Origin of the sequence: Paraeggerthella sp. Marseille-Q4926, assembly GCF_916618935.1 — a bacterium.
Lineage (GTDB): Bacteria > Actinomycetota > Coriobacteriia > Coriobacteriales > Eggerthellaceae > Paraeggerthella > Paraeggerthella hominis.
The window spans coordinates 115,344-229,961 of the sequence record NZ_CAKAKF010000005.1; the positions used below are offsets into that span (position 1 = coordinate 115,344).

A 114,618-nucleotide genomic window follows, 5' to 3' on the forward strand; every position below is an offset into this window, starting at 1 on the left:
CGACTTTTTTGATTATGCGTTGTTCGAGGGAGCCATAGGCGTTGCGTCGTTTGCAGTTGTTTTTCTTGCGCGTCGCGTTACTCCTCTCTGGTCGAACCGGGTGGCGGTGGGCCTGGTTGCCTTCGGCATGGTGGGCGGGTCGGCGCTGTGCGCCATTGCATGCTTCTGGGTGCAGATTGCGGCGCTCAAGTATCTTGGGCTTATGTTGGCGGGCGCGGGGCTTGGGCTGCTCATTCTCATGTGGACGGAGTTTTTTGGATCACTTAATCCTATGCGTGTTGCTGCCTATTATGCCGCGGCTATTTTTTTGGGAGAGGTGTTAAAGTGGCTGTTTAGTGGACTTGAACCTGCATATATCGTCGTATTCTCTTTAACTCTTCCGCTCGTTTCCCTTGATTGGGTGCGCCGTTCTATGAAGCATTTACCAGAAATCGACCTGCCTAAACCTATGGGTAAAGCAGGGATTTCCGAAATTCCCTGGAAACCGATTGCTCTCATGGGGATATGCACGTTTGCGACAGGGTTTGGGGTTCTTCCTGATCAGCCCTTGGCGGCAGGAAATACTGTGGGTACGATGTCGGTTGCGGCGTTTGTGTTTTTTGGCGTCCTTTCATCGTCGAGGTGGTTTAATTTCGACATCATATACCAACTGGCGTTTCCTCTCATGATCGTGGGGCTTCTGCTCATTGCTCCGCAATTCTCGCTTGATTCGAAAACAGTAGCGGGTTGCTACGATGCAGGTTATACCATGCTGTCCATTTTCATTATGATTGTCTTGAGCAACATCACGTACCGATTCGATATTGCAGCTGCTTGGTTGAATGGTATTGAACGTGGTATTCGCTATCTGGTGGAAGCAGGGGGCTGGAGTTTGTTTGCGGTCACTTCTTTCTATTTGTCGAAAGATACTGTAACGGCAATCCATCTAGGAATCGTAGCGGTTGTGGCGCTGGCGTTCACGGTGCTGTTTTTTACGGAAAAACGGCTATCTGCCAAGTGGGGCATCAATTTGAAACAAACCTCCGACGGCGATGACGTGTTCTCGCCGGGATTGCTTGCTATGCGCGTGTCCGATTTGTCGCGCGAGCATAATTTGAGCCCGCGTGAGGAAGAGGTGTTGCAGTTGCTCGCGCGCAAAGGAACTTCAGCGCAGATCGAGGAAAACTTGTTCGTAGCACGCGGTACGGTGAAAGCGCATACGAGTCGCATTTATCGCAAGCTCGGAGTCCACAGCCGGGACGAGCTTTATGAGCTGCTGGGCATTGGGGATTGACGAATACGGAAACGCATAGCAAGGGGGGGGCGGCTTGATGGGCGCGTTGTTCGAAAAGCTGGAGATAGGAGCGCTGCAAGCGCGGAATAGGTTCGTGCGCGCGGCAACTTACGAAGGATTGGCTACCGACGATGGGCGCATGACCCCAGAGCTCCGAGCTGTTTACGAGGAGCTTGCCAGCGGCGAAGTGGGCACGATCATCGTGGGCTACGCGTACGTCACGCGCGACGAGCAGCCGAACCCGCGCATGCTTGGCATCTATGATGACTCGTTCGTTCCCGCGTACCGTGCGTTCGTTGACGACCTGCACGCTCACGGCGCGCGCGTCGTTTCGCAGATCGTGTACGGCGGCTCGGCTACCAGGCTCGATCCGCCCAGCACGCGAATCCTCGGGCCGTCTTCCGTTGCCAATCCGAAGACCGGCATCGTTCCCGTGGAGGCGACGAACGCCGATCTGCAAGCGCTTGCGTGCGCGTTCGCGGACGCGGCTGAACGTGCCCAGGCCGCAGGGTTCGACGGTGTGGAGCTGCATGCGGCGCACGGCTACGTGCTCAGCCAGTTTCTAAGCCCGCTGTTCAACAAGCGTACAGACGGGTACGGCGGCTCCCTTGAGCATCGCGCCCGCTTCCTAACAGAGGTTGTCGATGCCGTCCGCGATCGAGTGGGCAAGGCGTTTCCGCTGATCGTGAAGCTGAACAGCTCCGACGGCGTGGAGGGCGGCTTGACCGAAAGCGAAAGCGCAGAAGTGGCGAAGCTGCTTGAGGCACATGGCGTGTCGGCTATCGACGTAAGCGGAAATTGGCGCTCCTGCCGGGTGAGAGACTATGCGGGCGAGCCGTTCTTCGCTTCCTACGCGCAGCGTCTTGCACGTGAGCTCGACATACCTGTGATCTTGACGGGCGGCAACCGCAGCTTTGCTGCGATGGAACGCCTTGCAACGGAAGGCGGCATCGCGGGCTTCGGCTTGTGTCGCCCGCTTATTTGCGAGCCGCACCTTGTGCGACGCTGGAGCGCCGACCCGAATGCCGTGCCGCGTTGCGTATCGTGCAACGGATGCAGTTCCTCGCCCGGCCATCGCTGCATAGTGCCGTAGGCGTTTCGCATCGGCGCTTTCCGGCTGCTTTGACTCGCGGTTTGCGTGGATTCCCCCTTGAGTTTCGATGGCAACGCCGATGTTGCAGCGCACGGGCGCCCCTCGTTTGCTATCATCGACGCCTATGGCAAAGGCGAAGAAACATGGATGGGTAAAGGCGATGCTGGGTGCAGTGCTCGGATGCGTGCTTGCGGTTGGGGCGGTGTTCGCGATAACGAACGTCGTGACCGTGGTCACGGCGAAAGGGAGCATCGTAGACTCGCAGGAGGCGATTGGCTACGATGCCGACGCCATAGTGGTGTTGGGCGCATCCGTGTTCGCGGACGGAACGCCGTCGAGCATTTTGCAGGACCGGCTTGACGACGGTATCGCTTTGTACCGATCCGGCGTTGCTCCGAAGCTGATCATGAGCGGGGACAATAGCACGATCGCGTACAACGAAGTCAAGGCCATGAAAGACTATGCCGTTTCCCAGGGGGTTCCTAGCGAAGACGTGTTCTGCGATCACGCTGGGTTCTCCACGTACGAGAGCATGTACCGCGCCAAGCACGTGTTCGGCGCGCAGCGCATCGTGGTGGCCACGCAGACCTACCATCTGTATCGAGCGCTCTATGCGGCACATGGCCTGGGGCTTGAGGCTATTGGAGTTCCGAGCGACTATCGCACGTACGCGAAGCAGACCCAATACGATCTGCGTGAAATACCTGCGCGCACGAAGGATTTTTTCAAGACGCTGTTCGAGGTCCCGTCGACGTTCGTGGGCGATCCCATCAGCTTGGACCAATCGGGCGACGTGACCGAAGGCTACTGAGTCGATTCTCCGATCGGGAGAGGGCGATCCTGCTATTCGGGCCGACGCAGCGGTTCCCCGAATGCGGTGGCTCGCGTTCTTAAAAGCTCCAACAGCAGGGCGCAAGCTTCGCACTGCACGGCATCGAGCACGGGTATCCCTGCTGCGCGTTCGAGTTCCGGGGCCAATCCTATGGTAGCAAACCCGGTGCATGCCAATGCGACCGCCTGAGCTCCTTGCGCGGAGAGGCTTTCGACGGATTTCAGAGCGCTTGCTCGCCCTTCGGGAGTTTGCAGGTCAAGGGTGCTCTTCACTCCGGCGGGTACGACGTTTGCCAGCAGCTGCGGTCCCAGGATGCGGTCGAACGCTGGCGGAGCTTCGGGCGTGATGCCCAGAACGCCGACCGGTCCGTTGAAGCGCGCGGCGGCGGAAGCGGTGCTCTCGCCTGCGCCGACAACCGGGATGCGCACGGCTGCGCGCGCTTCGAGAACCCCGGGATCGTCCGCGCAGCTCACGATAATCCCGTCGACGCCCGCCCGCTCGAGTTCCTGGGCCAGGGCCGCCACTTTGGGCGCAGCTGCGCGTTTGGTGCGCGCGTCGTGCACTCCTTCGGGCTGGTCGGGGATGCAGCGCGACAGCGTTTTCACGCCGGGGATCCACTGTTCGATCAGTTGCCCGTGCGCGTCCACCTGGGCTTGCTCCTGCGTGATCACGCGAATAATGCCCATGGTGTACGCAGGACTCATATCGACCTCTTTCTTGCGGGGATCTGTTGTCATTCGTACCGATCGATCAAGTCGATCAGCTCCTGTTTGGAGTGTAGCGCAGTTTTTTCCAGAATGCGCCGCGTGTGCGTGCGGATGGTGCTTTCGGATACGAACAAGGCATCCGCGATGACCTTCGCCGATCGCCCGCGCGCCAGGTACGGAAGCACTTCCGCTTCGCGGCGCGTCAGGCCGTAGTACTCGGCTATCTGGTCGTAGACGCGTTCGCTGGCCGACTCCGCCTCTGCCTCGCTCATGGATCCTGCTCCGGTGGCGGCGGGCTTCTTATCAGGCTGTTTGGGCGCTTCCGCAGCGTTGACCTGCGGCGCTGGCATTGCGGCGGCAATCTGGCCCGTGAGCGTTGCGGACGCGTCGCCGATGTTTGCGGAAGTACTCTTCTCCTGCTGGGCATCTGCTCCCTGGAAGAAGAACGAGAATCGATGGCGCGTACTTTGAAGCACCAGGAGCATGGCGAGCACGTACACGGCGCCCACCGAGATGCCCACGATCAACATGGACGGTCTTTCCGGGATGAGCATGATCACGTACCCGATGCCAATGCCTACAAGTCGTGCGATGATGGACAGCGCTCGCACGATGCCGCCGATCACGAAACCCGACACTGCGAAGTCGTAGGCGGTCGAAACCACCATGTACCATATAATGACGTCGAACATGCCGTAGCCGGTGCTCATGATGACGTTGAGCATGACCGGGTTCGATTCCCAGAACAGCGGCATGATGGCGAACAAAACGACGATACCGGGCACGATCACGCGAAACGCGAAGGAAAGATCGATGCGCTTTCGCGCCAGCAGCACGAGCGCAATCAGTCCTGCAGCTGCGATGATATTGGCGATCAAGGGCAGCCGGTGCGCGTCGTCCGCCGACCCAACCGAAACGACCGTCATCTGCCAGACGAAGCCGAACAGGCACGAAAGAACCAAGCTGGATACGATCAGGCTCACCAGCGATCCGAGCGCGGTGCGGTACCGATCCGAATTGGCGTTGCTGGCGTAGCGCCCTTCGGGAACCTCTTGCTTGCATCGCGCAAGGCAAAGCTGGGAAAGAACGGGCAGGGGAGCTATAAGCAGGAGCGCGGGGACGCCTCCGTGATCCGAGCAGATCGAGATCACGACGAACAGCGAAGCCGTTAGCAGCAGCACGACGGGGATGTAAAACGACGTGCGCGAGGGGTGCATGCGTCCCAGGTACTCCGCCCAGCTTCCCCAGTAGTAGCCGTACCCGGCGCCCGCAAGCACGGCGCCCGTGACGATAGGGGCGGCAAGAGCCGATTCCGGTAGCAATCCCATGCTAGCTAGAGGACCCGATCCCGATAGCAGCACAAGCCCGATAATGATGAGCGCGGTGAACGCCCCCGGCTTCAAGCGGTCGTAAAACGCAGGGTTTCGCTCGATGCGCGAGGCGATCAGAAACAGCGTTGTCATGTTCGCTACGAACGAGACGATGACGATAAGCGTTTGGCACGACGTGTTGTCGGCAGGCCCCTCCAGAAGAAGAGAACTGCGAAACGTCAGCATGCTGCACGCCCAAAAGAATGCGAGTCCCACGTGATGCGGCCGCAGCGTTTTCCAGATCATGCGCATGCTTCGCCGATCTGCATTGATACGCGAGTTTCCAACCATGAATCGATGCCCCCCGATAGCGTTCCGCCTCGTTGCGGTTGTAGCTGTACACCGTGATTGCCTACGTGTTCTATTGCTTGTCACACTATAGTTTACCAGCCAAAACGCAGAATCATCAGAAACTGATGATATGTAAGCAAGCTGCTGGATTTAGCCTTTTTCGCGACGAGAAAGGACGCTAGTGAATTCCCAAGAGCAATCCAACAAGGCGCTCATGCACGCTTGCGCCGAGGCCGCTTTGCTGTTCACGAGAATGGGTGAAGACGGGTTCACCGCTGCAAGCGAGCGACGTGCATGGGAGGGCATGGCGGCGTGCGCGGGCGTGGTTATCGAAGCGCCTTCGGCCGATGCGCGCCATGCGGTTGAAAGCGAGCTGCTTGTGCCGGGGCTGCCCCTGGCCGCTATGCCGGTGGAATCGCTTTACAAGCCGTGGCGGGCGCCCGACGGAACCGTGCGTGCGTCGCGCGGACTGTACGGCGGCGAAACGGCGGGTCACGCGCAAGCGTTGTTCGATGCGTGCGGTTTGGAGATTCCGCAGGAGTTCTCGGCGATGCCGGACCACCTGTCGTTGCTCTTGGAGCTGCTGGCGCTTTTTCTCGAGGTTGGCAACGATCAGGCTGCGGACAACCTGATCCGGGATCACTTCGATTGGCTGGGCGAGTACGATGCCGCTTTGCGCGACCGTGCAGAGCGCGCCGCCGACGCCCCCGCTTTCGACGAAGCCAAGCGCCGCGCCCTTGCGGAGGGGATCGCCTTTCTGCGGACGCTGACGATGGCGGTCGATAAAGCGGTGCATGCTCGGCTTGCGTAGCTGCTTCGATTCTGGGGCCAACAGGGAGGAGGCTGCGGGCTTGCTCGCGGCGAAGACGAGATGGTAGGAGGAGAAATGTTCGATTCAACGGTTTCGCGCAGAACGTTTCTAAAGGGATCGGCCGCCGCCGCATCGGTTGCAGCGGTCGGGTCTCTTTCGCTGGGCGCTTGGAGCGCCGAGCGCGCGAATGCGGCCGGGGGCGAGCGGGGTACGGCGCCTTCGCTGTGCAACGGATGCTCGAGCAAGTGCGGCCTGATGGCAACTACGCTGGGTGGGACGCTGTTCACGCTGAGCGGCATCGAGCAGCATCCGTATTCCAAGGGCAAGCTGTGCGCTCGCGGACATGGCTTCGCGCAGATGGCGTACAACGAGGAACGCGTGACGCAGCCGCTGCGGCGTACGGAAAGCGGTGAATTCGAGCCCATCGATTGGGACACCGCGTTCAGGGAGATCGGCGAAAAAGTAAAGGCAATCGTGGCTGCGAACGGCCCCGAGTCGCTTGCGCTCGTTCACGATCCACGCCCGTCGGGCAAGTATTACACGAAGCGCTTCATGAACGCTCTGGGATCGGCGAACGTCTACACGCATGCAGCGGCGTGCAACCTGTCCAAAGAAGCCGGCTTGACCGAAACGATCGGCGCGTCGAACTATTCGGTTGACTTCGGATCGTGCAAGATGGTCCTGTTCATCGGCCGCAGCTACGGCGACGGCATTCGTCCGTCCCATGCTATGAGCTTGGCGGATGCTGCCGAGGCCGGCACGCGCGTGGTCATCGTGGATCCGCGCCTGAACAACGCGGGCATCTTCGCCAGCGACTGGGTGCCCGTCAACCCCGGCACCGACCTGGCGCTGCTCATGGGCATCTGCAACGTGCTCATCGAGGAAGACCTGTACAATCATGATTTCATCGAGCAGCATACGGTGGGCTTCGAGGAATTCGCCGCGCAGGCGAAGGAGTACACGCCCGAATGGGCCGAGAAGATCTGCGACGTGCCCGCCGATCGCATTCGCGAACTGGCGCAGGCTCTTGCGAAGGCGGCCCCGGCTGCCGCGGTGGAGGCCAGCTGGCGCGCTGCGTTCGGTTGCGCGTACAAGAACTCTTTCGACACGGCACGCGCGGTGACTGCGGTGAACGCGCTTCTGGGCAGCTGGGGCGCGAAGGGCGGTGCGCTCATCACCTCCTCGCCGAAGGCCGGCAAGATAGCTGACGAGCGTTTCGCCGAGCCGCCGAAGCCCGAAGCGAAGCGCATCGGCGACAAGGAGTACGGTGCGGTTAGCAGCTCCGGCTCGAACATCGCCGCGCTTGAGGCTGCGCTGGACGGCCGCGTCAAGGGCATGTTCTTCTACAACTCCAACGCGGCGAAGGGCTATGCGCAGCCCAAGGTGTGGTCCGAGGCGTTCGAGAAGCTTGACCTGGTGGTTTCCATTGATGTGCAGATGTCTGAGACGGCTATGCAGGCCGATTACGTGCTGCCGGAGTGCACGTACCTGGAGCGCATGGAGGCGCCGGATTACATTGGCGGCAAGAAGCAGTTCGTGGCTTTGCGCGCCCAGGTGATCGATCGCCTGCATCCCGAAACCAAGCCGTGCGACGAGATTTTCGCCGGCCTGGCTCAGGCGTGCGGCGTGGGCCAGTACTTCGACTTCACGGTTGAGGAGCTGGCGAAGGCCGAGCTTGACACGCTGGGCGTGAGCTTCGACGAGCTTAAAGAAAAGGGCATCGTGGACGTGACGTCCAAGAAGTTCGAATACGGCGTGCCGAAGTTCAAGACGCCGACGGAAAAGTACCAGTTCGTCAGCGAGAAGGCGGGCAACGCGGGCTTGAACCCGGTAATCGGCTACGTGGAGCGCCTGGTCATGCCGCAGGGCGATCAGCTGCACTTCATCGGCGGCAAGCAGTCCATCCACTCGCACACCATGACGCAGAACGTGGAGTCCCTGAACGCCATTTCGCGCGAATACAACCTTGAACGCGTGTGGATGAGCGCGAAGGACGCGGCCGATCGTGGCATCGCCGACGGCGACTTGGTGGAAGTGTCGTCTAGCGAGCATACCGGCCAGGTGCGCGCGAAGGTCACGGAGCGCCTCAAGCCCGGCGTGCTGTACCTGCCCACGCACTACGGCGGAACGTCGCCGTACCAGACGCGCGCGTACGAGTACGGCATCAGCATGACGGAGTTCGTGCCGTTCCACGGCGGCGAGCCGGGCGTTGGCTCGACCATGAGCCAGGAAGTGGCGGTCACGGTGAAGAAGGTGGAGGCGTAAGATGGCTCGTTACGGAATGCTCATCAACACGAAGAAATGCGTGGGATGCTACGCGTGCCGCGTGGCGTGCCAGATGATCAATGGCCTGGATCCTGACAAGGCGTTCATCCATTACGAAGAGCTGGAAACGGGGGCGTATCCCAACGTGTACGCCGAAAACGTGCCCGTGCAGTGCATGCACTGCGAGAACGCTCCGTGCCAGTCGGTGTGCCCGACGGGCGCCACGTATACTACCGATTCGGGCGTGGTGCTGGTTGAAGAGGGGAAATGCATCGGCTGCAAGTACTGCATGGCCGCGTGCCCCTACGGCGTTCGCGTGCAGCTGCACTCGGGCGTGGTGGAGAAGTGCCGTTTCTGCTGGTACGAGGGCGAGCCGGGCAACCCGCCGGCGTGTGTGGGCACGTGCATCACGAACGCTCGCATCTTCGGCGACCTGGACGATCCCAACAGCGAGATCAACCAGGCTATCGCGCGCTACAACGCTCAGCCTCTTGCGAGCGACCTGACCGAATCCAAGATCTTCTACGTGAGGTGATGAACAATGGTATGGGGACCCCTTATCGCTTGGTACCTGTTCCTGGCGGGCGCGTCGGCCGGCGCGTTTCTAACGGCTGCTTTCGTGGAGGCGAAGTATCCTGACAGCACGAAGATGCGCATCGCCGGACGTATCATCGCGCCTATCTTTCTGGGCATCGGCCTGATCATGCTCATGATCGATGCCGAGGCCGGGCTGCACAACCCGTTGCGGTTCGTGTACTTGGTCATGAACCCCGGATCGGTGATGACTTTGGGCGTGTACTTCATCTGCGTGTTCATGCCGGTTGCCCTGGCGGCGGCGCTGCTGGAAGTGCTCAAGAAGCCCGTGCCGAAGTGGCTCACCTGGATCGGCGTGGTGGCGGCGTTCGCCGTGGCGGCCTACACCGGCTTTCTCTTGGGCGTGGTGAAGGCGTATCCGCTGTGGAACAACGCTGTGCTGCCCATCCTGTTCGTGGTGTCGGCGCTGTCGGCCGGTTTGGCTGCCACCAGCTTCGTGGGACTGATCGTTGACCGCGAGCGTTTCGAGCAGATGTGGCTGGTCAAGAAGTCGCACGTCATCTTGTCGGCTATCGAGCTGGTGGTGCTGTTCACCATGCTGGTGATCGTGTCCGCCGGAAGCTACGAGGGCGCGGCGTCCGTTCAGATGCTGCTGACTGGGCAGTATGCCGTGCCGTTCTGGATTGGCATCGTCCTGTTCGGCTTGGTGCTGCCCTTCGCGATCGAAGGCTATCCGGTGTTCATCACCAAGCGCGTCGAAACCTCGATGACCTCTATGGTGGTGAGCGTCATCGGCGAGGCGGGCGTGCTGGTGGGCGGCTTCCTGTTGCGCCTTTTGGTCGTGATGGCCGCGCTGCCGGTGGCGTACCTGTAGCGCACCGCCGCGCGATCGCTGCTGCAAGCCCCTCCTTGAAGGACGTCGCCTTTTCCGGGCGGCGTCCTTTTTCGATTGCGACGTACTTTTCGAGGCCGGGTTGGGGGCACGGCGGCGAAGCTCCGGAGTCTCGGATTCTTCGTTTCGCGCGTTAGCGGTACGTTTCTATAAGGTCGATGATCTGCTGCTTCGAGTGCAGCTCGGTCTTTTCCAGAATGCGTCGCGTATGGGTGCGAATGGTGTTCTCCGACACGAACAGCGCTTCGGCGATGACCTTGGCCGATCGTCCGCGTGCCAAGTAGGGAAGCACTTCCGATTCGCGACGGGTCAAGCTGAAGTCCTCGGCGATCATGTCGTAGATAGCCTGGTCTGAACTCGGCGAATTTGGCGCAGGAGAAGCTTGAAGTCCTGGCGTTTCGGGCCGTGCGTGCGGCGGCGCGGTTTGCGGCTTCGACGCGTCGGCGGCGGACTCGATGCGCTTTGCAGAGCTTCCCGCCGTCGTCGCACCCTCGGACTTTTTGCGCGCGACGTAGAAAAGGCCCAGCATAGCCAGCACGTATACGCCTCCGGTGGACACGCCGACAATGAGCATGGAGGGAGTGCCGGGAATGAGCATGAGCAGATACCCGATGCCGATGCCCACCAGTCGCGCAAGGATGGACAGCGCCCGTACGATGCCGCCCACCACGAATCCCGACACAGCGTAATCGTAGGCGGTCGAAGCCACCATGTACCAGATGATGACGTCGAACACGCCATAGCTTGCGCTCATCACGACGTTAAGAACCACGGGATTCGTCTCCCAGAAAAACGGCATGACGGCGAACAGGACCACGATGATGGGAACGATCACGCGGTACGCCAGCGCCAGATCCATTCGCTTGTTCGCGTAGAGCACCAAGCCGATGAGCCCGACCGCCACCGCAAGATCTGCGACGAGCGGGATCTGATGGGCTTCGTTGACCGAGCCGACCGACAGCACGGTCATTTCCCATACGAACCCGAACAGCAGCGACAATACCAAGCTTGCCACGATAAGCGTTACCAGCGAGCCGAGCACGGAAAGGTACCGCTTGGACGTTGTGGCGCTTGCATGGCCTCCGTCAGGGGCTTCGCCGCGGCAGCGGTGCAGGCACGCCAGCGACAAAACAGGCAGCGGGACCATGAGCGCAAGAGGCGGCACGCCGGCAAGTTCGGCGGCAAACGAGATTGCCAGGAACAGCGCTGCGCTCACCAGAAACGCCGCCGGGATGTAAAACGAGGTTCGTGACGGGTGCATGCGCCCCAGGCATTCCGCCCAGCTTCCCCAGTAGTATCCGTAGCCGATGCCGGTCAGCGCGCCGCCGCCTGCGAGCAGCACGATCATCGCTCCTTCGTTTCCCGTGCGTCCCGCGCTTGCAAGGGCGACGATGCCCGCTATGATGCATGCGCAGAACAGCTTCCCGGGAAGCCGGTCGATAACGGAGGGGTTGCGTTCCATGAAGGCGGCCATGGCGAAGAGCGTGGTCATGTTCGCTACGAACGAAACCAGCACGACAAACGTTTCGTACCCGGGCGTGTTCGCCGGGCCCGCAAGCAGAATGGAGCTGCGGAACGTGAGCATGCTGCATGCCCAGAAAAACGCCAGCCCGACATGACGAAGCCTCAGCGTTTTCCATACCATGCGCATGCTGCGCCGCCCGCGTGTGGCGATCAGCGGATCGCTCAAAAGCTTACCTCCTTGCAGTGACGCGCTTCGACGAGTGCGCGCCCTTGATTGCAATTTCCTAATAATGGCTTATCTATCAGGCAAAATGTCTAAATCACCAAAAACTGATTACCTGCCGAATTTTCCAGATGCCTACGATTGTCCCGACGAGAGAGGACGAGATCATGCGGGCGGAACTGGCTTTGGCACGTACATTATCACTTATTGCACCTCTGTTCACATGTTTAAGTGAAGAGGAATACGCACAGGTTCTGCAAAGCGGTGCGGGGGAGTGCGCGCGAAGCGCCGCGCGCAGCTTGGCTCGGTCGGCCGAGGAGGCCGATTCGTGGGAGCGAGCGCTGTCGGCGCCGTTCGACTGGCCCGACCGCGCCGCGTTTCAGCGTAACGTGCTCGCATCCGGGATGCCGCTTGCGGCGCTGCCCGTGGAGTCTTTGTACAAGCCGTGGTCCCAAGAGCCGGGCAACGGCTATGGGGCATCGCGCGGTTTATTCCTGGGGGATTCCGCCCGGCATATTCAGGCCGTGTACCGCTCGCTCGAGATCGACGTTCCCGCGCGGTTCGCGGCTGCTCCTGATCATCTTTCGCTGCTGCTGGACCTGCTTGCTTTGTACGCGCAGTGCGAAAACCGCGTTGCTGCGCGCGATCTTGTTGCCGACCACTTCGATTGGCTTGGGAGCTGCGACAAGGCCCTTTCCTGTCGGGCTGAAGAAGCACCGTTGCTGTTCGGCTCCGATGCTCATGCTCATGCCGATGCGCTTGACGCGGTGCTGCGCGGTATCGCGCAGGTGCGAGCGCTGCTCGGCGTGACGCAGTGCTTGGCAAACGAGGTTGTCGCGCGATCAGGTCAGCCTGCGCTGGCGTGAGGGCTCTTCCGGCAGTTCGACGCATGCGCGCGTCGAACCGTTCCAAGTGATCATCCGCTGCGTGCAGCGGTGTTCAAGGGTTCAAGGCGTTTCGACGCCGATAGACGAGCGAAGACGAGATTTGACAACAGGGAAAGGAAGAGGCGAAATGTTCATTTCGGATGTTTCAAGGCGAACGTTTCTGAAGGGAACCGCGGCGACGGTGGCCCTTGCAGCAGCGGGTTCGCTTTCAGTGGGCGCTTGGCGCGCTCAAGCTGCCGAAGCCGGCGGACAAACAGGCAGGGCGGTGGAGGCTCCGTCGTTGTGTAACGGGTGCTCGAGCAAATGCGGGCTGGTTGCCACAACGGTTGACGGGCGGTTGTGGACGCTGCGCGGCAACGAAATCCACCCGTACGCCCAAGGCCGCATCTGCGCCCGCGCCCATGGCTTGGCTCAGTTGGCGTATTCCGACGAGCGCGTGACCCAGCCGCTGCGCCGCAAGGAGGATGGCTCGTTCGAGCCCATCGACTGGGACACTGCGTTTGCCGAGATTGGGCAGAAGGTGAAGGACGTCATCGCTCAAAGCGGACCGGAGTCGTTGGCCATCATCCAGGATCCGCGCCCGTCGGGCAAGCAGTACTCCAAGCGCTTCATGCATGCGCTGGGCTCGCCGAACGTGTACGCGCATTCCTCGTCATGCAACCTGTCGAAGGAAAGCGCCTACCAGCTGACCATCGGAGCTACGGGTTTCTCGAACGATTTCGCCAACGCGAAGATGGTCATGTTCATCGGTCGCAGCTACGGCGACGGCATCCGCCCGTCGTCGGTGCATAGCTTGGCCGACGCCGCCGAGCACGGAACGCGCGTGGTCGTGGTGGACCCGCGCCTGAACAACTCCGGCATTTTTGCGAGCGACTGGGTTCCCATCAACCCCGGAACCGATCTGGCGCTGCTCATGGCCATGGCGAACGTGCTTATCGAGGAAGACCTGTACGACCATGACTTCGTCGAGCAGTACACCTACGGCTTCGACGAGTTCGCCGCGCAGGCCAAAGAGTACACGCCGGCCTGGGCGCAGGAAATAACCGACGTGTCGGCCGAGCGCATCAAGGAGCTGGCCCGTGCTATGGCCGCCGCCGCGCCCGCTGCGTCTATCGAGTCTGGATGGCGCTCGGTTATCGGCTGCTCGTACAAGAACTCGCTCGAAACGGCGCGTGCCATCACGGCGATCAACGCCCTGCTGGGCAGCTGGGGCGCGAAGGGCGGCGCGCTGATCACGTCCTCGCCCAAGGTTGGCGCCCTTGCTGACGCTCGTTTCGCCGAGCCGCCGAAGCCCGAAGCGAAGCGCATCGGCGACAAGGAGTATCCGCTGGTGCTTTCAAGTGCGGGAACGAACGTGGCTGCATTGCAGGCAGCGCTTGACGGACGACTGAAGGGCCTGTTCTTCTACAACTCCAACGCGGCGAAGGGCTACGCGCAGCCGAAGGCGTGGACCGAGGCGCTGAGCAAGACCGATCTTGTGGTGACCATCGACGTGCAGATGTCCGAAACGGCGCTCCAGTCCGATTACGTGCTGCCCGAGGTGACGTATCTCGAGCGTTTGGAGCTGCCCGAATTCGTGGGCGGCAAGAAGCACTTCGTGGGCATGCGCACGGTGGTCTTGGACCGGATTCATCCGGAAACGAAGACGTGCGACGAGATATTCAACGGCTTGGCGCAGGCATGCGGCGTAGGGCGGTTCTTCCAGTTCACGGCCGAAGACTGGGCTGCTGCGCAGCTGGCTACGGTGGGCGTCGACATCGAGGATTTGAAGCGCGAGGGCGTGATGGAGCTTCCCGCCGCCCCCTTCGAGTACGGTCCTCCGAAGTTCAAGACAGCATCGGGCAAGTTCGAGTTCAAGACGGACAAGTTCGCCGAAGCAGGGCTCAACCCGGTGATCGGCTGGATTCCGCGCAAGGTGGCGTTCAAGGAAGGGGAGTTCGCCATCGTCGGCGGCAAGCAGGGCATTCACTCCCACACCATGACGCAGAACATCGAAGCGCTGCATGCCATTTCGCGCGAGTACCACATGGAGCGGCTGTGGATGTCGGCCAAGGACGCTCAGGACATAGGCGTTGAAACCGGCGATACGGTCGAGGTGTCGTCAAGCGAGCACACCGGCCAGGTGGAAGTTCGCGTGACGCAGCGTCTCAAGCCGGGCGTGGTGTTCCTGCCCACGCATTACGGTGGGGATTCCCCTGCTCAAACGCGCGCGTATCGGTACGGCATCAGTCTGACCGATTTCATTCCGCTTGATGCGGAACCGGGCGTGGGCTCGATGATGAGCCAGGAAGTGGCCGTTACGGTGAAGAAGGCGGGGGCGTAACATGACACGGTACGGAATGCTCATCAACACGAAGAAGTGCGTGGGATGCTCGGCATGCCGCGTGGCGTGCCAGATGAAGAACCATCTGGAACCGACGGAGTCGTTCATCAAATATCACGAGATCGAAACGGGGGAGTACCCCAACGTGTACAACGAGGTTGTGCCCACCCAGTGCATGCATTGCGAGGATGCGCCGTGCGCGGCGGTTTGCCCGACGCATGCCACCTACATCACCGATTCCGGCGTGGTGCTGGTGGATGCGGAAAAGTGCATCGGCTGCAAGTACTGCATGGCCGCGTGCCCTTACGACGCGCGCATCGTGCAGGAGTCAACTGGCGTGGTGGAGAAGTGCCGCTTCTGCTGGGACGGCCAGAATCCGGGCAACCCGCCTGCGTGCGTGGGAACCTGCATTTCGGGCGCGCGCATCTTCGGCGACCTGGATGATCCCGACAGCGAGATCAACCAGGCTATCGCGCACTACCATGCGCAGCCGCTCGCTGACAATCTGACCGTTTCGAAAATCTATTACGTGAGGTGATGAAGCCATGGTTTGGGGACCTATGATCGCGTGGTACCTGTTTTTGGCCGGCGCGTCGGCGGGCGCGTTTCTAACGGCCGCGTTCGTCGAGGCCAAGTACCCCGAAAGCGTGAAGATGCGCGTGGCCGGGCGCATCATCGCGCCCATCTTTTTGGGCATCGGCCTGCTCATGCTCATGCTGGACGCTGAAGCTGGGCTGCACAACCCGCTGCGCTTTTTCCTGCTTGTTTCCAATCCCGGGTCGGTTATGACGCTGGGCGTGTACTTCATCTGCATCTACATGCCCGTTGTCCTGGCGGCTGCGGTGCTTGAGCTTCTGAAGCGCCGCGTGCCGAAGTGGCTCATGTGGATCGGCGTCGTGTTCGCGTTTGCCGTGGCGGCTTACACGGGCTTCCTGCTGGGCGTGGTGAAGGCGTTCCCGCTGTGGAACAACGCCATTTTGCCCATCCTGTTCGTGGTGTCGGCGCTGTCGGCTGGTTTGGCGGCAACGTCGCTGGTGGGGCTTATCGTGGATCGCGAGCGCTTCGAGCAGATGTGGCTCGTTAAGAAGTCGCATGTGATTCTGTCCGTTGTCGAGATCGTGGTTCTTGCGACGATGCTGATCATCGTGAGCGCTGGCAGCTACGAAGGCGCCGCGTCGGTGCAGTCGCTGGTGGCTGGCCCGTACGCGCCGGCGTTCTGGGGCGGCATCGTGCTGCTGGGCCTGGTGGCGCCGCTTTTGATCGAGGGCTACCCGGTGTTCATCGCGAAGCGCGTGGAAACGTCCACGACCTCGCTTGCGGTGAGCGTGGTGGGCGAGGCCGGCGTGCTGGTGGGCGGCTTCCTGCTGCGTCTGCTGGTTATCCTGGCGGCGCTTCCGGTTATGTACTTGTAAGCATATTCGTGCATCCGCCGGGTTTCTCGGCGGATGCGAAGGCGGCCCGCGCTTCCCCCTCCTGCGGCGCCGTCGATCTTCCTCCTTGGGGCGCCGCGACTTTCTCCCCTTTCTCTTCGCGGCGCCCCCTCGTATTCTTCGCTGTCGCTCGTCGGTTTTGGCCGCAAGATGCGCGGCTATTCTCGCAGGTCGTTCGGGTCGAAAGACTCAATCAGATCCAAGAGCTCTTGCTTTTTGTGGATGGCCAGCTTGGCGTAGATGCGCTTCGAGTGGGTGCGGATGGTGTTTTCCGACACGATCAGCTCTTCGGCGATGCGCGCGACCGTGTTGCCTCGCGCGATCAGCTCCATGACCTCGGCTTCCCGTGCGCTCAGGCGGTAGTGCTGCTGCAAAAGGGCTGCTTGTTTGGAGATGCGGTCCTGGTAAACGGGCGCGGCGTCGGTGCTTGCTTTAGGGGATTCCGCACGTGCCGCTCGGCGCTTTTTCGGCGGATCGGGCGTTGCGGCGGAGCTGTCTGCCGGTTCGTTGGAGGCGGGCGACGCGTCGACGGGTCGCGGTTTCTCGTCGCGCGGACGCAGGGCGACCAGCTCGATGCTTGCCGCCGCCTCGTGCTGCGCGCCTTCCCCCGCATGGTGCAGAATGCGCTTGAAACCGCCCTGCCCCACGAAGTACATGAGGCCCAGCAAGTACACGGCCACCAGCGCAATCACGGCGATCGGCGTAATTCCCGTAACCATGATCTGCTCTGCGAAGGTTCCTCCGGCAAAGCCCACGTCATGCAGCACGTACACGATGCCCGCGAAAAAGCCGTAGATGAACACCGGGTTGATGCCGCGGTCGCGCGACGCTTGCGCGCATTGGATCATCATGAGCATGATGGCCACGCTGTATACCGCATACAGAACGGCGGCCAGCCAACGCTGATATTCGACCGGGAAAAACGGCAGCAGCAGAAACGACGTGATAACGAAGGGGAAGAATATGCGGTACGCCCCCACGACGTTCACGCGCAGGTTCTTGAACTGCCACAACACCAGAAGCACCACCGCGGCGGTAAGCGATCCGCCCATGGACAGCACGTTCACCAGCGATCCCACCGAAGGTTCCCCGATAGCCAGCGCCCGCATGATGCCCGTGCAGAATCCCAGCGCGCCCACGCACAGGGCGCTGCGCCAATAGTCTTCGATTACGCGCTTGTATACGCGCGGATGCTCGCGGGGGATGTCCTGGAACATGGATTGCTCGCGGTCGATCTGGCGGCTTTTCAGCGCGATGGTCAGCCCGAACAGCGGCAGGAACACCAGGGGGATGAGAAACGCCGTCACCGCCTGGGGAATAAGGTACAGCGAAAAATACAGCAAGGCTCCCCATGCCGTGCCCAAGATGAGGTCGCGGTTGCCCGAATCCGAGTCTTGGCTTGCGAACACGCGCTGCCACAGCATGTAGAACCCGGCGGAGCCCAGGCCCAGCAGCGCGCCGCCGGCAACCACGAGCGGAAGCTTGTATCCGTCAAGATAGATGGCGGCTATCAGGCAGCACCATCCCAGCAGGTAGGGCATGGTGGCCAGGCGCACGATGAAGGTGCGCGTAGGGCCGGGGAAGAAGTACACGCCCAACGCGCTGGCGAAGTAGCTGAACGAGAACACGAGCGATTGCGCCAGGAAGAACCAGAACACGATCTGCGGCGTTTGGAACTCCATGGGCAGGAAGGGGAACACGCCGCCCCAAACGCCGGCGGCGTTGATGGCGATGAACAAGCCGTAGCCGAGCGACGTGACGTTTGGCTTGAGGATATGGGCGATGCTCTTAATGGACACGGTTGCTCCCTGCAAGGTTGAAGAGCGTTTGTGCCTGTGCAGTATACCCGACTTCGATGGTGCGGCAAGCGATTCTCGGGCTCGGCTTGCTGGCGCAGGGGGCGCTCGCGCGCGCGGCGAGGGGGTTTGCGACCGCGTGCGGGTATGCGGGCTGCGCCGCGGGCGGCGGTTGCCGCGTGGATGCCGCTCTGCGATGCGGACGCAGCGCGCACGACCCTCGATGCGTTCGATTGAGCGCTGCTCGCGGCGTTGGCGCCACCTGACGAGGGCCCGCGCACTCGCGGCGTTGGCACCGCCCCACGAGGGGGCGGCGCTCGCGGCGTTCGCGCCGCCTCGCGAGAGCCCGCGCGCTCACGAAATCGGGTTTCGTGGTGGGTTTTGACGGTTTGAGGTCGTTGTGCCGGGCCTTGGCTTCGTTGTTGTTCAGCTCGGTTTTTGTTTTACCTGGTCAGAAGACCGCGCTTCCGCATTGCGCTTTCGATGACGCTCGCGCAGCCGGGTCAGACGACCTCAAACCGTCAAAACCTGCCAGCAAAGCCGGTTTTTCGTGCGCGGCATGGCGATTTCTCGCTGACGGCGGTTTGGTTCGCGGGTTGGTGCTGTCTCTGGCTTGATTGCGGATCGCGGATCGCGTTTCCGCGCAGGTGCGCTGTTGGATCGGGCGCGCGAGATGTGCCCTGCGGCACGCGGAAGAAGCCTCCTGCGTCGGTGCCGTCGTTGGCGCGCCGCGTTGCGCCGTGCTGGTGCTTGCAGGGCCAGTTGCTTGGTGACGACCGTATGTGACAGTCTCTGACCTGGGTATACTTCAAATTCGCATATTTTATGTGACACGCCGGCAAGCTCCCTCTCCTAGAATGACGACAGCTTTTGAGCAAGGGGGAGGGGCTGAGCGCATCGTTGCCTGGTGCACGGGCTTCCGTCTCTTTCCCGCTCGGAAGGCTACGGCTCGCAGGACGAGGCGAGCCGGTTGGCAAGACGAGGAAGATAGAGGAGAGGGAGGGAACATGCTAGGTTCTAATGACTCCACGCTGTCGCGCCGCACGTTCGTGAAGGGCTCGACGCTCGCCGGTCTGGGCGCTGCCGCGCTTGGCAGCGGCGCGCTGTTCGGCTGCTCGCCTAAGGCGGAGGCGCCGAAGGAAGAGGCCGCCGACGCAAAGGTGACGGGCGCGAACACCGTGGGCGCCGAGGAGACCATCACCTGGGGCCACTGCGCCATCAACTGCCCGGGTCGCTGCAGCTTGAAGTTCCACGTGCAGGACGACGAGGTTGTGTGGGTTGATACCTACACCAGCTCCGATGCCGGCTTCGACGATCCGCAGCCTCGCGCATGCCTGCGCGGCCGCAGCTATCGTCGCTGGATGAACAGCCCGGACCGCCTCAACTACCCCATGAAGCGCGTCGGTAAGCGCGGCGAGGGCAAGTGGGAGCAGATCAGCTGGGAAGAGGCCATCGAGACTTCCATGACGAAGCTCAAGGAAGTTATCGAGAAGTACGGCAACGAGGCCGTGTACGTCCCGTACGCTACCGGTGTGTCCGCAACCACGTCGCGTCCGTTCAACCGCGTGCTGAACTTGGTGGGCGGCTACCTGAACTACTACAATAGCTATTCCACGGCGCAGATCTCCTGCATCACGCCGTACATGTACGGTGCCAAGGGCAACGGCGGCAGCTCCTTCAGCGCGGCGCGCGACTCCGCCCTTATCCTGATCTTCGGCTCCAGCCCCACGGAAACGCGTCAGGGCGGCCTGACCACGCACTACGACTGGGTGAGCCTGCGCGAGAAGACCGGCGCGAAGATCTACATGATCGACCCCCGCATGAACGACTCCATCATGGGCCACTCCGACCAGTGGCTGCCCATCAACCCGGGTACCGACGCCGCGCTCGTCGCCGGCATCGCCCATGAGCTGATCGCCAACGACATGGTGGACCTCGACTTCCTGCACACGTACTGCGTGGGCTACGACGAGGAGACCATGCCCGAAGCGTACCAGGGCAAGAACATGTCCTACCGCGCCTACATCATGGGCGAGGGCTACGACATGGTGGAGAAGACCCCCGAGTGGGCCGCGAAGATCACCGGCATCCCCGCCGATCGCATTCGCAGCTTGGCTCAGGAAATCGGCACCACCAAGCCGCTCTACGTGAACCAGGGCTGGGGGCCGCAGCGCCGCAGCAACGGCGAATGGACGGCCTGGTCCATCATGACCCTGCCGTGCCTCGTCGGCCAGGTGGGCCTGCCGGGCACCAGCAACGGCACGCGTGAAGCGCGCAATGCTCCTTCGCTCGGCTCGCTGCCCAAGGGCGACAACCCGGTAAAGGCTTCCATCCCGTGCTTCCTGTTCACCGACGCTATCGATCACGGTCCGGAAATGACCTCGAAGAACGCAGGCGTCAAGGGCGTCGATCAGCTGTCCACCGGCATCAAGTACATGATCAACTACGCCGGCAACTGCTTGACGAACCAGCATTCGGACATCAACAAGGCGCATGAGGTCTTGGCTGACGAGTCCAAGTGCGAGTTCATCCTGGGCGTTGATACGGTGCTGTGCGATTCGCTCATGTATGCCGACATCATCCTGCCCGACCTGTTCCGCTTCGAGCAGACGTCGCAGATCGCCACCGGCTCCGACACGGGCTACATGATCACGGGCACGGCCTGCACCACGCCGAAGTTCGAGCGCAAGACCGCCTACGAAATGGCCGAGCTCATGGCCGACAAGCTGGGCGTCAAGGACCAGTTCACCGAGGGCAAGACCGAGGACGACTGGATCAAGAGCATCTACGAGACCTCGCGCGAGAAGGACGAGAAGCTTCCCACGTGGGACGAGGCCGTGGAGATGGGCGTGTACACGCGCGACTACGCTCCGGTCATCTCCATGAAGAAGTTCCGTGACGATCCCGTGGCCAACGCGCTCGAGACGCCGTCGGGCAAGATCGAGATCTTCTCCGAGAAGCTGCTGCAGTTCACCGAGGGTTGGGAACTGACCGAGGGCGATACGCTGTCCGGCATGGCGACGCTGCCCCCGATTCCCGTGTACGTTCCCGAATGGTACGGCGTGGAGACGACCACCGACGAGTATCCGCTGGTGCTCAACGGCTTCCACTATCGCGGCCGCATCCACTCCTCGTGGGGCTTCATGCCCGAGCTGAAGGAAGTCAACCCGCAGGAGGCATGGATCAACCCGGCCGACGCGGCTTCCCGCAACATCAAGCAGGGCGATACCGTGCAGGTCAAGAACGAGTTCGGCTCCATCGAGCTGCTGGCGAAGGTCACGCCGCGTACGCTTCCGGGCGTGGTGGCCGTGTCCCAGGGCGCTTGGTACGACGGCGACCGCAAGGGCGGCGTGGACAAGGGCGGCAGCATCAACACGCTGACCACCCAGCGCCCCTCTCCTCTGTCGAAAGGCAACCCCCAGCACACGAACATCTGCCAGGTTGCGAAGGCGTAAGCGGCGAGCTTCAGGAAGGATGATGTATCATGTCTCAAATGGCATTCTACTTTGACGGCACGCGCTGCACCGGTTGCAAAACCTGCGAGATGTCGTGCAAGGATTTCAACGATCTGGGCGTGGGCCTGACGTTCCGCAAGGTCTTCGAGGCCACGCTGGGCGAGACCACGCGCGACGCCGACGGCGCGATCACCACGACGTGCGTCAGCTACCCGGTGTCCATGTCGTGCAACCACTGCGACAGCCCGGTCTGCATGGCCAAGTGCCCGCAGGCGGCTATCTCGAAGAATTCCGAAACGGGCTTCGTCGAGGTTGACCGCGAGAAGTGCATCGGCTGCGGCACCTGCGCTCTGACGTGCCCCTACAGCGCTCCGAAGGTCGACGAAGAGGCTAAGAAGTCGGTCAAGTGCCACGGTTGCGCCGATCGCGTTGCCGCCGGCATGAAGCCGGTGTGCGTGGAGGCCTGCCCGGCTCGCGCCCTTGACTTCGGCACGGCTGAGGAGATGGCGAAGCTGGGCGAGCGCGCCAACATCGCGCCTTTGCCCGACGTATCGGAAACCACTCCGAACTTCTTCGTCAAGGCTTCTGCCGACGCGCAGCCGGTGGGCGGCGCCGAGGTGGTCAACCCGCTTGAGGTTGCGTAGGCTCTATCGCCTGAATGCGGACGGTCGACGGGCGTGCGGCTCTCTTGCCGAGGGTTCGTGAATCCGCTCGACGTTCCGTAGGACAAAGGCGGGGTACGCTAAAATAGGCGTGCCCCGCCTTTTCGGTAAGGGGCGTGCGTGCTCGGATGTTGACGAAAGGGGGATCGTTGCATGTCTCAGCGGGCATTCTTTTTTGACGCGTCGCGCTGCACCGGGTGCAAAACCTGCGAGTTTGCCTGCAAGGACGCATACGATCTTGACGTGGGCACGGCGTATCGCAAAGTGTACGAATACACCGGAGGCGAAACGGTTCGCTTGGGCGACGGTTTCGCCACGACGTGCTTCGCGTACAGCGTGTCGGTGTCGTGCTGCCATTGCGAGAACCCGGCATGCGTGCGGGTGTGCCCGACCGAAGCCATGCATAAAGAGGCCGAATCGGGCCTGGTGCTGGTGGACGTGCGCCGCTGCATTGGCTGCGGGTACTGTCACCTGTCGTGTCCGTACAACGCCCCGAAGGTCGATCGTGAAAAGGGGCATTCCGTGAAATGCCACGGTTGCCGGGATCGCCTTGACGAGGGGAAGAAGCCGGTGTGCGTTGAGGCTTGCCCGGCGCGCGCTTTGGATTTCGGCCCGTTCGAAGCCATGGAGAAACTTGGGCGTCGCGCGGACATCGCCCCGCTTCCCGAGGCTTCGGCAACGGCTCCGAACCTGTTCGTGCGGCCGTGCTCGGACGCACGGCCATCGGGGTCGAAGGACGGGCGCATCGTGAATCCGCTTGAAGTGCTGTAGCAAGCAAGCCGATAGAAGACAAGCATGAGGGAGAGAGGACTGCTCATGGAGGAACACAAGGATCTGGTGCTCGAAGCCGTTGCCTTTACGGGCGAAACGCTCGCGCCGTTTTTCTTGCAGGACCCGAAAACGGGCGATGCGAAGGAGGCGTTCGCGGCGATGGCTGCGCTCGATGCCGCCGCTGCCGCTGCCGAATGGCCCTTTGCGGATGAGGAAGAGGCGCGTCGCGACCTGGGCTTGATTGCGCAAGGGCTTGCGAATGGCATCGACGATGAGGCTTTGGTCTGGGAGTATCGTCGCCTGTTCATCGGCCCCGCCGTGAAGCCGGCTCCCCCGTGGGGCTCGGTGTACACGGATCGCGAGTGTGTGGTGTTCGGCAAGAGCACGCTTGAGCTGCGCGCCTGGATGCGCGAGCAGGGTATCGAGCGCCTGGTGGACGATAAAACGCCCGAGGATCATATCGGCCTGATGCTTGCGCTTATGGCCTGGATTGCCCGCGAGAAGCCGGAAGCGCTCGACGATTTTATGCGCTTGCACCTGCTTACCTGGTCTTCTCATTTTCTCGGTCAGCTGGCCGAAGCAGCCGAGCAGCCGTTTTACGAGGGCCTTGCCCGCCTGACGAAGGCGTCGCTTGAGGGGATTCAAGACGAGCTGGGGCTCGAGGTTGTCTATCCGCGGTTCTACCGCTAGAGGACGCTTGTGATCACGGGATTCGACACCGCTTTCAGCGAGATCACGCTGGTGCTGTTCACGACGCTTGCGCCGTCGGGCGTTGTCGCGTACCTCTGCATGGCCGTACCCGTGCTGGCGCGCGGAACCGATGCGGCCATGCGCCAGCGCCTCAACGTGTTTCTTGCTGCTCCGTTGGTCGTATCCATGGTGGGCTTGGTGGCTTCGGCCACGCATCTGGGAAATCCTGCGAACGCGCTCTACGTGTTTTTAGGCGTCGGGCGCAGTCCGCTTTCCACCGAGGTGTTCTGCGCGGTGCTGTTCTTGGCGCTTGCCGGTTTGTACTGGCTGTATTGCTTTGCCGAGCATCCGCGCCCCTTGTTGCAGCGTCTGTGGCTGATGGCGGCGATGGTCGCTGGCGTTGGATTTGTGATTGCGGTTGCTTTTGCGTACGCGGCCGAAACCATCGTGTCGTGGCACACGGTTTACGTTCCGCTTAACTTGATATTGAATTCCCTGGTCGGAGGCCCTGTTCTTGCGATTGCGGGCCTGTGCGCGGCGGGATATGGGGGCGTGCGCGGTCGTTGGGGCCGAGTTTTGGTTGCCGCGGCTGCAGCCGCTCTTGCGCTCAATGTGGGAGGCTTTGTTTTGCAGGGGGCCGAGCTTCCCCTGATCGGCAACTCGTTTACCACGGCGGCCGACCTGGTTCCGGGGTTCGGGGCGATGGTCGGCGTGTTCGCCGCTGCGGGCGCGCTGGCTGTAGGCTTGGACGCGTTCGCCCTGTGGGGCTGTTCGCGCTTGAGCATGCCCGGCGCGCTTGCCGCGGCGGGGTCTGCCCTGGTTGGCATTTTCGTCATGCGCTTTGCGTTCTACATGATGCACATGACCGTGGGAATGGGCATCTAGGGAAGCTGGTCGTGGCCGTGCGCTTGCTGCTGGTTGGGATCGTGCACGAAGAAGCGGCCCTTTCCCGCTTCCTTTGCCTGCCGTAGCGCCACATCGGCTTTTTCGTAGGCCTGCTCGAAGCTGGTTGCATGATCGGGGACAAGGGAGACGCCTGCGCACACCGAAAGGCCAATGACCTGGCCGGGTTCGGCTTCCGTTTCCCAGGTTCTTTCGCACAGCGCCCGCATGCGCTCGGAAGCCTCTTCCTTTGAAATGCCCTCGCAGTACGCCACGAACTCGTCTCCATCCCAGCGACAGATAAGGGATTCCTTGCAAAGGGCCGTGCGGAGGTGGCGGCTCATGTGCGAGAGCGCGGTGTCTCCGCACAGGTATCCGTAACGGTTGTTGATCGACTTGAAGTTGTCCAGATCGATGATGGCGAAGGCTCCCACGGCTTTTTTCTCAACCGTTTTTTCAATCAGGTTATGGATGCGCGTCATGCCCGTTTGGCGGTTGGGCAGGCCGGTAAGAGCGTCGTGATCAACCTGGCTTTCAAGTTTCAGTTCGCGGCGTTTGCGCTGGTCCACGTCGATTGCGTACAGATAGACGTACACGTCGCCGGTTTCGTCGAAGCGGATCAGGTGGTAATTGAGCTCGGCCCAAAACGCGGTGTCGTCGATCAGGTCTTCGTCGGCGCTTTCCCCGTCTTCGTAAAACGGCGAGAATTCGAGCTTCGCTTGACGGTATTCCAGCTTGCGCGAGCTTATGCCTTGCGCGAAATCGTCGAGCATACGGCCTTGGTCCAGGAACGTGCGCACGGCTTCTTTGTCGTGGTTCGTTCGGATGGCGCTTTTCAAAACGTCATCCACGTCGTACATGCTCCAGTCTTCGAAGCGCACGCCAAGTTTTTCGTTCAGGAGCGCTCGATCCTGCTCGTTCAGGAACGCCTTGCGCGAAAGGTTGATGTACCAATGGTTCATCGCCGGAGCGCCCAGCAGCTCGAATGCGTGGCCAAGCTGCGTTACGGATCCGAGCGAGGCCATGGCGTGCATGCGCTGCTTGGTCACGTCCTCCACCGAAGCGTAGAACAGGCGGCGCTCCTCTTGATGGCTCAGGAAAAACACGCGTGCCTTCATCCACATGAGATCGCCGTTGATGCGGTAGCGGCGGGCTACGCCTTGCGCCCCGGTGACGGGGTGGCGTTCCGCCTCGTCGAAGACGCTCATCACCATGCCCAGGTCATCAGGGTGAATCTGCTTCCAGATGACAGCCTGGCGCTCCTTGAGGGCGGCCGGGTTGCATCCGGTTACATGATAGTAGGCGTTGTTCACTTGTAGCAGCTCGTAGTGGTCGTCGTACACGGCGTACACGGCCATGCCTCCAATGAGGTTGTTCAGCATGGTGCGGCTGATGCCGTTGTCGCGCATGAGGGCCTGCATATCTATGGCGGGCACTGCGGCATCGAGAATGCCGTGGCGATCGATGGCGTCTTCGTCGCTCAAAAGCGCTTCGAGATCCGTTGTGCACATGGGCTTGTGGAAATGGTAGCCCTGGGCGTATTCGCAGCCGATGTCCTGCAGAAAATCGACCTGCTGTTCCGTTTCGGCTCCTTCGGCGACAACGCGAAGGTCAACAAGCCGGGCCATGGATACGATGGCTTCCAAGATGCTTTCGCCCCGACGAGCGTTTTTTTCTTGGGAGAGGAACCCCATGTCGATTTTCAGCACGTCGACGTTGATGTCCTTGAGCATGTTGAGCGAAGAGTACCCGCTGCCGAAGTCGTCCATGAAGATGACGTATCCCAAGTTCCTCAACCGATTGACCATGTCGGTTATCTTTTCGTCTTCAGCGTACGCGCCTTCGGTTATCTCGATTCCCAGAAGCGATCTGTCAATCCCGTAGCGCCTGGTCAGGTCTTCGATGGCCTCCGGCACGTCGATGGTGTGGATGTCTACGCGCGATACGTTCACGCTGACGGGCAGCGGGTCTATGCCGCGGTTGATCCAGTCGCGCAGCTGGCGGCATACGGCTTCCCATACGTACAGGTCGAGCGACGTCACGAACCCGTTTCGTTCGAGCACCGGGACGAATTCGCCGGGCGCGACGATCCCTCGTTCGGGGTGCTTCCACCGCACGAGCGCCTCCAGCCCAACGATGCGCCCCGTGCGGGTGCTGCATTGCGGCTGCCAATAGGGAACGAACTCGCAGTTTTCCAGAGCCCGCTTGACTTCCAGCAGGATTTTCGTTTCGCTCTCCAGCGCTTCGGTCATGAACGGCCGATAGCGCGATACGCGTTTGGTGTACGATCCTTTGGCGTTGTTCATCGCCGTCATGGCGTGGTCGCAGGCGGTGATGACGGGCGTTCGTGGATAATCGATCTCGCAGATGCCCAGGGCAGGTTGGAAGCCGATGGCGTCTTCGGAGTCGAACGGGGGCATTCTCAGCCGCTTCTCAACGCTTTCCTGCGTGACCAGGCCGCGTGGAAGGATCAGGACGAAGTCGTCCCCGCCAAGATGCCCGGCGATTCCGCCCTTGGCGCCCGCGATATCCGATACGTGGTCGGCTATGGCGCGCAGCATGTCGTTGCCGGCTTCGTGTCCATGCCATTCGTTGTACAGCTTGAAGTGCTCGATGTCCACGTAGACGGCTTCATACACGATGCCAGGCGTGCTTTCCAGCAGCTCTTCGGCCTTTCTGTACAGCGTGCCCGCGTTGTACAGGCCGGTTAGCTGATCTCGCTCCCTCAAGGTGACGAGATGGGCATTCTCCAGGCTGTCTTCCCGCAGCTTCACGTTTGCGTCGATGTCGCAGACGAAGCACATGACCACGATTTCGCTGTCGGGGCCTCGCTTTACGGGAACGACGCTTTGCGAGGTCCAGGCCCAGTCGCCTGATTGCAAGCTTTTGCGGAACTCCCCTTGCAGCGTTCCGCCGGCCTTGTCCAGGCGCTCGGGCATTGTTTCGAGGTTCCAGAATTCCAAAAACCGCTGCATGTCGTCGGGGTGCACGAATCCTTCGAACGTTTTTTTCGGAGTGCCGCCGAACGAGCCTTCAGGCGGCAGCGTTTTGAATTTGCCGGGTTCGTTGCAAAGCGTTTTGTACGTTTGCTCGGTGAGGTTGATCTCGAACAGCTCGTCGTAGGAAAGGGGCTCTTTGAGTGCCGTGAACAGGTTTTCTCCTCCGGTGCTAATCGGGCGGCTGGAGAACAAGACGCAGGGGCCGTGCTTGAACCAATCCAGTTCCAGGCAGGTGGTTTCGTACCACTGCTGCAGTCGATCGCTGAACACGGCGGCTTGCGTAACGCGCTCGTTCGCGCCTGGCTGCCAGGGGCAGTCCTTGCACGGTTCCGATTGGCTTCGGAAGCTTTCGTAGCATCGCGCGCCGATGCGCCCGTTGGGAAACACCCTTCGGGCTGCTTGGTCGAGGTGCACGATACGGTATTCGTGGTCTATGACGTATACATGTCCGGTCGACGCGTTGTTGTGGAGGCGAGTGCGCGGCATGTGGTCTCCCTTTGATTCTGCTGGTTGCTCCATTGTAGAGCCTTTGCGTAATGGTCAAGGCCAGCAGCGACAAAAAACGGGCATTCTCAAGGGAGAGATCCGAATAAGCGGGAAGCGGTCGGCGTCGTTCGCTTCCTTTCGAGGCTCGTTCGTTGAAGATGCCGGCCCTTGGCTTTCCAACGCGGAGGGAGAAAGGGGGAAACGCAAAACCAGGGGCCGGCTGTTGATCTGTCGCGTTGATTCGGAAGGGAGGGAGGAGAGCCTTGTCAACGCGACGATAGATCGGCGGAAACGGGGCGTTGGGGGAGGGAGGGGCCCCGCTTCCGCCGATCTTCCCGGTGCTTGCAGCTTGATGCCGGGAAGATCGGGCGTCCGGCGCCCGAAGGCGCCGGGATGAAGCGCTAGTACAGCAGGAACACCGAGTATCCCAACTGGTAGATCAAAACCCTGAACAGGAGCGACGTTGCCACGGCTACGATGGCTGCCACGATCATGAGCGTCTTGGACGCGCCGACCTTCTTCTTGGCAACGAGGGCGCACGCAAGGGCAAGCACGGCGCATACGAGGGCCAGCCAGAACATCATCGCTCCGTCGCCGGTGGTCATGACCGCCAGCAGGCTGTCCACATGCACCGGCGCGGTGGTCATCTGCGTCGGGTCGGCGTAGTGGCCGTAGGAGGCGATGGTCGCCGTGGCGCAGGCGGCCACGTAGATCAGGTCGCCCACCAGCTGGGCGATGGCGCCGAAGAACGTCAGCTGGATGGCCGTTTTCTCGACGGCTTCGTCCTTTTTCAGAACGGAGATGAACCACAGGGCCACCGGGCCGAGCAGGCAGGCGTTGCCCAGGTAGAAGGCGATGAGCGCCATGCCCCATGCGGGACGAGCCGGCATCAGGTAGGAGTGGGCGGTTGCGAACACCATGCCGACGGCCACGACCAGCGTGACGATGGCCAGCCACTTGGGCAGAGCCTTGTCACCGCGCAGCATCGCGAACCAGATCACGATCACGATGCCCAGCGCCACGCACCCGATAAGCTCCTGGGTGATGCCGGACGTGATGTGGCCGAAGCCGTTGAAGATGCGCTCCCAATGCTCCAGGTGTAGGAAGGCGCCGATGCCGCCGATCACCAGGGATGCGAACGACGTGACGAGCGCCGGCATCTGCAGGTTGCGACCCTGGCCCTTGATGGCCAGGATGGACATGCTGGCCAGAAGGCCGCACGTCAGGCAAACGAACAGCGTGAAGATAACCAAAGGCCACTGAGTTTCCATTACTCATCACCTCCTTCCCAATGATGGTCGCGCAAGATGAACGAGAACGCCGGGTCGTTGCCCACGTTGGGCAGGTGGTAGATATCGGACTCCTCGAACGGCTCCAGGAATTCGGTCATCTTGCGCTGCTTGTCGGCCGAGTCGAACGATCCCATGTAGGAATCCAGGCCCTCTTCCGTGTCGCCCACCCAGCGAGCGTTGCCGCCGCACTGGCTGACGCACTGGGGCAGCTCGCCCTGCAGAAGCTTCTGCTCGCACAGCGTGCACTTCTCGACGACCTTTTCCTCTTCGTTGAGGTAGCGAACGCCGTACGGGCAGGCCATGACGCAGAACTGGCAGCCGATGCACTTTTCCTTATCGATCTGGATGGAGCCGTCCTCGGCCACATGCGAGGCTTCGGTCGGGCACACCTTCACGCACTCGGGGTTCTGGCAGTGCTGGCAGCCGATGGGCAGGAAGTACATGTACACATCGGGGAACTGGCCCGATCCGCCCGGGATGGGGTTCGGCCCCACGCGGACGACTTTGTTCCAGTAGTTGCCGATGGGCACGTTGTTCACGGCCTTGCATGCAACCGAGCAGGCCAGGCAGCCCACGCAACGGTTGAGGTCGGTGATGATAGCCTTCGTCATGTCTTACTCCCTCCCTTCGTAGACGGGCAGCCATTCCTTCAGACGGGGGTCGTCGGAGGTATGGATGATGGGCGTGCCGTTGCTGTCGCACGGCACCGGGTTGTTGAACGGCGAGTTCTCAGGCGTTGCCTTGTAGATCTTCACCTGGTAGGCGCGCAGGTTGGACGTACCGGAGTGCGGGTCCTGGGCGTCGTGGTCGATCAGCTGGTTGACCTGCGAGAACTGGAATCCGTGGCCAGCGTCTTGCACCTCGGGGTACCACCAGGTGTGCTCGAGGTTGATAACGTCCTCGTCCACACCGTAGTACAGGTCGGCCACTTCGCGTATCTTGCCCCACTCGGTTTCGATCCACACCCAGTCGCCCTGCTCGATGCCGTATTCCGCAGCCGTCTTGGGATTGATCTCCACGCGGGGGACCGGCCACAGCTCGCGGCACCAGGGAAGCTGGCGATGCTCGGAGTGGAAGTACACCGGAATGCGGCGACCGGTGGTAGCGGTCAGCGGGTACTCCTTGATGCGGTCGCCGTCCTTCGGGCCATGGGGCGGCTCGACCCAGCTGGGCAGCCACCAGTCCTTGCGATCGGGATGGTGGGATTCCATGACGGTGGACCAGATCTCCTGCTTCATCGTGGGGGTGAACCAGCCGGGCTTCCAGTCGCCGATGCCCTTGCCGGCCGTGTAGTCCAGGCGGGCCCACACGCGGTCGCGTGCGCGCATCGCGCCGGTCTGGTAGCGGCGGTACGTGCCCCAGTTGCGCGGCTCGATGTCCTTGGCCTGCCACCAGCCGTGCTCCTGGAAGGCCGCCACGTACTCGTCCCACGTCTTGTACTTGGGCTTGACTTCCGCCATCGGAACGCCGTGGCGCTCGTAGGTGGGAACGCCGTTTTCAACATGCCACGTGGTGTAGGTCAGCTCGTCGTCGGTCAGGAGCTTGATGGAGTCGTCGAGCTGCCACTGGATGTCGGGCCACTCGTTGCCCGGCTCGTCGGTCCACTTCCACTTCATGCGGCGCGCCAGATCCATGACGATCTCGGGGTCGTACTTGGCTTCCGCGGGCGGCTGCACGCACTTGACGGTAGCGCCCATGGCGCCGGCGGAACCCTGGCTTGCGCGGGGCGAGTTGAGCTCGATCCAGTGCGCAACCGGCAAGATGATGTCGGCGGTGTCGTTTTGCGGCGTATGCCACAGGTTGAGGTCCACGAAGAAGTCCAAGGACAGCAGAGCTTCCCAAGCGGTGGTGCTGTTGGATTGGCTCATGAAGTTGCCGGACTCGTTCCACAGCGCGCGCACCGGGTACGGATCGCCCGTGAGCACGGCGGTCCACAGCGAGTGGCTGTCGCACCAGTACTGCCACCAGCTGATCAGCGGGAACTTCTCGATGCCGATCTGCTTCTGGTTGACTTCCGCCGGCGGGGTGGATGCGCCCGGAGCCCAGGCGCTGAAGCCCTGCAGGTCGCCGTCGATGGGGACGATTGTCGGGCCGCGGTTGCCGCCCGGGGTGTCCATGTTGCCGGTGATACCCACCAGGTTGTCGAAGGCGCGGCAGTTCTGGATGGCGTTGCAACCGTGCTCGACGGCCAGCATGTACTGGATGCCGCCGTTGCCGTAGCCGGTGGACGGGTCGAGGCGCGTGCCGTACGCCGTAGCGGCGGCTTCGATCTCGGAAGCGGGGATGCCGGTGATTTCCGCGGCAACCTCGGGCTTGAACTCGGCGGCGCGAGCCTTGTAGTGCTCCCAAACCGGCTTGACCTTGTGCTTCTTGCCGTCTTTGAGCTCGATTTCGAACTCGCCCTCAAGAGCGGGGTCGATGGCGGGGTCGAACGGCATGGGGTCGGGCAGCCAGCCCTGGGTCTGGCCGGGCAGCAGGTTGTCCTGCGCGGCCTCGCGGCCCTGGCGCGCCTTCTCGGAGTCGTAGTTCTCGCCTTCCCAGAAGCCGCCCGTCTCGTCGATGACGCCTTCCTGGTCGGCGTTGAACCAGGTGAAGGGGCCGTACTCGTGCTTGACGCCCTCGGCGGCAAGCTTCTCCCAGTTGTTGTCGTACACGAGGAACTTATAGGGGCTGCCGCCCTCTTTGACGTCGCTTTCCTTGAGCAGGTGCGTCTTCACGTCCCAGTACGAACCGTCGGTGCGGACGGTGGGGAAGCCGGACGGCTCGATGTCCTCGCATACGAGGAACGGCGCGTTCGTCCACTTCTTGACGTACAGATCGTCGTAGAGCTTCTTCTCGATAATGACGTTGGTCCAGGCCAGCGCCAGTGCGCCGTCGGTGCCGGGACGCAGGTGCTGCCAATAGTCGGCTTCCTTGCCCATGTTGGCCATGCGGGGGTCGCAGCTGATGTGGATATCGGCGCGCGACGCGACGTCGACCGTGGTGCGGCAGGAGTCGTCGTAGTTGGACAGCTCCGAAGCGCCGCCCCACTGTACGTATACCTTCGGTCGGGTGATGGTTTCCATCCAGGACATGGCGAACTGCGACACCATGGTGGTGGCGAAGTGGCGCGGGCCCTTGCAGATCTGCCACGCCTCGATGTTGTTCGGCGTTTCCAGCATGTTCTTCAGAATGGACTCCGAGTGCATGCACCAGATGCGCGAGGTGCCTACCTGGCAGGCGATCGACTCTCCGCCGTACTTGCCCTTGATCTCCATGAAGTTGCTGATGATGGTTTCCATCGCCTCGTCCCATGTGATGCGCTGCCAGCCGGGCTCTTCGCCCTTGGGGTTGGTGCGCTTCATGGGGTAGTGCAGACGGTCGGGGTGGTACGCGGCCTGGATGGACGACTGCGATTTCGTGCAGCAGTTGCCCATCGATTGATACGCGCCCTCGTCGCCCTCGATGCGGATGGCGCGGCCGTTCTGGACGATGACCTTAACGCCGCATTCCATTTTGCCGCAGCCGCGGCAGCACGTCTTCACGGCGACGGTGTCGTTGCCGGAAACTTCGCTGTACGTCTGGTCTGCCAACGCCGTACGCGTCGACGCGCCGAACGCGGCGACGGTTGCGCCCGTGATGGCTGCGGTCTTGACGAACGTGCGTCGAGACATGGTCAGTGTATCCATACTCCTCCTCCTTCTCCTTGCTTCTCGTCTTCTCCTCGTCTGCGGATGAGAGGGAAGGGGGCTGCCGTGGACCGTGGCCCGACGGTGCAGAGTCCCTCGTTTCCGCGGTCATGACCTTACGGATGCGAGGGGGTTGCGAGCATCGCTTAAAGCTTGCGAGGGCGGGATCAGCGCATCATAAATTCTTATGATTTTGCAATCATGAAAAAGAACAGGTGCATTTGACCTGGTGTTTTACTGCTTGGTCTCTAAAATATCTCGAAACTAGGATAAATGCGCCCACGAACGCGCCCGCCGCTTTTTCGTATAATCGAACGCGCCGGCAGAGGGGCTGGCGCAAGAGGCGTTTCTCATTGGCTCGAGGGGTGGGGGGAGCATGGAACAGCTTCGTACTGCATGGGATTCCACGTTGGGAAAGCATCTTTCCCTGAAACGCGTAGCGGGCCTGGCCTTGCTGTGGCTTTGGATGATCATGATGTTCTACAGCATTGTGCCGTACGGGTTTTCGTCGGACGTGCGTGGTTCCTTGTATGCGAGTTTGCTTGTATCGCTGGTGACCATGGTGGTCACCATGCTGTTCGTGGTCGTGATCGTGCGGCGCGAGCGGATATGCCAGAACCGGTCCGTTGTGGCGGGGTCGGCCGTGATGATGTGCTTGGGCAGCGCGCTCACGCCGTTCTCCGATCCGAACACGCCGACGGGTATGCTTGTTCTGGGCATCAGCGCCATCATGACCGGCACGGGGTCCGCCGTTTTGTTCCTGTGCTGGATTGAGCATCTGTCCAGCTTGGGCGGACGTCTTGCCCTGGTAGAACTTGCCATGTCGCTGTGCATGGCGTTCATTGCGGGCTTCATTCTTATTGCCACTCCGCCGCTTCCCGTCATCGTGGCCGTGGCGGCGGTTCCCATTGGATCGGCGTGGCTGCTTCGATCGTGTTCGCAAAGCGACGTCCAGCTTGTTAAGGAAACCGAAGAGCCTTTGTCTCGGAATACGATCGCGCTGTTCGTGAAGTCGCTTGCGGGGGCGGCCCTTATCGGTGCGCTGGCGGGCTTTTTCGACGTGGTCTCGGGGTGCAAAACCTATGAAGTGCAGGATATTTTCGGAGCGTACCTGTTTCTTGCCGGGTTCATCGGCGCACTGGCGGTGTGCCTGATCGCGGTGTTTCTGCACCGCGACAGCATCTTCTTCTCGTACCGGCTTTCCATGCTCATGCTGTGCCTGGGCTGCTTGTCCACGCCGTTTCTGGCGGACAACAACACGTATTCGAGCGCGCTTATATTCGGCGGATACCATTGCTACGTCATGGTGCTGTGCGTGGTATGCATCGATGTGGCAACCAGTTTCAAGATTGGGGCCGCACGGGCGATCGGGCTGGGATTCGTTGCCCTGTACGGCGGCGAAACCATGGGATCTTTGCTCGCTCATTCCTTGGAGGCCACCGGAATCCCCCTGTTCGATCTCACCGTGGTGACGTTGGTGGCCGTGTCGATCCTGTTCATTGCGCATCTGTTCCTGTTCACGGAAACCGACCTGATCAAAATAGGCATTGGCGAGGTCAGCATGGTCGCGCCTGTTTCGGAGGACGCCGAGGAAAGCCGGGAAAGCCAGGTTGATCCTTGCGACGTTATCGCCGATCGCTTCGGGCTTTCGCCGCGCGAAACCGACGTCTTGCCGCTTTTGCTGGAAGGGCGAACCATATCGCGCATTCAGGAGACGCTGTTCATATCGGCGGGAACGGTCAGCACGCACATCAGGCACATCTATCAGAAGACCGGCGTGAACAACCGCCAAGAGCTGATCGATTTGGCGCACGGCTCGCTTGAGGACGGGGCGGTTTAGCGCGCGATGGAAACGACTTACCTTCACGAATACGTATGCGTTGCGCGGCTGGGCAGTTTCACGGCTGCTGCGGGCGAGCTGCACCTTACCCAGTCGACGTTGAGCAAGCACATCGCCGTGCTCGAGCGCGAGTATGGGGTTGATTTGTTCGTGCGCGAACGCAGCGGCGTACGGTTGACCGAGGCGGGAAGGGTTCTGTACGCCCAGGCCGTGAAGCTAGAACGCGTGCTTGCGCAAACCCGAGCGCTTTTGCAGGCCGTGCCTTCGGGAGTCGTTTCCAATATGGGCGTGGTTTGGGACGTTCGACGCAACACCGAGCTGCGTTGCAAGTGCCGTCGAGCGGCCGAGAAGTTCGGCTTGACCGATCGGGAAGCGGGGGCGCTCGTTCTTTACCTGGAGGAACGCGGGTTCGACGGCATCCAGGAAGAGCTGGGCATCGGGCGCGACGACGTGGCCGAGGTTCTGGGCGGCGCGTACCGGAAGCTCGGCGCGGAGGGTAAGCAGGAAGCCCTTGATCTTATCCATTCCATTTCGGAATGATCGTAGACCCGACCGAAGCGGTTGGGCATACTGGGACGGTAGCTGAGCACTTGATACGAAGCTGGGGGGCTTCAAGGCAGAGGGCTTCATCTTTGGAACTGCAAGAAGATGGAGGCCTGACAATGAGTGCTGATACTGTTGCATCAGTCGAAGACGTGATGCGATTTCTTTTGGATTTGGACGACGGAGCCTGCGCGCGCATCGAGCGTCCTTCATCCGTCGATCTTACCGATGCGCTTTTGGCGAAAGCGAACCAGCGGGCTGCCGCCGGTGCGCGCGTGCTCGTCGTGTGCGCAGATACCGTGGCCGAGCGCCGCTACCTTGATCGCTTGCCCGCGTACCCGGCTTTGGACGCCGCCGCCGTTTCCACGATGGAACGCGTTGCGCATCGCGTGGCGGCGTTAGACGGGGTGCGCGCGGCAACGAATCGCGATCCGCGCATTTTGGACGCCAACGAGCTTGACGTGCTCATGGAGGACATGAAGGTGAGCGGCCTCAAGCCTCGTCGCCTGCGCGAAATGCTCAAGTTCTTCTACAAAGGCTTGAGCGAGTACGCCAACGAGCAGGACGATTGGCTGATCAACTACGAAGAGCAGCATTTGTTCGCCATGTTGTCTGAGAACATGGAAGTGCGTCGCGCCATGTTGCCGTTCGAGGCGTCGGCCTTGGCGTACCGCGGCATGGTGGAGGCGGGCGTCGAGCGCGAAAGCCTGATGGTGCTCGTGGACGACTACGGCACGCTGAGCAAAGCGTCCCAGCGGCTGATCGAGCACCTTGCCACCGACGGGATGGTGGTTGCCGGAACGACCGCGCCCGTATGCAATGCCGACGAAGCGTATCCGCACGGGGAGGGGTTCCGAACGTTCGCCGAACGCCGCGGTGCCGTATGCGTGCGCGTGGGCGAAGCCGCCCAGCCGGTGCGCACGTGCGCGGTGCTGGACAGTCCGGTGGACGAATTCGCGTTCGTGGCCGATGCCGTTGCGCAGCGTTTGGAAGAGGGCATGGACCCGAGCGACGTGCTGGTGGCCGTTCCCAACAAAACGTGGGCGTCCCAGATTGCATCGGCGCTCGAGCGGCGCGGCGTGGCCGTCTGCGTGGACGCAGGACCTGCGAAGATCAAAGGGGACCCTCGCACGCCGGGCGCGTTTTCTCACATGAAGCTTGCCGCCTTCCTGCGCTTGCACGCCAATCCGAACGACCTGCCGGCATTGCGGTCATGGCTGGGATTCGGCGACTGGCTGCTTCGTTCCGATGCGTTTTTGGAGCTTATGGCGTATGCGCGTAACCACGATATGACGGTGCCGCAGGCTATTGCGGATTTGCGTCGCGTGCCCGATGCCGAGCGCGCTTCCGAGGTGTTCGGGAAGCTGGATGCTCCGTTGGACGAGCTTGCCGCCCTGCAGGATGCTTGTCGATCCGGTTTGACGCGTGACCAGGCTATCGCGCTGTTCGAAAGCGCTGGCATGTTGCTTACGCCTGCGCAGCAGGCGCTGTTGGGCGACGACCCCAACCATGCTGACATTGACGGACTTGCCGCGAGCGCGTTCGGCGGCCCGGTGAGATCGGGCGACGGGGCCGGCGTGGTGGTTGCGCCGTACCGACGCTGCCATGGGCGCTTCTCGCGCGCGACGTTCGTGACCGGCTTGGTGGGCGGGTTCCTTCCGGCGCTTGACGCGGTGGACGACAAATTCACCATCGACCATCGCCGTGCTGCCCTGGAGCGCGAGCGCGCGCTGTTCGAGGACGTTGCCGCTACGGCTCAGGACCAGACTGTATGCACATGGTTCAAGCGCGACCTCTTGGAGAACACCGCGTCGCTGAACATGCAAACCGGGCGCGTGTTCGTGAAGGACGACGTGCGCTACGCGACGCTGGTTCCCTCCGAGTTCGTTTCCGGCCTGGCATCTTAGCAGGACGACTTCTTCGCACCATTCAATTGAAAGGAACATGATATGAGCGATATGGACGTGTTCGTCATCGACGACGATTTCGATCCCCTAGCCGATCTCGAGCTGGTGGAGGAGGGCGAGGGCCAGGAAACCGACTACATGCCCCCCATCCCCGATGCCGACAAAAGCGTGATGCCCGAGGTGGTTCCCTTGACGCCCCAGGAGCGCATCGAGAAGCTGCTGGCGGGCATTCCGGGGCAGCAGTTCCGCCTGCTGCGCGCGGTGGAGCTGTGCGCCGAGCCGAAGACGCTCGACGAGGTGGTGGAAGTGCTCGACGTCGAGCATCCGCAGCGCGCGAGCGTGTACGACGCCGCGCAGGTGGTGCGGCTGCTGGAGCGCGACGGCGCGCTGGAGCGGCTTGGGGACGAGGCGTCGACCGATGAGCCGCCGGTTGAGCAGGATCCGGAGGCGGACTACCTGGTGGTGACGCCTGCTCCCTTGGCTCGCTTCGTTGCGACGGAGGCGGGGCTGCAGGCGGTTGCCGACCATGTGGGAGAGCGCGTGGTTGTGGACATGTTGAACGAGGAGCCGCAGTACCTGCCGCTGTACCGCACCATTCTTGAGATGTGTTCGGTCGAGGGCGGTGGTAGCACCAAGGAGCTGAACGCGGTCGTCGACGTGAACCCGCTGTGCGAGGAGCCGCGCCGTTTCTGCACGTACTTTTTGGGCAAGCTCGAAACCGCTGGCGCTTTGGTCTGGCGCGATGCCTGGGTGGTTACCGACTTGGGCGCGCGCGTGTTCGCATCCGATATCTTCGCAAACTAGAACGGGGGAGCATCATGTCTCAGGATCAGGAAATCAGTTTCGTCGACGTTCTGCGCGGCCGCATGGCAACGTACCAGTTTCTCTCGCGTTTGTTTCGCGTTGAGGTCGACCAGGAGCTCTACGATACGCTGCTGGCGATGCGCTTTCCGGCAAATACCGGAAACGACCTGGTAGACGAGGGGTACCGTCTGATATGCGGATACTTGAGCCGCGCCGACGGCCCGGTTCTCACCGAGCTGGCCGTCGACTACGTGCATGCGTTCATCGGGTCGGGCAACGACGGGTTCTCCGCTGCGTATCCGTTCGAGTCGGTGTACACCAGCCCGAAGCGCCTCATGATGCAGGATGCGCGCGACGAGGTGCTGGTGCTGTACCATGCCGCCGGCCTGGACAAGCAGGAAAGCTGGAAAGAGGGCGAGGACCACATTGCGCTGGAGCTGGAATTCGAGCAGATTCTTATAGAGCGCGCCGTTGCGGCATGCGAGGCCGACGACGAGGACGCGTGCTTCAAGCTGCTTTTGTCGCAGCGCAACTTCCTGGAAGATCACCTGCTGGCGTGGTACCCCATGATGGCGAAGGACATGGAGAAATTCCCCAAGACCGACTTCTATCGCGGGTTGGGCAAGCTGACGCTGGGCTTCTTGCAGAACGACCTGGAGTTCCTTGACGCTGTTCTGGCCGAGAGGGAGGAAGCGGTCGCTGCTGTCGAGGGCGAGGTTGCGTAATGGCCGCTCATGACGAAGAGGTTGAATCCGGCGCCGGTCCTGCAGTGTCGCGCCGCACGTTCGCTTTGGGAGCGGTGGGGGCATGCGCTGTCATCGGCTTGGGCGGAGTGAAGTACCTTCCCAGCAAGACGCTGCTGCGCCCTCCGGGGGGCCAGGACGAGGAGCAGCTTGTTCGAGGCTGCTTGCATTGCGAGCGGTGCCGCGAGATATGCCCGAAGCATGCCATAGCCCCTGCTCATCTGGAGGACGGCATCTTGAACGCCCGTACGCCGCGCATGGATTTCAAAGCGGGTTGGTGCGACTTCTGCGAAAACGAGCCGGGCGGTCCGAAGTGCGTGGCCGTGTGCCCCACCCATGCGCTTTCGAGCCCCGACCCGTCGAAGGCCATCATCGGCAAAGCGGTGCTCGTGCGCGATTGGTGCTTGGCACAGCGCGGAATGGGGTGCCACGAATGCGTGGACGTGTGCCAGTACGAGGCGATCGAGCTGGGCTACGACGGCGTTCCCGTGGTGGATATGGACGCCTGCAACGGATGCGGCGCGTGCGAGCTGGCGTGCATTTCGTTGAGCGCGGGCTCCATCGGCGTGGGCGCGACCGATCGCGCCATCGTCATCAAGCCGGTCGATGAAGTGGAGGCGTAGGGCTATGAAGAAGTTCAACACGTACCGGCTTCGCTTCCTGATCATGTTGGCCGTGGTCGCCGTTGTTGCCGTGGGGTATTTCACGGCGGGCAGCATCGGCAACCTGTGCGGCATCGGGTTCGAGTCCATTACGCTTTTGTGCCCGCTGGGCGCGCTTTTGGCTATGATCGCGGAGCGGACGGCCATCCCGATGGCCGTTGTGAGCGTGGCGGCCGTGCTTGTGGTCTGCGTTGTTCTGGGAAAGGTGTTCTGCTCGTGGGTGTGCCCGGTCCACTTCATGTCCGGCTTGCGCCGAAAGAAGGGCAAGAAGGCTTCCGGCAGGCGCGCGGCCGAAGGTGCGGCCCACCTGGACGCAGAGGCGTCGGATGCCGGAGAGGCGAGGGCCTCTGCCGAGCCCGCCCCCTTGACGGCGTCCGAGCGCAAGGCTTTGGGCGGATGCGCAACCTGCGCGTCTCCGTGCGGCAAGAGCAAGGGCATCAAGATCGATAGCCGTCACGGCATTCTGGCGGCCGCGCTGGGGTCGACGCTGATCTTCGGGTTCCCCGTGTTCTGCCTGATCTGCCCCATCGGCCTGACGTTTGCGACGGTGCTGCTGGTCATGCGCCTGTTCGCGTTTGGCGACGTCACGTGGACGGTGCTCGCGTTTCCCGCCATCATCCTCATCGAGATACTGCTGCTGCCGAAATGGTGCCAGCGCTTCTGCCCCCTAGGAGCGCTGCTTTCCCTGTTCAGCGGGTTGAATCGAACGTTTCGGCCCCAGGTGAACGCGGAAACGTGTCTGCGCGAGTCGCAGGGGAAGGCGTGCAACCTGTGCAAGAAAGCATGCCCCGAGGGCATTAACCTGCACGACGTTGCGGCGGGGGAGACGACGCTCAACGATTGCAGCAAGTGTCGGGCGTGCGCCGACGTTTGCCCCGAGCATGCCATCACGTTTCCCCTATTTTCGAAGAAGGCGGCGAAGGCGTCGATGATCGCTGGGGAAGCCGAGCCTGTTCAGGCGGATGGGCCTGCTGACAAGGCGGCCTCGTCCGAGGCGGAAGGGAGGTAGCGCCATGTCCTTGATCGACGGTTTGCTGGCGATGCTGGGCGCTATCGAAAGCGATGCGCTGGCCGTGCACGAAGAGCGGTGCATTTCGGTGCGCAACAGAAACGCGTCGTGCCTGCGGTGCGTGGAGGCTTGCACGTCGGGCGCGATAGCGTATCGCGACAACCAACTGAAGGTGGAACCCGATCGGTGCATAGGCTGCGGGACGTGCGCTACTGCGTGCCCGACCTGCGCCATCGAGATTCGCAACCCCACCGATGACGAATTGACCTCCTTGATCAAAGGGTCGATCGTGGCTACGAAGGGGCATCCGGTCATCGCGTGCGAAACCGCGCTGGCCGCTTTCGAGGCTCAAGTTGCGGCGGCTGCGCAGAAGACGCGCAAGCCGTTCGGCGCGCGCGGTCACGAAGAGCCGGCGTACGACGCGGCGTGCGTGGTGGCGTTGCCGTGCTTGGGCCGCGTGGATGAGTCGGCGCTGGTGGGGATAGCTGCTTACAAGGCGCTCGACGCCACGCTCGTGTGCGGTGATTGCGCGTCGTGCGCGCATGCGCCCGGCGGCGCGCTGGTTCGCCAGGTGGTTGATAGCGCGTGCAACATGCTGGAGGCGTTTGGGTCGAACATGCCTGTTGACCTGGTTGATCAGGTGCCGGAGCGCGTGTGCTGCGTCCAGGGGGGCGTGTCTCGCGATACGGGAGGCGTGTCGCGGCGCGATTTCCTGCGCACGGCGAAGGACGGGTCGGCACGAGCGGCGGGCGCAGCCGTGCAGCAGGAGGTTGCTGCGGTTTTGGGGGAGGATGCGAAACCGGTGCCCGTTGCCTACCGAAAGGTGAACAAGGACGGCACGCTGTCTCATTTCGTTCCCACAAGGCGCTTGCGCCTGTACAACTACCTGAAGCACATCGGCGAACCGGTGGCCGACCAGGTGGAGACGCGCGTGATCGGGGCCGTTTCGATCGACGAGGAGGCGTGCAGCGCATGCCGCATGTGCGCCGTGTTCTGCCCGACCGGGGCCATCGTGAAGATGGACGAAGGCGACGCGTTCGGCATCATCCATCGTCCGAGCGCCTGCATGCAGTGCCGCCTGTGCGAGCGTATCTGCCCCGAGCAGGCCATCAAGGTGAGCGGCCTTGTTCCCATCAGGCAGTTCATGGGCAAAGAGGCCGTGTGCTACGCGATGAAGCGTCCTTCGTGGACGCCGAACCGACCCGCGTCGATGTACGATAAGGTGCACTTCATGATCGGCGAGGATTTGGAGATGTGCATGTTCTAAGAGGTTCCGGCGGTCTGGCGGCCGTCGGAACTGCTCGACGCTGCGGGACGTTGGGATACCCAATCTTGTCCCTTTTTCGCTTACCCTCACGTGCAAAAGCACGCTCGGCCGCGAAACGGCGCAACCTTGGGCGTCCCAACGGCCCTCGCTGACTTACTGGGCCAACCTGTTTTGCTGGTCCGATGGCTGATGGAACCCCCTCGCTGACTTGCTGCGCCTACCTGGTTCTGGTGTCTGCTCGTGGGAGCCGGGTTGTCGCTGTGGGGTGGGTGATTCGACACGTTTTCTGGAAGAGATTGAGGATTCGACATGATCAAGTACACGCTGCCTGATTTCACGGTGGGGCTGGGGCTTAACCTGTTCTTCATCAGGTTGCTTGAGCAGCGCCCCGATTGGTTCCAGGACGGCGTTGCCATCGACAGCGTGTACGGATGCTTTCCCAACTGCATCATGAACGGCGGTCGCGCTTACGTGCGCGAACGTGCGTCGAAGGCACAGATGGACGAGGCGTTCTCTCTGTTGGAGGAGCGCGGCGTGAAGCCGCGGATCACGTTCACAAACATGCTTGCCGGCAGCGAGCACTTGGGCGATGCGTACTTCAACGAGATTCTTGAGGTCGGCGCGCGGCATGGAGCCGAGGCTATCGTGTACGCGGATGTCGTGGGCGATTACATTCGCGCGAACTTCGGAATGAAGCTGGTGCTGTCCACCACGCGCGCGATCGAGGATGCGAGTGCGGTGAACCGCATGCTCGATCGTTACGACTACGTGGTGCTCAACTACAATCGCCACAAAGACGCGGCTTTTCTTGCGGCTATCGAGGATGCCGCCCGGGTGGAGGTGATGGTCAACGAGTTTTGCCAGCGCAACTGCCCGCATCGTCAGGAGCATTATCTGCACAACAGCCAGGATCAGATGACGGAATCCATGCGGCCCTTCGCGTGCATCGCGCAGCGCGCTGATTTCTTCGACCATAGGCCCGGCCATCCGGTTATGTTCACCAACGACGAGGCGCGTGCGCTGCACGATGCGCACGGCATCGAGTACTTCAAAATTGTCGGGCGCGGCGTGCCGTTCGCCACGGTGTTGGAGGCCTACGCGTACTACCTGGTGCGCCCCGCGTATCGTGAAGACGTCAAGCGCCTGGTCATGCGCGCTGCGGGGTAAGGGCGGAGGCGCTACCGCGCTTGAGCTCGCAGGTTTTACGCCGCTTGTCAAAACGAGCGAGTTTTGCGGCGATTTTCCACCCCTGAGCGAGCCGTCTCTCAAATGCGTTTTACATCTCCCCAGGTCACGCAGCCGCCAGTAGCTTTTATCCTTGTTCGAGGACCAGCAAAACTCGTTTGTTTTGACAGGATGAGCGGAGCCGGTGCCGCGACGAACAAAACTGGTGCGCATCGGGGGCTCAGGAAGCCCGCTCAGCGCACGACCGGCGCACAACGAGGCGCGCGATCGACGCACAACGAGGCTCACGCGCTCGCTTCGCCCTCCAAGATCCTCGGTTGCCGCCGTTTTATCCTAGCCCCAGGATGGTTTTGTTGGTGACGCACGTGAAGGCTCGTTTTCGATGGCGTTATTTCCCCAGTTCAACGGCATCACCCCTGAGGTTTGAGGGAGTAATGCGGGGGTTCTTGAAGCGTTCAAACCTCTGCGGTGATGCGCCGCCTTTTTTGCAGCGGCTAGCATCGTTGCAGTCGAATCGGGAGTTCGGCTGCAACGATACGCGAACATCAAGGAGGGAATCATGTCGAACCTGTCACGCAGGAACTTCATTGCAGGAGGTGCCGTTGCTGCATTGGGCGGGACGCTTGCGCTTGCGGGGTGCGCGCCAACGGGGAAAAGCGGTTCGGGACAATCGGGCGCTTCGGGCGAAGGCGCCCGCGCATGGACTGGCACGGCCAACGGCAAGGGCGGCGAGCTTTCCGTGGAGGTTGTCACCGAGGGTGACGCTATCGCCCGTATCAACCTGGTGAAATCGCGCGAATCGTACGGCGTAGGAACTGCGGCGATGGACGTTTTGACCGATCTTATCATCGACAATCAAACGCTCAACGTGGACATGGTGACGGGTGCCACGGTTACCAGCATGGCGTTCATGTCGGCTGTCTCCGATGCCGTCGATGCGTCCGGTATGAAGTCGAGCGAATGGAAGAAGCGCGATCATGCCGTTCCTGCCGAGCCTTCGGATTTGGAGGAGGCCGTTGACGTGGTGGTGGTCGGCGCGGGCGGTGCAGGATACGCTGCAGCCCTTACGGCTGCCGACGCCGGCAAGAAGGTCGTCTTGCTGGAGAAGCTGGGCATCACGGGTGGCGACACTATTCTTTCGGGCGGTGCCATGGCCGTTCCCAACAACTGGTTCCAAGCTAAAGCGGGTATCCAGGACAGCGTGGAGAACATGGCTGAAGACATGATCGTCGGCGGTGATCATGTGGGCGATCCGGCTCTGGTGAACGTTATCTGCAACGGTGCGACTGAAGCCCTGGACTGGTTGATCTTCGAAGGCGGTGTGGCATGGCAGCCTTACGAGCGCTTTTTCGGCGGTCATTCGGTAGCGCGCTCTTTGATTCCCGAGGGCAACGAGGGCAGCGGCATCATCTGCAAGCTTGAAAAGCGCGCCGAGGATTTGAAGAACCTTGTGATCTGCCGTAACACGAAGGCGGAAGAGCTGATTACCGACGCATCGGGCGCGGTCGTGGGCGTGAAAGCTACGAACATTGTGACGGGCACTGCGCATCAATTCAGCTGCAAAGCGGTCGTTTTGTCGGCCGGCGGTTTCGGCTCGAACGTTGAAATGCGCATGAAGTACAACCCTGAGATGGACGAGAAGATCCTGTCGACCGACTCGGTGGGCGCAACGGGCGACTGCCACGTGATGGCTGAGAAAATCGGCGCGAACCTGATCGACATGCAGTACATCCAGACGTATCCCACGTGCGATACGCAGACGGGTGCGCTGCTCTACGTGGGCAACATGCGCCTGGAAAACCGCGCTATCTGCATCAACAAGGAAGGCGATCGGTTCGTGGAGGAGATGGAGCGCCGCGACGTCATTTCCAATGCTATCAAGAAGCAGACCGATGGCATTGGCTACATGCTGTTCAACCAGGCCGGTTTGGATGCTACCGATATCGCGACGGTGAACGCCGCAGAGTTCGATGGGCTGATGGCGCGCAACCAGTTGGTGAAGGGCGATACCATCGAAGCGGTTTGCGAGCCTCTTGGCGTTGATGCAGCCGAACTGGAAAAAACGGTTGGGAAGTGGAACGGGTACTGTAAGGATGGGAAAGATCCGGACTTTAATTACCGCGCCGCAATGCATCCTATCGAAGGCGGCCCTTACTATCTTTTGGCGTACAAGCCTTCCGTGCATTACACAATGGGCGGTCTGCATATCGACACCGACGCGCGCGTTCTGGACGACGCGGGCAATCCCATTCCCGGTTTGTTTGCTGCGGGCGAACAGGCGGGCCACAAGATGGGAACGAACCGCTTGGGATCGTGCTCGATTACGGATATCTTCGTGTTCGGTCGCATAGCCGGTGCGAATGCGGCGGCGCTCGCATAGCGAGTGATTGCTTAGAGGGTCCCTCCTTGCCCGCTCGGTGATTTGCGCCGGGCGGGCCTCTTCTTGTGTCGAAGGGCCGGTTCCTCTATGATTCCCCCATGAGAAGCGACGCGTTCAAAACAAAGAATTCAACTCCAGGGGCTTCTTCGGCGGAGGATTTTTCGATCTTTCCCAAGTTCGATCGAGGCATTATGTTCGATAGCCTGGGGCTTTCATGCTACATAGCATGGAGCTTCGTTTTTTGGAACGGCTCGATTCTGTTCGGCGATTTACGGCACGAAGTCCCTGTTGGCGAAGCTCAGATTCTGCAAAGTCTGTTGACGGCTGCGGCTGCGCTTTTACTGGTGCTGCTGGCGCGCAAAATTGCTCCTTTGCGCCGCCGACGCGTGCTGCTTGCCCTGCTCGCGGTGATTTCGAGCCTGGCTATCGTACTTGCTGCTTTTGCTGGCTTCGGCAAAGCTCCGATGGGTTGGATGCTGGTTGCGTTCGCTTTGAGCGGCGTCGGAAGCACGCTACGCTTGGGTTGGGAAGAGCGCTTGAGCATGCAAGGAGTGCACCGAACGGCCGTGTGCGCGGGGACGGCTTACCTTTTCGGTTTTCTGCTGTTCGCGTTTGTCTCTTTGCTGCCTGAATGGCCTGCGTTGGTTGCTTCTGCGCTGCTGCCGTTCGGCGCATACGTTTTGCTGATGGTCGCCGATCGAACCGGGTCTTTGAAGGGCTCCGCCGAGATGGACGTTTCGTTCGACTGCCAGGACGTTCGGAGTTTTCGGGCACGTGCGTCCTCCATCCCCTGGAAGCTGATGGCGGCCATTTCCCTAGCATTTTTCAGCTACGGCGCCACCAGGGTGAACGGCATCATGGGCGGCTTCGAGGCGGCTGCCGTGTTCCATGGCGCTTTGGCGGGTGCGCCTGCGCTGGCTTCGTTCGCGGCGATCGTGCTTGCGTACTTCTTCTATCGGAAAAACGCCATGCTGGCTTTTTATCTGGCGTTTCCCCTGATGGCGCTGGCTTCGCTGCTGCCTGCCTCGCTTGATCCGTTCGGCGGTGGCACCACGTTTTGCGTAGCGCTTGTAGGGGCGGAGCTTGTCAAGTACCTGGTGTGGTTCCTGCTTGTCGACTCCTTTTTCAAAGACGGGTTGGCGGCGTTGTTGTGCTTGGCCCTTATGCGCTTCGTGCAATGGACGGGAAGCTGCTTGGGCCAAGTTGCGGCGGACGTGCTTCCTACGCCGGAGTCCGTCTCCATTGCCGTTTTGCTGTCGCTTATGGTTGCGCTGCTGATCATCATGGGATCGCCCGCGTCGTTTAAGGGCGTTACGGTTGCCGAAGATGCCGCCAGCGTTTTGGAGCGGCGAGTTGCCCAGGTTGCCGCGCGATGCAAGCTGTCTCCGCGCGAGCAGGAGGTTCTTGCTATCTGGGCGACCGGCCATACTGGTGCGTACATAGAGAAGCGCCTGTTTATCTCGAAGAATACGGTCAAGACCCATCTCAATCATATCTACGCGAAAACGAATACGTCCAATCGCGAAGAACTATTGCAGCTTTTGGAGTCCGTCGACGTGAGATAAGCGACGAACCCGATCGGTGTCGAGGCGTGGCTGGAAAAGCGGCGACGCATCACGTGATCGGATGCTCTCTGCTTTGGTTGCGAAACTCGATTTTGCGGCCGAAGCCTCCGCTGTGTCGAATTGCCATTGATGCGAGCGGGCGCATGTCGATGACGGTTGAGCAGCGGATGGCGAGCGTTGCGCCTGGTGATCCGTCGAAGCTTGTGACGGCTTGACCTTACTTCTCCCGGTTGCTTTCTTGTTCCAGCAGGTCGATCAATTCTTGTTGCGAATGCACGTTGGCCTTGCGGTGGGGCGGAGGCTTCCGTTCTACCAGAACAGTTGCGGCTCTTTTCGTTCGAGGCACTTCGATTCCAGCATGGCTATCAGCCGGTCGGTGGGTTCGCTTGAGAAGTACTTCGCGTCCTCGGGGCAGCTTTTGACGCAGGCGCGGCAGTGAAGGCACCCGGCGTCTACGAGCGCAGGATCGTCCTCGTCGATGATACCAAGCGGGCAGCACGCGACGCATACGCCGCAATTCGTGCATGCGTCCGTGGTGATCGGGCGTACGTCGGCGCCGGGCTTGAGCTCCCGGTACGGGCGGTTGCCTTCGATGGTGGGCTCGGGCACGCTGCGCGACTGTGCCAGGCGCGCTCCCATCTGCGCGCCGAAACGCTGCGCGACGGCGATGTCGGCACTGTCGGGGCGTCCGGTTCCCACACGGGCTGTGAGCGAGTGCTCGCCGATGAACGCGCCTGCGGCCACCACGTTGAACCCCCGTTCGCTCAGCAGGTCGGCGGCTTCCAGAAGGGCGTCGTCGAAGTGGCGGTTGCCGTACAACCCTACGATCACGGCGGGCGTGCCGTGGCCTTCCAAGTGTGCGAACTCGTCGCGCAATAGCACGGGTACGCGCCCGGCGTATACGGGGAACCCGAATACAAGCACGTCGTCGGCATTGCACGAAACGTCGGTCGGGCGCTGGCGGGGCAGCGTGAGGTCCGTGGTCTCGATCGTGGCCGAGAGCGGTGCCGATAGCGCGCTTGCCACCTCTCGCACGATGGCTTTGGTAGTGTGCGTGGGACTGAAATACACGGCGCGTACGATCGATGGCATAGCGGCTCCTCTCTTTTCGGAGCTTTCGATGATACTCCTTTTCGCCTCTGCATGTGACCGGGCGCGTCTCCCGCCTTGTTCTTCGGCAAAATACGATGCTCCATCTGATGCGGTGAAATGGGGCGTAGGTATCATGGAGCTTGCACTTGATTCAAGCGATACTAGGAGGAACCGATATGGGACGAATCGTCTTGCCTGTATACACCCCGCACTATCTTCCCAATGGCAACGAGGTTGCAGTTATAGAGACTTCGCGCGGCACGATTCGCGTTGAGCTTGCCGGCAAAGACGTTCCCGTGACGACGGGCAACTTCATAGAGCTTGCGGCACGCGGATTCTATGAGAACTTGAAGTTTCACGCGCACAAACCCGGCTCTGTGGTTCTGGGCGGGTGCCCTACCACGCGAACGCTTGGTCCGGCTCAGGTGGATTCTGCAGCGCGCGGCTTGATCCGCGGCATTCATCCCGGCACCGGAGATGCTCGCTACACTATCGTCGACGAATGGGAAACGAACCCGAACAACAAGCATGTGCTAGGAAGCCTGTGCTTCGCTCATAAGTCCGAGCCGAATTCAGGTAGCTGCCAGTTCTACTTCTCGTTGTCCGAGCAGCCGGAATTCGACGATAAGTTCACCGTGTTCGGGCAGACCGTCGAAGGATTGGACGTGGTCGAGCAGCTGACCATCGGCGACATCATCAAGAGCATCGTCATCGAAGGCGCCGACGACGATGCGTTGGCAGAGGCCATCTCCCACGAAACGCCTCGGCCGAAATCGGCTCGAGAAGTGCTTGAAGAGCTGGAGCGTCGACGTGCGGAAAACGAAGCTGCCGCTCAAAGTCAAGATGTCGTCGAAGCCGACGGTCTTCCCGTGGAGGGTCAGGCGTAAATTCGCTTGAGTATTGTCGGGGCAAGCGAAGCGGCGGGGCGGGACAGGAGGATCGTCGATCTTTCCGTCCCGCCCCGCCGCTTTCTGGTTCGTCAGCCGATCTCGTAGCCTTCTACCAGGTCAATGAGTTCTTGCTGCTTGTGCACGTCGAGTTTGCGGTAGATGTTCTCGATGTGCGTGCGCGCCGTACCCTTCGCTATCTGCAGATCGCGCGCGATGATGGACAGCGTTCGTCCGTAGGCCAGCAGCACGATGACCTCGCTTTCGCGGGGCGTCAGGCCGAAGTCCTGCGCTACGGCGGCGCAGCGCGATTCCAGGCGGCCGGAAACCTCTGCTTCGGCGGATTTCTCAGCGTTGTCCGGACGCGGGCCTTCGGGCTCCCTGTCCTTGCGTCCCGAGCGCATCGTGCCGGAAAGCTGCGTGATCACGCCTTCAGGCAGCACCATGAACGCCACGATCACCAGGCACAGCGTTGCCAACATGGCCACCGCGGTGATCTGAACGCTGCCGTCGGCAACAAGCGGATTGAGAACGCCTCCCGCCAGGTTCCCCAGCGCCATGCCAACGAACATGAACGCTACGCCCAGGCCGAAAATATGCAGGGCGTTCTCGTTCTTGCGGCGCGATACGTCGGCGAACAGGATCCAGGCAAGGATGTCGAAAAACTCGTATCCTATGTTGATCAACAGGATGGACGCAGCGGCATGCGTGTCGACAAATAGCGCGATGGCTACGAAGCCCGCCACCATGATGGGCAGAGACAGTCGATAGGTGAGCGAGGGGTCGAACTTGTCCTTGAGCTTGGCCACGATTCCCAAGAACACCACGCCAACCACGATGATCGCGAATATGGCGCTGCCGCCTATGAACGCGAACGGATCGTCTTGCCGGGGCGCGGCGTCGAACAGACGACAGAGAAACGAGAACGTCATGATGGAGAACATGAGCTTGCCAACGCCCAGGCCCATCTGATGCCGTTCGCTGCTGCTGCCTGCGGTTTCGCATGGTTCGGCAGGCGCGTCGGGCGTGGGTTCTCCATGGGGCTTGCCCGCGCTTTCAACAAGGGTTCGCCAAGAGCAGCCCGTTCGGTTCGCCTCGAACATCAGAAGGCCGAACGAAAGCAGCGGAATCACGGCGAATCCGACGAAGCTGGTGTTGTCGGTGGACATGGCTGTTACCAGTGCCGTCACGATCGCTGCAGCCGGCGATGCCAACGCGGCGAATCGCGTGGGATGCCCGGCGAAGCGATCGCCCCAGAGCACTTGCAGGGGGCCTGCTCCAAGTCCGCCCGCCACGAAACCCAAAGCGATGAGCGCTTCGTTGTCGATCCAGATGGCAAGGGGGATCAACAGGCCGCTCGCCAGCAGTGCAAACGGGGTTATTCGAAACATTCCGACGCGAACGGCGCTCTCGTGCTTTCCCTGTCGGTTCACCGCGAACGAAACGATGAGCGCGCTCAAGGCTCCGAACACCAGATACATCCAGTGCAGCGAAGCGGTTGCGCCCGCAACCAAAGGTGCTCCCAGGCAGAAAATGATCCACGCGCGGCAGAGACCGAATCCGATGATGGTAACAAGGTAGTCAAGGGTAAGGGCGTCCTTCGCCGCTTCTGCGGCATCAAGGCCGCCTTCCGATTGCCGCAACGTCCGGCCGGCTTCTTGTTGCGACGGCTTCGCTGTATCGCAAGCGTCTGCGACGCGGCGATCGTCTTCGCGTTTCGTGCGGTGCGGCATATAGTCTCTCCCCGGTGGTTATCGCCACGGGCGCGGCAGTACGTCCGCGTCCCTCTCCCGTGTGCATGAGCGTGCGTGAAAATGATAGCACTCATCATACGTAATTGTACCCCGCGAGCCTATCGGATTGACAATCCGATAGGCTGCTGACCTGCAAAATCCTATTCATCATCGGAAGGCACGCGCAAAATCCGACAGCCCATCAGATGCGCGAGGGGGCCATCCCTCGGTACAGTTTGGCGAGTAAGGACGGGTGCTCAAACGGAGGGGCCCGTTCCACCGAGAAGGAGGAACAGTATGAGCAATGGCATGGAGGGCGGAGTTTCCCGTCGTTCGTTCCTGAAGGGCGCTGGCGTTGCCGCTGCCGCCGTGGCGGGTTCCGCTGCGCTGGCCGGTTGCGCTTCGGGTTCTACGGGCGCGGCAGCGGGCGACTGGATGCCCAAGAATTGGGATTACGAGTGCGATCTTCTGGTCATCGGCTACGGCGGAGCGGGCATGTGGGCTTCGCTCATCGGCGCTGACGAGTGCGGCCAGGAAGTCATCGTGCTGGAGAAGGCTCCCGAGCGCGGCGGCGGAAACAGCTCCATCAACAACGGCGAATGGACCATCGTCGAGGAGAGCGAGAAGGATCGCTTCAAGAAGTACATCAAGTCCTTCACGCACGGCAAGACCCCTGAGCCGATGATCGACGCTTGGGTCAACGAGTGCGCTCGCAACACCGAGTACGCCGACAAGTACGGCATGACCTACGAAGTGACCGAGGTTGCGCTGGCTGGCGCCATTCCCGAGTACTACTTCCTGGACGACAACGCCTACGAGGGCTCCTGCAAGCTGTCCTCCGTCGACGGCTTCGGCATGCTGTCCTTCCACGAACTCGACGCCAAGCGCGAAGAGTTGGGCGTGCAGCTGTTCTTCGACTGCCATGACGAGCGTCTCATCCAGAACCCTGAGACCAAGGAGATCGTCGGCGCGTACACGATGATCGGCAACGAGGAGAAGACGGTCAAGGCTCGCAAGGGCGTTATCCTCACGCTGGGCGGCTTCGAGTTCAACGAGGAGCTGAAGAACGAGTACCTGAAGTGCTACCCCTTCAAGTTCGAGGGTTGGCAGTACAACACCGGCGACGGCATCAAGATGGTCGAGGACGTGGGAGCGAAGCTGTGGCACATGGACATGGTCATCTCCATGTACTCCATGTGGACGCGCGACCCGGAGAACGACTTCTCCATCCTGTACTTCATGCCCGGCTTCAGCTACTTCAACGTGAACCGTCTGGGCAAGCGCTTCGTGGACGACACGGCCATGGGCTCGCCGCACAACGGCTGGCACACGCTGCTGCACTTCGACGATGCCATCGACGACTACGATCGCATCCCCACGTGGTGCATCTTCGACCAGAGCTGCTTCGACGCCGGCAAGCTGTCCACCAGCCAGGGCGACTTCTTCGAGTGCGGCAACTTCGCCTCCGACCTGCCCGATTCCGTGCGCGCATGGGACGGCTGGAGCCAGGACAACAAGGCCGAGGTGGAAAAGGGCTGGATCATCAAGGCCGACACCATCGAGGAGCTTGGCAAGAAGATCAAGGAATTCGACCACTGGATGGATGTCGATACCCTGAAGGCCACGTTCGAGGAGTACCAGGGCTTCTGCGCGGCCGGCAAGGATGCGCGCTTCGATCGCGCGGCGAAGAGCCTCGTGGCCCTGGACGGCGGCCCGTATTACGCCATCTCGGTGTACCCCGGCTCCTGCTCCACGCTGGGCGGCCCCATGAAGAACGAGCATGCCCAGGTGCTGGATCCGCAGCGCAACCCCATCCCGCGTCTGTACGCGGCGGGCTGCTTCGGCAACTTCCAGGCGCACAGCTACGGCATCACCGGCGGCAACAACGCCGAGAACCAGGTGTGGGGCCGTATCTCCGCTCGCCATGCTGCTGGTTTGGACGCATGGGACGCGAAGTAGCATTCCTGTAGCAATCGCGCGGGCGCCGTCCTCCCCGGATGCGCCCGCCGGTTCTTGGTTCGGCCCTGCCGCTTTGCGCGGCGGGGCTGGATGAACGACCGCTCCCTTCGAGGAGCTTTCAAGACGAGATAGGAGTAACGCATGACCGTGCAAGCACACACCGCCGACAAGCGTCTTGTCGTGCTCGCCGTCCTCGGCGTCGTCCTCGCGCTGGCGGCCGCTATGTGGTCGCTGGCCGGCTGCGCGCCGCAGGAGGCTTCGCAGGCCCCCGCGCAATCCGAGGACAAGGACTCCGGCGCGACGGCTATGGACGGACAGCCCGTCAACTGGACCATGGAGTCCGACTGCTCTATGTGCCATACGGCTGAGGCCGAGTCCGCTACCGATGCCGCTTGCCCGCAGGGCGCGGCGCACGGGGCTCAGAACGTGACCTGCGTTCAGTGCCATACCGAGCAGGACGTTCTGAAGACCGAGCATGCCGACGTGAAGTTCGGCGACAAGACGTCCACGAAGGCGACCGTCGTTACGGTCGACCCCGCTACGTGCGAGTCGTGCCACGGCACGATGGCCGATGTTGCGGCTAAGACCGCCGATTCCAAGGCATTGACCGACGATAAGGGTACCACCGTGAATCCTCACGATATTCCCGCTGGTCAGAAGCATGACGCGAATCCGCCGACGTGCACGAGCTGCCACAACAACCATTCGAAGGCGCTCGAAAAGGACGCAATGAAGTATTGCGCTCAGTGTCACCATCGCGGCACGTTCGAGTGCGGCACCTGCCACGAGCTGCGCGAGTAGCCGGCGGGGAAGCAACCAAGCATATCCGCTTGTGGACGGCAACCCTCCCTCCCCGTCGCCCACAAGATAGTCGAAGACCCGGCCTCCTCCCTCGGCCGGGTCTTTCGCGTTGCGCAGGGTTGCTATACTGGTTGGAACAACGACGAAGGGACGGCCATGCCGGTGTTTCAATACGGGGAAGAAGAAACGGCGTACCTAGCCGCGCGCGACCCGCGGATGGCCGAGGTCATCGCGGCGGTCGGGCATATCGAGCGCGAGGTTCACCCGGACTTGTTCGCCGCTCTTGTGAACAGCATCGTGGGGCAGCAGATATCGACCAAGGCGCAGGAAACCGTTTGGAACCGCATGTTAGATGCCTTTGGTACGGTGTCTCCGGAGATCATTGCCTTGCGCTCGGAAGACGAGTTGCAGTCGGTAGGGATCACGTATCGCAAGGCCGGCTACATCAAGAGCGCCGCCGAGCGCGTGCTGGCTGGCGAGATCGATCTGGAAGAGCTGCACGGCCTGCCTGACGACGAGGTGTGCCGGCGGCTTTCGGAGCTTCCCGGCATCGGCGTGTGGACGGCGGAGATGCTCATGCTGTTTTCCATGCAGCGCCCCGACATCATGAGCTACGGCGATCTGGCCATTCAGCGCGGTCTGCGCATGGTGCACCACCATCGCCGCATCACGCCTCAGCTGTTCGCGAGGTATCGGCGTCGGTATTCTCCGTACGGAAGCGTGGCCAGCTTGTATTTATGGGCCGTAGCCGGAGGCGCGGTTCCCGGTTTGCGCGATTGGGCTCCGAAGGGGAAGAAGGGGTAGCGAGCCGGGCCTTTCTGTTCCATGCGCCCTTCGGTTCGGGTGCCGATGGCGAGCCGGTTTGCGACTTTCCGTCGACTTTGGCTTGGCGGTGAGCCTTGTTTTTCGATCCTGTTGACATCTCTTTTTCTTGGATTGCAAATTATGCTTGCTATCAGGCGCAACACGCTTCTATAATGGCGCGGGGTCACGTGATTTCAAGGGGATGTTTTCGGGTTTTAGCAACGGGGGAGGGCGCATGAAAAGGCGGTCGCTATCGAAAGGCCAAGCGTTTCGCGGGTTCTTCGTTGCCACGGCGGCGTTCTTCGCGGTATTCGCCTCCACGGCTGTTCCCATTCCCCTGTACGCGACGTACCAGACGACCATTGGCTTGACGAATACCGAGATCTCGTTCACGATGCTCGCTTATTTGGGCGGCGTCATTTTGACGCTTTTGCTGGCGGGTCGTTTGTCTGACGCGCTTGGCCGCAAAGCTACGACATTCGTTGCACTGCTGTTGGCGGTGGCTGGCTGCACGTTGTTCCTGTTCGCCGCCGATGCCGGCGCTATTTTGACCGCGCGGTTCGTGCAAGGAGTTGCCGGCGGTTTGGCTATGAGCGCCGTTTCCGCGCTTATCGTCGATTGCATTTCCGATTACCGGATGGGCTGGGGTTCGGCTATGGCCAGTTGCGGATCGATGGTGGGCATCATGCTGGGTTCGCTTGGCGTGGGGTTTCTCTATGGCGCCACGACCAGCACCGATATTGTGTACGGGGCAATGATCGCCGTTTTGGCGTTGATCGCTTTGCTTTTGCCGCTGGTTCCCGAGCCGCTCGAGAAGCGGGTTTCGTGGCGGGCGGCAACGAAAGTGCACGTGCTGGTTCCCCGCTCGGCTCGGATGCTGTTCTTGATTTCCGGGTGCGTCTACATTGCCACTTGGAGCGTAGGGACCTTCTTCCAGTCGTTTTCCGCTCCGCTCTCCGTGGAGTGCTTTGCCGCCGATTCGACCCTGACCGCCTCCCTTGTGTTGGCATGCGCTATGGCTCCGAGCGCGTTGGGCGGCCCGCTGACGGCGCGGTTGGCCCCTATGACCGCCTTGAAAGCGGGTGTGCTGCTGTTCGCCGTCTCCACTGTTTTGCTGGCGCTTCTTCTGGCGGCTGGATTCCAGGCGGCGTTTCTGCTGGCGGCGGTGGCGTTTAGCCTGTCCATGGGGATATGCGTGTCCACAACGTTGCGCATGTTGCTGCTGGCGGTGGATGTTTCCGAGACGTCGGCCATTATCTCGTCCATCAATTTGACCGCGTATGCGGGCACGTCTGCGCTGAGCATCGTCATGGGCGTGCTGGTGGGCATGTGCTCCTTTTCGGATATCCTGGCTTTCCTAGCCGTTATGACCGTTGTCGTGGCGGGCGTGGTCTTCGCTTACGACAGAAAGCCTGCCAAGGCCCGCTAGCGGTCGACTTCGTCCGAACCCCCCATTACAGTAGAAACCAGCCTGATCGAGCCATGTTCAAGGGGCTTGGCGGCCCCGGTTGGATTAGCGACCCAGCCAGTCCTTAATCTAATATTGACTTGGCCCTCTGGGCTGCTGGCCGGCCGCCTCCGGATGGCCCTAGTCCCCTGCCTCTCGCGAAGGCCCGGGGGGTGTTGCCACCGGAGGTCGGCCGCCGCGATTCCGGCTGATAGGAACCTGCCGGGCGCATCGCGCGCCACGGCCGAGTAATGTGGTTGCCGAGACGCGGCGAACGGTGCGGCCAGCCGTGTAGAAAGGGTAACACCATGGCCGAGAAGAACGCAACGCTCACGAGCAAGCACGCCGCCTACCTGGGGCTCGACGTCGGAAAGTTCGCCCACTGGGCGTATGCGGTCGACCTCGACGGAGAGGTCCTGCTGAGCAGGCGCGTCGCCAACTCCGAGGGGGAGCTCGACGCGCTGCTGGCCGAGCTTCCCGCAGACACGCTCGTGGTAGTCGACCAGCGCCGCAACATCGGCGCGCTCGCAATCAAGCGCGCGAGGGCGGCGGGAAGGCCCGTCGCCTACCTGCCGGGATCCGCCGAGCACGAGCTCGCCAAGAGCTTCCCCGGGATCGCCAAAACCGACGAGCGGGACGCGCAGGTCATAGCGCGCGCGGCTCTGGGCATGCCCCAGACGCTCCGCCCGGTGCCGGCCGAGGACCCGGCGCTCGACGGCGCCAGGATAATGTCTGCCCAGGTGGCGCAGGTGCAGAAGGACCGCACTGCGTGCGCCAACGCCCTGCACTCGCGCCTGCTCGAGTCGTGCCCGGCATTCGAGGCGGCATGCGAGATGACCGAGCCGTGGTGCGCCGGCATGCTCGCCGAGCTGGGAGGGCCCTGGAACATGCTCGACGCCGGGCGCAAGAGGTTCTGCGCGGCGTCCCGCAAGCACCGCGCCACCCGCGAGCAGCGAGACCGCCTCTGGAACTCGATCTGCGGCGAACGCCCGTCGGAGCAGGCCGTGGCCGCCGAGATGCGCTACGTCAAGCATTTCGCGGGCCGCATCGTGGCAGACAACGAGGCCGAGTCCGAGCTCGAGGACGCGATAGCGGAATCGCTGTCCGACAACGCCGACTTCAAGAACCTGCAGACAATCCCCGGCATCGGGCCGAGGACGGCCATGCAGCTGGTGGTCTCCATCGACATCTCCGAGTTCGGCAGCCACGACAAGCTGGCCAGCTATTGCGGGCTGGCGCCTTCCACCCAGCAATCCGGAACCTCCACCAACTACGACAGGGGGCACCGCGGCGGAAACAAGCCGCTCAAGAACCTGCTGATCTTCTCGTGCAACTCCCTGACCAGGTCGAAGGGCTACTACGGGGAGTATCTAAGGAAATGCCGGGCCAGGGGCATGAAGTACAAGTGCGCGCTCAAGGCCACGGCGAGAAAGAGGATGAAGGTCATCTACGCGGTCATGCGCGACGGGGTGCCGTACTCCGCGTAGCAAGCTCGGGCGCAGGTCGCCGACAACCGCCTCCGCCTTGAAGCCGGGGCGGCGCGTCACCATGCCCGCAGATGGATTCGTCATTGCGGAAATCCCGCCAAATACCTACTTGACGGATTCATAGGAACACCCCCCCCCCTTTTTTTTTGCCTTCAATGCGTGTTCGCCTTGCCTTACTTTCGGCTATTTTATGCGGTCTGCCTGGGGTAATGCTTTGGTTTCTTAATTGTTGATTTGCGCTATTTTTGCTAGGATGCGCCTCAACATCGCGCAGGACGTTGCAGAAAACGCTGTGCTTGCCGCATGCGAGGGCTGCGCTGCTTCGGATCTCGCACGCTCCCTTCGCGCTTGCTGCGCGTCTTGCGAATTCGGAATGTGCGATGTTGCTCGGCCGAATAAGCGGCCGGTTGAATCGAAGGAGTCGGCAACGATGGCGTTGAAGAAGGTTTTCTGCATGCTTGCGGCGGCTGTGGTCGCGTCCTTTGCGTGGACGGCGATCTTCGGTGCTGTTTCCGCGCAAGCTGACGAATGGAACGACGAAGAGACGCAGACCTCGACCTTGTACTTTGCCTGCGTCATGGCGCAGGGAGCCCAACCTGCTTTGGTTGACCCGGGGAACATGGCTTTGGGCGTGGAGGGCACGCTGTACGATGACGCCGGGGCAGTGGTGGCGGTGGCGTCGTCGTCGGACAACGGGTACCTGGTGTTCAAGGGCCTGGCATGGAACGGCACGTACACGTTCAAGGTGACGGGCATGCCTGACGGCATGTTTCCCGTGCGGCATCAGTACAAGGCGGGATCGGACGAATACCTGATCACGGTCACGTCGCAGGGGTGGGTTCTGGTTGACGGGAAAAGCGGAAACGCTGCGGCTCCGACTCCGTCCTTTCCCGGCGTGAACCATCTTGGGGGCAAAACCCCGTTCAAGCTGTATTTTGATCGGCTCCCCTCTGTTTCCAAGACGGTGAACGGTGTCGATCGTATCGAATCCGAACCTGGCGATGAGCTTGTATTCGAGGTTTCCTCGACGTTGGGGTCGGCGGTGGGGTATACGTTCAGCTTCCTGCCGGCTGCTGATCTGCGCATTGCCTACGATTCGGTTGTGTTGGGCGATTTGGTTGATCCTATGCTGCAGGTTGAGCGCGTGGAGTGCTTTCTGGACGGGGATCTTCTTGCGCCTGAGGAGTGCGCTATCGTTCAGGAGGACCGCGGTGACAAGGGGACGTTCGTCTCTGCGGCGCTGACGCGCGAAAAGCTCGCGCAGCTTGTCGTGAACTATCCGGAAGCCGCTTCGTCTCATGAGGTTGTGCTGAAGGTTTCCGCCGTTTTGAAAGAGGAGGCTCGGCACCCGATCGAAAACGAGGGGACGTTCACGATAAACGGGTACGGCGCGCATAGCAACGTGGTTGTTGTGGTGCCGTCGACGATCGATGTTCCCGCGCGCAAGGTATGGGAGGGCGTGTCGGACGACTTTCCGGCTGTTGCGTTTCAGCTGTTGAGAAACGGCGAGCCTTACGGCGCGCCCGTTGTGCTCGACGGGATGGAGGACGAGTTCGAGCTTGCTCCCTGGCAAACGGCGTGGAGGAATCTTCCCAAGGCCGATATGCAGGGGCGCCCGTTTTCGTATACGGTGAGCGAAGCGTTCGTGGATCCGTCGGTTGCCGCTTTGTTCGAGGTGGACTATGCGTACGGCACGGATGCGGATCCTTCGATCGTGGTGACGAACAGGGCGCTTCCGGTGGTTCCGGGCGAGCCGGACGATCCTGAGCCCGGACCGGAGCCGGAGCCCGGCCCTGATCCCGATCCGGAGCCTGGTCCCGATCCGAAGCCCACGCCCAAGCCCGATGCTCCAAGCGGCGAGACTCCGCGCCCCCTGCCCCAAAACCCGCAGGCCAAGGCAATTCCGAAGACAGGCGACGGCTTTGCGTACGCGGATGCTGCCGCGCTTGTGGCGCTGTCCGGGGCGGTTGCGACGTGCGCTTTCTTCAGGCGGCGGCACGGCGAATCGTAAGCCGAGCTTCGCTGTGCAGGCGCCAGACGCTTGCTGGCGTTTGGGCTCGGATTCGCGTTTGGCGAGTTCGGGCCCTTTGGCTTGGGGTTGAGAAGCGCAAGTAAAAAGGCCAGACGATTGTCTGGCCTTTTTGCAGTCACCTAGCAAACCCATTCTGCGACTGTTTGTGGGAAAGGATTGAGAATAGGGGTGTTTCTGCAACCGGCGTTACTTCGCATTGAAGCAGCTTTCTTGGTGTCGTAACGCTTTTTATGTTCGAGTTCGTAGTGCGAGCACAATGCCCAGGACCGTTCCATACATTATGCCCGAACTAAGGATTCGAGTGCTACAATTCTAGCATCACTGATGGAGCGGCATCGATTTGCTCCAATGATAAAAAGGGGGCTAGCTGGAAGATGTGGAAGGGCGTAAAGAAAATATCTGCGTCGGCAATGGCAGCTATTTTGGTTGCCATGTCGGTTCCGATGGCAGCATTCGCTGACTCGGCGAGCGACGATACATCGGGGGGTGTTCCTATGAATCCGTCAAGTAGGTATTTGGCGGGATTTCCGCAATGACGAATCCATCTGCGGGCATGGTGACGCGCCGCCCCGGCTTCAAGGCGGAGGCGGTTGTCGGCGACCTGCGCCCGAGCTTGCTACGCGGAGTACGGCACCCCGTCGCGCATGACCGCGTAGATGACCTTCATCCTCTTTCTCGCCGTGGCCTTGAGCGCGCACTTGTACTTCATGCCCCTGGCCCGGCATTTCCTTAGATACTCCCCGTAGTAGCCCTTCGACCTGGTCAGGGAGTTGCACGAGAAGATCAGCAGGTTCTTGAGCGGCTTGTTTCCGCCGCGGTGCCCCCTGTCGTAGTTGGTGGAGGTTCCGGATTGCTGGGTGGAAGGCGCCAGCCCGCAATAGCTGGCCAGCTTGTCGTGGCTGCCGAACTCGGAGATGTCGATGGAGACCACCAGCTGCATGGCCGTCCTCGGCCCGATGCCGGGGATTGTCTGCAGGTTCTTGAAGTCGGCGTTGTCGGACAGCGATTCCGCTATCGCGTCCTCGAGCTCGGACTCGGCCTCGTTGTCTGCCACGATGCGGCCCGCGAAATGCTTGACGTAGCGCATCTCGGCGGCCACGGCCTGCTCCGACGGGCGTTCGCCGCAGATCGAGTTCCAGAGGCGGTCTCGCTGCTCGCGGGTGGCGCGGTGCTTGCGGGACGCCGCGCAGAACCTCTTGCGCCCGGCGTCGAGCATGTTCCAGGGCCCTCCCAGCTCGGCGAGCATGCCGGCGCACCACGGCTCGGTCATCTCGCATGCCGCCTCGAATGCCGGGCACGACTCGAGCAGGCGCGAGTGCAGGGCGTTGGCGCACGCAGTGCGGTCCTTCTGCACCTGCGCCACCTGGGCAGACATTATCCTGGCGCCGTCGAGCGCCGGGTCCTCGGCCGGCACCGGGCGGAGCGTCTGGGGCATGCCCAGAGCCGCGCGCGCTATGACCTGCGCGTCCCGCTCGTCGGTTTTGGCGATCCCGGGGAAGCTCTTGGCGAGCTCGTGCTCGGCGGATCCCGGCAGGTAGGCGACGGGCCTTCCCGCCGCCCTCGCGCGCTTGATTGCGAGCGCGCCGATGTTGCGGCGCTGGTCGACTACCACGAGCGTGTCTGCGGGAAGCTCGGCCAGCAGCGCGTCGAGCTCCCCCTCGGAGTTGGCGACGCGCCTGCTCAGCAGGACCTCTCCGTCGAGGTCGACCGCATACGCCCAGTGGGCGAACTTTCCGACGTCGAGCCCCAGGTAGGCGGCGTGCTTGCTCGTGAGCGTTGCGTTCTTCTCGGCCATGGTGTTACCCTTTCTACACGGCTGGCCGCACCGTTCGCCGCGTCTCGGCAACCACATTACTCGGCCGTGGCGCGCGATGCGCCCGGCAGGTTCCTATCAGCCGGAATCGCGGCGGCCGACCTCCGGTGGCAACACCCCCCGGGCCTTCGCGAGAGGCAGGGGACTAGGGCCATCCGGAGGCGGCCGGCCAGCAGCCCAGAGGGCCAAGTCAATATTAGATTAAGGACTGGCTGGGTCGCTAATCCAACCGGGGCCGCCAAGCCCCTTGAACATGGCTCGATCAGGCTGGTTTCTACTGTAATGGGGGCTCTCCTCGAGGCAATTGATCAGGGATCCCCAGGTTCGGTAGAGCCTGAAGATCTCGTCTCGGATTCGTCAGCCGAGCATAAAGAAGCTTCTGACGAGGTGGCAAGGATCGCGGCCGAGGAGCCGCGCAACGCAGCTGCAACGACGTTGGATCCGCTCTCGCAGGTGTCCGCCGCTCGAGGTACTGTGTATGAAATTGCCAGCGGCAATGATGTCGCATCTGCTGTGGCAGCTATCGAAGCCTCGGATTCCGCCGAGGCGACTATCAAATTCACCGCAAACAACATTGACGTGAACGGATTTGCCGGCATTGCGGGCAAGCGGGTTGTGCTGTGCAGCACTGAAGGGCATAAGTTCACGCTCGACAAGATGGGCACCGAGCTCGTCGGCGACCTTGTTCTCGACAACGTACGCTGCTGGGGCGACTATTCCAAAGTGTTTGCGAACGGGCATTCGCTCGAGACTACGATCAATTTCGAGGCTGCAGGCAACACGATATTGCGATTGTTCGGCGGCGGCAGCGCAGGCAACGACGTGGCAGGCGATACGAATCTCGTCTTGCGCGGCGGTAGGTATACGGACGTGTACGGCGGCGGCATGGACAGCAATGTGAGCGGCAGTACATCCGTGACGATTGACGGCCCGTTTGTTCATGCGGGCGGTCTGTACGGCGGCGGTCATGCGCATGCTACCGACAAGGGCCGGGTTGGCGGAGATGCCACGGTAGCGGTGCGGCAGGGAACGAATGGCATGTTGTTCGGCGGCGGGCAAAACGAGTATTCTGTTGACAGCCGCGAGCCGGCTAGCGTTGCGGGTAGCGTGCGCGTCACGCTTGGCTACCCAGGTGCTCCTGCAGGCAGCGTGAACACGGGAATCGCTATGTACACCTACGGTGGATCGTGGCACTCTACGGTGGGCAACGTTGTGCTCGAGCTGCTGGACGGCAGCACGAACGCATCTACGGGCGGTGATCGAAATTACTTTGGTTGCGGATACCGAGATACGGTACGGGGCACCGTCAAGGTCATCGTCGACGGATCCGATCTGCGCTCCGACGGGCATGTGTACGGCGGCGGCAATACGGATAGTAATATGACCGCTGATTACGGGTCGGTGTGCATTCTGAACGAGAACAACGAACCGCATGCGCTTGAGATGACCTACAATTCTGCGTCCGACAACACGGACGGCGGCATGCAGGCGGGAAGCAGCGGTAGCATTCCAACCGAAATTAAAGGAGACGCGCTTCTTCGCATGGCGGGCGGAAACATTGCCTTTGCGATTCTCGACAACGGGGACGCTGGCGCCTGCGCTATTGCGGGCGAGGCGACGATACGGGTCACCGGCGGTCGTATCGCGCAGATCCAGGGAAACAAAAACGATGTTGGCAACAGTCACCTCGTTTACGATGGGTGCGGCTCAGCTGACGCTCCGCAAGAGAGCGGCTATGTGTATAGGTTCAAAGATGTGGCACTCGTGAACGCCGCGAACGTCCGTATCGACAGCGATGCATTCTTCCAGTTCTCAGGCATCCAAAGCCCGTTTTATTCAAAGCCCGATCTCTCAATCGGCGGCGCGAGCATGCTAACTACGCGCGATAGCGACACGCAGGTGTCGAAGGTGTCGGCAGACGACAGCACCTGGCACGCGCTTGGGAAAGTGTACGTCTACGAGGATTTGACGAGCAAGAACGGCCATTATTTCTGGGACAAGTACTTTGCCGTAGGGCAAGGGCATAAAAGCGACCCGGATCCTGCGCTATTCGATGCGTATCGAGGCGAGGGAGACGAGTTCGTGGGGTTGAAGGAAGGCACGTTTGTTAGTCGGTTCTACGGCAACGTCTCTCTTTCAGACTGCGATGTTGCGTTCATGGGCCCTGTAAACGTCTCGGGTAACTTTTCGGGCGGAAATTCCTTGCTGCGCCTTCCTGTTGCTACGGGCAGCAACTACACGGGCGGCGATGACTCTCCTGCCATCCCGCTCAATGTAGACGGCATTGCGACGGGTTCGCTTAGCGTACTTGCTGTTAACGCGAGCGATCGCCTGATTCCTTCGGCTCCCGCCCTCGGTGACAACTACGTTACCGGTTGGAAGGCGGATGGCGCTTCGGACGAAGCGTTTGTGCTGGCGAACGACGACGAGGCGACTATTGCGGCCGGTCTGTATCTCAAGCGCGTTGAGGATCCGGGCGTGAACGACGGTAGCTACTATATGTGGCAGGTGGCGAAAAAGCCCTCGTACCGCGTGACCTACGAGTTCGTCAGCGGCACGAAGGACAAGGGGCTCCCGCAGGAGGTGACCGACCTGCTCCCGATCGACCCCGCCTCGTACGCGCACGGCTCCACCGTCGCGGCCATCCGGCCGGCCGAGACGGAGGTCCGCACGGACGACGGCGTGTGGGCGTTCAAGGGCTACGACGCCGACTCGAAGGTGGCCGCCGGCGCGGTGGGCTTCACGGGCACGTGGGTCTTTAATCCCAACGCCAGCGTCCTGAACCGCGTCCCGGCCATATCCGCCTCCGACAGGGTGATCGCCGTGGGCGACGCCTTCGACCCGCTGGAGGACGTGAGCGCCCGCGACGAGGAGGACGGCGACCTCACGGACAAGGTCGAGGTGCTGAGCAGCACCGTGGACGCCTCCAAGCCCGGCGTGTACGAGGTGGTCTACAAGGTGGCGGACGGCGACGGCGCCTCGGCGGTTAAAACAATCAAGGTTACTGTGCAGGCTCGCATGCAGGAGCTGCCCGGGAATTCGGATGGCGACTCGAACGCGGGTTCGCAGACGCCTGGGAATAAGTTGGTCAAGACCGGTGACGCATGGGCTTTAGGAGCCAGCGCCCTTGTCGGTGCAGTTGTTCTTGCCGGCGCCGTCCTTTTGAGCGCACGCCGTCTCATGAAGAACGAATCGGGACGCATTAAATAGCAAGTAGTGCGGAAAGGAAGGAAAAGAAAAGAAACGAGTCGCGGCGAGGAAACCCTGCTCCGTTATGCTCGAGCGTAAGGCGTGTGCTCTTGCATACCCGGAAAACGCTACGAGCGTCTAGACAGGGTCTCCCTGCCTCTCGTATCGAGGTTTGGGAAAGAGCTTAGGTTTGAGCTGCGATCGGGTGCGACGTGCGCGCATGCTGCTGCAGGAGGAGGGGCTATCGGGATGGGCCCCGGTTCTTGCGAAGTGGCATCCAGGTTGAGAATGAGCATCGGGCAACTCCGCTGAGACGGCAGGAGGTTCTTGCGCCACGCTCCCGGTGGCTTTCCGACGACCTCGTCCGGTATCCCATGCATCGTGTTTTGGCGGCGGGGAGGCGATGCCTTCTCGCCGCCGCTTTGATATGGAGGCGTGTCGCGTTCGACGTAGCCATAGTGAGCATCCTCTACGAAACGCTGGCGGGCAAGCACGCCGGCGATCGTTGGTCGTGATGCGGACGGTGGCGTCGTTTCGATGGAAAGCCGCCCTGGGTGCGCGCTGCCATGCCGCGCAGTGCGTCTTGGAGCGCAAAGACGATTGGGGGAGCTTTGATCATCGTGTCTTCTGTAGCGCGCTATTTTTCATAAATTTAGTATATATTTTGTACAAAATTATTCATCAATAGTAAAATGGCATCATCGAAAACACGACGGAGGGAGTTTGCCATGACTACCATGACCGTGTCCTCGTCCGAGTTCCGGCGCAATATGCCGAGCATTGTAGGCAAAGCTGAAGAATCCGGTGCGACGATTGTCGTCATCAAGAATTCGCGCCCTTGGTTCGAGATAAGGCCGTTGGCTCGTTCTCACGACGAAGTGCCAACGGAGGAAACCCTGGAGGCGCTTCGCGACCTCGAGGTCATGCGAAAAGACCCAAACGCCCCGGTATATCGCGACGTTAGCCAGTTCTTCGCTGATCTGGGAATCTAACGATGTACGGCATGCGTAAAGCTCCGGCCTTCGATCGGGATGTGAAACGATGCGTCAAGAAGCATCGGGATATGGGCGCCTTCAAAGAGGCAGTGGCTGCTGTGCTCATGAGCGATGAGGCGGTCATCCCTTTGAAGTACAAGGACCACGCTCTAGGCGGTGATCTGCAGGGAATGCGAGAGCTGCATGTCGGAGGGCGCAGCAGCGACTGGCTTATCCTGTACTCCATTGACGGCGATGTCGTGGAGTTCGTTCGTACAGGCACGCATGACGACCTGTTTAGATGATAGAAAAGGCCAGACAATCGTCTGGCCTTTAAAATTCATGGTGGGCGATGAGGGATTTGAACCCCCGGCCTTGTCCTTGTAAGGGACCTGCGCTCCCGCTGCGCCAATCGCCCGAAAAACGTTCCGCCTTTCGGCGGGTTCCCATTCTCCCATAGAAGTTGCCATTGCGCAAATCGTTTCGTGCATGTTTTGCCCGATCGGCACCTCTCTGCACAAGAATTCGATGTGAAGCCGTTCCTGCTCTGGTTCGGGCCGTCGTCCTGCGCGAGCAAGGCAGGTGGAAACAGCGCGGCGCGCGACGTCGGTTCGCGTCCCGCTGATTTCAACCTGTCGAAGCGGCGCGCGGATTCGTCTTGCATGGATCGACCGTGCCTGTTTCGGCGTCGCGTTGACCTGCGACGTTGGTTTTGCGCTAGATCTGCGCTAGATCTGCGCTTGATTCGAGGGGCAACCCTGCTGGAATGCCGTGGCAATCCCGCTTGAAACAGTTGTCCATAGTGCTGGAAGCGCTGTAGATCTGGACGGTTTTTCAAGGAGAACTGCGTCATGTATCTGCTAGATGAGCTGGTCATACTGGTAGCAAGGAACCGGATGGCAAGGGGGTCTCATGAAGCGGGGCAAGACGATGGCGGTAGGCGTGGCGTGCGGTTTGGCATGCGCGGCGTGCGTGCTTGCCTATACGCAAGGCGTGCGCGGCGAGGCGGACGCCGCCCGCTCCGAAGCGTTGGCGCGCTACGGAGGGGAGCAGCTGGAAGTATGCGTGGCGAAGCGCGATATCGCGGCGGGCGAGGTTGTTGACGCCGGACTGATCGAAACTCGCTTATGGGTTGCGGACCTTCTTCCCAGCGAATCCATTCAAGACGCCGAAAAGGCGGTTGGTCGCAAGGCGTCTTCGACCATTCTTGCCGGCGAGGTTCTTTCGGAGCGTCGTTTTCGCGATTCGGGCGCGCAGTTGGAAGTCCCCGAAGGCTTGACCGCGGTCAGCGTGCCGGCGAAGGACGTGCAGGCTGTCGGTGGCGCTGTCGCGTCCGGGTCGCGCGTCGACATGTACGCAACGGGAGGGGCTTCGACCGAAGCGATCGCCAAAGACGTGCTTGTGCTGGCTACGAGCGCAAGCGCTGCAAACGGTTCGTCGGAGGCCAAGATGTCGTGGATAACGGTGGCCGTCGAGCCGGAGTCGGTGCAGGAGCTGGTTGCCGCTTCGCAGAAAACGGAACTGTACTTCGCGTTGCCGGCGGAGGGGGTAACGACGTCTGTCGGCGATTCCGGTTCGAACGAAGGAAAAGGGGGCGAAGGGAAATGACGATGCCGTCGGTGGCGCTTTGCGCAGATGCCGCTTGCTTGCAGCATCCGGAAACCATGGGGCTTGCGGGGGAGAACCTGCTGTCTCAGGCATGGCTGCGCCTGTTCTCCTCAGCTGAAGAGGCGCGCGCGTTCTTGCGCGAAGATCGCCTGGTCGATGAGGTGTGGGTGGTTTCGAGCGAGGATGTGGCGCCCGTCAACTTGGCGGCTACGCTGAAAAGCGATCGGCCGGACAGGGTTGTGTGCATGCTGGCCTTCCAGGAGTCGGGGTCGCTCAAGAGCCGCGTAAGCGCAACGGGGATCGATGCGTTCTTGACGCGGCAGGCGTTCTTGGGCCGTTACGCGCAGCGCAAGCGCCGCGCGGCGGCGGAGGCCGTTTCTGCAATAGGCTCGCGGGTCGAGGGGCCTGCTCGAACGGGGGACCAGGCTTTTTCCGCAGCCTCGGCCGCAACTGCGTCCGCAACTTCAGCTGCGGCGTCGGCTCCCGCGTGCGCTCTCCAGGATTTCGCGGCGAGCCAAGCCCGGTCGTTTCCCGGCGCTTCGTCCGCGCCTGCCGCTGCTGCGCGTTCAGGTTCGGCGTTTCTCATGCCGGTGGTAAGCGGAAGCGGAGGGGCGGGCAAAAGCAGTATTTCAACGATCGCCGCCTTGCTGTCGCAAGGGCTTGGATTCGATACGCTGCTGCTCGACTTCGATTTGCAGTTCGGCGACGTGCCCGCCTTGCTGGGCGTTCGAAGCCCGTTGCGCATAGAAGATGTTCTGTCCGCTCCCGCCCGTCTTTCCGGTTTGCGCCCGGAGGGCCGCATGCCCGCCTTGCTGGCTGCTCCCGAGCGTCTTGAGGATGCGGAGGCCGTGGTGCAAGCAGCGCCCCAGCTTCTCGACGAGCTTATGAAGCGGTTCGACGTGATCGTCTGCAACACCGGCGCCGCTTGGGCCGAGCAGCATGCCGTGCTGCTCGAGCGAAGCTCGAAGGCGCTCTTCCTTGTCGATCAGAGGCCATCTTCGCTGCGCGCCTGCCAGCATGCGCTTGATTTGTGCGTACGGTGCGGCATTGCCACCAGCCCGTTTCTCTTCGCGCTGAATCGTTGCGCCAAGAACGCTCCGCTCACGTCCATCGACGTGTCGTGCGCGCTGCAGGGCGCTCATGTTGCGGAGGTGAAAAACGGCGGGCGGGACGTCGAGGAGCTGCTGGGCGCGGGTATGCCGCTTGACCTGCTTGAATCGAAGAATGACCTGTGTACGAGCCTTGAGCGGCTGCTGCTCGAAGTGCTTCCCAATGCAAGCGCCGCTGCGAGCGAGAGCTTGTTCGGTACGCGTGGTTCGGGGCTGCGGCTACTGAAGGGAAGGCGTTCGCGGGGAGGAAAGCGAGGGTCGTCATGTCTTTGAGGGGGCGTGCGCTTGCCGTAAATGGAGGATGCGCTCGAAAGGACCGCGTTCGTCCGTTTGGCCTGGAAGATTTGAGAAGCCAGATCCAGCGGTACGTTTCGATAGACGACATCGCTTCGATGATGGCTGAAAATCCCGGCCGAGCTCGCAACGAGTTGAAGTGCGCTTGCCGTCAATCGTTCGAGGACTCGTCGTGGGCATCGCTTTCCGAGGATCGTCGCCGCACCTTGGTCGAGCAACTGGTCGACGAGGTGTTCGGGTTCGGCCCGCTTCAGCCGTTGCTTGCTGACGATAAGGTCACTGAAATCATGGTGAACGGGCCCGACAGCGTGTATTTCGAGCGCGACGGCAAGCTGCACCGCAGCGATCAGCGCTTTGCGAGCGTCGATCAGCTGCGGGCGTTGATCGATCGCATCTTGGGTCCGCTTGGACGGCGCGTTGACGAGGCGTCGCCGCTGGTGAACGCGCGCTTGCCCGAGGGGCATCGCGTGCATGTGGTGATACCTCCGCTTGCGCTCGACGGACCCGTTATGACCGTGCGCAAGTTCACCAAACGCGTCATGAAGCTTGAGGACATGGTTGCGCAAGGGTCTTTCGATCAGGTTATGCGGCAATGCTTGGTGTGGGCCGTTTGCGCGCGCAAGAGCATCGCCGTGTCTGGGGGCACCGGCAGCGGCAAGACCACGTTGCTCAACGCGCTTTCGTGCGTGCTTCCGCAAAGCGAGCGCATCATAACCATCGAGGATTCTGCGGAGCTTCGGTTCCTCGAGCATCCGCACGTGGTTCGCTTGGAAGCTCGTCCCCGTTCTGCGGAGGGCACGGGCGAGGTGCCCATTCGCGAACTGGTCATCAACGCGCTGCGAATGAGGCCCGACCGGATTGTGGTAGGCGAATGCCGCGGGGCGGAAGCGATCGACATGCTGCAGGCCATGAACACGGGTCATTCCGGGTCGCTAACCACCCTGCATGCGAATTCCCCGGCCGACGTCGTGTCGCGGCTGACCACGATGGTTCGCTACGCGGTGGACCTTCCGGTTGACGTGATCGAGTCGAACGTGGCAAGCGCCTTCGACGTCATTGTGCAGACGACGCGCTCCTTGGATGGGCGTCGATTCGTTTCAGAGGTGGCTGAACTTGAGTTCGACCAGGAACGGCGTCGTTGCGAGGTGCATATGTTGTTCAAGCGCGAAGCCTCGTCAGACGCGGGCGCGTGGTTGGCTCCTCCTCGTTGGCTTGAGCAGCTGCCGCGCATGGGCGTTGCCGATTGGAAGGAGGTTGAGCGGTGGAGGTCTATGGCGTGCTTGGCGGCGTAGGGGCGCTTGCGGCATTCGGGTTCGGGCTTTCCACGGTGCTCGCGGCCGGCGCCCGCCCGCTTGCTCCAGCCTTCGGATCCGCTTCGGTTGCGCCTCGGGGAAGAACGGGTCGTTTGGCGTGGCGGTTGAGAAACGGGGTTCGGTGGGCGCGTCCCGCTTCCCGGTGGCTGTTACGGCGTCCCGGCTTGGAGGATTTGGCCAAGGAGGCGGTTTGGGTTGCTCGGGCTCGTGGTTTTTCGGCCTCCGAGGAATCCTTGCTTTCCGTGTTCGTGGTATGGGCGGGCGCGTTTGCGGCGGCTTTGAGCTTGGCGACGTCTTCTTGGGTGTGCGGCGCGGCGGTTTCGGCGTGTTCGTGCGCAGTTATTGCTGCTCGGTTGAGGGCTGTGCGGGACAAAAGGCGCGAGGCTTTGCGGGAATCCGTTCCCGACGCTTTGCGGTCGATGGGCACGTGCTTTCAGTCGGGACTGTCTCTTATGCAGACGTTTCAGCAGGTGGCCAACGAGTCGAAGGGCCCTTTGAAAGAGCTGTTCGAACGTGCGGCCGGTCGTATGGAGGCGGGGCGCGGGGCTCATGAAGCGCTTGAAACGCTGCGAAGCGGCGCGTCGGTGCCCGAGCTGGCGTTCGTCGCGGTTGCGTTGGATGTGCAGCACCAGGCGGGCGGCAGCATGCGGCAGGTGCTCGATGCTGCGCGGGACATGGTGGAAGGCGAGCTGGATTTGAAAAGGTCGTTGCGCGTTCAAACGGCGCAGGGCAAGCTGTCGGCCCGCGTGGTAAGCGTCATGCCTTTTGCCCTGATAGCGGTTTTCTCGCTTGTTAGCGAGGGGTTTCTCGAACCGTTTTTCGAAAGCCCTCTGGGTGTGGCGCTTTTGGCGCTTGCGCTTGGGATGCAGGCGGCGGGCGTGCTCGCCGTGCGGCGCATGCTGGCTGTGGAGGTGGACTGATGTTGCTCGCGGAGCTTTCGTTCGCGTTAGCCGCCGGTGCTGCTTTGACGGCCGGAATCGGCGGGTGGTGCTTTGCCGCGACGTGGGCCGATGCGCGGGCTGCAGCGTGTCGGCGCAGGCGTGCGCGCGCCTCGCTGGAGACGGAGCCAATGCGCGCGGGGCGCGGGGTCGTTGGCTATCTGCAGCGATTGACCCGGCTGCTTGCCTTGGGCGCCACCAGGCCGCTTTTGGGCGGCATGCGTTCGGCCGGTGCGCAAGCCTGGTTGTCCGAGCATGCGAGGAAGGCGGGTTTGAAGGACGGCGTTTCCGCGCAGGGGTTCGTCGAGGCGTCCGTGCGCCTTGCAGGTGCGGGCATGCTGGTTGGCGTGGCGGCAGGATTGCTGTTCTCGGTGGAGCTGGCGGCGATCGGGGCGCTGGCTGGGGCAACGGCGGGGGCGACGTTGCCCGCGCGGGCGGTTCGCAGGGCCGAGCGACAGCGCGTCGAGGCGCTTGGCAGAAGCCTGTCGGAAATGCTCGAAGTGGTGTCTTTGGGATTGAGAAGCGGGCTTTCGTTCGACAGGAGCTTTCAGCTGTACGGAACCCATTTCAACACGCCCTTCGCTCGGGAGTGCGCCGCAGCGCAGAGAGCTTGGACATCGGGGCTTTCCACCAGGGAGGACGCGCTTCGCAGCTTGGCTGCCTCGTACGATGCGCCCGCGCTTGGGCGGGTGGCGGAGAACGTGGTCAGGTCGCTGCGCTTCGGGACGTCCCTTGCGGAGATCCTGGAGGCGGCTTCGGTGGAAGCGCGCGCGGAGCATCGCGCTTACGTGGAGGAACGCGTGGCGAAAGCGCCCGTGAAGATGATGGTGCCTACGGGGACACTCATCCTGCCAGCCATGCTGCTGCTGGTTTTGGGCCCCGTGCTGCTTGAACTGATGGAGGGGTTTTGAAATGGCCCCCGGAGCAAGGAGGAACGCTCATGGACGAATACCGCAGGTTGTTGGCGAAGGCGACGTGTCAAGCGGGCCGTTTGCGACGTCGGGAGGAGGGTCAGGGAACCACGGAGTATGCGATTTTGGTCGGCGTGCTGGTGGTCATTGCGATTATCGCCATCACGGTGTTCAGGCCCAAGCTCCAAGAGCTTTGGAACGCCATCGCGGAGGGCATCAACGGGCTGTAGCTTGGCTTGATGGGCGGATTCCCTGGAAATGTGCAGGTCAGAGCACGGTGGAGTTCGCCATTGTTGCGGCGGCGTTCATCTCGGTCCTTGTGGCGTTGGGGGCGTTGTGGCGCTCATTGAAGAGCGGCTTGTTCGTGGATCACGCCTTGGCTTCGGCTTCCCATCATGTTCAAGGGGTGCTGGCGGGCGGTATCGCGGACGTGTTCTTGTACTGAAGGCCGGAAGGCGCGAAGGAGGTGGCATCGGGAATGACAGGAGATACGGCGACGCCGCTGCGCGCACGCGAGCCTGTTGGGCAGGCGACGGTGGAAGCGGCTGCTTTGATACCGGTTCTGCTGGTCGGGCTTCTGCTGCTGATACAGCCGGCGATCGTGCTGTACGACCGCATGGTCATGCACGCGGCCGCTTCCGAGGCGTGCCGTCTTCTGGCAACCAAGACCGATGCTGCAGGTCCGATGGACGAAAGCTGCGAAGCGTTCGTGAGGCATCGCTTGGGAGCCGTGCCTTCGATCTCGTGCTTTCACGTGCACGAAGGAGGTTGCAGCTGGGGCATTGTCCTCGAGGGCGACGAGCAATCCGACGCGGTGAGCGCGACCATCTCCAACGAGCTGCGGCCGTTACCGCTGCTGGATGCCGGAGCGGCTTTGCTGGGCCTCGTGAACGAACGGGGGAATCTTGAAGTGCGGGTGAGCTGCCGGCAGCCCGTGCAGCCTGATTGGGCGAGCCGCATGGAGGCGGGCCGAAACCCGAAGGATTGGATAGGGGCGTGGTTGCAATGAGGTGGCGCGATCCGTTTCGCGACGAAACGGGGCTGACTTCGGCGGGGATGGTCCTGGCGCTGCTGCTCACCTTGTCCCTCGTGTTCTCGGCTGGGCAGGTGTGCCGGGTGAACGCTGCGGCTTCGGAGGTGCAGAACGTGGCCGACGCCGCCGCTTTGGCAGCTGAAAACGAAGTGGCCGAGTTCATGGTGGTCGTGCGCGTGTGCGATGCGGTGGTGCTCTCGCTTTCGCTTACGAGCCTTGTGGCGACGGGCTTGGGCGTGGTCGCCCTGTGCGTGCCGACGATGGCGTCGGCGTCCGAAACGCTGCTCAAGGCGGGCCGCGACGTGTCCCATGCGCGCGATTCGTTTGCTGAGAAAGCGGCTTCGGGCTTGAATCGTTTGCAGCGCCTTTTGCCGTTCTTCTCGGGGGCGAGCGCCGCTTCGGTGGCTGCGGCGAACAATGCGGGTGCGTCGAATTACGTGGCGTTGGCGGTCCTGGCTCCTTTCGAAGGGAAGGACATCGCCGTTGGAGCGCATGAGGGTGCGTCGACCGTGCAGGACGAGGTCGACCGCGACGCTTCCGACGTGAAGCGTGCGGCTGAAGAGGCGGAACGTGCTGCCGAGCAGGCGAACGAGGCGAAGAGAACCGCTTTCGAGCGCGATTGCGGTGCGAATCCCGAAGCCTGCATGTACGAGCGCGCGTCTGCGCTCGCGGGAATGTCGGGGTTGGAGAACCCGTTGTACAAAAGCGTTGACGCATGGTCGTTCTCGGTTGCCCTCAAGCGGGCCCAGGCCTACTACCCGCGGCGCCTTGCGATGGAGGCTCCCGAGGGGTCGTCCGTCGGGGATCGCGCTCGATCGGCGCTTCGCTCGAGGTTCTACGCGTTCGCTTCGGAAGAGGTTGCGCGCGGGTACGTGCGGGAGACGGAGGATTCTTTCGATGCGCTGTTCCCGCGCTTGCCGAAAAACACCGCGGAGATGAGGGCTACCAGCCTGTATACCGAAGCCGTCTACCCATGTACGACGGATTCCGAGGGGCGGACGACGATGCATGCTTGGCCGGGGTGCCCGGGCGCCAGCGGAGCGGACGGCTTCGGCTCCATTGCGCACATGGAAGCCGGGTCGTACCCGACGTGCGCCCAATGCGAATTCTCGGCTTCCAGCATGGGCAAGGTTGCCGCCGCATCAAGCTCGATCGAGAACGGCTTCGAGTACCACTACGAGGCGGTGGCGGTTGCGGCGGAGCGCTACGAGAAGGCACGCGCGGAGCTCGATCCTTTGTCGAGCGAGGTCAAAAGCCGCGTTTCCGGCCTGCTTGACCGTATTCGCGAAGCGGTGGGCCATGCCTGCGACATGCGCATAAGCGCCGAGCCGCCCGGAAGGTTCGGCGTGGTGGTCCTTGCGGCGAACACGGGAAGGGAGGCGGCGTCGAGCGGGTTCGCGAGTTCGTTTGTGCAGGGGTCGCAAGCGTTGGGGGCTTGCGCGGCCGTTTCGGCAGCCACGCTCGGATCCGATCCGTCGGGCGAGGGGGCGAACGTGATCTCGTCGGTGTTGGACGGATTGCCGGACGCGGGCGTTGCCACGGGCGCTTTGAGCGCGGTGCTCGATTGTTGGTCGGCATTGCTCGAATCGTACGCGCGCGGGCAAGAGGCGCTTGACGACGCCGTTTCGACGGCTCTCGACGGCATGCCTTTGGCGGGGAACAGCGGTTTGGGTCCCTGGGCGGCGCGGGCCCTTCGGGATGCCATCGCGGCCGTGGGGCTTCAACCTGCAAACCTCGATGCCTTGAAGCCCGTGCTTGTGAACTCGGCGCATGTTGCGCGGGCCGACGGGAGCGCTTTCTCCGCGCGCCTGTTGACTTTGAAAGAGCAGGCGATCGCGCATCCTGCGCAATCAAACGACGTGTTCACGTCGATGGTGGGCGCGGTGGAACAAGGGGCGATCGAGGAGATCTCGTCGTTCGACGGGAAGGTGCAGATAGCCGTTGTGGAGCTGTTGGGCGAGGGAGGCCCGTCCGTTTCTATCGAGATCACCTTGCCGCCCGTTGTGAAAGATGCGGCGATCGACGTGGTCGAGCGCGCAGCCGACGAGGTGAGGGCCGTGTACGCGCACGTGACGGGGGTGAGGGTATGGGAGTAAGGCGAAAGCTTCGAGAATCGGGCCAGATGACCGTTGAGCTTGCGGTGGCGTTTCCGGTGCTTATCGTTGTGGCCGTGGTGGCGACGAACGCGCTCCTGTTCTTTTCGGAGTGCGCGGCGTTCGACAATGCGTTTCGCGACGCCGTTCGGATACATGCGACCTCCCCTGCTTACGGGCAGGGCGTCGAGCAAAGCCGAGCGCAGGTGGCGTCCGACCTTGCTGCATCGTTCGATCGCCCCTTCGAGACGACGCAGGTTTCGGTCGAGGGCGCAGCGGCGGGGCATACGCGCTTCACGGCTACGCTTGAGTTTTCGCCCACCTTGTTCGGACTTGGTTTGAAGTCGTCGGTGTTCGGGGTTGTGCTTCCTTCCTTGAACCATACGGCGTCGTTCGTGGTGAGCTGCTACAAGCCGGGGGTGATCGTATGAGCACGATGAAGGGCAAGGATCGGGAGCGAGCGTTTGGCGGGGAGGATGGTTCGCTCCGGAAAACGATGGCGCGCCGTGCGAAGCGAGCGGGTCTGGCGGTGGTTGCGATCATATCCGCAGCCTCGTTGCTCGACCTGGCTTTTCAGCTTGCGCGGCCGGGCCCTCTCCAAGAGGCCGCGGTCGAGGCTTTGCGGGGAGCGGGAATAATCGGGGAGCCTTTCGATTCGGCTGCTCGCTCGACCGAATCCTTCGGGTTACAGCGGCTTCCCGAGGGCTTTGAGGACGAGGTCGGCCTGCCCGATGGCGCCGACGACGTGCGGGTGGACGCTCGCGCGGGCGGCGGGGTGGTGGGGTTCGTGGTTTCCGAGGAATCGGAGCGCGCGTTCGATTCGTCTCGGGACCTGCTGCTGCAAAGGGGCTGGACCGCAATGGAGGGAGGGCGGATCGACTGCGGGTCGTTCGTGAAGGGCTCGGGGGCGTATCGCTGGCTGTTCGTCGTCTGCACGCGCGTGGGCGATGCGACGAGCGTGACCGTGCATTACACGATGGAAGGAGGGGCGTCTTGATGTGCGTGCAAGATGAGGAAGAGGGAGGGGCTGCTTCGGGGAGCGTCGGCGGCGAGGGTCGGGGCATCGACGCCGATCGCCGCGCCCCGTTGGATTGCGCCTCAGCGAGCGTCGTGCCGTTGGCCGTGGCGACCGGGTTCTTGCGCAGGGCTCGAGGCCTGCTGTTGGCCAAGCCGACGGACAAGGCGTTGCTTTTGCTGCCGTGCAGCGACGTGCACACGGTGGGTATGCGGCGTCGCCTGGACATTGCGTTCGTTGATGCGGAAGGGGTTGTGATGAGGTCGTGCCGGGACGTCGGTCCTTTTCGCAGACTGCGCGAGCGGGGCGCCGCCGCCGTGATCGAGCGGTTCTCGTCGTGCGCTGCGCCCTGGTTCGAAGAAGGGGACCGCATAGGGTTGGAACGAGTGAAAGGAGAAAGATCGTGAAGACGTGTCCAGTGTGCGGTTCGGGGGCGTTCGACGACGCCGAGGTTTGCTACGGGTGCTTGCACCGGTACGGAAGCGATTCCTTTCAGGGAGGGTTGTCGTTGCCTCGGCCCGCTGCGCCTGTTGCGCGGCAGTCCGGCGGCGTGCGCGACGGTGCGGTTGGCTCGGAGCTTGCCGCTCAACCGAAAGGCGGGGAGGTCGCGACGTCGGGTGTGGCGGGCGAATCGGCTGAAGAAGGGGCGGCGCCCGCTCGGACGGGCGGATTCGCCGGCGAGGCCGCCTGCGAGGCTGCAAGGGAGCTTGGGGTTGTCGAGGGTGCAAGCTGGACGCTTCGCTTCGAGTTTCCCGGCTTCGCTCCGGTTTCCTGCTCGGCTGGCCGGCATGAAGGCGCCGCAGCTGGTTGCGCCGGCGGTTCGTCAGGCGGCGGGGCTGCGGCGGTATCGTCTGAGCCGAAGAACGATGCGTGCGGGTTCATCGTTCGGTTCCAGCCCGATGCCCCGCGCGACGAGGGTGCTCGGCGCCGTCCTTCGCACGGCAGCCACGTGCGCGCCTCGATGATCGATTCGCGCATGCTGTCCCCGACGATGGAGAAAGCATGACCGGGCACGCTGCGCTCGGCCTGGTACTTGCCGCTCTTGTCGGCGCAGCGCTGGGGTGGCGTTCGGTTCCCTGGGCGGCGGATGCGCTGTTGAAGCGGGCGTACGACCGTGCGACAACCTGGTGGTGGCAGTCCTTCGAAGGATACCGGTCGTTCAAGCGGGCTTTTCCCGATCGGCCGTTGTCGGTGTCGGCGCGGGGCGAGGAGGGGGCCGTGGCTTTGTGGCTCGAAGACGCCCTGAGGGCTGCCCGGTCGGGATGCCTTGCGCAGGAGCGGGTTCAAGCGTTGAAGGAAGCAGGCTTGGAGGTGTCGCCCGCGAGCGCGGCGCGCACGGAGCGCGAGCAGGAAAAGCGGTGCTCCTTTCCGGCAACCCCGCGCAAAAGGGCGGCGCTTGCGCTGGCTGGAGCTGCATCGGGCGTCGCGATCGTTCTTACGGGCTTGCCTGCGGTGCCGTCAGCATGCCTGGCGGTGTGCGCGTTCTTCATGCTGGCGGCCGTTGCGTGCGATCTTCGCGCTCGCATGCTGCCGCTCGAATGCTGCATTGCGCTGGCTGTTGCGGGGGCGGCGTTTCAGGCGTCGTGGGCGGGCGTTGCAAGCATGGGCGCCGGATGCGCGTTCGGGGCGGTCGTGGTTGCGGCGTGCTTCGCCGTGAACCGTTGGTGGGGTGCGCGCGGGGCGGCCCCGATCGGGCACGGCGACGTGCGGTGCATGGCGTCGCTTTCCCTGGCTACCGGGGCGGCGGCGCCGGTGGGGCTGGCAGCGTGCTACGCAAGCGCCGGCGTGGTTGCGGCAGTGGGCTTGGCAACGCGCAAGCTCTCGCTTCGCGACGGTATCCCCATGGCACCGTTTTTAGCATTGTGGCTGATCGGCGGCGTATACGTTGCCGTATGCATGTAAAGGAGCCGGCGCTGTCGGGCGTTGGCGAAGCCGAATCAAGGAGGAGTTATGGAAAAGCAGGAGAACGTATGGTCGAAGCAGAGCAAGGTCAAGGCGCTTTTGGTTCGCGGGGAGGAAGACGGCGGTTCGGAAATCGTTCAAACGGTCATCGTGCTGGGGTTCGCGGTCGGCTTGGGCGCGGCGTTGATTCTGCTGCAGGGCAACATCCAAAGCGCCATCACCAAGGCGGGCACGTCGGTGACCGATATGTTCTCGAAGGTCACTTCGGGCGCGGCGTGAGGTTTTGCGGCCTGTGCGTTCCGCTGCGCAAAAGCCGCGCGCAGGCATGCGCCGAACAGGGAGGAAGCGTCGTCGCGTTCGTGGTGTCGCTTCCGATCCTGTTGGTGTTCCTGTGCGGGATTCTCGATGTCGGGCGCGCGGTGTTCTTGCGGGTTGCAGTGGACGATGCGGCTCATGCGGCATGCGCGGCTGTCTCGACGGCGCCTGCCGGAGGTGCGACGCCGATTGCGTACGATGCGGCGCTCAGGGCCGCGCCCGCCTTGGGCGCCGAAGGGCTTGCCATGCGCGTTGTCGTGGAATACGAAGCCGAAGAGGTCGTCTCTTACGATCATCACGTTTACGTGGATGCGGGCGAGTCGTTCGAGACGCGTCCGGTGCGGCTTCTGCGCCAACCCGTCGAGGTTGCCGTGCGCCTTGAAGGGCGGTATCTCACGCCGATAGGAAATGCGTTGGCTGCGGTAGCGGGCAATGCCGAGGGGCGGTTTTCGTACGAATCCCGTTCGGCCGGAGCTGTCGCCGAAGGGTAGGGAAGGGGGTCTTGATGGTTCGCTCGGATAGAGGGAGCGAGACGGTGCAGTTCGCGATTGCGGCGCCGTTGCTGCTGCTGGTGGTGTTCTCGACCATGCAGGTGGGCGGCATGATGCTTGCGGCAACCCAGCTGTCGTCCGATATCGTTCGGGCGTGCCGTCAGCTCGACGTGGCCGGGCTGCGGCATGCCGCCGACAAAGAAGCTTTCGTCAAGGCGGGCATCTTGGGCTCGGCTACGCAGTTGAATCCTGAGAACTTGAGCGTCGATCGGGTCCTATCCCGCTCCGAGGAGGTTGAGGCGGCGGGCTTCTCGGCTTCCGGCGAGCCTGTCGATCGCCGCTCGAAGGTGACGTCTCTTTCCTATGAGGTGCGCTACGACGTTCCCTCGATCCTGGATGTGCCCGGCTTGAGCGGTCGCTCGTTCGCTCGCCAAGTCGATTGCCGCTACGTCGAAAGCTGCGCGGTCGAGATCCAACTGGGGAGGGCGTCGTGAGCCGCCGGTTGCGCTGCAACGAGGCGGCGAACATGCTGCCCCTTGCGGTGATCGCGCTGTTCTTCCTTTTCTCGGTCTCGTCGTTCGCTATCGACCAGGGGATTGCGTACTCCGCGAAAGCAAGGCAGGAGAACGCGCTGGATGCGGTTCGCTCGGCCTGTATGGATCCGACGTTCGCCTTGTACGCAAAAAACGTCGAGGATCCGGGACGGGAGGTTGCCGAGCTTGTTGTTCGCACGGCCCGGGAGGAAGGGTTCGCCGGTTCTGCAACGGTGTGGTTCTACGAGGCGGCGGAATCCTTGCTGCCGTCGTCCGAACGGCTTTGGGGGATAGGGGTTCAGCTTGAAGAGGATGCTCCTACGGTGTTCGCGCGCGGCTTCGGGGTGCCGAGCCTGCCCGTCGCCTCGCATAAGGTGATGGTGGCCGTGCCCTACGCGAGCGAGCGCGCATGGCGGCCGGATGAACGACGGTGCGGCAGGTACGGGGCGGATGCGGGATCGAACGGCGTTTCGTTCGTTCCCATGGGGTCGTTGGAGGAGTATCCCGCTCCCTTGGTGGAGGCGTTGCGTTCGGCGCTGCCGGAGCGGCAGGCCGCGTAAAGGGAAGGAGCGTTGAAATGACGATGGACGGTTTGCGACCCTCGACTCGAAAAGGAGGGTTCGCGCAGCGAGCGTCGAAGGCTGCCGATGCGCAAGCGGACGGCGCGTCTGCACGGACGTCCCGATACGGAGGCTTCGATCGAGGCGGGCCGGTTGCGCAGGCGCCGGATTCCCCTTCGGTCGAGCCTCGCCCTTCCGGCGCTCGGTTGCCGGATGGTTCGCAGCGAACGTACCGGCGCGTGCGGATGCTTGCCGCGCTGGTCGCCGTGTCGGTCGCCGTGTCGTTTGCAGCGATCGTCTACGGTTTGTGGGCGCGGGCGGCTTCGGCATCGGCGGTCGAGGAGGCGACGGCCGGAGCGGCCCCCGTGTTAGTGGCCGCCACCGACATTCGCGCGGGCGACGTGCTGACGTCGGAGTCGTTCGTGGAGAAGGACATACCCGCCGCGTATCGCGCGTCCGAGGCTATCGGGCTTGCGCAGATGGGCCAGGAGGGTTTCGAGGGCAGATGCGCGCTCGTGGACATGGCTGCTGGAACGCAGGTGCTGCCTTCGTTCGTCGCAGGTTCCGCCGATGGCGGTCGCTTGTCGGCTCGCCTTCATGCCGGGATGGAAGCGGTTACCGTGGGGGTGGATGCGGAAACGGGCCTTGCCGGTCGTATCGGCGTGCATGACACGGTGCGCGTGGTTTCAGCCGAAGGCTCTTCTTCGGGAGCCTCCGTTCTTTCCACGTTGTGCGCGCAGGCGCGGGTGCTTGCGGTGGGCGAGGGCGCTGTCGCATCCGGCGATGGTTCGTATGCTTCGGTTACGGTGGAAGTGAAGCCCGAGGAGGCCGATGCGATCCGCGCGGCCCAGTACGCCGGACGGGTGAGCTTGGTCATGGTTTCCTCGGAAGACGCCTTGCTTGGAGGCGATGATCGTGGATAGGGCGATCGAGCGTTCGTTGAAGGGTGCCGTGCGCGACGAAGTGGCTCTTCAGCTGCGAGGCGGACAGTTCGACGAGGTGGCGGTCGAATCTCTGATCAGGAGCGCGGTGGGTGCGGCTGCTCGGGATTGGGGGCTTTTCCTGTCTTCTTTGGAATCCGAGGCGCTTGCGCAGGCCATGATAGACGACTTCCTTCATTACGGGCCGCTGCAGCCGCTTCTCGAGGACGCTTCCATTACCGAGATCATGGTGAACGGAGGAGGCGTCGACACGTCCGATCCTGCGCTGCCTTTTCGGGATCCCGTGGTGTACGTCGAGCGGGCTGGGATGATCGAGCGCAGGCCCGACGTGGTGTTCGACGACGCGCAGCACGTTCGGCGCATCATCAACAGGATTGCCGAGCAGGCGGGCATGCGTTGCGACGAATCCCATGCCATGGGGTGCGCCATGCTGCCGGGAGGCCGCGCCCGCGCAACCTACGTGGTTCCTCCCGTGGCGCCGGATGGGCCGGCTCTCAACGTGAGGACGTTTTCAGCCGATGCGTTGGGGATCGGCGATTTGGTCGGCGTCGGGGCCCTTTCGGAGGTCATGGCCGAGTTCTTGTGCTCGGCGGTGCAGGCGCGCTGCCCCATAGTCATATCAGGGGGAACGGGGTCGGGCAAGACCACTTTGCTCGGCGCGCTTTCGGGGTTCATTCCGCCCGACGAGCGCGTCATCACCATAGAGGACACTCCGGAGCTGAGGTTGCTGTCGCCTCATGTGGAGCGCATGCAGACGCGCGAGGCGAACGCAGAGGGCGAGGGCGCGGTGAGCATGCGTGATTTGGTGACGCTTGCTTTGCGACGCCGTCCCGATCGCATCGTCATCGGCGAATGCCGCGGGGCCGAGGCGTACGACATGCTGCAGGCTATGCAGACGGACCATCCCGGGTCCATGACCACCGTGCATGCGAACGACCCGGCGAACGCTATCAGCCGCTTGCGAACCATGGTCGGGTACGCCGACGGGGATTTGAGCCGCGAGGTCATCGTTCAGCAGATCGCCGAATCTTTGCAAGGCGGCTTGATCGTGCATGTCGAGCGCTTGCGCGATGGCAGGAGGAAGGTGACAAGCATCGTCGCAGTGGATTCTTTGCCCGAGGGAAGTTCGGTGATACCGCGTTCCGAGCTGTTCTCGTTCGAGGTGGAAGGCGTTGATGCGGCGGGTGCGATTGCGGGGGCATGGCGTGCGCGGGGCGTGCAGCCGCAGCGCATCAAGGAGCGTATGCGAACGGCGGGGGCGTGGTACGACCCTGCGTGGTTCTTCTCGGCGTGACAGGGGGCTTTCATGATTGGTCTCGCACTACCGGCGGTTTTGCTATGCGCTTGCTCTGCCTTGTCGTTGATCGCGTTCTCTTCGTATCGACGGCAACGCGCCGAGCTGCGATCGCGCAGCTTGGGCGAAACCGAGCTGTACGCAGCCGGGAAGGCTGCTGCGGCTGCACGCGCAAAGGTTTCGCGCAGCCCGCTTGCGACGATGCTGCACGAGGCGGGTATCGAAACCGTTCCCTCGATGTGGGTTGCGCAGGCTCTGTGCGCGGTGTTCCTTGCAGGGTGCTTGGCGGCGGCGCTTTCGGGAAGCTGTCCCGTTGGCTTTTTCGCGGGCGGTGCGGCGGCCGCCGCGGTTTGGCTGCGGGTGGGCGTGCTGCGAGCACGCAGGAGCGCGCTTCTGGACAGGCAATTCTGTCGGGCCTTGCCTCAGATTGCGGGCGGCGTTCGCAGCTCGCTAACGCTTGAGCGCGCGATACGCGCGGTTGCGGCGCATGTGGACGACCCGCTTCGCGAGGAGCTTGCCCGCGTGCTTGCCGACGCTGCATACGGGACGTCATTGAGCGTGTCGCTTGAGGAGATGGCTCGCAGGACGGCCAGCCCTGACGTGCAGGCGTTGGCCGCCGCCGTTCGCGTGCAGCAGCGTTTCGGAGGGGCGATCGCTCCTGTGCTCGACATGATCGCTGCGCACGCGAACGCGCGCTTGAAGATGAGCCGCGAACTGCGTACGGAGCTCGCGGGCACGCGATTGGCGAAGTGGTTCGTTGCGGCGGCCATGCCGGCTATCTTTCTGCTCATGTTCGTCGCCAATCCTGATTTCGCGCGCTTTTACGCAGAGGAGCCGCTCGGGTGGGCGGTGGCGGGGGTGGCTGCGTTGTGCGAGATCAGCGGCTTGCTGGCGTGTCAGCGCATAACGAGCGTATCGAATAGTGGTCGGTGACGGGTCCGAGGGCGAATTTTGGGATTCTCATTCGTTTGAAAGGGGGCGATCGTGTTGGACGTTGTGGTTATGGGATCGCTGCTTATGTTGGGGGCGTTGCTCGGGCTTGCATCGTACGAGATCTTGGTTCGTTCATGCGCGCCGCAACCGCGCGGCTTCGCCGTGCCGGCGCGACGCGTGCGCGCGGTTGAGCCTGCCCGCGCCGAAGGAGCTTTACGTCGCTGCGCGCGCGAGGCGCTGTCCGCTTTGTCCTGCGGCCTTGACCGCTTGGCTCCGGTTGCCCGCACGGATGTCGACGCGCGTCGCGATCGTTTGGCTCGGGCGGGCGTTCACCTTGAACCGGAAACCTGGCGTAGCCTGCGCGTTGTCTGTGCTGTTGCGGCGGGTCTTTTGGCGACGCTTGCGGCAGCGTTTGCACCCGGTGCGCACGCTGCCGTGCGGATGCTTGCCTTTTGCATAGGGGTTGTTGCGGGATGGATGCTCCCCGCTCTGATCGTTTCAAGCAAGGAAAAAAGTCGGCGTCGTGACATCGAGGCCGCCCTGCCCGAAGCCATGGAGCTTTTGAGCGTGGCGCTTGCCGCCGGATCCCCGGTCGAGCAGTGCTTCAGGGAGGTTGCGGAAAGCCTGAGCGGGCCTATTTCCGAGGAGCTTTTCATTGTTGACCAGGAGGTGAACTTTCTGGGTCACTCGCGCGAGGCTGCACTTGAGCATCTTGCAGCGCGTTGCCGCAGCCAAGACGTATCCGCGTTCGCGGCGCACGTGACGCAGGCCATCACCCAAGGGTCGTCCATTGCCGAAGGGCTTGCGTCCCAGGCGGCCGTGGCGCGTGAAACGGCGCAGGCTGACGTGCTCGAGCGCATTCGCACGATGCCGACGAAGCTCGACATCGTGCTGTCGATGTGCTTTCTGCCGCCGACGGTTGCGTTGGTGGTGGTGCCAACCGTGGTCAGCTTGCTGGAGTTCTTGAACGACACGATGGCGTAGGGAGGGCGGGTATGCAGTATGGGAAATGCGGGTTGCGTTCGTTTGCGAGCAGGGTTCGACGTGCGATCAAGTCGGCTTCGCGAAGGCCCGTCCCGATTGCCACCGCCGTGCTCGGGGCTGCGGTTGCGGCCTGGGCCGCCTTTGCGCTCGGTGGGTTTGCGGCCGGCTTCGAACGCGAGGGGCAAGCCGAAGCGCCCGCTCCTCTTCGGCGTCTCGAGGTGACGGTTTCCTGCGAAGGATGGTCGATCGGCAACGTTGCTTTAGGGGCTTTCGTCTCGGGGTTCTCGGTCGACGGCGAAAAAATCGACAAGCAGATGCTGTTCGAAGGGCCGGGCACGTGCGTCGTCGACGTTCCCGAAGGATTTTACGAGCTGTCGCTGCAACTGCCCGTGATTATGGTGGAGGACGGGTCGATGCGCGCTGCGGGGGATCCGGTCCCGATCCGATTCGGTGAGTCGGGTTCGCCTGCTCGGGCGGCCGTTGCTTACCGGGATATCGAATCAACCGCGTTGCCCGATCAAGATCTGTCCGAAATCGCAAGGTCGAGCTTTCGCGATCAAAACGATGCCGAAAAAGCGCTTGCGCAGGCAAGAGCGAAGCGCGACGAAGGAAGGGGGTAGGGTATGCGCAGAGTTTACGCGAAAGCCGTTTCGCTGCTGCTCTCGGTGCTTTTGCTGGCGGTTGGGTTCGCAGCGTGCCTCCCGCGCGAGGCGTTCGGATACGAGTACCTGCATTCCGACACGACCAGCATCTACAATCGTGCTTGGATATCCGCGAGCCCTTCGGGCTATCTTGAGCTGATCGGCTCGGACCCGAACGGCCCCAGGCCGGGCATGCCGAACTGGGAGCTTCCGGGCGGGACGAACGCTTACGTGGTGGCCTATCAGTTCGCGATTTGGGGAGACGCCGGCGGGCAGGACGACCTTGTCTGGTACACGGCGGGCAACGGAAGCTGGTCCAGGGGCGGCGCGAACATGGGCACGGGGGATTTGACCGGCAGCAAGAACGGCACGGGGTTCGGCTGCATCGCTACGTACGGGTACGGATGGGGCGGCACCGTCCTTTCGAGTCACGGCGGCCTGGACGAGCTCATGCACAACCATATCTACATTCACAGCACGATTGCCGGGGTGGGCGATACCGAGGGGACGGGCTTGCGCAATTACGGCAGCGTCGACTTCTGGCCGCGCGTCAGCATCCGCTACGATGCGAACGGCGGCTCGGGCGCGCCCGGCTCCCAGTACAAGTACATCGGCAGCGTTGGCGCGGTGTCTTCGAAGCTGCCCGTTCGCGTGGGGTACACGTTCGAGGGATGGTCGACTGAAAGACAGGGCCCTGTGAACGTTCGTCCTGGTCAGAAGATTGGCTATCAGGATTGGAACCTTCAGGTGGAAAGCCTTGTGCCGCACGGATGGAGCAACGGGCCCTCTGACTTCTGGCGCGATCCGAGCGCGGGGCGTCCTTCGCCGAGCGGTTCGAACACCATTACGCTGTATGCCCAGTGGAAGCCTGTATCCTACGTTGTCTCGTACGAAGGAAACGGCGCGACCGGGGGATCGACGAGCGATTCCGTGCACGTGTACGACGCTCCCAAAGCCTTGACGATGAACCGGTACGAGCGCTCGTACCGGTTGACGTGCGACGCGCAAGGCGGGTCGATGGGCGTCGCCTCGCTGGCATGCGTTTGGCCGTGGGCGTCGTGGAACGCGCGTCCTGACGGCTCGGGCGAGTCCTACGGCGACGGCTCCCTGGTCAAGAACATGCGATCCACGAAGGGAAAGGCAACGCTGTACGCCCAATGGCATCCCGGCACCGTTGTTCTTCCTGATCCCGGGGAAAAGCCCGGGCACGTGTTCGAAGGCTGGTACTCGGCTGCGTCGGGAGGCGACTTCGTGGGCGACGCCGGCGCGTCGATTTCGATAGCGGCCGATACGACGTGCTACGCGCGTTGGCAAGCGCTCGCCGAGGTGACGTACTATGCGGATGGACAGGTTCTTTCGGGGTTCGGGGACCTGCTGCCCGCGGGAGTGGCGTACCGAACGAGCGCAGAGGCTGCCGCAGCGGCCGTCAAGCAGGATTGCGCGGGGTTCGAGGGGTGGTTCGTGGACGCTTCGTGCACGAAGCGCTACGCGGAAGGATCCCCGCTGCCAAGCGAAGGCCTTCGCTTGTACGGCCGCAACAAGGTTTCCGTGAGCTATGCGCAAACCGATCGCAGTACGGCGCTGTTCGCCGACCGCACGCTCTACGCCGATAAAGATGCAGGCTCGCTGCTTGATCGGGACGCGCTTCTGCCGCCGGGCGAAACGCTTTTCTACGGCGATCGGATCACGTTCGACCGCGGGCCTTCCGTGTGGTTCGAAGATCGCGATCGCCTGCGCGAAGCGTCGTGCGAGCCGGGTGCCTACGCTACGGCCGCAGCCGAAGGGCTGCCTGCGCGCACCGTGGTGCTCACGTGCAACACGATTGCGTACCTCAACTGGCGCATTCCCCTCTACGACGGCGTAGCCGTGTCGTAGAGGCCGTGTGGTAGAGGGGCTCCTGCGGGGTTGCTTTTTAGAGGGGGCCGACGGCGCTCGTCGACCCCCTCGGCGGCTTCCCTTACGCTCGCGCGGCCGCCGCGTTGCCGCCGGCCCTCGAACTTGACGCTCGCAGCTTTCCGGCAACCAGGCCGGCCGCGATCAAAACGGAGGCGAACAGCAGCACGATGCCGATATCGCCCAGAATGGGGCTGATCGCATCCCAGGACACGGCGTCAAGGCGAAGCGCTCGGCTCACGGCGTCGTTGAACCAGGACGCAGGCGTGAAGTACGCGGCCACCTGCACTTCGGGGGCGAGCAAATCCAGGCTGACCCATGCACCGCCCAAAAACGCCATGAGCAAGCCCAGCACGTTGCCCGCTGCGTTCGCGATGGGCTCGCTCGTTCCTATCTGTCCGAGTAAGAACCCGATGCCCAACGGAACAAGCGAGAACGCCAGCGAAGCGCCCAGCATCAAGGCTATTCCAGCGGGCGGCACGCTTCCTAGCGACGATCCGAACACCGCGATGCCCAAGCCGATGCTGAACCCTCCTATCATCAAAGTTACGGACAGGCAGCCCAAGGTCATCTGCAGCCCGTACGAAAGCGGGCTTACCGGCGACGAGACGTTGCGCCGGGACACGTCGGTGCGGTTGAACGAGTTCATAAGCAGGCTTACGCATACGATGATGGCCACCGTGAGCGTGTACGTGCTCCATTGCAGGTAGAACGCCAGCTGATCGGTAGGGGCTGCGGCGTCTGCCGAGGTGACGGCGTCCACGCTCGCCGTATGCGCGGCCGCCTCGTTCGTCTGCTTCACCAAGCTGTCTGCTTCGGCTGCTTCGTCAAGAGCGGCAGCGGCGGCCACCAGGGAAAGGTACCGATTGACATCTTGATCGAACAGCGATCCTGACATCGACTGGTAGCTGTAAACCGATTCCACAACAGGTGCGTCTCCGCCCGTCCTGGCTGCGTTCACGTACGCTTCCCCGAAGCCGTCGGGAACAATGAACAAGCATTCGACCAGGCCCGTTGCTACGGCGTCTTGCAAAGCGAGCGTGTTGTCCTCCACTTCGACCAGCGTCGCCCGTTCGGCAAGGTGATCTTCCAGGCCGCGCGACAGGTCCGACCCGTCCCGGTCGATCACGGCGATATTGGCCGTGTAGCTTTCGAATTCGTCTTGACCGGTGTCCGCGGCAACGCCGCTGGTGACGAACACGCCCATGGCACTCAGCCATACGGCGTACACTAGCAGGTACACAGGGTGGCTGAGTGCAACGCGAAGGGCTGCCTTAAAGATGCTCATAGCGTTGCCTCCTGATGAAAAGAGCGGACAGGGCGAACAGGACCGCGCCGAATGCAAGCAGAACGAGCGTCTTCTCGAAGAACGGCCCCAGCGCGTCGTAGTAGTACAGGCTGTAGAACAGATCGGTCGTTAGCTTTGCGGGGTTCAACGTGGCGGTTATCGGAAATGCGCGGGCGATGCTGTCGGCAAGCTGCATGCACGGTTCGCCGTACAGGCCCGCGAACAGCGACAGGAAGCAGGTCGCGCCCGTCAGGATGCCCGATTTCGCGGGAAGGCTCATTTTCGGCAGCGCGCCGATAAGGGTGCCGAGCGCCGTGGCCAGCAGCGCGGCGGCCGCCAGTCCCACCATGCACAGCCCTTCTCTTCCTCCGAAGTCCACCCCTACGACGAAGCGAATGTAGGCGAACGCCGCCAAAAGGCATGCAAGGGCCAGCGACCAGCTTGCCGCCAACGTGGCTGCCAGTGCTTTCGTGCGGCTGATCGCCCCTACCGTGCGTCGCGCTCCCAAAATCGAGAGATTGGGTTGCATCTGGCATAGGGCGAACATGGAAACCTGGCTGGTGAACAGGGCCGCCATGCCTAAAAGCGCGTAGTAGAACCGAACGCTTTGGGAAGGCGAGCTGTGCGTGAGCGATACCTGTTCGGTTGCCGCCGGGGCGTCGAGGGCCTGCCGCACGGCGTCGGCGTCGGCCAGTGCAAGCGGGTTGGTGCGGGCGATCTGCGTCAAAAGCTCCGCGTTCTGCGCGTAGGAATCGGCGATGGTCTGCAGGATGGTGGCATTGATGCGGCTCAGGCTGCTGTTAAGGCTTTGCGTTCCCGCTGCCGCGATGAGCACGGGATTGCCCTCGTCGTCGACGGAGAACCCTCCGGCCACCTCGCCGCTTCGGACCAAGTCGCGCGCAGCGTCCTCGCTTGCCACCTGCCGAACGTCCAGCAGTCGGTCGTTGCCGGTGCTCAGCTGGTCGATCATCTGCGCAAACGCAGAGCCTTCATACGCGGCGTCCGCAACCACGACGCTCGGCACGGGACTGATCGACTCCTGTGCGTCAAGCCCTGAGAACATGAACATGAACAGCGTCGAAAGCAAAATGGGGAAGGCGAAGGCCCAGACGAACAACGACGGCGTTCGCGTGAGCATCTTCGCGGTGTATTTGAACGTGGTCCACATGGCCCCTCCTAGGAATCCCGCAGTTCGGTTCCGGTGATCTCCAGGAACACATCGTTGAGGGTGGGCGGTTCCGCCCAAATGCGACCGGGGGCCGCGCCGTGGGATTTCAGCACGTCCAGCACGTCGGCCACGTTGTGCGTGCCGTTGTCGCAAACGGCTTCCAGCGCCTCGCCGTCGAACGATGCGCGCAGTACGTGCGGCAGCTCCCGCACGTCGGCCACAAGCGCTTCGGGAGCTTCGTCCAGCTCGATGCGGATGCGTTCTCCGGTTCTTATCATGGCTTTGAGCTCGTCGTTCGTTCCGGCGGCTATCGTGCGGCCGCGATCCATGATCATGATGCGGCTGCATATATCCTCCACCTCTTCCATGTAGTGGCTCGTGTACACCACGGTGGAGCCTTCGGCGTTCAGGCGCTTGATGCCTTCCAGAATGGAGTTGCGGCTTTGCGGGTCCACGGCTACGGTGGGTTCGTCGAAGAAGATGAGCTCGGGCTTGTGCGCGATGCCGCAGGCGATGTTCAGGCGTCGCAAAAGGCCGCCCGACAGCTTGCGGGGGCGGTGCTTGACGAACTCCTCCAGGCCCACGAACGCGATCGCTTCGTCTACGAGCGCGCGCCGGCGCAGCCGGTCGGACACGTATAGCGAGCAGAAGTAGTCGATGTTCTCGCGCACCGTCATCTCCTCGAACACCGCGACGTTTTGCGGAACCACGCCGATGCGCCGCTTCAGGTCGTAGCGCGTCGGCGCCATGGGCTCTCCGAACAGGTTGATGGTTCCCTTGTCGAAGGTGAGCAGCTGCAAGATGCAGTTGATGGCGGTGGTCTTACCCGATCCGTTCGGACCGAGCAGCCCGAATATCTCGCCGGGGGCGATATGCAGGCTGAAATGGTCGAGCGCGATGGCGCTGCCGTAGCGTTTGACCAGGTTGTCGACGGCTATGATGTCCATGGGGTTCCTTTCTCGGACGCTTCGCGGCGCGTTTTTCCGCAAGTCCGCAAGCGTTGTCATCATAATCGCCCGTTTGATCGGAGTTCGCCAGTGAGCGCGGTCATCCCCTTGGCCGCAAGGCCATGACATCTGTCACGAAAGCGTCGGCGCGCCCATGCCTTTTCCGCAAAGCTTGCGTTGACCTGCTACCATGGGCGCATGGAGAGAATCGTCGACAAGGTTGCCGTGCTTGCCTGCACGGCGTTGGGCGTGGCCGTTGTCGCGTGGAGCGGCGCGTACGTGGCCGCGATGCTGATCGCAGTGCTGTTCTCGGCGCTTGCAGAGGTGCTTCCGCGTCGTTGGGCGCGGTGGCTGCCGTGCTCTTATGCGCTCGCGTGCCTGGTCGATCCGGTGCTCGGCACGTTTCTGCCGCTTGCGGTGTACGATCTGGCGCGCGGCTCCTGCCGGGTTCTTCGGTTTGGATGGCTGCTTCCCGCGTTCGTGTGCGTTCTGCGCATGGAGTCGCTTGCGGCCGTTGTCATGCTGTTCGGATGCGTGCTCGCCTACGCGCTCGCACGTCGCACCGCCGTCAGCTTGCGCGAGAAGGAAGAGGCCCGTCATTTGCGCGATGACCTGCGGGAAGGGACGTTGGCGCTCGAGGAGAAAAACGCCCAGCTGCGCGAGCGGCAAGACCTCGAGGTCCGTTTGGCCACGCTGGCCGAGCGCGGCCGCATCGCTCGCGAGATACACGACAACGTGGGTCATCTTCTGACGCGCGCCATCATGCAAACCGAGGCGCTGCAGGTGGTCCATCGAGACGACGAGCGCGTGCGCTCGGAGCTTGCCCAGGTGGGCGAGACGCTGCACGAGGCCATGGGCACCGTGCGTGCGAGCGTCCATGACCTGCACGACGACGCGTTCGACCTGGAAACGCAGGTGCGCGCTGCGGCCGAGGCGTGCGCGCTGCCGGTTCGCGTTGAGTTTCGGGCGGACCACGTGCCTGCGGAGGTCGGCTACGGCTTCATCGCCATTGTGCGCGAGGCGCTTTCCAACGCGGTGCGTCATAGCAACGCCGGCACGGTAGAGGTTTCGGTGGTGGAGCATCCGGGATTCTATCGGCTTGTCGTGCATGACGACGGCACGCGTCCGCCCGCGATGGGCGAAGACGGGCGCGGCATCGGCCTGACCACGATGGAAGATCGGGCCCGTGCGCTGGGCGGCGTGTTCCGCGTGTCGTTCGAAAAGGGATGCAAGGTGTTCGCGTCCGTGCCGAAAGGCGCGGGGGAGGAGCGGGTATGATCGACGGTTCCAAGGCAAATGGACGGTCCATTCGCGTGGTCGTCGTGGACGACGATGCGTTCGTTGCCGCGTCTCTTGCAACCATTCTGTCGGCCGAGCCCGACGTGGACGTGGTCGCCTGCGGCGAAAACGGGGAAGATGCGGTACGGCTCTACGATGCGCACGAGCCCGACGTGCTGCTCATGGATATCCAGATGCCGGGCATGGACGGCTTGGCCGCGGCCGAGCGCATCTTGACCGCCCGTCCCTCTGCGCGCATCGTGTTTCTGACCACGTTCTCCGATGACGAGTACATCGTTCGCGCACTCCGCCTGGGCGCGCGCGGCTACCTGATCAAGCAGGAGGTTGCCACCATTGCGCCGGCGCTGCGCAGCGTTATGTCCGGCCAGAACGTGCTGGGGGGAGGAGGTGGTGGGCCGCGTGGGCAAGCTCATGGGAAGCCACGCTGCTTCGACGGGCCAACGCGGTGCTCAAAGCGACGGCCTGCTCACCGAACGCGAGCAGGCCGTCGTGTCGCTGGTGGCCGAAGGCCTCGACAACAAGGAAATCGCCGCGCAGCTGTACTTGAGCGACGGAACCGTGCGCAATCACATCAGCACGATCCTGCAGAAGCTGGGATGCAAGAACCGCACCCAGCTTGCCGTTTGGTACTATCGGGGCGCATGAGTCTTCGCGCCCCGGCGCTACACCAAAATGTCGGCGAACGCTTTCTCGGCTTCTTCTTGAAGCTTCTCCTCGATGGACAGGTACGCGTCAAGCAGCTTGTTGCACGAATCGGTCAGGCTGCTGCCGTGCGCCCCGTCGCGATGCAGCAGCTGCATGTCCAGCGCCGACTCGGTGTCTTTGATGATGCGCCAAGCCTTGCTGTACGCCATGCCCATGCTCTTCGCGGCTGCGTTGAGCGATCCCGTTTCTCGTACGCCCAAGCACAGGCTGGCGATGCCCCGCCCGAACAGCGATCCGCTGTCGGAGTCGGGGTTCATGATGGAAAGTCGAATGGTCGGCTTCAGGTTCGCAAGCTCGCTCATGGTCTCGTCCTTTTCTCGTACGGCGCTCGTGGCCGGTTCGTCTATCGTTTGCTCAGGTTGTCAAGGAACCGCAGCGCTGCGGTTTCGATGTCGCCGGTTCCCGCGTCGATCACGTCGGTGAAGCGAATGGGCAGCTCGTCCAGCTCGGCAAGCCCGCGAGGGATGTCGTGCTTGCCCGTTTCGCGCGCGATCAGCTCGTTGAGCGCGCACCCGGTAAGGGCAGCTACGTCGTCCGGCAGCGGCGCGCCCGGTTCGATGTCGTGCAGGGCGCGGTACACGTTGTCGCCGAATTTCGCCCAATGGGCGGTGCTGGCAATGAGCACCGGGTTCTGCCCGCGCAGGTTCTCGGCCACCTGGTAGGCTACGGCCGTATGCGGGTCCAGCAGGTAATCGTGCTCGTCCAGCACGGCCTTGATGGTTGCCAGGCACGCGGCGTTGTCGATGGAGTCGGATGCGAACGTCTCGCGCACGCGGGCGAACGTGCTCTCGTCAATGCGGAAGCGGCCCTGTTCGCGCAGGTCGGCCATCCAGCCGGCGATGGCCTCGGCATTGCGGTCGGTCAGCTCGAACAGCTGGCGCTCCAGGTTCGACGATACCAGAATGTCCATGGACGGCGACGGCGTCAGCACAAAGTCGCGATCGGAAATATCGTACGTGCCCGTGTTGATGAAGTCCGTCAGCACGCGGTTCTCGTTGCTGGCACACAGGAGCATGCCAAGGGGCACGCCCATGCGCTTGGCGTAGTACGCGGCCAGGATGTTGCCGAAGTTGCCGGTGGGAACGCATACGTCCAGCTCGTCGCCGGCGCCCAGCTTGCCATCCGCCACCAGCTGCGCGTAGGCCGATACGTAGTACACCACCTGCGGCAGCAGTCGTCCCCAGTTGATGGAGTTCGCGCTGGAAAGCGCCACGCCCTGCTTGTCAAGCAGCTTCTGCGCGAACGCGTCGTCGTTGAACACGTTCTTCGCGCCCGTTTGGCAGTCGTCGAAGTTCCCGCGCACGCCCCATACCTGCACGTTGCGGCCCTGCTGCGTGGCCATCTGCTTGAACTGGATGTCGCTCACGCCTCCGTCGGGGTACATGACGGCAATGGACACGCCGTCCTGGTCGCGGAACCCTTCGAGCGCCGCTTTGCCCGTGTCGCCGGAGGTGGCTACCAGAATGAGGAATTCGTGGTCAAGTTTTCCCTGGTCGCGCAGCTGGCTGGCGCTGGCGGAGAAGAACCGCGGCAGGCACTGCAGCGCCATGTCCTTGAACGCGCTCGTGGGGCCGTGCCACAGCTCCAGCACGTGCGTGTTCGCGTTGAGCGACGAAATAGGGCAGACGGCCTGGCTATCGAAGTTGTCGCCGTAAGCCTGAGCCATAAGCGCGTCTACGGTTTCGGCCGGCAGGTCAACGTCGAAGGCGCGGTAAACGTAGGATGCGCGCTGCGCGTACGGCATCTGGGCCAACGCGGTTATGTCCTCAAGGGAAAGCTGCGGAATGCTCTGGGGAACGTACAGCCCGCCGCCTGCGGCCAGACCGTCGACGACGGCTTCCGTGAACGTAACCGGGCGTTCGGTCCGCCCGCGCGTATCGATATAGAGGTTTTCAGCCATGTTCTGCGCTTTCTGCCCGAAGTCCTGCAGTTCATTATCCATTTTCAGTATACTATGCGGCCCTCGTCGGCAAGCAGGAGAATCGGCAAGGGAATTACGCTCTTCGCCGAAGGCCGCGCCCATCGTTCGCTCCGAAACCGCAATCGGCTTGCGGTCCCGCCTTCGCGTCCGTCTGTAGAAAATGTTAACTATGGCTTCCATTTGCAAAATGTTTGCTATAAGATACTTTGTGTTATACAAAGCTAACTCGATGGGAGTCGACATGGACAACGCAGTGGCTGCCAGCACGCAGGGAGCTATTTCTCAAGCCTCGGTGCCGAGCGCGACGGTTCATCAAATGCCGCTATCGTTTTTGAGAAGCGGGGAGGTGGCCGTGATCGCGAAGGTGCGAGGCAAAGGCGAGCTGCGCCATCATCTGGAAACCCTGGGATTCGTCGAGGGCGTCCAAGTGCAGGTCGTCGCGCATGCGGCTGGCGACTTGATCGTGGAGATCAAGGGTTCCCAAGTTGCGTTGAGCCAGCAGGTGGCGTCGCGCATCATCACTGCAGCTTAAAAAGCGGCTTCTGCGCGGAAGCACGGTTTTTCACCGTGCGCTTTCGTGCGTGCTTCGCCCCACGCCGTGCCGAACGGTTTCGCAATCAGCGACCAAGGTGCCGCGCGCGGGGCGTTTCTGTCGGGCGAGCAAAGCGGAAATAGAGTTAAGGAAGGAGAACGTGCATGACTGAAGGTCAGAACAGAACGCTGCGCGACGTGGCAATTGGGGAGGTGGCTACCGTCCGCCGTCTAACGGGGGAGGGCGCCCTTAAGCGCCACATCATGGACATGGGCATCACGAAGGGCACGGACGTGTTCGTTCGCAAGGTTGCGCCGCTTGGCGATCCGCTTGAGGTCACGGTGCGCGGCTACGAGCTGTCGCTGCGCAAAAGCGAAGCGGAAAGCATCCTCGTCGGCTGACGCTCTCGCGCGTGCGCGAAGCATGCGTCAGATGACGAGGATCGGCGCGAAAGCGCTTCTTTTTTGGGAATGAGTTAGCAGAAGTTAACTTGCTGGAAAGGCAGACAATGACAATTCGAATAGCGCTTGCCGGAAACCCTAACTGCGGCAAGACCACGATGTTCAACGACCTGACCGGTGCAAGCCAATACGTTGGCAACTGGCCGGGCGTGACCGTCGAAAAGAAAGAGGGCAAGTACACCCGCAACAAAGACATCGTCATCACGGACCTTCCGGGCGTGTACTCGTTGTCCCCGTACTCTCCTGAAGAGATCGTGACGCGCGACTACCTGCTGAAGGGCGGGCCGGACGCCGTCATCAACTTGGTTGACGCTACGAACCTCGAGCGCAACCTGTACCTGACCACGCAAATCCTCGATCTGGGCGTGCCGGTGGTCGTTGCGCTCAACATGATGGACCTGGTGAAGAAAAACGGCGACAAGATCGACGTCCCCGGCTTGTCCGCACGGCTGGGCTGCCCGGTCATCGAGACTTCGGCGCTCAAGGGCCATGGCATGGAGCAGCTTTTGGACGCCGCCGTGAAAGCGGCGAAGGAAGGCGCGGCTCCGAAGCCTCGGCTGCCGTTCGATGCGGTCGTCGAAGACGCCGTTGTCAAGATCGAGGGCATTCTGGGCAGGCGCGTTTCTCCCGCTACGGCGCGCTGGTTCGCCATCAAGCTGTTCGAGGGCGAGGACATGACCGTTGCCAGCTTGGACCTTCCCGCAAAAGATCTCAGTGCCATCGATGCCTTGCGCAAAGAGGTCGAAGACGCGCTTGACGATGACGCCGAGAGCATTATCACAACCGAACGCTACGATGCCGTTACGCAGGTGGTTGCCGATACGGTGAAGCGCTCGAGCAAGGGCATGACCTCGACGCAGAAGATCGACCGCGTGGTGACCAACCGCTGGCTGGGCCTGCCCATCTTCGTGGTGATCATGGCGCTTGTGTACTATCTGGCCATTTCCGTGGGAACGGGCGTCGTTACCGACTGGGCGAACGACGGCATTTCCGGCGACGGATGGCTCTACACCGGCAACGAGCAGTACGAAGAAGCCGTCGGCGCCTGGGAAGAGAGCGTGGCCGAGGCCGAGGAGGCCGGGGCCAGCGAAGAGGAAATCGCGTCCCTTAAAGAGGAGGAGCCCGATCCCTCCGAGTTCGGCCTGTGGATTCCCGGTTTGGGCACGGTGCTGGGAGACGCCCTTGAATCGGCCGACGTCGCCCCGTGGCTCCAAAGCCTTATCATGGACGGCATCGTCGCGGGCGTGGGAGCCGTTATCGGGTTCGTTCCGCAGATGATCATCTTGTTCTTGCTGCTCGCGTTCTTGGAGGGCTGCGGGTATTTGGCGCGCGTCGCCTTCATCATGGACCGCATCTTCCGCCGGTTCGGCCTGTCGGGCAAGAGCTTTATCCCCATGTTGGTGGCTTCCGGTTGCGGCGTGCCCGCCGTCATGGCCACGAAGACCATCGAGAACGAGCGGGATCGCCGCATGACCATCATGACGACCACCATGATTCCCTGCGGCGCGAAAATGCCCATCATCGCGCTGGTGTTCGGCGCCATTGCGGGCGGCAATACCGCGGAAACCTGGTGGGTCGCGCCGTTGTTCTACTTCTTGGGCGTCATCGCCATCATCATTTCCGGCATCATGTTGAAAAAGACCCGCATGTTCGCGGGCGAGGTGTCCCCGTTCGTCATGGAACTGCCGTCCTATCACCTGCCTACGGTGAAGTCCATCTTGTTGGCTACGTGGGAGCGCATTCGAAGCTACATCGTGAAGGCCGGTACCATCATCTTCCTGTCCACCATCGTCATCTGGTTCCTCATGAACTTCGGCGACACGGGCGCGGGCTTCGGCTTGCTTGATTCCGAGGCCGAAGGCTACATCCAGCAAAGCCTTATGGCTGGCTTGGGAAATGCGATCGGCTGGGTGTTCGCGCCGCTTGGCTTCGGCGACTGGCAGGCTACGGTCACGTCCGTCACCGGATTGGTGGCGAAGGAGAACGTCGTGGCCACCGTTGGCATCATCACCAGCTTGGGCGATGCGGGCGAGGCCGACCCCACCATGTGGGCCGCGTTCGCCGGCATGATGGCGGGTTCCGTTCCGGCGATCTTGGCCTTCTGCGCCTTCAACCTGCTGTGCGCGCCGTGCTTCGCTGCTATCGGCACTATCCGCCGCCAGATGGAAAGCGCGAAGTGGACATGGTTCGCCATCGGGTACATGACCGTGTTCGCATGGTGCGTGGGGCTTATGTTCTACCAGTTCGGCGGCTTGTTGTCCGGCGAGGTGGAGTTCAACGTGTGGACGGTTGTGGCCATCGTGATTCTGGGCGGCATGCTGTTCCAGATGTTTCGCCCCATGCCGTCGTACAAGAAGAAAAACGCTGTCGAGGGCTTGAAGGCCGAAGGCGGCGCTGCGTAGGCTCGTGAAGCTGGATCGCGAACGAGAATCTTGCTGAAGGGGTTGGGCGGCGCGCCAAGACGGGGCGCCGCCCGCCCGCATTTGCAGCATATTGGAAAGGAGCTGGACATGTTCGGTTTGGAATTCACCCCCGCTACGGTGATCGTGGGACTGCTGGTTGCGGCGTTGGCATTTCTGGCCGTGCGCCGCATGTGGCGCAACGGCATGTGCGATTGCCACAAGGGCGACGACGCCCACGGAGGATCGTGCTCGGGAGGTTGCGGAGGCTGCGCCGGCTGCGGAGCCGTCGACCAGATGATGGCCGATATGAAGAAGGCGGCGGACGCCCGTCGCTGAGCGAGCATCGAAGGGGATTGCCCCGGGTTCGCGATATATGGAGGAATTGTATGCCAAAGCAAACTTTCCTCAAAGGTAGTTGACGTGCAGATCAAAGTTAACCTATACTAACAAATGTCAACAGGGACGCGAAAGCAAACCTGAAGGACACCTCCTCTTTTTGCTGACCCGGTGGTGGAGACTCCCTCGTCTGGTCGTCCACCACACAGCAGCCGGCGAGGGATCTTCCCCCTCTTCCCTCGTCGGCACTCTCCTCGTACTGCTTCCATTCTGTTCGGGCTTCCCCTGCTCTTGCGATGCCGTGTGGTACCATAGCACGGTGATCGAAGGAGGATTCAGTGGAAAAGATGTCCATGTCGCACGAAGACTACCTTGAGGCGATCGTCATGCTGGGGGGTACGACGGAAGCGTCCGTGAGGTCGGTTGATATTGCGACGAAGCTTGGCGTTTCCAAGGCTTCGGTGAATAAAGCCGTTTCGCTGCTCAAGGAAAAGGGCCTGGCCGAGCAGCCTTACTACGGGGATATCACGTTGACCGACGAGGGGTACGAATACGGCGTGTCGGTGCTCGATCGGCATCACATGCTGTTTACGTTCTTGACCAAGGCTCTCGGAGTGCCGGACGAGCAAGCCGAGAAGGAGGCGTGCCTCATGGAGCATGCTATCAGCGACGATTCGTACAAAAAATGGAGTTCTTATATTAAGAAACTCGATTTGTAAGGGTGTTCGGGCCGCGTTCGCGCGGCCCTTTTTTCGCGGCTATCAAGGCGTTCAGCAAATTGGAGACAGGCCGTTTCGAGCCGTTGCCTTCGGTGGCAGCTCGGGTTGCGGTGTGGTATCCTTGCAGCAGCTCTCGCATTAAACAAACCATTCAACGAAACACGATGCAAAAGGGGCGCAATCCAGGTGTCAAGGCAGGCGAATATTCTCTCGTTCGACGAGGCAAAACGCGACGTGGGCGCATACCGCTCATCGAGGGTCGTGCCATCGATGCCCCCTCGGTTCTCCGATGATCTTTCCACCTTCGAATCGCCGTTTCGGCAGGCTTCCGCCCGCGGCTCTTCGTCGCGCGCTTCGGCGTCGACGGTGCGGGCCGTTGCGTCTTCTCGTTTCGAGCAGCCCCGCGCTTCCGCGCGCAGCGGAAGGAATGCCGTGCGCGTCGAGCCGTCTCGCCCGGCTTCGGTCGGCCGTCATGCCCGCTTGTCCGACGATCCGTTCGGCGCTTCGAGCCGTTCGGCAGCGGCGGATCGTCCGGTTTCGCGCCGCAGCGACGAAGCGGATCGAGACGATGGCGATCGCGCCGAGAACCGCGGCGGCGAACGCGTGTCCCGGATGGCCGCTTTCAAGAAGAAGCGCGCCAAGGACAAGGCGGGTCGGGCGTTCGCCAAACAGTTCGGGGACGCGCGTCAGGGGTCGGACGGGGAAGCGTCGGGCTCTCGCGCTGCCGTGTACAAAGGCGAGATGGGCGCGAAGCATCGGCAGGCTGCGCGCATGCAGAACGAGTCGAGCCCCCGTGCGTCCAAGAAGCGCGGCTTCTCGTTCGGTTCCGTTGCGGCGTTGAAATCGTCTCCGAAGTTCATAGCCACGGCCGCGGTTGCCGCGTGCTTGGCTCTTTCGTGCGTGTTCCTGTACCCGGCCGCCCAGCAGTACTATCACGCGGTTCGTGAAAACGATCGCTTGCAGGCGGAGTATGCTGCCCTCGAAGAGCGCAACGAGGCCCTGCAAAGCGACGTGTCGTCCCTTCAGACCGATTCGGGCGTGGAGGCGCGCGCTCATGAGCAGTTCGGATGGGTGAAAGACGGCGAAGAAACGGCTACCGTGCGCGGCCTTGAAATCGAGAAAGAGGACGCCAGCACGTTTCGCGCCAACATAACCCCCGGCAGCATCGAGGCTCCCGATACCTGGTACTCGCCGTTTTTCGATGCGCTGTTCGGTGTCGAGTAGGAGGCCTTTCGTGGAAAAAGACGTCGACGGCTCGCGCGTGCTGCATGCTGGCCGATACGCGGCAATCGATATCGGAACCGTGACGTGCCGCATGTTGGTTGCGGACGTGGACGAGCAAGGACGGCTGCACGAGCTGGATCGCGAATACCAGATCACGAACCTTGGCGAAGGGGTGGATGCTTCGGGCGTGCTGAAGCCTGAGGCCATGGAGCGCGTGGCGTCTGCCGTGAAGGGTTATCGCGAGGTGTTGGATTCCTTCGTCTCGCTTGATCATCCGCTGGTGCACGTGACCGCTATGGCCACGTCGGCTGCGCGCGACGCGCGCAACGCCGCGGAATTCGCAGGCATGCTGTCTGCGCTGGGCGTTTCCCTGTCGGTTATTCCGGGGCAGAAGGAAGCGTCGCTCTCGTTCAAAGGGGCTTCGTGCGATTTTCCCGGCGAGCAGCTTGTGGTCGTCGACATCGGCGGGGGCTCTACCGAGGTCGTAGCAGGTCCTTCCGGCGGCGATCCCGTGAAATCCCATTCGTTCAACATCGGGTGTCGTCGCGTGACGGAAAAGTTCCTGGCCTCCGATCCTCCAAGCTGCGCCGAGCTGCAGGCCGCTCGTGCGTGGATTTCTTCGGGCATGTCCTTGTTTTTCGAGGAGTTGAGGGCGTCGGGCTTTCGCGCTGATCGGCTGGTCGCGGTGGCGGGAACGGCTACAACGGTGGTTTCCATCCGCGAGCGCATGAGCGTTTACGACACCGCTCGCGTTCACAAGGCGCTGGTCGACCGTCCTGCGCTCGATCAGGTGTACGACCAGCTTCGCAGCGTTGCGCTTGCCGATCGCGAGCAGATCGTGGGGCTGGATCCTGGACGCGCTCCCGTGATCGTGGCGGGGATGATCATCCTGCAAAGCGTGCTTGATTCGGCGGGCATGGATTCTTTCACGGTAAGCGAGTCGGATATCTTGCACGGCATTATTCTGGATGCGGCAACGCGCTAGTTCATCCGGTCATACGGCTCAAAATTTGCTACCATATACCGCGTCGAAAAAAGCCTTGCGCGTTTGGGGCTGATCGACGATGCGCGGCAACGGGGGAGCGTGGCGGAATTGGCATACGCAGCGGACTTAAAATCCGCCGGCTTCGGTCTTGTGGGTTCGAGTCCCACCGCTCCTACCATACTATGCGCGCGCGGCAGCCGCGTGAGGGCTGCGACCGTTCGGTCGTTCCGCGTTCCTCGTGCATGGTGCTGCCCCGTTCGGCGAGGTTTCGCGCTTTCGATTATGTTCCATTTCGCATAATCTTTGGCGGATATGCGGAGAAAGCGAAAAAATGAACCGCTGGGGAACCGTCGAGAAACCATATTCAATTCTTGTGATACCATGAGGTTTCCGGAATTTGTCAAAGCTTACAGAGAAAGCGCTATGGACAACATCAACGAGATCATCGCCGCAGTGGAAGAGCCCCCCGAGTCGTTCGAAGAGTATTTGACGGTGTACGCCGACCGCGTCGGCGGCTTAGTCAATGCGTATATTCCGAAGGGCTCGCATGCCGATATGGATCGCTACCTGTACGATCCTCTTATCGAGTACAGCAAAAACGGGGGAAAGCGCCACCGTCCGCTCATTTGCTTCGCCGCATGTCGCGCCGTTGGCGGGGACATGTCGCGCGCTACGAGCGCTGCGGCCGCCATCGAGCATTTCCATACAGCTGCGCTTATTCACGACGACATCGCCGACGAGGCCGAGCTTCGTCGTGGTGAGCCGTGCATGCACCTGACGGAAGGGTACGGCCTTGCCATTAACGCCGGTGACCTGGCTCTTTCCCTGGTGAACGGGACCGTGATCTCCGACCCGAACCTGGATGACTCCATGAAGGTTCGCGTGATCTCCGAGCTTATCGAGATGACGCGCCGAACCATCGAGGGCCAGGCGCTTGACATTGGCTGGGCGCGCGACGGTCGCTACGACATCACGCCCGAGGACTACTTGGTCATGGCCACGCACAAGACCGCGCATTACTCGGGTGCGGTGCCCCTGGCAATCGGCGCCATCATCGGCGGCGGTACCGAGGTTGAAATCGAGGCCCTGCGCAATTACGGTTTGGACACGGGTCTTGCATTCCAGATCCAGGACGACCTTTTGAACCTTGTGGGGTCCGAGGAAAGCACGAAGAAGGACTTCCGCAACGATATTACCGAGGGCAAGCGCACGCTCGTGGTGGTTCACGCGTTGCAGAATTCCCCGAAGCGCGATCGCTTGATCGAGATTCTTTCGTCGAAGGAGAAAGATCCGAAGGTGTTGGCCGAGGCTGTGGCCATCATGGAGGAGTCCGGCAGCATAGATTATGCGCGCAACTACGCCGAAAACCTGACCGACATTGCCAAGAATCGCCTGATCGATTTAGTGAGGCCGTCGACGGCGCTCGACTTGCTGGTCGGTATGGCGGACTGGTTCGTCAACCGCCTGAAATAAGGCAAGGAAACGGAACGGGGCCGGTGCCTCGCTTCGATAGATGAAGCAAGCGGGGCGGCCACACGGCCGCCCTTTTTGGATGGATTGAGGCGAATCTGCGAGCTGCGTAAGCGACCGGCGAAGCGAAGGGCCGGCCTTCTTCGCCCTGCAGGGCTCTTGCTCTGTTCCTCTTGTGGAACCTCGCCTGGATCCGAGGCTGGCTCGGCGGGGTACGCTACCATGGCAGGCATGGATACCATTAAGCGACATGACACCGGTCCGGCCGTCGAAGACGTGCAGCAGCGTTTGGCGACGATCGGCTTGCTGGCTCCTGCGGGCGTTGACGGAACGTTCGGCGAGGCGACCGCCGCCGCCGTTCGCGCGTTCTGCGGGCAGCGAAACATTCCCGTGACCGACGAGGTCGATGATCGCGTGTGGGCGGCTTTGGTTGACGCCTCGTTCACGCTGGGCGATCGTACGCTGTATCTGCGCATGCCTCATTTTCACGGGCATGACGTTTTGGAGCTTCAGCGGGCGCTGGGTGCGCTCGGGTTCGCCTGCGGCGCGACCGACGGGATTTTCGGCGCGTTCACGGAGCTGGCCCTTCGCAAGTTCCAGCTGAACATGGGGCTGCCTTCCGATGGAATCGCCGGGGCGTACACGTACGGCGCCATTCGCAACCTCCATCACTCGTGGGAGGGCAAGGAAGCGGTTCACGGCTCCAATCACCTGGGCTTCGCGCGCGCTGCCGACGTGCTGGAGCACAACGCGCTTTGCCTGTTCGGAACGCAGGAGTTCACGCGCAGCGTGGCTTCGCGCATGTCGAACTTGGCGTTGGCGACCAATCCTGCGTCCAAGATCATGAGCGCTGATTCGCTGCTGGTTGCCCCTGATGGCAACATGCTGCTCGTTCATATTGTTTTGCCTGATGAGGCTACCGAGAACGTTCCTCGCGTGAGCTTTGACGACGAAGGCACTTTGTCGCTTCGTTTGGAGACGGCCATCGGGGTTGCCGACTCGTCCGCTCCTTCGCGCATCGCCATTGAGCTGCCCGGCACCATGTGGGAGGATGCCGGCGTTGGCCGTTCCGCCCAGCATTTTGCCATCGCCTTGCTCGACGCGCTGTGCACGGCGCTTTCGTAAACGCGATTGCTTCCTGGGCTTTCCTTGCTTTCGAAAGGCTCTCAAAGACCCTCGGCGGAGGGTCTTTTGCTTGCGTGCGGAGTACGGAGCGCCCGCTCCGTCTGCTTCTTTCAGGCTACACCATCCGATGTATTTGGGTTTCGATTCGTTGACGGTGCTCCTTTGCGGTGCGCGCGCCCTTTATACTGGGGACAGGCGGCATTGACGTGCCGCGCGTTTCGTCCATGCGAGACGCCTGAGAAAGCCGCATCGCATGGACGAAAACGAAGTATACCGATGGAAAGCAGGTTCATTATGAGCGAAGAGAACAAGAACGATCAGGTTGCTCCCGAGGCCCCGCAGGCTTCCGAGCAGCAGGCGGCTCCTCAGCCTCCGACGACAGCTCCGGTCCCTCCGCAGCAGCCTCCGATGGGCCAGCCCCAGCCTCAGCCTCAGGCTCAGCCCCCTTACGTCCCGCAGCCCGTCTATCCGCCCGCGCCGCTCATGCAGCTGACCGGCGGCATGAAGTTTGGCTGGCTGGTAGTGGGCGCTCTTCTGGGCATTCCGGGCATCATCATCGCCTGGCTGGCGAACGCCGACAAGGTCGCGCAGGTGAAAAGCGATGCGCTCAAGTTCTCGATCATCGGCTTCGTCATCTGGATCGTGCTCGGCCTCCTGTTGAGCTTGATGATCGGCGGCATGGTTACGGCGCTTGTCGCGGGAGCGATGGGTTCTGCTGGCTACTATGGTTACGACTACCACGGATCTTGGTAGTTGGCCGGTTTTATCTGGAAATCGCTTCACATCGAAGGGCCCTTCGGGGCTCTTCTTTTTTACCGGTAAATCCCAGTGGTACAATGGGCGACGATTTCCTATCTGCTCGCGGCTCGAACGCGAGTCCAGACGAGACCACCGCATACAAAGGAGTGAAACATGGCACGTCCCATGACCATGGCGGAGAAAATTCTTGCCGCCCATGCGGGGCTCGACGAAGTGGAGCCAGGTCAACTGATCGAATGCGATCTCGACCTCGTGCTATCTAACGACGTTACAGCCCCCATCGCTGTCAAGGAATTCCGCAAGATCGGCGTCGAGAAGGTGTTCGATCCTACGAAGATCGCCCTGGTGCCCGACCACTATGTTCCCAACAAGGACATCAAAAGCGCCGAACAGGCCAAGATCGTTCGCGACTTCGCGCGCGAGCAGGGCATTACCCATTACTACGAAGTGGGCTGCATGGGCGTCGAGCATGCGCTGCTGCCCGAGCAGGGCGTTGTGGGCGCGGGCGATCTCATCATCGGCGCGGACAGCCATACCTGCACGTACGGTGCGCTCGGCGCGTTCGCTACGGGCGTAGGCTCAACCGACGCGGGCGTGGGCTACGCCACCGGCAAGGCATGGTTCAAGGTGCCCGAAAGCCTGCTGTTCAGGATCGACGGCGAGCTTGCTCCTGGCGTGACCGGCAAGGACGTCATCCTGCATATCATCGGCATGATCGGCGTAGACGGAGCCTTGTACCAAGCTATGGAGTTCACGGGCAGCGCCATTTCCAACATGGGCATGGACGAGCGCATGTCCATTTCCAACATGGCTATCGAAGCGGGCGGCAAAGCGGGCCTCATCGAGGTTGACGACGTGACGCGCGCCTACATGGACGGCCGCGTGGAGCGTCCTTATACCGAATACCATCCCGACCCGGATGCGCAGTACGCGAAGGTCTACCAGATTGACGCAGCGTCCATTCAGCCGACGGTCGCGTTTCCGCATTTGCCGTCGAATACGCGTCCGGTTGCCGAAGCGCGCGACGTGCGCATCGACCAAGCTGTTATTGGAAGCTGCACGAACGGTCGCATCGTGGACATGCGCCAAGCTGCCGACGTGCTGCGCGGTCGGAAGGTTCATCCCAACGTGCGTTGCATCGTGATCCCGGCCACGCAAGCGGTGTACCGTCAGTGCATGGAAGAGGGCCTGATGGACGTGTTCCTCGACGCGAACTGCGCCGTGTCCACTCCTACGTGCGGTCCGTGCCTGGGCGGTTACATGGGCATTCTTGCCGCTGGCGAGCGTGCTATCGCCACCACCAACCGCAACTTCGTCGGCCGCATGGGCGACCCCACCAGCGAGGTGTACCTGTCCTCGCCGGCCGTTGCCGCGGCAAGCGCCGTGCTGGGTCGTATCGGCCTGCCGGAAGACCTGGACTAGGAAAGGGAAGCTGCCATGCATTTCAAGGGAACCGCGCACCGTTACGGGCGCGATATCGATACCGACGTTATCATTCCGGCTCGCCATCTGACCACGTCTGATCCGGCTGAGCTGGCGAAACATTGCCTGGAGGATCTGGACGCCTCGTTCGTCGAGCGCGTGCAGCCGGGCGACATCATCGTGGCCGACGAGAACTTTGGTTGCGGAAGCTCGCGCGAGCATGCGCCCATCGCCATCAAGGCGGCGGGCGTCGACGTGGTCATCACCAAGAGCTTCGCGCGCATCTTCTACCGCAATTCCATCAACACGGGGCTGGCCATCATGGAGTGCCCCGAAGCGGTGGATGCCATTTCCCAGGGCGACATGGTGAACGTGGACGCCGATGCAGGCATCATCACGAACGAGACGACGGGCGACGTGTTCCAGGCTCAGCCGTTCCCGCCGTTCATTCGCGAGATCATCGAAGCGGGCGGCCTGATCAACCGGACTAAGTCGAAACTGGGAAAGTAAGCCGTTCCGCCGTTTTGCGAACGGCGGAGCAGTTCGGCGCTGCCGCAGAAAGCCTCGTTGACTTTATCGGACCCGCAACGTAAGGAAACCCATGACCAAAACCTACAACATCTGCCTGCTTCCGGGCGACGGCATCGGTCCGGAGATCATCGCCGAGGGCGTCAAGGTGCTCGATGCCGTGGGCGCGAAGTACGGCACGACGTTCTCCTATACCGAAGCGCTTATCGGAGGCTGTGCTATCGATGCGTGCGGCACTGCGCTTCCCGACGAGACGCTGCGTGCGGCCGAAGCTTCCGACGCCGTGTTGCTGGCGGCTGTCGGCGGTCCGAAGTGGGACACGACCGATCCCCAGAAACCGCGTCCCGAACAGGGACTTTTGGGTATTCGCAAGGCGCTTGGCCTGTACACGAACCTGCGTCCCGTACAGATTTTCGACGCGCTTTCCGAGGCGTCCACGCTCAAACCGGAAATCGTAGAGGGCGTGGACATGATGATCGTGCGCGAATTGACGGGCGGTTTGTACTTTGGCAAGCGCGAGCGATTCTACAACGAGGAAGGCTGCGGAGCGCAGGGCGCTCCCGGCCAGCGCGCCTACGATACGCTGGAGTACCGCGAGTACGAAGTGGAGCGCATCGCTCGCCAGGCGTTCGAAGCTGCGCGAAGGCGCCGCAACAAGGTGACGAGCGTCGACAAGGCGAACGTGCTGGAAACGAGCCGCATGTGGCGCGAAATCGTGCATCGCATCGGCGCCGACGAGTATCCGGACGTGGAGCTCGAGGACCTGCTGGTGGACAATACGGCCATGCAGCTGATCAGCCGCCCGGTTGATTTCGACGTAGTGGTGACCGAGAACATGTTCGGCGACATCCTGTCCGACGAGGCAGCGCAGATTACGGGTTCTTTGGGGATGCTTGCCAGTGCAAGCCTTGGCGACGGCACGGCGCTCTACGAGCCCAGCCACGGCAGCGCGCCGGATATCGCAGGTCGGGGTGTTGCGAACCCGCTTGCGCAGATCCTTTCGGTGGAAATGATGCTGCGCTACAGCTTCGGCATGCAGGAAGCAGCCGACGATATCCATCGTGGCGTGACATCCGTTCTTGACGAGGGGTGGCGCACGGGCGATATCAGGCAGCTTGACACGCCTGCCAACAAGGTTGTCGGCACGGGTGCGATGGGCGATCTGGTGGTTGCTCGCATGTGAATCGGCCCTTTTGCGCGGCGGTCTTGACGGCTGCATCTGCAATTGCGGCCGCAGCGAGGGCTGCGTGCGTTGCCGGATCCGGGCATGCCGGGGAACAAGAGGTTGCGGGGATGCGCAGACCCCGCAACCTCTTTTGCGTTTTTGAGGTTCGAAGAGCTCCTTTCGCACGTTTCCCTTGGCTTCTCTACGAACTTCCGACGAATACGCAACAAGTGCCAATCGCTTGACTGAGAGCGGGCGTCGCGCGTGGCTTTGTGCCATGGTGAAGGGGCCGGCCGTTCTCCGAACGGAAAGGAGACCAGTTGTGGTGATGTACGGGTATGCAAGAGTTTCCAGCAAGGATCAGAATTTGGATAGGCAACTTGACGCGTTGGCGGAGTTTTCCGTTCCTATCGCCAACGTGTACACCGATCGCATGAGCGGCAAGAACTTCGATCGGCCTGGTTATCAGGCTTTGACGGGCGTTCTTGCGCCGGGCGATACGCTGGTGATCAAGAGCATCGATCGCCTGGGTCGAAACTATGACGAGATCATCGAGCAATGGCGATTTTTGACCAAGCAGCTGAACGTGGACGTTGTGGTGATGGACATGCCGCTGCTCGATACGCGAACGAGCGAGCGAAACGTCACGGGCACGTTTATCGCGGACATCGTTTTGCAGATCCTTTCGTACGTGGCGCAAGTCGAACGCGAGAATATCAGGCAGCGCCAAGCGGAAGGGATAGCGTCGGCTCGCGCTCGCGGCGTGCGCTTCGGCAGGCCGCCGAAGCAACTGCCCTGCGATTTCGGGTACGTGTACTCGATGTGGAGGGAGGGCGCGATTGGAAGCAAAGAGGCGGCGAGTCGGCTCGGAGTTGCTCGGAGCACGTTTTTCAAATGGACGCGCGAGTACGATGCCACGCGGTGAAGGTATATTTAAGTTCAACAGTAGGATTTCGGGTCTGAAAAAGTAGACGTTATTAGACCGTGTGGCAAGGCGCGTCGTACCGTCGAATACGCATGCCCTTCCTGAGTGCGTTTCTCGATCTTTAATAAAATACGATAATAGCCGACCGTTTCGAAAAAGTCTGCTATTTCAGCCGGAAGATGGGCAAGGGCAGAGGGAGGAACGCTTGTTGTGATCATGTCCCTGCTCGATTATCTGGTTTTGAATACATCTGCCGCTTACCTGTCTGATCTGCGCTTTAGGCTGGGGGAATGTGCCCATGCCTTGCGGGAGCTCGACAATCCGGAGGCATTCGCCCTTGATGAATGGAACCGGGCGGGCGTCTATCTGGTTTCCGCATACAAGCCCCAATCTTCATGTCGTGCCGCTCAAGATGCGATCGTGCGCTCTTTGGACGCGGTTTCGTCGTAGCCTTTCGTCGTGATCGGGGCTTGTCGCATTGCGAGGCCGGTGCGTCGACGAATCTTCCTGCTTGCTGAAAACCGCCACCGCCGTGAAATCGCGTGCCGTTTCGTTGCGAGCTGAACCCTCGAAAACAGCCGTTCTTGAATTCGTCGCTCTCCAATGAGCGGGCGGGGATCGGGCGAAACGAGCGCATTGTCGCGCTACGTTCCGTTTTGTCGTTCGTAGAAAGACTCCTTTCGACATCTATATGTTGACAGCATGCATGTTGAAGGAGTATATATGTTCATGTCATATAGTACCCTGCATGAAGGAGGCGCTATGCCGCAAGGTGATTGCGAAACGTCGGGCACCCGAAACGGCGCTTCTTGCGGCGAGTCCGGTTTGGGAGCGGGCCGCAAGCCCTGTTGCCGCAGGCGAGGCGGCGGCGGTGGCGCGCTGGTGGAGCCGGCGGCGTTGGCTGCTCTTTTGCATGCGGGCGGATACGGGTACGACATGCGCAAGATCATTCTCGAGAAAACCGACGGTCATGTAGACGTTGACGTGGGCGGTCTGTACCGCAGCTTGCGTCGATTGGAAGAGGCTGGCGCGGTGGTGTCTCGCTGGTGCGACGAGGAGTCGGGCCCGCGAAGGCGGGAGTACGAGCTGACGCGCATCGGCGTGGAGATGGCCGAGCAGTGGCTCGAGGCGCTTCGCGATCGGCAGCGGCTTGACGAGTTGCTGGTCGGGTTGTTGGAGAGCGGTTTGGAAGAAGCCGACCGGAGCGTTTCCGCGTCGGATGATGCGGATCGAAGCAGCATCGCTTCGAAGAAAGAAGGAACAGATGAGTGAAACCATGAAGCTGGCCGTGCCCACGATGGGCCAAGCGGGGCTCGAATCTCAGCGAGCGGGTCACTTCGGCCATTGCGATTGCTTTACGGTGGTCGAGATCGTCGACGGAGAGATCGCCGGAACGACCGAGGTTGCGAATCCGCCGCATGAGGAAGGCGGGTGCTTGCGCCCGGTGGGCCTTCTTGCCGACGCCGGCGTGAACGCGATCGTGGCCGCCGGCATGGGGATGCGCCCGCTCATGGGCTTCAACCAAGCGGGCATCACGGTCTACTTCGACAATCAGCATCCTCTGGTAGGCGATGCCGCCAAGTTGGTTGCAGCTGGCGACGCTCCGGTGATGTCCGCCGATCAGGCTTGCAACCATCATCACTAGGATTCCTCCCGCCCGGCGGCGCCCTTGCCGCCAGCGGCGACGCTCTTCTTCTGGAAGCGCCCCCGGAAAGCATGTGCGATCCGGGGGCGCTCGATGTTGTGCGGTGCTTCTGTCGTGCTATGCTGCTCGGATACGACCAGGAAGGAACATCCGTGCAGCAGGTAGCAGGGCAGGACGGTCTGTATCGCATGAATGCGGGCGACAGACTCTTTAACAAGGTGCATGTGCTTGAGGCTGGGATGCCTCCCATTCCAGGTGCGTTGGACGAGCCTGGTTCGTACGGGTTCGTCTCTCGGGGGCTGCCGACGCCCGGCACGGGCGGATCGTACGTTGTTGCGCTTCCCGACAAGCTTACGGTGCGCGTTCTGGCTTACATCGATCCGTACGGACGCGTGTTTTCGACGTCCGAAGCGCTGAGCGCGCCGCCCGCGCGCCAGCCCGATCTCTCGTTCGCTCGCTACTCCGACCAGGCTTCTTCGTCGCGCGAGGAACGTGGTTGCGTGTACGTGCACGAAAAGGATGCCAAGCGCGAGGTCGCGCAGTACCTCAGCGCCCAGGGGAGGTACGCGCTGTTCGACTCCTGGTACGATTTCGGGCCTTATGCCGGAGGGCTTCGCTACGATCATGCGATGGCCCGCGCTTACCTGGCTTTCGTGCATCGGCCGTCTTTGGGCGCGCCGGCGGTACCCGAGCGTGGCCTCGAGAGCGTGTTCGAGCACTTGCGCGGCGACAAGCCTTTGGCGGCCATGCGCTCTATTGTTCTCGACGCGCGCAAAGCCGAGAGCGATCCTGCGTTCCGTCCTCCCGCGCTTGTGCGGTGCTTGGCGCAGTGGCTGGAGGACGCGGGGCTGGACGACCTCAAAGGCCGCGGTATGGAGGACGAGCCGGTGCGTCTTGTGCGGACTTCTCGCTACGCTGATACGTATTATGTGGCGGTCGATGACGAAGAAGCGCGGATACCTGCGCCTACGATATGGGCGCTTGAAGCCGCCCTCAATAGGTTCTTGCTGGTCAAAGAGGCGTTTGGGGATCGTGCGGCGTTTGCTACCGACGTTGATTGCGCGCGATGGGACGCGTACCTCATCGAGGCGGCCGCCGTGCAGCGCCCGCAGCTTGACCGGGCGGTTGACGCGCCCGAAGGCAACGAGGGCGGCGAATGGGATGCTCGCTGCAGGATTGCCGCTGCGATCGAGCGCCTGCGCTTGCCGTTTCGGATCGACGCGTCCTTTCGATTGGACGTTGCAGCAGGCGCGGTTGCCTTTGACGTGACGGTTCCTGACGCCTTGCTTATGCCGACGTGGGTTTGGAGCGAGGGCGTCGATCAGGATGCGTCGGGAAGCTGGCTCGAGGCTGATTGGGAGTTTCGCGATGCGCAGGCGCGCCGGTACGCTTTGCACCTTGGCTTGGTCTTGGTTTCGATCGCGTTCGAGGCGGTGGCGTCGGCGATCAGGGTGGATGTGGCGGTGCGTCCTCTTTCCCGGAAGCAGGGCGACCAGGCATCGGAAGGGGGAGAGTTTCCGCAGGAAGATCGGGCTCCCGCGTATGTTCAGGCTGCGTTCGACCGTGCGACGTACGAGCGCTTCGACGGTTTCGAGCAGGCTCGTGCGTTCGATCCCCTGCCTGCGTATCAGGCGTGTGCCGCCTGCTTCGATGGCGACGATGCTCAGGCGTTCGCGTACCTTGAAGGACTCGCCTCCAGTTCCGTGCGCGCCGATCTTCCTGAAACGTGCGACAAAGAGCTTTCCGACAGCGTCCGTTCCGTGTTGGGGGCGGATAGCAGCCGCGACATGCGCATCAGCTACGATGCGGCGTACCGTCGGTTGGCGGAAGGGCTGGCCGATCGCATCGTGCAGGCCGAAAGCGCTTCCGATGCCATTCGCATCGTTCGCGTTGCGCAGGAGGAGGCGGCCGCGGCTTCTGACGATCGGGCCGTTTCTTCGTGCACGCGTTTGATGGCGGCGCTTGCCGCCGGCAGCTTGGACGCACGCGACCAAAACGTCGTGGTTGGCCGGTACTTGGGGGAAGATCGCTGCCTGGTTGCGCTTGGCCGTGCGAAAGCGCTTGCCGAGCATGATCTGGGCCAGGCGGTCGACGTGCTGATCGATGCGGTGGCCGAGGCTGCCGCGCTTGACGGGTTCGTCGACGGATCGTCAACGGCGTACCGAGCGTTCGACTCGTACGTTGCCCGCGTTCTGTACAACCGAGCGCGATATGCGGGCGCGGGCTATCCGTCGCGCGCCGTACGCGATGCGGGCAAACGCGTTCGGCTTGCCACGGATACGTTCTACCTTTGCCATCTGGAAATCGTGCGTCTGCTGGAGCATTCGTTCGAGCGCGCCGACGAGGCGCAGCGATACGGGCGTCGCGCCGTTGAGATAGCGCCCGCGACGGCCGCGGGCTATCGTCAGCTGGGTCGCGCGTACATGCTGGTAGGGGATATGGAGAACGCTTCCGCAACCCTTCTGGAGGGCCTGCGCATAGCTTTTCAGCCAAGCGATATAGCTATGGCTTACTATCAGTTGGCGTACGTGCTGTGGAAGATGGGGCGGGCGCGCGATGGTGCGGCTTGCTATTTGAAATCGCTCGCAACGTCGTCTATGGTGGCTGTTCAGGCTACGGCCGAGCTGCAGGAGCTTGTCGGGGAAACGGGCATCGATCTTCCCGCGCGCGACCAGGTGGATCTTGAATTGACGCGTGCGGGGATTCCCGTGGCGCCAACGTCGGACGTGCTGGACGCCTTGGACGAGGCGGCGGTTGCGGCCACCGACGAGGGGATGTTTCGCGTGGCTCGCAGCCTGATGGCCGCGCGGTCGCGTTACCGGCCGGACGATGCGCTCGTGAACGTGCTTCGTTCTTTGGAAAGCTCGTAGGTCTTTTACGTTACAATGGCAAGATTCCGAACAATAGAAACGAAGGGTCGACCCATGGCAATTCAATCTCCCGAGGGAACGCGCGATCTTCTGCCGGACGAGGCGAAGTTCTGGACGCATTTCAAGGCGACGGCGGCGGAGATTTTCGGTCGCTACGGTTACCTGCCGATCGAAACGCCCATCTTCGAGCAGACGGAGCTGTTCGTGCGCGGCATTGGCGAGGCTACCGACGTGGTGTCCAAGGAGATGTTCACCGCGATATCCGGCGAGAATCTGAAAAAGCTCCTGGAGGGCGGCAGCGTGAAGGCGAAGAGCCGCTTGTCCATGCGCCCTGAAGGAACCGCCGGCACGGTGCGAGCCGTGGTGCAGCACGACTTGGTCCCCCAGGGAGCCGCTCCTGCAAAGCTCATGTACGCCGGTCCGATGTTTCGCGCCGAGCGTCCTCAGAAGGGACGTCAGCGCCAGTTCAACCAGGTGGGCATCGAGTGCTTGGGCGCCGAGGATCCCAGCGTTGACGCCGAGGGCATCATCATGCTCATGCGGTTCTACGCCGCGATCGGCATTCCCGTGCGGGCTACTCGCCTGCTGGTGAACTCCATGGGGTGCGAGACGTGTCGTCCGGCGTACCGCGAAGCCGTGAAGACGTACATGGACGCGCATGCCGACGAGCTGTGCGACGAATGCAAGCGCCGTGCGGAAATCAACCCGCTGCGTGCTTTCGATTGCAAAAACCCTGGCTGCGCCGCCGTTATGGAGGGTGCTCCGAAGATAACCGAGCATTTGTGCGACGATTGCCGCGAGCACTACCTGTCGGTGAAGACGTACCTCGACGGCGCGGGCTTGTCGTACGTCGAGGACCCGACACTTGTGCGCGGCTTGGACTACTACACGCGCACGGTGTTCGAGGTTCAGGTGACCGAGGGAATGGGAAGCCAGAACGCCATCGGCGGAGGCGGCCGTTACGACAAGCTGACCGAGGAAGTCGGCGGCCGTCCGACGCCGGGATTCGGCTGGGCTCTGGGTTACGAGCGGTGCGTGCTGGCGCTCGAGGCGGCCGGGCATACGTTCCCCAAGGCGCAGCGCTGCGATTTCTTCGTTGCGTGCGTTGATGCGAGCGTACGAGCCGAGGCGTTCTCTTTGGTGCAGGCGTGCCGCGATGCGGGGCTTGTGGGCGAGATGGACCACCAGCGTCGCAGCCTGAAAAGCCAGTTCAAGCTTGCCGACAAGCTGGGGGCTTCCATGGTTGCCGTGTTGGGACCCGACGAACTGGCCCGGGGCGAAGTGACGGTTCGCAACATGCAGACGCATCGCGAGCGCGCGATAGAACTGTCCAAGATCAAGGCTCTGCTGGCTCATTTCGGCGGCGAGCCGTTCGATGGGCGCGCGCCTTCGGTCGATGAGGTGTTCGGCGGTTTGGACGACGCGGAATAGACGCGCTTGCGCGTTCGGGACGTTCGGGCGCGCTGTCTGAGGAGGCTTGGAATGGCTGCTGGCAAATGGAGCGGTGTTGCGAAGGGTGCGGGCGCTGCGGCGAAGTTCGTGGCGACCCATCGAAGCGAGATCAAGGCGGCAGCTGAAGTTGCCGCAGGGGTAGCTGCCGAGGTGGCGCCCAAGGTTGCTCCGGTTGCCAAGTCGGCTGCGGACAAGGCGGCCGCAGCAGCCAGGCAGGCCCGGGCAAGCGTCGAGCAGGCTGCGCAGGGAGTTTCCGATGCGCGGACGGAGGCCAAAGGGCAGAAGGAAGAGCAGCGGGTTCGACGCTCGGCAGTGAAAGACGTGCTCCAGGCGGCTGCGGTAAAGCTGTCGTCGCGAGAGTTTTTGGAATCTTGGGACAAGATGGCGGGCTTCGATCCGGAAGGCGTGGCCCATTACCTGGAGATTCCGGGGTGCTACGTGATCCTTCGTTGCAAGCACGCCGTGAGGGACGACGACTACTCCTCGTACCACGGCGTGTACGTAGGGAGTTCGGTCAACCTGGGAGCGAGCATTCGCGAGCACTTGATCGGGTTGGGCAATCCGGACGTGTACGCAGACGTAAAGTATCGTCAGCCTGTTTACATTTTGGCGTTTACCCAGGCCGAAGGGATCGAGGAGAACCGAAAAGGCCTGGTCGACTTGCTGGGCGCGGACGAGTCGTACAACAAGCCGAAAGTGTGACGACGTGGTAGCGTCCCGCATGCGCCGCGAGTGCCTTGCGCTCGCGGCTGGCCCCTTGCGCTCGCGATGTTGCGTCCCGCGCATGGCTGGCCCTGCACAGGACGGGCTCTTGCGCGCGGCTGGCCCCTTGCGCTCGCGATTCCGGCGTTCTTGGCAGGTTTTGACGGTTTGAGGTCGTCCGAGACGCCCCTTCCCGAACACGCGAAAAATCGAGCTACGTTTCCCCAGGTGAAATGCCATCTCCGATGAGAACAACATGCAAAGCGACATCAAGAGCCTGTCGCTACGACCTCAAACCGCAAGAAACTGCCACGCAGGGCGGTTTTTCGCGCGCAACCCCTTGTCTGCAGGGGCACGAGCAGGGTGTCGGGCCTGTGGGCGCGTGGCGCCGATGCGACGATCGTCGGCGATGCGCGGAAGGCGGCCGGAGCGTGACGGCTCTCGTCGATGGCGCAGCGTCGTTGACGCGGTTCGTCCGATAGAGGGCTGCCGGGTTGAAGCTTTCGGCGAGGCTGCCCGCTTGGCTGCCTTCTTCGCACGGCCTGATT

General features: G+C 62.2%; 99 protein-coding genes, 2 tRNA genes and 1 pseudogene (1 of these 102 cut by a window edge). 84 read left to right on the plus strand and 18 right to left on the minus strand.

The genetic code is table 11. The features are described from left to right. The 3 genes from LG373_RS11400 to LG373_RS11410 all read left to right on the plus strand — a co-directional run. On the plus strand, positions 1-1,273 hold the 3' portion of the coding sequence (locus tag LG373_RS11400; RefSeq protein ID WP_114566181.1) for a response regulator transcription factor. Its footprint begins 131 nt before the window's first position; the window shows 1,273 of its 1,404 coding nt (coding positions 132-1,404); the start codon falls outside the window, past its left edge; its stop codon occupies positions 1,271-1,273. A gap of 37 nt (positions 1,274-1,310) precedes the next feature. Next, complete coding sequence (locus LG373_RS11405; protein ID WP_225749884.1) at positions 1,311-2,366, plus strand: NADH:flavin oxidoreductase; 1,056 nt, start codon at positions 1,311-1,313, stop codon at positions 2,364-2,366. 160 nt (positions 2,367-2,526) lie between these two features. Beyond that, on the plus strand, positions 2,527-3,177 hold the full coding sequence (locus LG373_RS11410; RefSeq protein ID WP_114566183.1) for a vancomycin high temperature exclusion protein: 651 nt from the start codon (positions 2,527-2,529) through the stop codon (positions 3,175-3,177). Positions 3,178-3,209: 32 nt separating this feature from the next. On the opposite strand, the gene LG373_RS11415 is transcribed toward LG373_RS11410, so the two are convergent. Then, positions 3,210-3,902 (minus strand): aspartate/glutamate racemase family protein, encoded by a 693-nt coding sequence (locus tag LG373_RS11415; RefSeq protein WP_225749826.1) that lies wholly within the window; start codon positions 3,900-3,902, stop codon positions 3,210-3,212. A 29-nt stretch (positions 3,903-3,931) separates the two neighbouring features. Next, a complete protein-coding gene (locus LG373_RS11420) occupies positions 3,932-5,527 on the minus strand; it encodes a response regulator transcription factor (RefSeq protein WP_370632906.1) in 1,596 nt (531 codons plus the stop codon). A gap of 220 nt (positions 5,528-5,747) precedes the next feature. On the opposite strand from LG373_RS11420, the gene LG373_RS11425 reads away from it, so the two are divergent. The 4 genes from LG373_RS11425 (at position 5,748) to nrfD (LG373_RS11440) (ending at position 10,050) form a co-directional block, all read left to right on the plus strand. Further along, complete coding sequence (locus LG373_RS11425) at positions 5,748-6,377, plus strand: molecular chaperone TorD family protein (protein ID WP_225749828.1); 630 nt, start codon at positions 5,748-5,750, stop codon at positions 6,375-6,377. Positions 6,378-6,452: 75 nt separating this feature from the next. Beyond that, positions 6,453-8,642 carry a molybdopterin-dependent oxidoreductase gene (locus LG373_RS11430; RefSeq protein ID WP_225749829.1) on the plus strand — a complete coding sequence of 730 codons (2,190 nt, stop codon included), beginning with the start codon at positions 6,453-6,455 and terminating at the stop codon, positions 8,640-8,642. A 1-nt stretch (position 8,643) separates the two neighbouring features. Next, positions 8,644-9,177 carry a 4Fe-4S dicluster domain-containing protein gene (locus LG373_RS11435; RefSeq protein ID WP_225749830.1) on the plus strand — a complete coding sequence of 178 codons (534 nt, stop codon included), beginning with the start codon at positions 8,644-8,646 and terminating at the stop codon, positions 9,175-9,177. 6 nt (positions 9,178-9,183) lie between these two features. After that, entirely contained in the window at positions 9,184-10,050 is an 867-nt protein-coding gene (gene nrfD, locus LG373_RS11440; RefSeq protein ID WP_114566187.1) for an NrfD/PsrC family molybdoenzyme membrane anchor subunit, read from the plus strand. Between the two features lie 151 nt (positions 10,051-10,201). Here nrfD (LG373_RS11440) and LG373_RS11445 read toward each other — a convergent pair whose 3' ends face one another. Next, positions 10,202-11,719 (minus strand): response regulator transcription factor, encoded by a 1,518-nt coding sequence (locus LG373_RS11445; RefSeq protein WP_370632909.1) that lies wholly within the window; start codon positions 11,717-11,719, stop codon positions 10,202-10,204. Between the two features lie 203 nt (positions 11,720-11,922). On the opposite strand from LG373_RS11445, the gene LG373_RS11450 reads away from it, so the two are divergent. From LG373_RS11450 to nrfD (LG373_RS11465), 4 genes are all read left to right on the plus strand, one after another. Next, on the plus strand, positions 11,923-12,621 hold the full coding sequence (locus LG373_RS11450; RefSeq protein WP_225749832.1) for a molecular chaperone TorD family protein: 699 nt from the start codon (positions 11,923-11,925) through the stop codon (positions 12,619-12,621). Between the two features lie 148 nt (positions 12,622-12,769). Beyond that, the gene (locus LG373_RS11455; RefSeq protein ID WP_225749833.1) at positions 12,770-14,965 is read left to right on the plus strand and encodes a molybdopterin-dependent oxidoreductase; all 2,196 of its coding nucleotides are present in this window, start codon (positions 12,770-12,772) and stop codon (positions 14,963-14,965) included. Position 14,966: 1 nt separating this feature from the next. After that, positions 14,967-15,503 carry a 4Fe-4S dicluster domain-containing protein gene (locus LG373_RS11460; RefSeq protein WP_225749834.1) on the plus strand — a complete coding sequence of 179 codons (537 nt, stop codon included), beginning with the start codon at positions 14,967-14,969 and terminating at the stop codon, positions 15,501-15,503. Positions 15,504-15,510: 7 nt separating this feature from the next. Next, complete coding sequence (gene nrfD / locus LG373_RS11465) at positions 15,511-16,377, plus strand: NrfD/PsrC family molybdoenzyme membrane anchor subunit (protein ID WP_225749835.1); 867 nt, start codon at positions 15,511-15,513, stop codon at positions 16,375-16,377. 176 nt (positions 16,378-16,553) lie between these two features. Here nrfD (LG373_RS11465) and LG373_RS11470 read toward each other — a convergent pair whose 3' ends face one another. Next, positions 16,554-18,077 (minus strand): LuxR C-terminal-related transcriptional regulator, encoded by a 1,524-nt coding sequence (locus LG373_RS11470; protein ID WP_370632910.1) that lies wholly within the window; start codon positions 18,075-18,077, stop codon positions 16,554-16,556. A gap of 1,121 nt (positions 18,078-19,198) precedes the next feature. Here LG373_RS11470 and LG373_RS11475 point away from each other — a divergent pair. From LG373_RS11475 to LG373_RS11495, 5 genes are all read left to right on the plus strand, one after another. Further along, a complete protein-coding gene (locus LG373_RS11475) occupies positions 19,199-21,646 on the plus strand; it encodes a DMSO/selenate family reductase complex A subunit (protein WP_114566193.1) in 2,448 nt (815 codons plus the stop codon). Between the two features lie 29 nt (positions 21,647-21,675). Continuing rightward, the gene (locus LG373_RS11480) at positions 21,676-22,290 is read left to right on the plus strand and encodes a 4Fe-4S dicluster domain-containing protein (protein ID WP_114566194.1); all 615 of its coding nucleotides are present in this window, start codon (positions 21,676-21,678) and stop codon (positions 22,288-22,290) included. A gap of 171 nt (positions 22,291-22,461) precedes the next feature. Next, positions 22,462-23,079: a 4Fe-4S dicluster domain-containing protein gene (locus LG373_RS11485; RefSeq protein WP_225749837.1), complete on the plus strand. Its 618-nt coding sequence runs from the start codon at positions 22,462-22,464 to the stop codon at positions 23,077-23,079. 45 nt (positions 23,080-23,124) lie between these two features. After that, positions 23,125-23,769 carry a Tat proofreading chaperone DmsD gene (gene dmsD, locus LG373_RS11490; protein WP_114566196.1) on the plus strand — a complete coding sequence of 215 codons (645 nt, stop codon included), beginning with the start codon at positions 23,125-23,127 and terminating at the stop codon, positions 23,767-23,769. A gap of 9 nt (positions 23,770-23,778) precedes the next feature. Continuing rightward, positions 23,779-24,654, plus strand: coding sequence for a DmsC/YnfH family molybdoenzyme membrane anchor subunit (locus LG373_RS11495; protein ID WP_225749838.1), 876 nt, complete (start codon positions 23,779-23,781; stop codon positions 24,652-24,654). On the opposite strand, the gene LG373_RS11500 is transcribed toward LG373_RS11495, so the two are convergent. The 4 genes from LG373_RS11500 to LG373_RS11515 all read right to left on the minus strand — a co-directional run bounded on the left by LG373_RS11500 (position 24,651) and on the right by LG373_RS11515 (position 33,096). Then, entirely contained in the window at positions 24,651-28,136 is a 3,486-nt protein-coding gene (locus LG373_RS11500; RefSeq protein ID WP_225749839.1) for an EAL domain-containing protein, read from the minus strand. The two genes, LG373_RS11495 and LG373_RS11500, sit on opposite strands and share 4 nt — an antisense overlap. A gap of 401 nt (positions 28,137-28,537) precedes the next feature. Then, entirely contained in the window at positions 28,538-29,407 is an 870-nt protein-coding gene (locus LG373_RS11505) for a DmsC/YnfH family molybdoenzyme membrane anchor subunit (protein WP_114566199.1), read from the minus strand. After that, on the minus strand, positions 29,407-30,039 hold the full coding sequence (locus tag LG373_RS11510; protein ID WP_216528734.1) for a 4Fe-4S dicluster domain-containing protein: 633 nt from the start codon (positions 30,037-30,039) through the stop codon (positions 29,407-29,409). The genes LG373_RS11505 and LG373_RS11510 overlap by 1 nt, the downstream gene beginning before the upstream one ends. A gap of 3 nt (positions 30,040-30,042) precedes the next feature. Next, positions 30,043-33,096: a molybdopterin-dependent oxidoreductase gene (locus tag LG373_RS11515; protein WP_114566201.1), complete on the minus strand. Its 3,054-nt coding sequence runs from the start codon at positions 33,094-33,096 to the stop codon at positions 30,043-30,045. 376 nt (positions 33,097-33,472) lie between these two features. Here LG373_RS11515 and LG373_RS11520 point away from each other — a divergent pair, with 376 nt between their 5' ends. From LG373_RS11520 to LG373_RS11570, 11 genes are all read left to right on the plus strand, one after another. Next, entirely contained in the window at positions 33,473-34,936 is a 1,464-nt protein-coding gene (locus LG373_RS11520; RefSeq protein WP_225749840.1) for a helix-turn-helix transcriptional regulator, read from the plus strand. A gap of 6 nt (positions 34,937-34,942) precedes the next feature. Beyond that, a complete protein-coding gene (locus tag LG373_RS11525) occupies positions 34,943-35,476 on the plus strand; it encodes a LysR family transcriptional regulator (protein ID WP_114566203.1) in 534 nt (177 codons plus the stop codon). A 122-nt stretch (positions 35,477-35,598) separates the two neighbouring features. Continuing rightward, positions 35,599-37,386 carry a hypothetical protein gene (locus LG373_RS11530; protein ID WP_225749841.1) on the plus strand — a complete coding sequence of 596 codons (1,788 nt, stop codon included), beginning with the start codon at positions 35,599-35,601 and terminating at the stop codon, positions 37,384-37,386. 42 nt (positions 37,387-37,428) lie between these two features. Further along, a complete protein-coding gene (locus tag LG373_RS11535; RefSeq protein WP_216528738.1) occupies positions 37,429-38,190 on the plus strand; it encodes a hypothetical protein in 762 nt (253 codons plus the stop codon). Positions 38,191-38,204: 14 nt separating this feature from the next. Continuing rightward, complete coding sequence (locus LG373_RS11540; RefSeq protein ID WP_114566206.1) at positions 38,205-38,915, plus strand: molecular chaperone; 711 nt, start codon at positions 38,205-38,207, stop codon at positions 38,913-38,915. Then, positions 38,915-39,556, plus strand: a complete 642-nt coding sequence (locus LG373_RS11545) for a 4Fe-4S dicluster domain-containing protein (protein WP_114566207.1) — start codon at positions 38,915-38,917, stop codon at positions 39,554-39,556. The genes LG373_RS11540 and LG373_RS11545 overlap by 1 nt, the downstream gene beginning before the upstream one ends. A gap of 4 nt (positions 39,557-39,560) precedes the next feature. Further along, positions 39,561-40,604 carry a 4Fe-4S binding protein gene (locus LG373_RS11550; protein ID WP_216528739.1) on the plus strand — a complete coding sequence of 348 codons (1,044 nt, stop codon included), beginning with the start codon at positions 39,561-39,563 and terminating at the stop codon, positions 40,602-40,604. A gap of 4 nt (positions 40,605-40,608) precedes the next feature. Beyond that, positions 40,609-41,871, plus strand: coding sequence for a 4Fe-4S binding protein (locus tag LG373_RS11555; RefSeq protein ID WP_216528740.1), 1,263 nt, complete (start codon positions 40,609-40,611; stop codon positions 41,869-41,871). Positions 41,872-42,180: 309 nt separating this feature from the next. Further along, positions 42,181-43,038: a hypothetical protein gene (locus LG373_RS11560; protein ID WP_216528741.1), complete on the plus strand. Its 858-nt coding sequence runs from the start codon at positions 42,181-42,183 to the stop codon at positions 43,036-43,038. A gap of 577 nt (positions 43,039-43,615) precedes the next feature. Beyond that, positions 43,616-45,436 (plus strand): flavocytochrome c, encoded by a 1,821-nt coding sequence (locus tag LG373_RS11565; RefSeq protein ID WP_225749842.1) that lies wholly within the window; start codon positions 43,616-43,618, stop codon positions 45,434-45,436. A 191-nt stretch (positions 45,437-45,627) separates the two neighbouring features. Next, positions 45,628-47,001, plus strand: a complete 1,374-nt coding sequence (locus tag LG373_RS11570; protein WP_225749843.1) for a helix-turn-helix transcriptional regulator — start codon at positions 45,628-45,630, stop codon at positions 46,999-47,001. A gap of 309 nt (positions 47,002-47,310) precedes the next feature. Here the strand turns inward: LG373_RS11570 and LG373_RS11575 are convergent, their stop codons facing one another. Continuing rightward, positions 47,311-48,093: a 4Fe-4S ferredoxin gene (locus LG373_RS11575; RefSeq protein WP_225749844.1), complete on the minus strand. Its 783-nt coding sequence runs from the start codon at positions 48,091-48,093 to the stop codon at positions 47,311-47,313. A gap of 176 nt (positions 48,094-48,269) precedes the next feature. Between LG373_RS11575 and LG373_RS11580 the strand changes: the two genes are divergently transcribed. Then, complete coding sequence (locus LG373_RS11580; protein WP_114566214.1) at positions 48,270-48,980, plus strand: peptidylprolyl isomerase; 711 nt, start codon at positions 48,270-48,272, stop codon at positions 48,978-48,980. Positions 48,981-49,072: 92 nt separating this feature from the next. Here the strand turns inward: LG373_RS11580 and LG373_RS11585 are convergent, their stop codons facing one another. Then, positions 49,073-50,623 (minus strand): LuxR C-terminal-related transcriptional regulator, encoded by a 1,551-nt coding sequence (locus tag LG373_RS11585; protein ID WP_225749845.1) that lies wholly within the window; start codon positions 50,621-50,623, stop codon positions 49,073-49,075. A gap of 387 nt (positions 50,624-51,010) precedes the next feature. Here LG373_RS11585 and LG373_RS11590 point away from each other — a divergent pair, with 387 nt between their 5' ends. The 6 genes from LG373_RS11590 to LG373_RS11615 all read left to right on the plus strand — a co-directional run bounded on the left by LG373_RS11590 (position 51,011) and on the right by LG373_RS11615 (position 59,222). Then, the gene (locus LG373_RS11590) at positions 51,011-52,672 is read left to right on the plus strand and encodes an FAD-binding protein (RefSeq protein WP_216528753.1); all 1,662 of its coding nucleotides are present in this window, start codon (positions 51,011-51,013) and stop codon (positions 52,670-52,672) included. A 141-nt stretch (positions 52,673-52,813) separates the two neighbouring features. Then, the gene (locus LG373_RS11595) at positions 52,814-53,473 is read left to right on the plus strand and encodes a cytochrome c3 family protein (RefSeq protein ID WP_114566217.1); all 660 of its coding nucleotides are present in this window, start codon (positions 52,814-52,816) and stop codon (positions 53,471-53,473) included. A gap of 156 nt (positions 53,474-53,629) precedes the next feature. Then, entirely contained in the window at positions 53,630-54,277 is a 648-nt protein-coding gene (locus LG373_RS11600; RefSeq protein WP_114566218.1) for a DNA-3-methyladenine glycosylase, read from the plus strand. 235 nt (positions 54,278-54,512) lie between these two features. Beyond that, positions 54,513-55,706 carry an MFS transporter gene (locus tag LG373_RS11605; protein WP_216528754.1) on the plus strand — a complete coding sequence of 398 codons (1,194 nt, stop codon included), beginning with the start codon at positions 54,513-54,515 and terminating at the stop codon, positions 55,704-55,706. 326 nt (positions 55,707-56,032) lie between these two features. After that, complete coding sequence (locus LG373_RS11610; protein ID WP_225749082.1) at positions 56,033-57,211, plus strand: IS110 family transposase; 1,179 nt, start codon at positions 56,033-56,035, stop codon at positions 57,209-57,211. Between the two features lie 430 nt (positions 57,212-57,641). Next, entirely contained in the window at positions 57,642-59,222 is a 1,581-nt protein-coding gene (locus LG373_RS11615) for a Cna B-type domain-containing protein (RefSeq protein ID WP_225749846.1), read from the plus strand. A gap of 325 nt (positions 59,223-59,547) precedes the next feature. Here LG373_RS11615 and LG373_RS12275 read toward each other — a convergent pair whose 3' ends face one another. Next, the gene (locus LG373_RS12275; RefSeq protein WP_255616301.1) at positions 59,548-59,676 is read right to left on the minus strand and encodes a hypothetical protein; all 129 of its coding nucleotides are present in this window, start codon (positions 59,674-59,676) and stop codon (positions 59,548-59,550) included. 183 nt (positions 59,677-59,859) lie between these two features. After that, positions 59,860-61,038, minus strand: coding sequence for an IS110 family transposase (locus LG373_RS11620; protein WP_225749082.1), 1,179 nt, complete (start codon positions 61,036-61,038; stop codon positions 59,860-59,862). Between the two features lie 405 nt (positions 61,039-61,443). Between LG373_RS11620 and LG373_RS11625 the strand changes: the two genes are divergently transcribed. From LG373_RS11625 to LG373_RS11635, 3 genes are all read left to right on the plus strand, one after another. Continuing rightward, positions 61,444-64,266 (plus strand): SHIRT domain-containing protein, encoded by a 2,823-nt coding sequence (locus LG373_RS11625; RefSeq protein WP_225749847.1) that lies wholly within the window; start codon positions 61,444-61,446, stop codon positions 64,264-64,266. A 707-nt stretch (positions 64,267-64,973) separates the two neighbouring features. Further along, complete coding sequence (locus tag LG373_RS11630; RefSeq protein ID WP_225749848.1) at positions 64,974-65,237, plus strand: type II toxin-antitoxin system Phd/YefM family antitoxin; 264 nt, start codon at positions 64,974-64,976, stop codon at positions 65,235-65,237. Between the two features lie 11 nt (positions 65,238-65,248). Further along, a complete protein-coding gene (locus LG373_RS11635; protein ID WP_225749849.1) occupies positions 65,249-65,524 on the plus strand; it encodes a type II toxin-antitoxin system YafQ family toxin in 276 nt (91 codons plus the stop codon). A gap of 38 nt (positions 65,525-65,562) precedes the next feature. Here the strand turns inward: LG373_RS11635 and LG373_RS11640 are convergent. Beyond that, positions 65,563-65,637: transfer RNA gene (locus tag LG373_RS11640), tRNA-Val, on the minus strand. Between the two features lie 494 nt (positions 65,638-66,131). Between LG373_RS11640 and cpaB (LG373_RS11645) the strand changes: the two genes are divergently transcribed. From cpaB (LG373_RS11645) to LG373_RS11760, 24 genes are read left to right on the plus strand one after another with little or no spacing between them, the layout of a single operon-like run. Beyond that, positions 66,132-66,827 (plus strand): Flp pilus assembly protein CpaB, encoded by a 696-nt coding sequence (cpaB, locus tag LG373_RS11645; protein WP_114566224.1) that lies wholly within the window; start codon positions 66,132-66,134, stop codon positions 66,825-66,827. Then, entirely contained in the window at positions 66,824-68,209 is a 1,386-nt protein-coding gene (locus tag LG373_RS11650; RefSeq protein ID WP_225749850.1) for a chromosome partitioning protein ParA, read from the plus strand. The genes cpaB (LG373_RS11645) and LG373_RS11650 overlap by 4 nt, the downstream gene beginning before the upstream one ends. After that, positions 68,200-69,522 carry a CpaF family protein gene (locus LG373_RS11655; protein ID WP_225749851.1) on the plus strand — a complete coding sequence of 441 codons (1,323 nt, stop codon included), beginning with the start codon at positions 68,200-68,202 and terminating at the stop codon, positions 69,520-69,522. Before LG373_RS11650 ends, LG373_RS11655 begins: the two co-directional genes overlap by 10 nt. Beyond that, the gene (locus tag LG373_RS11660; protein WP_225749852.1) at positions 69,492-70,463 is read left to right on the plus strand and encodes a type II secretion system F family protein; all 972 of its coding nucleotides are present in this window, start codon (positions 69,492-69,494) and stop codon (positions 70,461-70,463) included. The genes LG373_RS11655 and LG373_RS11660 overlap by 31 nt, the downstream gene beginning before the upstream one ends. After that, the gene (locus LG373_RS11665; RefSeq protein WP_225749853.1) at positions 70,463-71,392 is read left to right on the plus strand and encodes a type II secretion system F family protein; all 930 of its coding nucleotides are present in this window, start codon (positions 70,463-70,465) and stop codon (positions 71,390-71,392) included. Before LG373_RS11660 ends, LG373_RS11665 begins: the two co-directional genes overlap by 1 nt. Before the next feature lie 29 nt (positions 71,393-71,421). Further along, positions 71,422-71,622, plus strand: a complete 201-nt coding sequence (locus LG373_RS11670) for a Flp family type IVb pilin (RefSeq protein WP_114566229.1) — start codon at positions 71,422-71,424, stop codon at positions 71,620-71,622. 47 nt (positions 71,623-71,669) lie between these two features. Continuing rightward, the gene (locus tag LG373_RS11675; protein WP_225749854.1) at positions 71,670-71,837 is read left to right on the plus strand and encodes a hypothetical protein; all 168 of its coding nucleotides are present in this window, start codon (positions 71,670-71,672) and stop codon (positions 71,835-71,837) included. Between the two features lie 33 nt (positions 71,838-71,870). Continuing rightward, positions 71,871-72,401 (plus strand): TadE/TadG family type IV pilus assembly protein, encoded by a 531-nt coding sequence (locus LG373_RS11680; RefSeq protein WP_225749855.1) that lies wholly within the window; start codon positions 71,871-71,873, stop codon positions 72,399-72,401. Then, positions 72,398-74,521, plus strand: a complete 2,124-nt coding sequence (locus LG373_RS11685; RefSeq protein WP_225749885.1) for a molybdenum cofactor biosynthesis enzyme — start codon at positions 72,398-72,400, stop codon at positions 74,519-74,521. The genes LG373_RS11680 and LG373_RS11685 overlap by 4 nt, the downstream gene beginning before the upstream one ends. Then, positions 74,512-74,949: a hypothetical protein gene (locus LG373_RS11690; protein WP_225749856.1), complete on the plus strand. Its 438-nt coding sequence runs from the start codon at positions 74,512-74,514 to the stop codon at positions 74,947-74,949. The genes LG373_RS11685 and LG373_RS11690 overlap by 10 nt, the downstream gene beginning before the upstream one ends. Continuing rightward, positions 74,946-75,515, plus strand: coding sequence for a hypothetical protein (locus LG373_RS11695; RefSeq protein ID WP_216528761.1), 570 nt, complete (start codon positions 74,946-74,948; stop codon positions 75,513-75,515). The genes LG373_RS11690 and LG373_RS11695 overlap by 4 nt, the downstream gene beginning before the upstream one ends. After that, positions 75,515-75,940, plus strand: a complete 426-nt coding sequence (locus LG373_RS11700; RefSeq protein WP_216528762.1) for a DUF192 domain-containing protein — start codon at positions 75,515-75,517, stop codon at positions 75,938-75,940. Before LG373_RS11695 ends, LG373_RS11700 begins: the two co-directional genes overlap by 1 nt. Beyond that, positions 75,937-76,539, plus strand: coding sequence for a hypothetical protein (locus LG373_RS11705; protein WP_225749857.1), 603 nt, complete (start codon positions 75,937-75,939; stop codon positions 76,537-76,539). Before LG373_RS11700 ends, LG373_RS11705 begins: the two co-directional genes overlap by 4 nt. Then, positions 76,536-77,435, plus strand: coding sequence for a prepilin peptidase (locus LG373_RS11710; RefSeq protein ID WP_216528764.1), 900 nt, complete (start codon positions 76,536-76,538; stop codon positions 77,433-77,435). Before LG373_RS11705 ends, LG373_RS11710 begins: the two co-directional genes overlap by 4 nt. A 48-nt stretch (positions 77,436-77,483) precedes the next feature. Beyond that, positions 77,484-77,714 carry a hypothetical protein gene (locus LG373_RS11715; RefSeq protein ID WP_114566236.1) on the plus strand — a complete coding sequence of 77 codons (231 nt, stop codon included), beginning with the start codon at positions 77,484-77,486 and terminating at the stop codon, positions 77,712-77,714. Beyond that, complete coding sequence (locus LG373_RS11720) at positions 77,711-78,241, plus strand: TadE/TadG family type IV pilus assembly protein (RefSeq protein WP_216528765.1); 531 nt, start codon at positions 77,711-77,713, stop codon at positions 78,239-78,241. Before LG373_RS11715 ends, LG373_RS11720 begins: the two co-directional genes overlap by 4 nt. A 14-nt stretch (positions 78,242-78,255) precedes the next feature. Further along, positions 78,256-78,735, plus strand: coding sequence for a TadE/TadG family type IV pilus assembly protein (locus LG373_RS11725; protein ID WP_216528766.1), 480 nt, complete (start codon positions 78,256-78,258; stop codon positions 78,733-78,735). Next, positions 78,732-79,334 (plus strand): hypothetical protein, encoded by a 603-nt coding sequence (locus tag LG373_RS11730; protein ID WP_216528767.1) that lies wholly within the window; start codon positions 78,732-78,734, stop codon positions 79,332-79,334. Before LG373_RS11725 ends, LG373_RS11730 begins: the two co-directional genes overlap by 4 nt. Before the next feature lie 17 nt (positions 79,335-79,351). Further along, the gene (cpaB, locus tag LG373_RS11735) at positions 79,352-80,257 is read left to right on the plus strand and encodes a Flp pilus assembly protein CpaB (RefSeq protein ID WP_225749858.1); all 906 of its coding nucleotides are present in this window, start codon (positions 79,352-79,354) and stop codon (positions 80,255-80,257) included. After that, complete coding sequence (locus LG373_RS11740) at positions 80,250-81,569, plus strand: CpaF family protein (RefSeq protein WP_225749859.1); 1,320 nt, start codon at positions 80,250-80,252, stop codon at positions 81,567-81,569. Before cpaB (LG373_RS11735) ends, LG373_RS11740 begins: the two co-directional genes overlap by 8 nt. 12 nt (positions 81,570-81,581) lie before the next feature. Further along, positions 81,582-82,502 carry a type II secretion system F family protein gene (locus LG373_RS11745; RefSeq protein ID WP_114566241.1) on the plus strand — a complete coding sequence of 307 codons (921 nt, stop codon included), beginning with the start codon at positions 81,582-81,584 and terminating at the stop codon, positions 82,500-82,502. Positions 82,503-82,553: 51 nt separating this feature from the next. Beyond that, entirely contained in the window at positions 82,554-83,486 is a 933-nt protein-coding gene (locus tag LG373_RS11750; RefSeq protein WP_225749860.1) for a type II secretion system F family protein, read from the plus strand. An 11-nt stretch (positions 83,487-83,497) separates the two neighbouring features. Next, positions 83,498-84,106 (plus strand): hypothetical protein, encoded by a 609-nt coding sequence (locus tag LG373_RS11755; protein ID WP_114566242.1) that lies wholly within the window; start codon positions 83,498-83,500, stop codon positions 84,104-84,106. A gap of 3 nt (positions 84,107-84,109) precedes the next feature. Continuing rightward, a complete protein-coding gene (locus LG373_RS11760) occupies positions 84,110-86,002 on the plus strand; it encodes an InlB B-repeat-containing protein (RefSeq protein ID WP_114566243.1) in 1,893 nt (630 codons plus the stop codon). Positions 86,003-86,084: 82 nt separating this feature from the next. Here the strand turns inward: LG373_RS11760 and LG373_RS11765 are convergent, their stop codons facing one another. Genes LG373_RS11765 through LG373_RS11775 form a run of 3 tightly spaced genes read right to left on the minus strand, consistent with a single transcriptional unit; the run spans position 86,085 to position 89,423 of the window. Then, positions 86,085-87,308 (minus strand): ABC transporter permease, encoded by a 1,224-nt coding sequence (locus LG373_RS11765; RefSeq protein ID WP_225749861.1) that lies wholly within the window; start codon positions 87,306-87,308, stop codon positions 86,085-86,087. Then, complete coding sequence (locus LG373_RS11770; protein ID WP_114566245.1) at positions 87,295-88,476, minus strand: ABC transporter permease; 1,182 nt, start codon at positions 88,474-88,476, stop codon at positions 87,295-87,297. The genes LG373_RS11765 and LG373_RS11770 overlap by 14 nt, the downstream gene beginning before the upstream one ends. Before the next feature lie 8 nt (positions 88,477-88,484). Continuing rightward, positions 88,485-89,423: an ABC transporter ATP-binding protein gene (locus tag LG373_RS11775; protein WP_114566246.1), complete on the minus strand. Its 939-nt coding sequence runs from the start codon at positions 89,421-89,423 to the stop codon at positions 88,485-88,487. A gap of 198 nt (positions 89,424-89,621) precedes the next feature. On the opposite strand from LG373_RS11775, the gene LG373_RS11780 reads away from it, so the two are divergent. Both LG373_RS11780 and LG373_RS12345 read left to right on the plus strand, forming a co-directional pair. Next, positions 89,622-90,701: a sensor histidine kinase gene (locus tag LG373_RS11780; RefSeq protein ID WP_216528775.1), complete on the plus strand. Its 1,080-nt coding sequence runs from the start codon at positions 89,622-89,624 to the stop codon at positions 90,699-90,701. Next, positions 90,698-91,367 (plus strand): annotated as a pseudogene (locus tag LG373_RS12345) (response regulator). Before LG373_RS11780 ends, LG373_RS12345 begins: the two are co-directional and overlap by 4 nt. A 17-nt stretch (positions 91,368-91,384) precedes the next feature. On the opposite strand, the gene LG373_RS11795 reads toward LG373_RS12345, so the two are convergent. After that, complete coding sequence (locus LG373_RS11795; protein ID WP_114566249.1) at positions 91,385-91,729, minus strand: winged helix-turn-helix domain-containing protein; 345 nt, start codon at positions 91,727-91,729, stop codon at positions 91,385-91,387. A gap of 41 nt (positions 91,730-91,770) precedes the next feature. Next, on the minus strand, positions 91,771-93,327 hold the full coding sequence (gene thrC / locus LG373_RS11800; RefSeq protein ID WP_216528860.1) for a threonine synthase: 1,557 nt from the start codon (positions 93,325-93,327) through the stop codon (positions 91,771-91,773). A 262-nt stretch (positions 93,328-93,589) separates the two neighbouring features. Here thrC and LG373_RS11805 point away from each other — a divergent pair, with 262 nt between their 5' ends. The 21 genes from LG373_RS11805 (at position 93,590) to LG373_RS11905 (ending at position 114,070) form a co-directional block, all read left to right on the plus strand. Beyond that, positions 93,590-93,880, plus strand: coding sequence for a FeoA family protein (locus LG373_RS11805; protein ID WP_225749863.1), 291 nt, complete (start codon positions 93,590-93,592; stop codon positions 93,878-93,880). Positions 93,881-94,044: 164 nt separating this feature from the next. After that, positions 94,045-94,281, plus strand: a complete 237-nt coding sequence (locus tag LG373_RS11810; protein WP_114566251.1) for a FeoA family protein — start codon at positions 94,045-94,047, stop codon at positions 94,279-94,281. A gap of 107 nt (positions 94,282-94,388) precedes the next feature. Further along, positions 94,389-96,743 carry a ferrous iron transporter B gene (locus LG373_RS11815; protein WP_114566252.1) on the plus strand — a complete coding sequence of 785 codons (2,355 nt, stop codon included), beginning with the start codon at positions 94,389-94,391 and terminating at the stop codon, positions 96,741-96,743. A gap of 108 nt (positions 96,744-96,851) precedes the next feature. Then, entirely contained in the window at positions 96,852-97,079 is a 228-nt protein-coding gene (locus LG373_RS11820) for a hypothetical protein (protein WP_114566253.1), read from the plus strand. Positions 97,080-97,417: 338 nt separating this feature from the next. Continuing rightward, positions 97,418-97,798, plus strand: coding sequence for a metal-dependent transcriptional regulator (locus LG373_RS11825; RefSeq protein ID WP_114566254.1), 381 nt, complete (start codon positions 97,418-97,420; stop codon positions 97,796-97,798). Positions 97,799-98,230: 432 nt separating this feature from the next. Next, positions 98,231-99,022 carry a septum formation initiator family protein gene (locus LG373_RS11830; protein WP_225749864.1) on the plus strand — a complete coding sequence of 264 codons (792 nt, stop codon included), beginning with the start codon at positions 98,231-98,233 and terminating at the stop codon, positions 99,020-99,022. 91 nt (positions 99,023-99,113) lie between these two features. Further along, positions 99,114-100,007, plus strand: coding sequence for a Ppx/GppA family phosphatase (locus tag LG373_RS11835; protein ID WP_370632911.1), 894 nt, complete (start codon positions 99,114-99,116; stop codon positions 100,005-100,007). Positions 100,008-100,100: 93 nt separating this feature from the next. Beyond that, a tRNA-Leu gene (locus LG373_RS11840) sits at positions 100,101-100,185 on the plus strand. A gap of 245 nt (positions 100,186-100,430) precedes the next feature. Then, entirely contained in the window at positions 100,431-101,480 is a 1,050-nt protein-coding gene (locus LG373_RS11845; protein WP_216528778.1) for a polyprenyl synthetase family protein, read from the plus strand. 219 nt (positions 101,481-101,699) lie between these two features. After that, positions 101,700-102,602: a peptidoglycan-binding protein gene (locus tag LG373_RS11850; protein WP_225749866.1), complete on the plus strand. Its 903-nt coding sequence runs from the start codon at positions 101,700-101,702 to the stop codon at positions 102,600-102,602. A gap of 294 nt (positions 102,603-102,896) precedes the next feature. Beyond that, entirely contained in the window at positions 102,897-103,355 is a 459-nt protein-coding gene (locus LG373_RS11855) for a spore coat protein SP96 (RefSeq protein ID WP_114566301.1), read from the plus strand. A 159-nt stretch (positions 103,356-103,514) separates the two neighbouring features. Continuing rightward, entirely contained in the window at positions 103,515-104,783 is a 1,269-nt protein-coding gene (leuC, locus tag LG373_RS11860; RefSeq protein WP_216528780.1) for a 3-isopropylmalate dehydratase large subunit, read from the plus strand. Between the two features lie 15 nt (positions 104,784-104,798). Next, the gene (locus tag LG373_RS11865; RefSeq protein ID WP_225749867.1) at positions 104,799-105,293 is read left to right on the plus strand and encodes a 3-isopropylmalate dehydratase small subunit; all 495 of its coding nucleotides are present in this window, start codon (positions 104,799-104,801) and stop codon (positions 105,291-105,293) included. Between the two features lie 91 nt (positions 105,294-105,384). Continuing rightward, positions 105,385-106,494, plus strand: a complete 1,110-nt coding sequence (leuB, locus tag LG373_RS11870) for a 3-isopropylmalate dehydrogenase (protein ID WP_114566260.1) — start codon at positions 105,385-105,387, stop codon at positions 106,492-106,494. A 307-nt stretch (positions 106,495-106,801) separates the two neighbouring features. Then, complete coding sequence (locus tag LG373_RS11875; RefSeq protein ID WP_370632912.1) at positions 106,802-107,401, plus strand: recombinase family protein; 600 nt, start codon at positions 106,802-106,804, stop codon at positions 107,399-107,401. Between the two features lie 210 nt (positions 107,402-107,611). Then, on the plus strand, positions 107,612-107,851 hold the full coding sequence (locus LG373_RS11880; protein WP_114566261.1) for a hypothetical protein: 240 nt from the start codon (positions 107,612-107,614) through the stop codon (positions 107,849-107,851). 312 nt (positions 107,852-108,163) lie between these two features. Further along, a complete protein-coding gene (locus LG373_RS11885; protein WP_216528783.1) occupies positions 108,164-108,673 on the plus strand; it encodes a PadR family transcriptional regulator in 510 nt (169 codons plus the stop codon). Beyond that, on the plus strand, positions 108,666-109,046 hold the full coding sequence (locus LG373_RS11890) for a NifB/NifX family molybdenum-iron cluster-binding protein (protein WP_225749868.1): 381 nt from the start codon (positions 108,666-108,668) through the stop codon (positions 109,044-109,046). The genes LG373_RS11885 and LG373_RS11890 overlap by 8 nt, the downstream gene beginning before the upstream one ends. 152 nt (positions 109,047-109,198) lie before the next feature. After that, a complete protein-coding gene (locus LG373_RS11895) occupies positions 109,199-111,916 on the plus strand; it encodes a hypothetical protein (protein WP_225749869.1) in 2,718 nt (905 codons plus the stop codon). A 54-nt stretch (positions 111,917-111,970) separates the two neighbouring features. Then, entirely contained in the window at positions 111,971-113,347 is a 1,377-nt protein-coding gene (hisS, locus tag LG373_RS11900; RefSeq protein ID WP_225749870.1) for a histidine--tRNA ligase, read from the plus strand. Between the two features lie 51 nt (positions 113,348-113,398). Next, complete coding sequence (locus LG373_RS11905; RefSeq protein ID WP_225749871.1) at positions 113,399-114,070, plus strand: hypothetical protein; 672 nt, start codon at positions 113,399-113,401, stop codon at positions 114,068-114,070. Positions 114,071-114,618 lie beyond the last annotated feature (548 nt).

What these genes read in the sequence shown, in the direction of transcription:
- LG373_RS11405 (WP_225749884.1), top strand. Translation starts at nt 1,311, where the DNA reads ATGGGCGCGTTGTTCGAAAAGCTGGAGATAGGAGCGCTGCAAGCGCGG.
- LG373_RS11410 (WP_114566183.1), top strand. Translation starts at nt 2,527, where the DNA reads ATGCTGGGTGCAGTGCTCGGATGCGTGCTTGCGGTTGGGGCGGTGTTC.
- LG373_RS11415 (WP_225749826.1), bottom strand. Translation starts at nt 3,902, where the DNA reads ATGAGTCCTGCGTACACCATGGGCATTATTCGCGTGATCACGCAGGAG.
- LG373_RS11420 (WP_370632906.1), bottom strand. Translation starts at nt 5,527, where the DNA reads ATGCGCATGATCTGGAAAACGCTGCGGCCGCATCACGTGGGACTCGCA.
- LG373_RS11430 (WP_225749829.1), top strand. Translation starts at nt 6,453, where the DNA reads ATGTTCGATTCAACGGTTTCGCGCAGAACGTTTCTAAAGGGATCGGCC.
- LG373_RS11435 (WP_225749830.1), top strand. Translation starts at nt 8,644, where the DNA reads ATGGCTCGTTACGGAATGCTCATCAACACGAAGAAATGCGTGGGATGC.
- nrfD (WP_114566187.1), top strand. Translation starts at nt 9,184, where the DNA reads ATGGTATGGGGACCCCTTATCGCTTGGTACCTGTTCCTGGCGGGCGCG.
- LG373_RS11445 (WP_370632909.1), bottom strand. Translation starts at nt 11,719, where the DNA reads ATGCGCATGGTATGGAAAACGCTGAGGCTTCGTCATGTCGGGCTGGCG.
- LG373_RS11450 (WP_225749832.1), top strand. Translation starts at nt 11,923, where the DNA reads ATGCGGGCGGAACTGGCTTTGGCACGTACATTATCACTTATTGCACCT.
- LG373_RS11455 (WP_225749833.1), top strand. Translation starts at nt 12,770, where the DNA reads ATGTTCATTTCGGATGTTTCAAGGCGAACGTTTCTGAAGGGAACCGCG.
- LG373_RS11460 (WP_225749834.1), top strand. Translation starts at nt 14,967, where the DNA reads ATGACACGGTACGGAATGCTCATCAACACGAAGAAGTGCGTGGGATGC.
- nrfD (WP_225749835.1), top strand. Translation starts at nt 15,511, where the DNA reads ATGGTTTGGGGACCTATGATCGCGTGGTACCTGTTTTTGGCCGGCGCG.
- LG373_RS11470 (WP_370632910.1), bottom strand. Translation starts at nt 18,077, where the DNA reads ATGGAGTTCCAAACGCCGCAGATCGTGTTCTGGTTCTTCCTGGCGCAA.
- LG373_RS11475 (WP_114566193.1), top strand. Translation starts at nt 19,199, where the DNA reads ATGCTAGGTTCTAATGACTCCACGCTGTCGCGCCGCACGTTCGTGAAG.
- LG373_RS11480 (WP_114566194.1), top strand. Translation starts at nt 21,676, where the DNA reads ATGTCTCAAATGGCATTCTACTTTGACGGCACGCGCTGCACCGGTTGC.
- LG373_RS11485 (WP_225749837.1), top strand. Translation starts at nt 22,462, where the DNA reads ATGTCTCAGCGGGCATTCTTTTTTGACGCGTCGCGCTGCACCGGGTGC.
- dmsD (WP_114566196.1), top strand. Translation starts at nt 23,125, where the DNA reads ATGGAGGAACACAAGGATCTGGTGCTCGAAGCCGTTGCCTTTACGGGC.
- LG373_RS11500 (WP_225749839.1), bottom strand. Translation starts at nt 28,136, where the DNA reads ATGCCGCGCACTCGCCTCCACAACAACGCGTCGACCGGACATGTATAC.
- LG373_RS11505 (WP_114566199.1), bottom strand. Translation starts at nt 29,407, where the DNA reads ATGGAAACTCAGTGGCCTTTGGTTATCTTCACGCTGTTCGTTTGCCTG.
- LG373_RS11510 (WP_216528734.1), bottom strand. Translation starts at nt 30,039, where the DNA reads ATGACGAAGGCTATCATCACCGACCTCAACCGTTGCGTGGGCTGCCTG.
- LG373_RS11515 (WP_114566201.1), bottom strand. Translation starts at nt 33,096, where the DNA reads ATGGATACACTGACCATGTCTCGACGCACGTTCGTCAAGACCGCAGCC.
- LG373_RS11520 (WP_225749840.1), top strand. Translation starts at nt 33,473, where the DNA reads ATGGAACAGCTTCGTACTGCATGGGATTCCACGTTGGGAAAGCATCTT.
- LG373_RS11525 (WP_114566203.1), top strand. Translation starts at nt 34,943, where the DNA reads ATGGAAACGACTTACCTTCACGAATACGTATGCGTTGCGCGGCTGGGC.
- LG373_RS11530 (WP_225749841.1), top strand. Translation starts at nt 35,599, where the DNA reads ATGAGTGCTGATACTGTTGCATCAGTCGAAGACGTGATGCGATTTCTT.
- LG373_RS11535 (WP_216528738.1), top strand. Translation starts at nt 37,429, where the DNA reads ATGAGCGATATGGACGTGTTCGTCATCGACGACGATTTCGATCCCCTA.
- LG373_RS11540 (WP_114566206.1), top strand. Translation starts at nt 38,205, where the DNA reads ATGTCTCAGGATCAGGAAATCAGTTTCGTCGACGTTCTGCGCGGCCGC.
- LG373_RS11545 (WP_114566207.1), top strand. Translation starts at nt 38,915, where the DNA reads ATGGCCGCTCATGACGAAGAGGTTGAATCCGGCGCCGGTCCTGCAGTG.
- LG373_RS11550 (WP_216528739.1), top strand. Translation starts at nt 39,561, where the DNA reads ATGAAGAAGTTCAACACGTACCGGCTTCGCTTCCTGATCATGTTGGCC.
- LG373_RS11555 (WP_216528740.1), top strand. Translation starts at nt 40,609, where the DNA reads ATGTCCTTGATCGACGGTTTGCTGGCGATGCTGGGCGCTATCGAAAGC.
- LG373_RS11560 (WP_216528741.1), top strand. Translation starts at nt 42,181, where the DNA reads ATGATCAAGTACACGCTGCCTGATTTCACGGTGGGGCTGGGGCTTAAC.
- LG373_RS11565 (WP_225749842.1), top strand. Translation starts at nt 43,616, where the DNA reads ATGTCGAACCTGTCACGCAGGAACTTCATTGCAGGAGGTGCCGTTGCT.
- LG373_RS11570 (WP_225749843.1), top strand. Translation starts at nt 45,628, where the DNA reads ATGTTCGATAGCCTGGGGCTTTCATGCTACATAGCATGGAGCTTCGTT.
- LG373_RS11575 (WP_225749844.1), bottom strand. Translation starts at nt 48,093, where the DNA reads ATGCCATCGATCGTACGCGCCGTGTATTTCAGTCCCACGCACACTACC.
- LG373_RS11580 (WP_114566214.1), top strand. Translation starts at nt 48,270, where the DNA reads ATGGGACGAATCGTCTTGCCTGTATACACCCCGCACTATCTTCCCAAT.
- LG373_RS11590 (WP_216528753.1), top strand. Translation starts at nt 51,011, where the DNA reads ATGAGCAATGGCATGGAGGGCGGAGTTTCCCGTCGTTCGTTCCTGAAG.
- LG373_RS11595 (WP_114566217.1), top strand. Translation starts at nt 52,814, where the DNA reads ATGACCGTGCAAGCACACACCGCCGACAAGCGTCTTGTCGTGCTCGCC.
- LG373_RS11600 (WP_114566218.1), top strand. Translation starts at nt 53,630, where the DNA reads ATGCCGGTGTTTCAATACGGGGAAGAAGAAACGGCGTACCTAGCCGCG.
- LG373_RS11605 (WP_216528754.1), top strand. Translation starts at nt 54,513, where the DNA reads ATGAAAAGGCGGTCGCTATCGAAAGGCCAAGCGTTTCGCGGGTTCTTC.
- LG373_RS11610 (WP_225749082.1), top strand. Translation starts at nt 56,033, where the DNA reads ATGGCCGAGAAGAACGCAACGCTCACGAGCAAGCACGCCGCCTACCTG.
- LG373_RS11615 (WP_225749846.1), top strand. Translation starts at nt 57,642, where the DNA reads ATGGCGTTGAAGAAGGTTTTCTGCATGCTTGCGGCGGCTGTGGTCGCG.
- LG373_RS12275 (WP_255616301.1), bottom strand. Translation starts at nt 59,676, where the DNA reads ATGGCAACCAAAATAGCTGCCATTGCCGACGCAGATATTTTCTTTACG.
- LG373_RS11620 (WP_225749082.1), bottom strand. Translation starts at nt 61,038, where the DNA reads ATGGCCGAGAAGAACGCAACGCTCACGAGCAAGCACGCCGCCTACCTG.
- LG373_RS11630 (WP_225749848.1), top strand. Translation starts at nt 64,974, where the DNA reads ATGACTACCATGACCGTGTCCTCGTCCGAGTTCCGGCGCAATATGCCG.
- LG373_RS11635 (WP_225749849.1), top strand. Translation starts at nt 65,249, where the DNA reads ATGCGTAAAGCTCCGGCCTTCGATCGGGATGTGAAACGATGCGTCAAG.
- cpaB (WP_114566224.1), top strand. Translation starts at nt 66,132, where the DNA reads ATGAAGCGGGGCAAGACGATGGCGGTAGGCGTGGCGTGCGGTTTGGCA.
- LG373_RS11650 (WP_225749850.1), top strand. Translation starts at nt 66,824, where the DNA reads ATGACGATGCCGTCGGTGGCGCTTTGCGCAGATGCCGCTTGCTTGCAG.
- LG373_RS11655 (WP_225749851.1), top strand. Translation starts at nt 68,200, where the DNA reads ATGTCTTTGAGGGGGCGTGCGCTTGCCGTAAATGGAGGATGCGCTCGA.
- LG373_RS11665 (WP_225749853.1), top strand. Translation starts at nt 70,463, where the DNA reads ATGTTGCTCGCGGAGCTTTCGTTCGCGTTAGCCGCCGGTGCTGCTTTG.
- LG373_RS11670 (WP_114566229.1), top strand. Translation starts at nt 71,422, where the DNA reads ATGGACGAATACCGCAGGTTGTTGGCGAAGGCGACGTGTCAAGCGGGC.
- LG373_RS11680 (WP_225749855.1), top strand. Translation starts at nt 71,871, where the DNA reads ATGACAGGAGATACGGCGACGCCGCTGCGCGCACGCGAGCCTGTTGGG.
- LG373_RS11685 (WP_225749885.1), top strand. Translation starts at nt 72,398, where the DNA reads ATGAGGTGGCGCGATCCGTTTCGCGACGAAACGGGGCTGACTTCGGCG.
- LG373_RS11690 (WP_225749856.1), top strand. Translation starts at nt 74,512, where the DNA reads ATGGGAGTAAGGCGAAAGCTTCGAGAATCGGGCCAGATGACCGTTGAG.
- LG373_RS11695 (WP_216528761.1), top strand. Translation starts at nt 74,946, where the DNA reads ATGAGCACGATGAAGGGCAAGGATCGGGAGCGAGCGTTTGGCGGGGAG.
- LG373_RS11700 (WP_216528762.1), top strand. Translation starts at nt 75,515, where the DNA reads ATGTGCGTGCAAGATGAGGAAGAGGGAGGGGCTGCTTCGGGGAGCGTC.
- LG373_RS11710 (WP_216528764.1), top strand. Translation starts at nt 76,536, where the DNA reads ATGACCGGGCACGCTGCGCTCGGCCTGGTACTTGCCGCTCTTGTCGGC.
- LG373_RS11715 (WP_114566236.1), top strand. Translation starts at nt 77,484, where the DNA reads ATGGAAAAGCAGGAGAACGTATGGTCGAAGCAGAGCAAGGTCAAGGCG.
- LG373_RS11725 (WP_216528766.1), top strand. Translation starts at nt 78,256, where the DNA reads ATGGTTCGCTCGGATAGAGGGAGCGAGACGGTGCAGTTCGCGATTGCG.
- cpaB (WP_225749858.1), top strand. Translation starts at nt 79,352, where the DNA reads ATGACGATGGACGGTTTGCGACCCTCGACTCGAAAAGGAGGGTTCGCG.
- LG373_RS11745 (WP_114566241.1), top strand. Translation starts at nt 81,582, where the DNA reads ATGATTGGTCTCGCACTACCGGCGGTTTTGCTATGCGCTTGCTCTGCC.
- LG373_RS11755 (WP_114566242.1), top strand. Translation starts at nt 83,498, where the DNA reads ATGCAGTATGGGAAATGCGGGTTGCGTTCGTTTGCGAGCAGGGTTCGA.
- LG373_RS11760 (WP_114566243.1), top strand. Translation starts at nt 84,110, where the DNA reads ATGCGCAGAGTTTACGCGAAAGCCGTTTCGCTGCTGCTCTCGGTGCTT.
- LG373_RS11765 (WP_225749861.1), bottom strand. Translation starts at nt 87,308, where the DNA reads ATGAGCATCTTTAAGGCAGCCCTTCGCGTTGCACTCAGCCACCCTGTG.
- LG373_RS11770 (WP_114566245.1), bottom strand. Translation starts at nt 88,476, where the DNA reads ATGTGGACCACGTTCAAATACACCGCGAAGATGCTCACGCGAACGCCG.
- LG373_RS11775 (WP_114566246.1), bottom strand. Translation starts at nt 89,423, where the DNA reads ATGGACATCATAGCCGTCGACAACCTGGTCAAACGCTACGGCAGCGCC.
- LG373_RS11780 (WP_216528775.1), top strand. Translation starts at nt 89,622, where the DNA reads ATGGAGAGAATCGTCGACAAGGTTGCCGTGCTTGCCTGCACGGCGTTG.
- LG373_RS11795 (WP_114566249.1), bottom strand. Translation starts at nt 91,729, where the DNA reads ATGAGCGAGCTTGCGAACCTGAAGCCGACCATTCGACTTTCCATCATG.
- thrC (WP_216528860.1), bottom strand. Translation starts at nt 93,327, where the DNA reads ATGGCTGAAAACCTCTATATCGATACGCGCGGGCGGACCGAACGCCCG.
- LG373_RS11805 (WP_225749863.1), top strand. Translation starts at nt 93,590, where the DNA reads ATGGACAACGCAGTGGCTGCCAGCACGCAGGGAGCTATTTCTCAAGCC.
- LG373_RS11810 (WP_114566251.1), top strand. Translation starts at nt 94,045, where the DNA reads ATGACTGAAGGTCAGAACAGAACGCTGCGCGACGTGGCAATTGGGGAG.
- LG373_RS11815 (WP_114566252.1), top strand. Translation starts at nt 94,389, where the DNA reads ATGACAATTCGAATAGCGCTTGCCGGAAACCCTAACTGCGGCAAGACC.
- LG373_RS11820 (WP_114566253.1), top strand. Translation starts at nt 96,852, where the DNA reads ATGTTCGGTTTGGAATTCACCCCCGCTACGGTGATCGTGGGACTGCTG.
- LG373_RS11835 (WP_370632911.1), top strand. Translation starts at nt 99,114, where the DNA reads ATGTTGGTTGCGGACGTGGACGAGCAAGGACGGCTGCACGAGCTGGAT.
- LG373_RS11845 (WP_216528778.1), top strand. Translation starts at nt 100,431, where the DNA reads ATGGACAACATCAACGAGATCATCGCCGCAGTGGAAGAGCCCCCCGAG.
- LG373_RS11850 (WP_225749866.1), top strand. Translation starts at nt 101,700, where the DNA reads ATGGCAGGCATGGATACCATTAAGCGACATGACACCGGTCCGGCCGTC.
- LG373_RS11855 (WP_114566301.1), top strand. Translation starts at nt 102,897, where the DNA reads ATGAGCGAAGAGAACAAGAACGATCAGGTTGCTCCCGAGGCCCCGCAG.
- leuC (WP_216528780.1), top strand. Translation starts at nt 103,515, where the DNA reads ATGGCACGTCCCATGACCATGGCGGAGAAAATTCTTGCCGCCCATGCG.
- LG373_RS11865 (WP_225749867.1), top strand. Translation starts at nt 104,799, where the DNA reads ATGCATTTCAAGGGAACCGCGCACCGTTACGGGCGCGATATCGATACC.
- leuB (WP_114566260.1), top strand. Translation starts at nt 105,385, where the DNA reads ATGACCAAAACCTACAACATCTGCCTGCTTCCGGGCGACGGCATCGGT.
- LG373_RS11885 (WP_216528783.1), top strand. Translation starts at nt 108,164, where the DNA reads ATGCCGCAAGGTGATTGCGAAACGTCGGGCACCCGAAACGGCGCTTCT.
- LG373_RS11890 (WP_225749868.1), top strand. Translation starts at nt 108,666, where the DNA reads ATGAGTGAAACCATGAAGCTGGCCGTGCCCACGATGGGCCAAGCGGGG.
- hisS (WP_225749870.1), top strand. Translation starts at nt 111,971, where the DNA reads ATGGCAATTCAATCTCCCGAGGGAACGCGCGATCTTCTGCCGGACGAG.
- LG373_RS11905 (WP_225749871.1), top strand. Translation starts at nt 113,399, where the DNA reads ATGGCTGCTGGCAAATGGAGCGGTGTTGCGAAGGGTGCGGGCGCTGCG.